General features: G+C 72.5%; 73 protein-coding genes. 26 read left to right on the top strand and 47 right to left on the bottom strand.

Annotated elements, in window-relative coordinates; genetic code table 11:
• Nucleotides 1-167 precede the first annotated feature (167 nt).
• From ACFWI4_RS25510 to ACFWI4_RS25495, 4 genes are all read right to left on the bottom strand, one after another.
• Nucleotides 168-1,265 carry a PDZ domain-containing protein gene (locus ACFWI4_RS25510; RefSeq protein WP_387200343.1) on the bottom strand — a complete coding sequence of 366 codons (1,098 nt, stop codon included), beginning with the start codon at nucleotides 1,263-1,265 and terminating at the stop codon, nucleotides 168-170.
• A 207-nt stretch (nucleotides 1,266-1,472) separates the two neighbouring features.
• On the bottom strand, nucleotides 1,473-1,658 hold the full coding sequence (locus ACFWI4_RS25505; RefSeq protein WP_385400736.1) for a hypothetical protein: 186 nt from the start codon (nucleotides 1,656-1,658) through the stop codon (nucleotides 1,473-1,475).
• 185 nt (nucleotides 1,659-1,843) lie between these two features.
• Nucleotides 1,844-2,305 carry a molybdenum cofactor biosynthesis protein MoaE gene (locus tag ACFWI4_RS25500; protein WP_385400733.1) on the bottom strand — a complete coding sequence of 154 codons (462 nt, stop codon included), beginning with the start codon at nucleotides 2,303-2,305 and terminating at the stop codon, nucleotides 1,844-1,846.
• Between the two features lie 488 nt (nucleotides 2,306-2,793).
• Nucleotides 2,794-3,909 carry an SDR family oxidoreductase gene (locus tag ACFWI4_RS25495; RefSeq protein ID WP_385400731.1) on the bottom strand — a complete coding sequence of 372 codons (1,116 nt, stop codon included), beginning with the start codon at nucleotides 3,907-3,909 and terminating at the stop codon, nucleotides 2,794-2,796.
• Between the two features lie 190 nt (nucleotides 3,910-4,099).
• Here ACFWI4_RS25495 and ACFWI4_RS25490 point away from each other — a divergent pair, with 190 nt between their 5' ends.
• Both ACFWI4_RS25490 and ACFWI4_RS25485 read left to right on the top strand, forming a co-directional pair.
• Nucleotides 4,100-5,536 carry a zinc-dependent metalloprotease gene (locus tag ACFWI4_RS25490; protein WP_387200338.1) on the top strand — a complete coding sequence of 479 codons (1,437 nt, stop codon included), beginning with the start codon at nucleotides 4,100-4,102 and terminating at the stop codon, nucleotides 5,534-5,536.
• Complete coding sequence (locus ACFWI4_RS25485) at nucleotides 5,533-6,054, top strand: NUDIX hydrolase (RefSeq protein WP_387200335.1); 522 nt, start codon at nucleotides 5,533-5,535, stop codon at nucleotides 6,052-6,054. The genes ACFWI4_RS25490 and ACFWI4_RS25485 overlap by 4 nt, the downstream gene beginning before the upstream one ends.
• 233 nt (nucleotides 6,055-6,287) lie before the next feature.
• Here the strand turns inward: ACFWI4_RS25485 and ACFWI4_RS25480 are convergent, their stop codons facing one another.
• The 4 genes from ACFWI4_RS25480 to ACFWI4_RS25465 all read right to left on the bottom strand — a co-directional run bounded on the left by ACFWI4_RS25480 (nucleotide 6,288) and on the right by ACFWI4_RS25465 (nucleotide 10,119).
• Nucleotides 6,288-7,043 (bottom strand): AIM24 family protein, encoded by a 756-nt coding sequence (locus ACFWI4_RS25480; RefSeq protein WP_387200332.1) that lies wholly within the window; start codon nucleotides 7,041-7,043, stop codon nucleotides 6,288-6,290.
• A 16-nt stretch (nucleotides 7,044-7,059) separates the two neighbouring features.
• Nucleotides 7,060-7,740 carry an AIM24 family protein gene (locus ACFWI4_RS25475; RefSeq protein WP_385400722.1) on the bottom strand — a complete coding sequence of 227 codons (681 nt, stop codon included), beginning with the start codon at nucleotides 7,738-7,740 and terminating at the stop codon, nucleotides 7,060-7,062.
• 11 nt (nucleotides 7,741-7,751) lie between these two features.
• The gene (locus ACFWI4_RS25470; protein ID WP_387200329.1) at nucleotides 7,752-9,398 is read right to left on the bottom strand and encodes a TerD family protein; all 1,647 of its coding nucleotides are present in this window, start codon (nucleotides 9,396-9,398) and stop codon (nucleotides 7,752-7,754) included.
• Between the two features lie 124 nt (nucleotides 9,399-9,522).
• Nucleotides 9,523-10,119 carry a M48 family metallopeptidase gene (locus tag ACFWI4_RS25465; RefSeq protein ID WP_387200326.1) on the bottom strand — a complete coding sequence of 199 codons (597 nt, stop codon included), beginning with the start codon at nucleotides 10,117-10,119 and terminating at the stop codon, nucleotides 9,523-9,525.
• 218 nt (nucleotides 10,120-10,337) lie between these two features.
• On the opposite strand from ACFWI4_RS25465, the gene ACFWI4_RS25460 reads away from it, so the two are divergent.
• Nucleotides 10,338-11,528 (top strand): TOMM precursor leader peptide-binding protein, encoded by a 1,191-nt coding sequence (locus ACFWI4_RS25460; RefSeq protein ID WP_387200323.1) that lies wholly within the window; start codon nucleotides 10,338-10,340, stop codon nucleotides 11,526-11,528.
• Nucleotides 11,521-12,912, top strand: coding sequence for an ABC1 kinase family protein (locus ACFWI4_RS25455; protein WP_387200320.1), 1,392 nt, complete (start codon nucleotides 11,521-11,523; stop codon nucleotides 12,910-12,912). Before ACFWI4_RS25460 ends, ACFWI4_RS25455 begins: the two co-directional genes overlap by 8 nt.
• 48 nt (nucleotides 12,913-12,960) lie before the next feature.
• Here ACFWI4_RS25455 and ACFWI4_RS25450 read toward each other — a convergent pair whose 3' ends face one another.
• The 5 genes from ACFWI4_RS25450 to ACFWI4_RS25430 form a co-directional block, all read right to left on the bottom strand.
• Nucleotides 12,961-13,185, bottom strand: coding sequence for a hypothetical protein (locus tag ACFWI4_RS25450; protein WP_387200317.1), 225 nt, complete (start codon nucleotides 13,183-13,185; stop codon nucleotides 12,961-12,963).
• A gap of 139 nt (nucleotides 13,186-13,324) precedes the next feature.
• Nucleotides 13,325-13,648: a hypothetical protein gene (locus ACFWI4_RS25445; protein ID WP_387200314.1), complete on the bottom strand. Its 324-nt coding sequence runs from the start codon at nucleotides 13,646-13,648 to the stop codon at nucleotides 13,325-13,327.
• A complete protein-coding gene (locus ACFWI4_RS25440; protein ID WP_028802016.1) occupies nucleotides 13,645-14,013 on the bottom strand; it encodes a WhiB family transcriptional regulator in 369 nt (122 codons plus the stop codon). Before ACFWI4_RS25440 ends, ACFWI4_RS25445 begins: the two co-directional genes overlap by 4 nt.
• A 175-nt stretch (nucleotides 14,014-14,188) precedes the next feature.
• Nucleotides 14,189-14,515, bottom strand: coding sequence for a hypothetical protein (locus tag ACFWI4_RS25435; RefSeq protein ID WP_387200310.1), 327 nt, complete (start codon nucleotides 14,513-14,515; stop codon nucleotides 14,189-14,191).
• A 165-nt stretch (nucleotides 14,516-14,680) separates the two neighbouring features.
• Nucleotides 14,681-16,876: an ATP-dependent DNA helicase UvrD2 gene (locus ACFWI4_RS25430; RefSeq protein WP_387200307.1), complete on the bottom strand. Its 2,196-nt coding sequence runs from the start codon at nucleotides 16,874-16,876 to the stop codon at nucleotides 14,681-14,683.
• A 332-nt stretch (nucleotides 16,877-17,208) separates the two neighbouring features.
• Between ACFWI4_RS25430 and ACFWI4_RS25425 the strand changes: the two genes are divergently transcribed.
• Entirely contained in the window at nucleotides 17,209-17,463 is a 255-nt protein-coding gene (locus ACFWI4_RS25425; RefSeq protein ID WP_387200304.1) for a mycoredoxin, read from the top strand.
• 69 nt (nucleotides 17,464-17,532) lie between these two features.
• Here ACFWI4_RS25425 and nudC read toward each other — a convergent pair whose 3' ends face one another.
• The 5 genes from nudC to ACFWI4_RS25400 all read right to left on the bottom strand — a co-directional run bounded on the left by nudC (nucleotide 17,533) and on the right by ACFWI4_RS25400 (nucleotide 27,991).
• Nucleotides 17,533-18,477 carry an NAD(+) diphosphatase gene (nudC, locus tag ACFWI4_RS25420; protein ID WP_387200301.1) on the bottom strand — a complete coding sequence of 315 codons (945 nt, stop codon included), beginning with the start codon at nucleotides 18,475-18,477 and terminating at the stop codon, nucleotides 17,533-17,535.
• A gap of 95 nt (nucleotides 18,478-18,572) precedes the next feature.
• On the bottom strand, nucleotides 18,573-19,985 hold the full coding sequence (locus tag ACFWI4_RS25415) for a dipeptidase (RefSeq protein ID WP_387200298.1): 1,413 nt from the start codon (nucleotides 19,983-19,985) through the stop codon (nucleotides 18,573-18,575).
• Between the two features lie 10 nt (nucleotides 19,986-19,995).
• Nucleotides 19,996-23,631 carry a UvrD-helicase domain-containing protein gene (locus ACFWI4_RS25410; RefSeq protein ID WP_387200295.1) on the bottom strand — a complete coding sequence of 1,212 codons (3,636 nt, stop codon included), beginning with the start codon at nucleotides 23,629-23,631 and terminating at the stop codon, nucleotides 19,996-19,998.
• A gap of 170 nt (nucleotides 23,632-23,801) precedes the next feature.
• A complete protein-coding gene (locus ACFWI4_RS25405; protein WP_387200292.1) occupies nucleotides 23,802-27,362 on the bottom strand; it encodes a UvrD-helicase domain-containing protein in 3,561 nt (1,186 codons plus the stop codon).
• 263 nt (nucleotides 27,363-27,625) lie between these two features.
• Nucleotides 27,626-27,991, bottom strand: coding sequence for an MGMT family protein (locus ACFWI4_RS25400; RefSeq protein ID WP_387200289.1), 366 nt, complete (start codon nucleotides 27,989-27,991; stop codon nucleotides 27,626-27,628).
• Between the two features lie 185 nt (nucleotides 27,992-28,176).
• Between ACFWI4_RS25400 and ACFWI4_RS25395 the strand changes: the two genes are divergently transcribed.
• From ACFWI4_RS25395 to ACFWI4_RS25385, 3 genes are all read left to right on the top strand, one after another.
• The gene (locus ACFWI4_RS25395; protein WP_387200286.1) at nucleotides 28,177-31,005 is read left to right on the top strand and encodes a lysylphosphatidylglycerol synthase domain-containing protein; all 2,829 of its coding nucleotides are present in this window, start codon (nucleotides 28,177-28,179) and stop codon (nucleotides 31,003-31,005) included.
• A gap of 232 nt (nucleotides 31,006-31,237) precedes the next feature.
• Nucleotides 31,238-32,782, top strand: a complete 1,545-nt coding sequence (locus ACFWI4_RS25390; protein ID WP_387200283.1) for an alpha/beta hydrolase — start codon at nucleotides 31,238-31,240, stop codon at nucleotides 32,780-32,782.
• 114 nt (nucleotides 32,783-32,896) lie between these two features.
• Nucleotides 32,897-34,447, top strand: a complete 1,551-nt coding sequence (locus tag ACFWI4_RS25385; RefSeq protein ID WP_387200280.1) for an alpha/beta hydrolase — start codon at nucleotides 32,897-32,899, stop codon at nucleotides 34,445-34,447.
• Between the two features lie 71 nt (nucleotides 34,448-34,518).
• Here the strand turns inward: ACFWI4_RS25385 and moeZ are convergent, their stop codons facing one another.
• The 12 genes from moeZ to ACFWI4_RS25325 all read right to left on the bottom strand — a co-directional run bounded on the left by moeZ (nucleotide 34,519) and on the right by ACFWI4_RS25325 (nucleotide 49,507).
• The gene (gene moeZ / locus ACFWI4_RS25380; RefSeq protein WP_385400677.1) at nucleotides 34,519-35,697 is read right to left on the bottom strand and encodes an adenylyltransferase/sulfurtransferase MoeZ; all 1,179 of its coding nucleotides are present in this window, start codon (nucleotides 35,695-35,697) and stop codon (nucleotides 34,519-34,521) included.
• 63 nt (nucleotides 35,698-35,760) lie between these two features.
• A complete protein-coding gene (locus ACFWI4_RS25375; protein WP_387200277.1) occupies nucleotides 35,761-36,510 on the bottom strand; it encodes a spherulation-specific family 4 protein in 750 nt (249 codons plus the stop codon).
• Entirely contained in the window at nucleotides 36,498-37,460 is a 963-nt protein-coding gene (locus ACFWI4_RS25370) for an NAD-dependent epimerase/dehydratase family protein (RefSeq protein WP_387200274.1), read from the bottom strand. Before ACFWI4_RS25370 ends, ACFWI4_RS25375 begins: the two co-directional genes overlap by 13 nt.
• Nucleotides 37,461-37,821: 361 nt before the next feature.
• Entirely contained in the window at nucleotides 37,822-38,961 is a 1,140-nt protein-coding gene (locus ACFWI4_RS25365) for a hypothetical protein (RefSeq protein ID WP_387200272.1), read from the bottom strand.
• Nucleotides 38,958-40,700 (bottom strand): DUF3492 domain-containing protein, encoded by a 1,743-nt coding sequence (locus tag ACFWI4_RS25360; protein WP_387200269.1) that lies wholly within the window; start codon nucleotides 40,698-40,700, stop codon nucleotides 38,958-38,960. The genes ACFWI4_RS25365 and ACFWI4_RS25360 overlap by 4 nt, the downstream gene beginning before the upstream one ends.
• A gap of 207 nt (nucleotides 40,701-40,907) precedes the next feature.
• A complete protein-coding gene (locus ACFWI4_RS25355; protein ID WP_387200266.1) occupies nucleotides 40,908-42,584 on the bottom strand; it encodes a dipeptide ABC transporter ATP-binding protein in 1,677 nt (558 codons plus the stop codon).
• Nucleotides 42,585-42,598: 14 nt separating this feature from the next.
• Nucleotides 42,599-43,597: an ABC transporter permease gene (locus ACFWI4_RS25350; protein WP_387200263.1), complete on the bottom strand. Its 999-nt coding sequence runs from the start codon at nucleotides 43,595-43,597 to the stop codon at nucleotides 42,599-42,601.
• Nucleotides 43,594-44,730 (bottom strand): ABC transporter permease, encoded by a 1,137-nt coding sequence (locus ACFWI4_RS25345; RefSeq protein ID WP_387200260.1) that lies wholly within the window; start codon nucleotides 44,728-44,730, stop codon nucleotides 43,594-43,596. Before ACFWI4_RS25345 ends, ACFWI4_RS25350 begins: the two co-directional genes overlap by 4 nt.
• 4 nt (nucleotides 44,731-44,734) lie before the next feature.
• A complete protein-coding gene (locus ACFWI4_RS25340) occupies nucleotides 44,735-46,453 on the bottom strand; it encodes an ABC transporter substrate-binding protein (protein ID WP_387200257.1) in 1,719 nt (572 codons plus the stop codon).
• A gap of 201 nt (nucleotides 46,454-46,654) precedes the next feature.
• Entirely contained in the window at nucleotides 46,655-46,747 is a 93-nt protein-coding gene (locus tag ACFWI4_RS25335) for an Ms4533A family Cys-rich leader peptide (RefSeq protein WP_318658278.1), read from the bottom strand.
• Nucleotides 46,748-46,802: 55 nt separating this feature from the next.
• Complete coding sequence (locus ACFWI4_RS25330; protein ID WP_387200255.1) at nucleotides 46,803-48,509, bottom strand: DUF3152 domain-containing protein; 1,707 nt, start codon at nucleotides 48,507-48,509, stop codon at nucleotides 46,803-46,805.
• An 8-nt stretch (nucleotides 48,510-48,517) separates the two neighbouring features.
• Nucleotides 48,518-49,507, bottom strand: a complete 990-nt coding sequence (locus ACFWI4_RS25325; RefSeq protein ID WP_385400654.1) for an alpha/beta fold hydrolase — start codon at nucleotides 49,505-49,507, stop codon at nucleotides 48,518-48,520.
• 159 nt (nucleotides 49,508-49,666) lie between these two features.
• On the opposite strand from ACFWI4_RS25325, the gene ACFWI4_RS25320 reads away from it, so the two are divergent.
• The 4 genes from ACFWI4_RS25320 to ACFWI4_RS25305 all read left to right on the top strand — a co-directional run bounded on the left by ACFWI4_RS25320 (nucleotide 49,667) and on the right by ACFWI4_RS25305 (nucleotide 51,668).
• Nucleotides 49,667-49,885 (top strand): hypothetical protein, encoded by a 219-nt coding sequence (locus ACFWI4_RS25320; RefSeq protein ID WP_385400652.1) that lies wholly within the window; start codon nucleotides 49,667-49,669, stop codon nucleotides 49,883-49,885.
• Between the two features lie 233 nt (nucleotides 49,886-50,118).
• Nucleotides 50,119-50,760 carry a TetR/AcrR family transcriptional regulator gene (locus tag ACFWI4_RS25315; protein WP_339131315.1) on the top strand — a complete coding sequence of 214 codons (642 nt, stop codon included), beginning with the start codon at nucleotides 50,119-50,121 and terminating at the stop codon, nucleotides 50,758-50,760.
• 199 nt (nucleotides 50,761-50,959) lie between these two features.
• On the top strand, nucleotides 50,960-51,187 hold the full coding sequence (locus ACFWI4_RS25310) for a DUF3107 domain-containing protein (protein ID WP_028801993.1): 228 nt from the start codon (nucleotides 50,960-50,962) through the stop codon (nucleotides 51,185-51,187).
• Nucleotides 51,188-51,398: 211 nt separating this feature from the next.
• Nucleotides 51,399-51,668 (top strand): hypothetical protein, encoded by a 270-nt coding sequence (locus ACFWI4_RS25305; protein WP_387200250.1) that lies wholly within the window; start codon nucleotides 51,399-51,401, stop codon nucleotides 51,666-51,668.
• A gap of 302 nt (nucleotides 51,669-51,970) precedes the next feature.
• On the opposite strand, the gene ACFWI4_RS25300 is transcribed toward ACFWI4_RS25305, so the two are convergent.
• Entirely contained in the window at nucleotides 51,971-52,741 is a 771-nt protein-coding gene (locus tag ACFWI4_RS25300; RefSeq protein WP_387200247.1) for a ferritin-like fold-containing protein, read from the bottom strand.
• A gap of 463 nt (nucleotides 52,742-53,204) precedes the next feature.
• On the opposite strand from ACFWI4_RS25300, the gene ACFWI4_RS25295 reads away from it, so the two are divergent.
• Nucleotides 53,205-55,256, top strand: coding sequence for a DEAD/DEAH box helicase (locus tag ACFWI4_RS25295; RefSeq protein WP_387200244.1), 2,052 nt, complete (start codon nucleotides 53,205-53,207; stop codon nucleotides 55,254-55,256).
• A gap of 194 nt (nucleotides 55,257-55,450) precedes the next feature.
• Nucleotides 55,451-56,374, top strand: a complete 924-nt coding sequence (locus ACFWI4_RS25290) for an alpha/beta fold hydrolase (protein WP_387200241.1) — start codon at nucleotides 55,451-55,453, stop codon at nucleotides 56,372-56,374.
• Nucleotides 56,375-56,392: 18 nt separating this feature from the next.
• On the opposite strand, the gene ACFWI4_RS25285 is transcribed toward ACFWI4_RS25290, so the two are convergent.
• Nucleotides 56,393-57,289 carry an NYN domain-containing protein gene (locus ACFWI4_RS25285; protein WP_385402710.1) on the bottom strand — a complete coding sequence of 299 codons (897 nt, stop codon included), beginning with the start codon at nucleotides 57,287-57,289 and terminating at the stop codon, nucleotides 56,393-56,395.
• Nucleotides 57,290-57,513: 224 nt separating this feature from the next.
• Here ACFWI4_RS25285 and ACFWI4_RS25280 point away from each other — a divergent pair, with 224 nt between their 5' ends.
• A complete protein-coding gene (locus tag ACFWI4_RS25280) occupies nucleotides 57,514-57,666 on the top strand; it encodes a hypothetical protein (RefSeq protein WP_020136747.1) in 153 nt (50 codons plus the stop codon).
• A gap of 155 nt (nucleotides 57,667-57,821) precedes the next feature.
• Here ACFWI4_RS25280 and ACFWI4_RS25275 read toward each other — a convergent pair whose 3' ends face one another.
• The 3 genes from ACFWI4_RS25275 to ACFWI4_RS25265 form a co-directional block, all read right to left on the bottom strand.
• Nucleotides 57,822-58,427, bottom strand: a complete 606-nt coding sequence (locus ACFWI4_RS25275) for a MarC family protein (RefSeq protein WP_385402712.1) — start codon at nucleotides 58,425-58,427, stop codon at nucleotides 57,822-57,824.
• Between the two features lie 585 nt (nucleotides 58,428-59,012).
• Nucleotides 59,013-59,870 (bottom strand): PHP domain-containing protein, encoded by an 858-nt coding sequence (locus tag ACFWI4_RS25270; protein ID WP_387200237.1) that lies wholly within the window; start codon nucleotides 59,868-59,870, stop codon nucleotides 59,013-59,015.
• Nucleotides 59,871-60,113: 243 nt separating this feature from the next.
• Complete coding sequence (locus tag ACFWI4_RS25265) at nucleotides 60,114-60,755, bottom strand: DUF6758 family protein (protein ID WP_385402933.1); 642 nt, start codon at nucleotides 60,753-60,755, stop codon at nucleotides 60,114-60,116.
• 163 nt (nucleotides 60,756-60,918) lie between these two features.
• Between ACFWI4_RS25265 and ACFWI4_RS25260 the strand changes: the two genes are divergently transcribed.
• A complete protein-coding gene (locus tag ACFWI4_RS25260; protein ID WP_387200234.1) occupies nucleotides 60,919-62,172 on the top strand; it encodes an MFS transporter in 1,254 nt (417 codons plus the stop codon).
• 50 nt (nucleotides 62,173-62,222) lie between these two features.
• Here ACFWI4_RS25260 and ACFWI4_RS25255 read toward each other — a convergent pair whose 3' ends face one another.
• Nucleotides 62,223-62,807 carry a suppressor of fused domain protein gene (locus tag ACFWI4_RS25255; RefSeq protein WP_385402720.1) on the bottom strand — a complete coding sequence of 195 codons (585 nt, stop codon included), beginning with the start codon at nucleotides 62,805-62,807 and terminating at the stop codon, nucleotides 62,223-62,225.
• Between the two features lie 616 nt (nucleotides 62,808-63,423).
• On the opposite strand from ACFWI4_RS25255, the gene ACFWI4_RS25250 reads away from it, so the two are divergent.
• Together ACFWI4_RS25250 and ACFWI4_RS25245 are read left to right on the top strand one after the other, a co-directional pair.
• Nucleotides 63,424-64,536 carry a magnesium and cobalt transport protein CorA gene (locus ACFWI4_RS25250; RefSeq protein WP_385402722.1) on the top strand — a complete coding sequence of 371 codons (1,113 nt, stop codon included), beginning with the start codon at nucleotides 63,424-63,426 and terminating at the stop codon, nucleotides 64,534-64,536.
• A 41-nt stretch (nucleotides 64,537-64,577) separates the two neighbouring features.
• Entirely contained in the window at nucleotides 64,578-65,123 is a 546-nt protein-coding gene (locus ACFWI4_RS25245) for a hypothetical protein (protein ID WP_387200231.1), read from the top strand.
• A 29-nt stretch (nucleotides 65,124-65,152) separates the two neighbouring features.
• Here the strand turns inward: ACFWI4_RS25245 and ACFWI4_RS25240 are convergent, their stop codons facing one another.
• A complete protein-coding gene (locus tag ACFWI4_RS25240; RefSeq protein WP_387200228.1) occupies nucleotides 65,153-65,911 on the bottom strand; it encodes a hypothetical protein in 759 nt (252 codons plus the stop codon).
• Nucleotides 65,912-66,098: 187 nt separating this feature from the next.
• On the opposite strand from ACFWI4_RS25240, the gene ACFWI4_RS25235 reads away from it, so the two are divergent.
• Genes ACFWI4_RS25235 through ACFWI4_RS25225 form a run of 3 tightly spaced genes read left to right on the top strand, consistent with a single transcriptional unit; the run spans nucleotide 66,099 to nucleotide 69,176 of the window.
• Nucleotides 66,099-67,412: a magnesium transporter MgtE N-terminal domain-containing protein gene (locus tag ACFWI4_RS25235; RefSeq protein ID WP_387200225.1), complete on the top strand. Its 1,314-nt coding sequence runs from the start codon at nucleotides 66,099-66,101 to the stop codon at nucleotides 67,410-67,412.
• On the top strand, nucleotides 67,402-67,998 hold the full coding sequence (locus ACFWI4_RS25230; protein ID WP_385402731.1) for a DUF1003 domain-containing protein: 597 nt from the start codon (nucleotides 67,402-67,404) through the stop codon (nucleotides 67,996-67,998). Before ACFWI4_RS25235 ends, ACFWI4_RS25230 begins: the two co-directional genes overlap by 11 nt.
• A gap of 44 nt (nucleotides 67,999-68,042) precedes the next feature.
• Nucleotides 68,043-69,176 (top strand): Mrp/NBP35 family ATP-binding protein, encoded by a 1,134-nt coding sequence (locus ACFWI4_RS25225; protein WP_385402733.1) that lies wholly within the window; start codon nucleotides 68,043-68,045, stop codon nucleotides 69,174-69,176.
• Between the two features lie 204 nt (nucleotides 69,177-69,380).
• Here ACFWI4_RS25225 and ACFWI4_RS25220 read toward each other — a convergent pair whose 3' ends face one another.
• From ACFWI4_RS25220 to sigE, 5 genes are all read right to left on the bottom strand, one after another.
• Complete coding sequence (locus ACFWI4_RS25220) at nucleotides 69,381-70,040, bottom strand: hypothetical protein (protein WP_387200220.1); 660 nt, start codon at nucleotides 70,038-70,040, stop codon at nucleotides 69,381-69,383.
• 224 nt (nucleotides 70,041-70,264) lie between these two features.
• Nucleotides 70,265-70,723 carry a sec-independent translocase gene (locus ACFWI4_RS25215; protein ID WP_387200217.1) on the bottom strand — a complete coding sequence of 153 codons (459 nt, stop codon included), beginning with the start codon at nucleotides 70,721-70,723 and terminating at the stop codon, nucleotides 70,265-70,267.
• 218 nt (nucleotides 70,724-70,941) lie between these two features.
• Nucleotides 70,942-72,666 carry a S1C family serine protease gene (locus tag ACFWI4_RS25210; protein WP_387200214.1) on the bottom strand — a complete coding sequence of 575 codons (1,725 nt, stop codon included), beginning with the start codon at nucleotides 72,664-72,666 and terminating at the stop codon, nucleotides 70,942-70,944.
• A 139-nt stretch (nucleotides 72,667-72,805) separates the two neighbouring features.
• Complete coding sequence (locus ACFWI4_RS25205; protein ID WP_387200211.1) at nucleotides 72,806-73,738, bottom strand: zf-HC2 domain-containing protein; 933 nt, start codon at nucleotides 73,736-73,738, stop codon at nucleotides 72,806-72,808.
• Nucleotides 73,735-74,433: an RNA polymerase sigma factor SigE gene (gene sigE / locus ACFWI4_RS25200; protein ID WP_339131287.1), complete on the bottom strand. Its 699-nt coding sequence runs from the start codon at nucleotides 74,431-74,433 to the stop codon at nucleotides 73,735-73,737. The genes ACFWI4_RS25205 and sigE overlap by 4 nt, the downstream gene beginning before the upstream one ends.
• Before the next feature lie 227 nt (nucleotides 74,434-74,660).
• Here sigE and ACFWI4_RS25195 point away from each other — a divergent pair, with 227 nt between their 5' ends.
• Complete coding sequence (locus tag ACFWI4_RS25195; protein ID WP_385402935.1) at nucleotides 74,661-75,362, top strand: O-methyltransferase; 702 nt, start codon at nucleotides 74,661-74,663, stop codon at nucleotides 75,360-75,362.
• Nucleotides 75,363-75,551: 189 nt separating this feature from the next.
• Here ACFWI4_RS25195 and ACFWI4_RS25190 read toward each other — a convergent pair whose 3' ends face one another.
• Complete coding sequence (locus tag ACFWI4_RS25190; RefSeq protein ID WP_003966491.1) at nucleotides 75,552-75,719, bottom strand: DUF3117 domain-containing protein; 168 nt, start codon at nucleotides 75,717-75,719, stop codon at nucleotides 75,552-75,554.
• 363 nt (nucleotides 75,720-76,082) lie between these two features.
• On the opposite strand from ACFWI4_RS25190, the gene ACFWI4_RS25185 reads away from it, so the two are divergent.
• The gene (locus ACFWI4_RS25185; RefSeq protein ID WP_387200207.1) at nucleotides 76,083-76,886 is read left to right on the top strand and encodes an enoyl-CoA hydratase/isomerase family protein; all 804 of its coding nucleotides are present in this window, start codon (nucleotides 76,083-76,085) and stop codon (nucleotides 76,884-76,886) included.
• Nucleotides 76,887-76,959: 73 nt separating this feature from the next.
• Here ACFWI4_RS25185 and ACFWI4_RS25180 read toward each other — a convergent pair whose 3' ends face one another.
• Together ACFWI4_RS25180 and ACFWI4_RS25175 are read right to left on the bottom strand one after the other, a co-directional pair.
• Nucleotides 76,960-77,541 (bottom strand): DNA-3-methyladenine glycosylase I, encoded by a 582-nt coding sequence (locus tag ACFWI4_RS25180; protein ID WP_385402750.1) that lies wholly within the window; start codon nucleotides 77,539-77,541, stop codon nucleotides 76,960-76,962.
• Entirely contained in the window at nucleotides 77,538-77,888 is a 351-nt protein-coding gene (locus ACFWI4_RS25175; protein ID WP_387200204.1) for a DivIVA domain-containing protein, read from the bottom strand. The genes ACFWI4_RS25180 and ACFWI4_RS25175 overlap by 4 nt, the downstream gene beginning before the upstream one ends.
• A 173-nt stretch (nucleotides 77,889-78,061) precedes the next feature.
• On the opposite strand from ACFWI4_RS25175, the gene folP reads away from it, so the two are divergent.
• Nucleotides 78,062-78,922 carry a dihydropteroate synthase gene (folP, locus tag ACFWI4_RS25170; RefSeq protein WP_387200201.1) on the top strand — a complete coding sequence of 287 codons (861 nt, stop codon included), beginning with the start codon at nucleotides 78,062-78,064 and terminating at the stop codon, nucleotides 78,920-78,922.
• A 76-nt stretch (nucleotides 78,923-78,998) separates the two neighbouring features.
• Here the strand turns inward: folP and ACFWI4_RS25165 are convergent, their stop codons facing one another.
• Together ACFWI4_RS25165 and dapE are read right to left on the bottom strand one after the other, a co-directional pair.
• Nucleotides 78,999-79,757, bottom strand: coding sequence for a TIGR00730 family Rossman fold protein (locus ACFWI4_RS25165; RefSeq protein ID WP_387200197.1), 759 nt, complete (start codon nucleotides 79,755-79,757; stop codon nucleotides 78,999-79,001).
• Between the two features lie 148 nt (nucleotides 79,758-79,905).
• Nucleotides 79,906-80,985: a succinyl-diaminopimelate desuccinylase gene (gene dapE / locus ACFWI4_RS25160; protein ID WP_387200193.1), complete on the bottom strand. Its 1,080-nt coding sequence runs from the start codon at nucleotides 80,983-80,985 to the stop codon at nucleotides 79,906-79,908.
• A gap of 128 nt (nucleotides 80,986-81,113) precedes the next feature.
• Between dapE and ACFWI4_RS25155 the strand changes: the two genes are divergently transcribed.
• Nucleotides 81,114-82,142 carry a heavy metal transporter gene (locus tag ACFWI4_RS25155; protein WP_387200189.1) on the top strand — a complete coding sequence of 343 codons (1,029 nt, stop codon included), beginning with the start codon at nucleotides 81,114-81,116 and terminating at the stop codon, nucleotides 82,140-82,142.
• Nucleotides 82,143-82,471: 329 nt separating this feature from the next.
• On the top strand, nucleotides 82,472-82,969 hold the full coding sequence (locus ACFWI4_RS25150) for an ATP-binding protein (RefSeq protein ID WP_387200186.1): 498 nt from the start codon (nucleotides 82,472-82,474) through the stop codon (nucleotides 82,967-82,969).
• Nucleotides 82,970-83,150 lie beyond the last annotated feature (181 nt).

Genomic DNA, 83,150 nt, shown 5'->3' with positions numbered 1-83,150 from the left:
GGCCCCCTACGCTCAAGGACGGCTCCCCGACACCACCGCGGCGGCGGCACACCCCCCCCCCCCCCCCCGGGCCCCCCCCCCCCCCCCCGGCCCCGGGGGGGGGGACGTGGTGGGGGGGCCCCCGGGGGGCCGGGGGCCCCCCCCCAGTCACTTAAGGACGGTGTCCGTCAGCCCTTGGCGGTGCACTTGGGCAGGTCGGAGGTCCGGCCGGCGCTGATGTCCTTGAGGGCCTTCATCGCGTCGTCGATGGTGCCGACCTTGACGAGCCTGAGCCCGTCGGGGGTGTCCTTCGCGGCCTCGGCGCAGTTGTCCTTGGGCGTCAGGAAGTACTCGGCGCCCTTGCTGCGCGCGCCGACGGTCTTCATGTCGATGCCGCCGATCGGACCGACCTTGCCGTTGTCGTCGATGGTGCCGGTGCCGGCCACGAACTTGCCTCCGGTGAGGTTCCCCGGGGTGAGCTTGTCCACGATGCCGAGCGAGAACATCAGACCCGCGCTCGGGCCGCCGACGTCGGCGAGCTTGATGTCGATGGTGAACGGGAAGGTGTGGTCGGTCCCGGCCGAGATCCCGACGATGGCCCGGTCGGTGCCGCCGTCGTCGGACTTGACCGTGGTGATCGTCACCTTCTTGGTCGCGGTCGCCGTGGTGTGGTCCTTCACGGCGGCGGCCTGCTCCTTGGCGGGGACGATCGTGAACACGACCTTCTCGCCGGGCTTGTGCTTGGTGACGAGCTTCGCGACGTCGTCGGGCGCCTTCACGACCGTGCCGTCGACGGCCTTGATGACGTCACCGGCGTGCAGCCGGCCCTCGGACGGGGAGCCCTTGACGACGGTGGAGACGATCACCCAGGACTTCACCGGGATGCCGAGCTCCTTGAGGGCCGACACCTTGGCGCTCTCCTGGGACTGGCTGAACTCCTCGGCGTTCTCCTGCGTCGACTGCTGCTCGGTCTTGCCGTCCGGGTACAGCGTGTCGTGCGGCACGATCTTGCTGTCGTGCGCCAGCCAGCCGTACACGGCCTCGACGAGGTTCATGTTGTAGTCGGCGCTCGTGACCCGGACCGTGGTCATGTTCAGGTTTCCGGTCGTCGGGTACGTCTTGCGGCCCGAGATCTGCAGCACCGGCTCGCCGTCGTGGTCACCCAGCGTGTTCACCGTGGGACCCGGTGACATCTCCGAGTACGGCACTTTGATGAACACTCCCGCGCACAGGAGCGCGATCAGGATCAGAGTGGAGGCGAGCATCGTCGCGGTGCGGCGTGGCATGGAACGACAGTACGGGACAGTGCTGTAAGCGCACCGTCGGGGCCGTCCGTACGTGGTGGGTCCGGAGACCGCCCGAACGGCACGAATGCCGTGTTCCGGGCGGTCGTCCGAAGCGTTCGGCAAGAGCGTGGGCCACCGGGGGCCGGAAGCGGTCCGTCGAACGCCCGGACGACGCGTCGCGCCGGGCGTGGGGACGGACCGCGGACCTCAGACCGCGTCGGAGTGGGATTTCTCCCGGACGTCGGTCCGTTCCATGGCCTCACGGAAGCGGGTGTAGCCGGCGAGCTCGACTCCGTCTCCCGCGGCCTTGCGATTCCGGCCGGCCCAACCGCCCCACAGACTGGCACCGATCGCGGCGATCAGCGGAATCAGCAACCAGGCAAGCGCCGCCATGTCGACCTCCCATCCCCATGAGCGACCGCAACTGACTGATCAGCAGATTTGACATCTGCACTGTTCAGCAGATTAACCATCCGCACTGTCAACGCTCACGGCAGGGCCCGGGTTACGCAACCGGACGGTGGTGAGAAGTCGGTCAGCCCCCGGTAAGCCTCCGGTGCCGGCCGATCCCGCAGGTCTCAGCAGGCGCCGACCCATTCCTGGGTGCCGTCGGAGAACGTCTGGTGCTTCCAGATCGGCACCTCGTGCTTGAGGTCGTCGATGAGCATGCGGCAGGCCTCGAAGGCCTCGCCCCGGTGCGGGCACGACACGGCGACGATCACGGCCAGGTCCCCGACCCGCAGGTCGCCGACCCGGTGCACGGCGGCCAGCGCCCGCACGGGGTAGGCGGCGGCCACCTTCTCGGCGACCCGGCGCATCTCCGCCTCCGCGGTGGGGTGGGACGAGTACCCGAGCGCGTCCACGTCGGCGCCCCCGTCGTGGTTGCGTACGGTCCCCACGAACAGCGCGGTCCCTCCGGCGGCGTCGTCCCCGACGGCCTTGAAGACCTCGTCCAGGGAGAGCGGTTCGTCGCGGATCGCGAGCAGCCGGACCGGATCCTGAGCGGCCCGCTCACCGGGGTGGTCGTAGGTAGGTGCCATGCCCCCATCGTGCCGTACCCCGCCGAACCCCTGGAATACGGCTTTCACCCGGCACGCGCGCGTACGGCTTGGAGCCTCCTCCAGAACCCCCGGGCGTGTCGTCGGTACAGGGGAGCCACGCGGCGTGCCGTGGCGCACGGGCCGTGGCGCGGGCGGCACCGTGGCGCGGGGGCCCACGGGGCGCACGCGGGGGGCCGTACGAGGGAGCCACTCGGCGCGCCGTGGCGCACGGGCCGGGGCGCGGGCGGCGGCGTCGCACGCGGGCCCGCGGGGCGCCGTACGGGCGTGTCGGTGCGAGCGGCCCGCTCGGTGGGGGCGCAGGCCGCGGAGCGCATGGGCGCCGTGGGCCGCGGGCCGGCAGGGCGCAGGCTGGCAAGGCGAAGGCGGCTCGGGACCGCGTCGCCCGGCACGGCCCTGGTGCCCGCCCTGGGGCCAGACCTGATGCCCGACCGGGGGCCGCGGCGGAGGGCGGCAGGGCGCGGCCCGGGTCAGAACCTCCGGCGGGCCTTCCTGGCCCGGCGGACCACGGCCGCCGCGCCCAGCAGGGCCACCGTCGCGCCCGCCGCACCCGCCGCGGTCGCGTCCTTGCGGCCAAGTCGCCGGCCGGCCACCGTGTGCCGCCCCGCGACCTCCTCCAGCAGCTCCGCCAGGACCTCCTCGTTGGTCCAGCGCGGCCGCCATCCGGCGTCGTGCAGCCGGCTCCCGCTGATCACCCAGGGGTACATCGTGTAGGCGAGGTCACCGGCGGGCGAAGGAGTGAGCCCGATCCGGTGGAGGCGGGCGGCGGCGCCCAGCGCGACCGCGGAGGGCAGCTCCATCCGCCGGATCCCGCTCAGCTCCTCGACCTCCTCCTGCTCCAGCCACCCGTCGCACCCGACGGCCAGCTCGCCCTCGACCTTCTCGACGACCGCGTACTCCAGGGCGGCGCACAGGTCCTCGACGTGACAGAACTGCCAGGCCGGCCTCGATCCCGCCACCACGAGCAGCCGGGGAGACTCGAAATACCTGGTCAGCGCGGTGTCCGTACCGCCGCCCACGAGGACCGCGGGCCGTACGACGGTCACGTTCAGACCAGGGTGCGCGCGCGGCGCCCGGCGCGCGAGCCGCTCGATCTCCAGCAGGTCGCCGACACCCGTCGCCTCGGCCGTCGCCCGCAGCTCGGCGTCCTCCGACAGCGGCAGCTCGTTGTCGGGCAGCGCTCCGTAGACCATCGCCGAGGTGCACAGCACGACCCGGTGGACCCCGGCCGCCGCGGCGGCGGTGAGCACGGTCTGCGTCCCCCGGACGTTGTAGGCGGTCCGGGCCGCCGCGTCCGTCTCCAGATCGAGGTCGAGCGCCAGATGGACCACGACGTCCGCTCCGCGCAGCTTCTCGGCGATCGCCGGGTCCCGGACGTCCAGGATGTGCCACTGGGCGTCGGCGCAGTCCCCGCGCCGCTCGTCGATGGCGACGACCTGCTTGATCTCCTCGCTGGCGGCCAGCCGCTCGGTGAGCAGCGCCCCCACACCGCCCGCGGCGCCGGTGACCGCGACGACGGGGCCGCGCGGGGCTGGGCTGGTTGAGTGGTTTCGCGCTGCGCGAACCTGCGGATCTGGGGAACTCACCGGGCGTCTCCAGCGGTTGTCTTCAGTAACGGGCGCGTGTGACGCGCCCCTACCAGGTGGCATCCATCCTGCCGCAGGCGACGAGTCGGCGAAGCACCGAGGCCCGATCGGGTTCAGGTGTCTACGCTGGGTGGTGTTGTGGGCAGCCGCCGTCGGAACGAACCGGCGGCCTTACCAGCCGAGGAATCCCGTGAGTGACACCCCATTCGGATTCGGCCTTCCGCCGGAGGAGCCGGACAACGGCGACGAGGGCAAGAAGAAGGACCAGCAGGGCGGCGGTGGTCAGGGACCGTTCGGTTTCGGGCTGCCCGGAGCCGGTGGCCCCGGCGCCGACAATCCGCTCGCAGCCATGTTCGGTTCGATGAACCCCAACGACCTGGGCGCCGCGTTCCAGCAGCTGGGGCAGATGCTCTCGTACGAGGGCGGACCGGTGAACTGGGACATGGCCAAGCAGATCGCCCGGCAGACGGTCGCCCAGGGCACCTCTGACGGCACCAAGGACGCGAGCGTCGGCCACGCCGAGAAGCTCGCCGTCGAGGAAGCCGTCCGTCTGGCCGATCTGTGGCTGGACGACGCGACGTCCCTGCCGTCCGGTGCCGCCTCCGCCCTGGCCTGGAGCCGGGCGGAGTGGGTCGAGGCGACCCTTCCCGTCTGGAAGGAGCTCGTCGACCCGGTCGCCGAGCGGGTCGGCGCGGCCATGGGCGATGTCCTGCCCGAGGAGATGCAGGCCATGGCGGGCCCGCTGATCGGCATGATGCGCTCCATGGGCGGCGCCATGTTCGGTACGCAGATCGGCCAGGCCGTGGGCGTGCTCGCGGGCGAGGTCGTCGGCTCGACCGACATCGGTCTGCCGCTCGGCCCGGTCGGCAAGGCCGCGCTGCTGCCGCTGAACATCGCGTCCTTCGGCAAGGACCTGAGCGTCCCCCAGGAGGAGGTGCGGCTCTACCTCGCCCTGCGCGAGGCCGCCCACCAGCGTCTGTTCGCCCACGTGCCGTGGCTGCGCTCGCACCTGTTCGGCGCGGTCGAGGGCTACGCGCGCGGGATCAAGGTCGACACCGCGAAGCTGGAGGACGTGGTCGGCCAGTTCGACCCGCAGAACCCCGAGGAGCTCCAGCAGGCGCTCCAGCAGGGCATGTTCCAGCCGGAGGACACGCCGGAGCAGAAGGCCGCGCTGGCCCGCCTGGAGACGGCGCTCGCGCTGGTCGAGGGCTGGGTGGACGCGGTCGTGCACTCGGCGGCCAAGCCGCGGCTCTCCTCGGCCGACGCGCTGCGCGAGACGCTGCGCCGCCGCCGCGCCACGGGCGGCCCCGCCGAGCAGACGTTCGCCACCCTGATCGGTCTGGAGCTGCGCCCGCGCCGGCTGCGCGACGCCTCCCGTCTGTGGGCCTCGCTCACCGACGCGCGCGGCGTGGACGGCCGGGACGGTCTGTGGGCCCACCCGGACATGCTGCCGACCGCCTCCGACCTGGACGACCCGGACGGCTTCGTGCACCGCGAGCACATGGACTTCTCCGAGCTCGACAAGATGCTCGGCGAGGCCGCGAGCGGCACCGCGGAGAAGCCCAACCTGAAGAAGGACGACTCCGGGGACGCCGGGGACTCCGGCAAGGGCGACGGCGCCGAGTGAGCCTGCACGACGACGCGGTCCTCGTACTGAAGGGGTACGAGGGCCAGGAAGAGCTGCGCCAGGTCTATCTGGACCACCTGTCCGAGCACCCGGACGGGATGTGGAAGGCCTGCCACGCCGGACACGTCACGGCGAGCGCCCTGGTGATCGACCCGTCACGCGGGCGTGTCCTGCTGACGCTGCACCGCAAGCTGCGGATGTGGCTCCAGATGGGCGGGCACTGCGAGCCGGGCGACGCGACGCTGGCCGCGGCCGCCCTGCGCGAGGCGACGGAGGAGTCGGGTGTCGCGGGTCTGACCCTGCTGCCGGGCGGCCCCGTGACGCTGGACCGGCACGCCATCCCGGCGCCCTGCCACTGGCATCTCGACGTCCAGTACGCGGCGATCGCCCCGGCCGACGCCGTCGAGGCCATCAGCGACGAGTCCCTCGACCTGCGGTGGTTCGCCTACGACGAGGTCGCCGAGGTGGCCGACGACTCGGTCGTACGACTTCTGGAGGCGGCCCGCGCCCGGCTGTGACCGCCGCGAAGGGCACCCGCGTGCCGCGAGGCACACCGGCGCACCCGGCCGGGCACCCACGTGTCACGTGAGACCCCGAGGTGTGAGTCGCGTGGGACCCGACGTGTACGTCGCGTGGGACCCGACGGGTAAGGGGCGACCGCCATGGACGGTCGCCCCTTACCCGTGCCCGGCGGACCGGCGTACCCCGTGCCACTGCTCACGGGACCGCCGTGGTCCGTACGGCGTGCCGGTCAGCTCCAGACGTTGCCCTGGTTCTGCGCGTGCACGCCCTGCTGGCCCATGCCGTACTGGGCGCGCAGCCCCTGCCCGATCACCGCGTTCTGCGGCGGCAGCAGCTCACTGGGCTGCACGAGCGCGTAGCCGCTGCCCATGAAGCTGAGCTCCCAGCCCTCACCCGTGTTGCCGCGGCGCCGCCACACTCCCGAGGAGTGGGTCTGCGCCTGCATCTGCACGCGCAGACCGGTGGACCAGGCGACGATCGCGTCGGCGTCGCAGTTGACGTACTTGTCCGGGGTGACCTGCATCATCAGCGGCGACCCGGAGGTCACCAGCGCGACCTTGCCGCGCCCGGTGATGTTGAGCTGGTACTTGCCGGAGCCGGAGATGCCGTACTGGCTGTCCACGGCGATGACCTCGTGGTGCAGCCCGGAGTCCATCGCCAGCACATAGCTGCTGTCGACGGTGAGACCGTCCTGCTCGACGTCGAGGATGTGCACGTGCTGGCCGAGGTTGGCGAGGTAGACCGTGCCCTGCCCGTGGCAGCGCATCAGGTCGAGGCCCTCACCGGTGTACGCGCGCGAGCGGTGCTGGCTGCTGTTCTGGTACTCGGCGTCGAACTCGACGAGGCCCTGGTACGCGACCATGGTGCCCTTGCGGGCCAGGATGTCGTCGTGGCCCTCCAGGACGACGCGCAGCAGCTGCGCGTTCTGGAGGCTGTAGCGGTCCTGGGTCTGCTGCTCGTTGTAGCCGAAAAGCGGGCTCTGCATGATGTCCTGCTCCCCCTCAGCCCCGGAACCGGAGGCGGTCGGTGCTGTCCTCGCTGGGCTGGACGACGACGATGCCCTGCCCGGAGAACGCCATCTGGAACGCCTCGCCGCTGCCGCGGCCGATCAGCGACTGCGCCTTGAAGCTGCGCTTGCCCTTCACCTTGAGGTTCGGGGACCAGGCGACGAGCGCGTCCGGGTCGACGTACGTCTCGTCCTCACCGCCGCCGCAGTCGACGACGATCGGGGTGCCGCGGGAGGTCAGCGCGACCCAGCCCTGACCGGAGATCTTGGTGTTCCACAGACCCTGTCCGGCGAACTTGGCGAGCCCCTTGACCCGCTCGACGCCCCAGGTGAGGTGGGCGTCGAAGGCGAGCAGATTGGTCGCGTTGACGGAGATCGCGTCCCCGTTGAGGTTGATGACGACGACGTTCGCCCCGTAGTCGGCGAGGTAGAGCAGACCGTCGCCGGAGCACTTCATGAGGGGTGCGCCCTCGCCGGTCATCCAGTCGCGGGCGATCTGGCGCACGGCGGGCGGGTTGGGCTCGTACTGCACGAACCCCTCGTAGGCGACCATCGACCCCACGCGCGCGAGGAGGTCGTTTCCGGTCTGCATGGCGACCTTCAGCATGTGACTGCCGTGGTTCTCCATGCGCGCGGTGACGGGTGCAGGGGCGAAGCCCGCGAGTGGCTGGTTCATGACGGGCTCCCTCAGACCTCGTACGGCTGGACGACGACGAAATTGCCGGGCGCGGCGCGGAACTGGAGGTTCACGCTCTCGCCGGTGTCGCCGGCGTAGGCGTTGCGGCGCATCCTGACCTGGCTGGACACGATCACCTGCGCGGCGGCGGACCAGGCGACGACGGCGTTGCAGTCGGCGAACGTCGTGGGGGTCACCGGCAGGACGACCGGGACGCCGTGCGTCTTGACGACGATGGTCCCCGTCCCCTGGAACTGCATCGTGAACAGCGCGCCCCCGGGGATGCCGTGTCCCTCGATGCGGCGCACCTCGTACTGGAGGGACTCGTCGAAGGCGAGGACGTTCTCCGCGGAGACGCAGATCGCGTCGCCCTGGAGCTCGATGGGGTGCACGTCGGTGGCGTTCTCGGCGAAGAACACCTGGCCCTGGCCGGTGCAGCGCATCAGCTGCATCTCCTGGCCGGTCACGTTGCCGACGAGCCGGCCCGCGAAACCGGCGCCCTTGTAGCTGAAGTCGACCTTGCCCTGGTAGAGCACCATGCTGCCCTGGCGGGCCAGTACCGGCTGGCCGCCGACGCCGAGGTCGGCGCGGATGAGCTTCTTGTTCTGAAGGGTCCACCGCTGTCCGGTGGGCGTCTCCTTGAAGGCTCCCAGCGCGGCGGTCACACCGGCCCCGGCCTGCGGGGCGCCCTGCGGCGCGCCGTAGGGGGACGGGGCGCCGGGCTGGCCCGGGTACTGCCCGGGCACCTGTCCGTACTGCGGCTGCTGGCCGTATCCGGGAGGTGCCGTCGGGGGCTGCTGACCGTAGCCGGGGGGCGCGGCCGGTGCCTGCTGGCCATAGCCGGGCGGCTGCTGGCCGTAGCCGGGAGGCTGCCCGTAGGGCGCGGGTCCGGGCGGCGGGACCGCGCCGGGCGGCGGGGTGTGCAGCGGGGCCACGATCGTCGGCGCGCCGTGCACCGAGGGCGCGGGCATCGGTGCGTGCGGGGTGGCGCCGGGGGGCGGCGCGAAGCCCTGCGCGGGCGCCGGGGCGGGTGCCTGCGGCGCGCCGAACGAGGGCGCGGGGGCGGCCTGGGCGGGCGGGGCGAACGACGGCGCGGCACCGGGCTGCGGCTGCGGGGCGGCGGGCGCCTCCTCGGCGACCTCGCCGCCGAAGTTCTTCAGCAGCGCTTCGAGGCCGCCGTCGAAGCCCTGTCCCACCGCGGCGAAGCGCCAGACGTCCTTGAGGTAGAAATCGCCCAGCATCACGGCGCGTTCGGTGGAGAACTCGGCACCGCTGAACGCGTACCGGGCAACTTCCTCACCGCCCGCGACGACGCGGAGGTATCCGGGGGCGATCTGCGACATCTGTCCGGCGCCGTCGATCGTCGCCGTGAACGACAGCTTCTGGATCTGCGCCGGAATGCGGTCGAGGGTGACCCGGAAGGACTCCGTGTCGCCCGACTGCGCGCCGAGCAGCTGGATGGACTCCTCGGGGGACTTCGGCTGGTTGAAGAAGACGAAGTACCGGTCGTCCGACAGCCGTTCGTCGGCGTCCAGGCCGAAGCAGCTGATGTCGAAGGTGAGTCCGGGGCCGGTGATCTGTACGCCTACGTACAGATCCGTGCCCGCGGTGAGGTCACTGATCCTGGCCTTGTGGCCGCGTTGGAATTCCCTGGCCATGCGTAACGACCGTCCCCCATCCCGATGCGAGTGCGTCGCGCCAGGCTAACGGCAAAGTCCGGAAGTGGACGAAGCCGGTGCAGACCCGGTACACAATCACACCCCCGGCGGGACGGGCCGGCCGCTACTCGTCGCGCGCCGCCGGAAGGTGGGGCAGCCGGTCCGCGGCGACGACTCCCTCGAGATAGCCGCGGGCGCGCTCGGTACGCGGGTAGGCCTCCAGGAGCCGCCAGAAACGGGGCCCGTGACCCGGTACGAGCAGATGGGCGAGCTCGTGGAGCAGGACGTAGTCCACGACGTACTCGGGCATTCCCTGCAACCGGTGCGACAGGCGGATGCTGCCCTCGGCGGGGGTGCAGGAGCCCCAGCGGGTGTTCTGGTTGGTGACCCAGCGGACCGACGAGGGCCGCGCCCGGCCGTCGAAGTAGTGGTCCGACAGCTGCTCGGCGCGTTCGGCCAGTTCGGTGTCGCCGAGCACCCGCCGGCTCTCCTGGGCGGCCAGTTTGTCGAGCATGACGGTCACCCAGCGCTTCTCCTCCGCCTCGGACATCCGGGCGGGGATGAGCACGACGGTGCGGTCGCCCTCTCGGTACGCGGAGACCGTTCTGCGCCGTCGGGCGCTCCTGCGGACCTCGATCGCGCTCGCTCCCGAACCGCTCGGCGGCGGGCTCGTCGTGCTGCGCTGGGAGGTCGCGGCGCTGTGCGGTGGGTCGGCGGGCACGGCCCCGACGTTACCTGCTGCACACGGGGGAAGTCCCGCCCCCGGGACGGTTCGATGCCGATCCGCACTCTGCCCGTCCGATTCGTACGACGAACGGTGTCATCTGTGGACAACTTCCGGCGGGGTCCGGCGGGCACGGGCATGCTGGCATCCGGTCCGCGCTGCGGGATTGCACCGCGGACATACGGGGACGTACCGAAGGTCTACGGGGGTAGGTCATGCATCCGATCGTGAAGCCGGCGCTGCGGCGCGGCTGGCGGGATCTCAACACCGTGCAGTTCGGGATGACACCCGCGCACGCGATGGTGCTGGGCCCGATGGACACGGCGACGGGCAGCTTCCTCGAACTGCTCGACGGGACACGCGGGATGCCGCTGCTGCGCGAGCAGGGGCGGGAGATGGGACTGCCCGACGGCCATGTCGACGGACTGGTGGACCGGCTTGCCGGGTCCGGTCTCGTCGACGACACCACGGGAGGCGGCCCGGCCGCGGACGCCCTGCGGAAGCGGAAGGAGGTCATGGACCGGCTGCGCCCGGACCTCGCCTCCCTCTCGCTGGTGGCCCGGGAGCCGGGCGGGGCGGTCGGACGGCTGGCGGCGCGGCGCCGCCTGCGCGTGCAGGTGCGGGGCGCCGGGCGGGTGGGAGCCGTGCTGGCCGCGCTGCTCGCCGGCGCGGGTGTGGGCGAGGTCGAGGTGCGTGACGTCGGCCGTGTCGAGCCGTGGGACGTGGCGCCGGGCGGGCTCGCCGTCGAGTCGATCGGCGAGCGCCGGGAGGACGCGGCCCGGCGTGCGGTGCGCCGGGCCGCCCCGGACCGTCCGCCCCGGGTACCGGCCCGCAGAGGGGCGGGGGAAGACACGCGCGGAGTGTCCCTCGTGGTCCTCGCGCCCCGGGACGGTCTCGCCGTCCACGCGCCGGACCCGCTGTCGGCCGAGGGCCTGATCTCCTCGGGGACACCCCATCTGTACGCGGGGGTCGTGGAGGCGACCGGAGTCGTGGGCCCGCTGGTCCTGCCGGGCGAGACCGGCTGCGCGGGCTGTCTGGACCAGTGGCGCACCGATGTCGATCCGGCCTGGCCGCGGCTGGTCGCGCAGTGGCGGTCCGGGCGGCAGCGCAAGGTGGCCGCGTGCGATCTCGCTCTGGCCGCGGCGGTCGCCGGACTGGCCGCGAGCCACGCGCTCTCCTTCCTGGACGGGGATCAGCCCGTCGGCGCGGGGACCCGCTGGGAGGCGTCACTGCCGGGCTGCGTGTGGCGTGCGACACCGGTGCGGGCGCATCCCGCCTGCTCCTGCGGCACCGCGAGGAAAACAAATGGTGAGGGGACCCCCGAGGACGGCGAAGCACACGAGACAATGGCAGGGCGACAGCCGCACGCGGCACAGCTTGCTGGGACCTGGAGGGCGCATGTCTGATCTTCCCCGGAAGGCAGTCACCCGGACTGCCAAACTGGCCGCGCTGCCCCTGGGCTTCGCCGGGCGGGCGACCTGGGGACTCGGGAAGCGGATCGGCGGGAAGTCGGCGGAGATCGTGGGCCGGGAACTCCAGCAGCGCACCGCCGAGCAGCTCTTCAAGGTCCTCGGGGAGCTGAAGGGCGGCGCGATGAAGTTCGGGCAGGCACTGTCCGTGTTCGAGTCGGCACTGCCCGAGGAGATCGCCGGTCCCTATCGCGCGGCTCTGACGAAACTCCAGGACGCGGCGCCTCCCATGCCGACGCGCACGGTCCACTCCGTGCTGGAGGAACGGCTCGGGGCGGACTGGTCCGAGCTGTTCGTGGAGTTCGAGGACAAGCCGTCGGCGGCGGCGTCGATCGGCCAGGTGCACCGGGCGGTGTGGCACGACGGCCGTGAGGTCGCCGTCAAGGTGCAGTATCCGGGCGCGGGCGAGGCCCTTCTGTCCGACCTGACCCAACTCAGCCGCTTCGCACGCCTGCTGGGACCCCTGATCCCCGGCATGGACATCAAGCCGCTGATCACGGAGCTGCGCGACCGGGTCTCCGAGGAGCTCGACTACGCCCTTGAGGCGCAGGCTCAGGCCGCGCACGCCGAGGAGTTCGCGGACGATCCGGACGTGCTGGTGCCCGCGGTGGTCCACCAGTGCGAGCAGGTCCTGGTGACGGAGTGGATGGACGGGGTGCCCCTGTCCGAGGTGATCAACGACGGCACCCCGGAACAGCGGGACCGCGCCGGCCAGTTGCTGGCCCGCTTCCTCTTCTCGGGCCCGGCCCGCACGGGCCTGCTGCACGCCGATCCGCATCCGGGCAACTTCCGTCTGCTGCCCGACGAGAAGGGCGGCTGGCGGCTGGGCGTCCTGGACTTCGGCACGGTGGACCGGCTGCCGGGCGGTCTGCCCCAGCCGATCGGCGACTCGCTGCGGATGACGCTGGACGGCGACGCCGAGTCGGTCTACGAACTGCTCCGCGAGGAGGGCTTCGTCAGGGAGTCGATAGACCTCGAACCCGACGCGGTCCTGGACTATCTGCTGCCGATCATCGAGCCGGCCGAGGTGGACGAGTTCACCTTCACCCGGAACTGGATGCGCAGTCAGGCGGCCCGGATCGCCGATCCGCGTTCCCCCGCCCACCAGTTGGGCAGGCAGTTGAACCTGCCGCCCTCGTATCTCCTCATACACCGGGTGACCCTGAGCACCATAGGTGTCCTGTGCCAGCTCGGCGCGACGGTCCGTCTGCGCGACGAACTGGAGGAGTGGCTGCCGGGATTCGTCCCGGAAGAGGAGCTGGAGGACGGGGAGTTGGAGGACGGGGAGTTGGACGAAGAGGTGTCGGCCGCCGAGGCGTGAGCCCGCGTCACGGACAGGACCGCAGGCCCGTGGCCTCTCCCAACCCGCCTACCACCAGGGCGAGTCGAGGCGGCCCTCGATCGATCTGAGGTTGTCGCGGGCGCAGTTGTCGCAGAAGTAGCGGCGGGCGCCGTTCTCGACGGAACAGGTCCACGTCGGCCGGGGGCCCGGGGCCGTGGTGCCGCAGCGGGCGCACACGATCTTCTCGGCCTCGTCCGCGTCGGACCCGGGTGCGGGGCCATCGCTGTCACTGTCTTCGGGAAGACTCGTCACCCTGGCGACGATATCTCCGCGTCCCGCGGTTCGCGCGCCGCAACGCACCGCGGGGGCCGGTCCGTCCGGACCGGCCCCCGCGAGGGTCACTTCCTGTCACTGCTGCGACTGCAACGGCTGCTACGGCTGGGTGCGCCGATTACTGCATGACCGCCATGGCCAGCGCGCGCCGGGCTCGCATCGAGGCGCGCTCGGCCCGGCGCTGCATGCGGCGAGCGGTCGCCAGGCGCACGGCCTGACGTTCCCGCTCGGCCTGGTGCAGTCGCTCGTGCATATGCGCACGAGCCAGGGCTTCTGGGATGAGTTGCATCTCTCGGGTCCTGTTCTGACGCGAGTCGGTCGCGCCGGTGGTGGAGAAGTCTGTGGTCGCGGAGCCTGCGGGCTCGCTCGTGGACGGCTTCATCGGGGCCTGCTTCTTGGGGTCGTGCGTCAGGGGGCGGTCGATCGTTCCTCGGATGTTCATGCCGCGACCGGGTTCTTGCGCGGGCGGCCACGCGGCCGCTTGCGGGCCACGACGACACCCTGGACGAAGAGCTCGCCACCCCAGACGCCCCAGGGCTCACGCCGCTCCTTGGCGCCGGCGAGGCAGGCCTCCATCAGCGGGCAGGTGCGGCAGAGAGACTTGGCGTACTCGACATCGGCCGGCGACTCGGCGAAGAAGACCTCCGGGTCGTAGGAACGGCAGGGGACGGGTACGCCGAGGTTCTCGATGGCGTCGTCGAGCGCGGTGAGCGCAGTGAGCGGGATCAAGGTGGAGTCCTCCGTGAGGCCGGGCGGGGGGATCGTTTCGGAAGGCGGTACGGACGGGGCGTGCGCTTCGAGTTGCACGGTTCGTCTTCCTCGTCTGGTCGTGCCGGCCTGGGTCGGCCGGTTGGCGGCTGGTACCGGGTCTTTTCTTGTCCCGAGGCCCCTTCGCTCTGCCGTCCCCGGTCGGGGACAAACAGAAGGGCCGCGGATCCCGGGTGGGGTTCCGCGGCCCTGAAGGCGCCGGCCTGATGGTGGATCAGGCTGGATCACTCCAGGGTTCAGGCCCACGGAAGGCCCACATCGTGTGGTGCTGCTGCGTCTGCTTCAGGGATCCGGCACCGGCTGCCGCAAAGGCATAGGCATGTGCTTCAGCCACTACTGCCGTTTCCAGTGCCTGGATCGGTCGCTCATTGCGCTCACGGACGGGAAGGCCCGTGAGAGACAGGGAGGACGCCGGCCGGACGGCGGTAATGCCGGACAGACCGGTGCCCAGGTTCGAGACGCCGAGCGGGCACGTGGAGACGACGACCGAGCGATCGGTCATTTTCACGGTGGTGCTGAAGCGGGTGTTGATGCTGATCACTGGAATCGCCTCCTCTCGGCGTCTTGGGGGACCGGTGCGAGCCGGTCCGACGGATATTTAAGTACAGCACGGAACCAGGGCCTTCGAGAAGGCCGCTGCTGCCGTGGTTAAGAACCTATGGGGCTTGCCCGGGCATGCGCAAACTATTTTCCCGACGAGTTTGAATCAGTTGGCCCCGTCGTCCTCGTCAAGCTCCCGACCTGCGCAGATGGCCAGAACTTCGGCTCCGAAGCGGTTGAGTTTGCGGACACCGACCCCGGGGATCCGGGCGAGCTCGCCCTCGTCGTCCGGCGCGGTCTCCGCGATCGCCATCAGCGTTCTGTCGGTGAAGACGCAGAACGCGGGCTGCCCGCTGCGTTCCGCCTGCACCGCGCGCCACTCGCGCAGCCGCTCGTACAGACCCTCGTCCATGTCGGAGGGGCAGCCGTCGCAGCGCATCAGTTTCATCTCGCCGGCGTCGGTGAGCGTGCGGCCGCAGACCCGGCAGCGGGCGGGACTGCGGCTCGTGCGCCGTACGGCGGTGACGCCGGTCCTTCCGGTGCCGCGCTCGATGCCTCCGGCGCGGGCCCCGGAACCCGCAGCGGCCGTGGCGACGGAGCCGGGGCGCAGTCCGTCGAGGAACCGGCTGGGGCGCCGGCCCGCGCGGCCTCCGGGCGAGCGGGCGAGCGCCCAGGAGACGAACAGCTGCTCTCTTGCGCGGGTGACACCGACGTAGAGGAGGCGGCGTTCCTCCTCGATCTGTTCCTCGGTCTTTGCGTAGGTGATCGGCATCATTCCCTCGGCGACCCCCACCAGGAAGACGGCGTCCCACTCCAGTCCCTTGGCGGAGTGCAGCGAGGCGAGGGTGACACCCTGCACGGTCGGGGCGTGCTGGGCGCTCGCGCGTTCGTCGAGCTCGGCCACCAGGTCGCCGAGTGTCGCGCCGGGCTTGGCGATCGCGAAGTCCTGCGCGAGGTTCACCAGGGCGGCCAGCGACTCCCAGCGTTCTCTGACCGCTCCGGAGCCGGCCGGCGGGTTGCCGGTCCAGCCCTCGCCCGAGAGGACCGCGCGGACCTGCGAGGGCAGGTCGACGACGTCGTCGAGGAGCGAGTCGTTGCCGCCGAAGCGGGCCGCCGCGCGCAGGGCGGCGCCGGCCTTGCGCACCTCGGGGCGGTCGAAGAACCGCTCGGCGCCGCGCAGCTGGTAGGGCACACCGGCGTCGGCGAGTGCCTGCTCGTAGGTCTCGGACTGGGAGTTCGTGCGGAACAGGATCGCGATCTCGCCGGCGGGGACGCCCGAGGCGATGAGGTCGCGGATGCGGCGGGCGGCACCCTCGGCCTCGGCGGGCTCGTCGGTGTACTCGGCGTAGACGGGTTCGGTGCCCGGGGGCTTCTGGGAGATCAGTTCGAGGCGGTGCTCGGCGGCCCGGCCGCGGGCCTGGGAGAGCAGGCCGTTGGCGAGGTGGACGACCTGGGGCGAGGAGCGGTAGTCGCGGACGAGCTTGACGACGGTGGCACCGGGGTGGCGGGTGCGGAAGTCGAGAAGGTGGTCCGGGGTCGCGCCGGTGAACGAGTAGATCGTCTGGCTGGCGTCGCCCACCACACAGAGGTTGTCCCGCTCCCCGAGCCACAGTTCCAGCAGGCGCTGCTGGAGCGGGCTGACGTCCTGGTACTCGTCGACGACGAAGTGCTGGTACTGGGAGCGGACCTGCTCGGCGATGTCGTGCCGGTCCTGGAGGACGGCGACCGTGAGCAGCAGGACGTCCTCGAAGTCGATGACCGCCCGGTCGCGCTTGAGGTCCTCGTACGCCGCGTAGATCTTGGCGGTCTCGGCCGGGTCCCGGGGGGCTTCGCGGCCGGCGCGGGCGGCGGCAGCGGCGTAGTCGGCGGGGATGGTCTGGGTGACCTTGCACCACTCGATCTCGCCGGTGACGTCCCGCAGCTCTCCTCGGTCGAGGCGGATGCGGCACGCGGCGGCCGCGTCCGCGACGAGCTGGATCTTGCGGTCCACCAGCCGGGGCAGGGAGCCACCGACGGCTTTCGGCCAGAAGTACTGGAGCTGGCGCAGCGCCGCGGAGTGGAAGGTGCGGGCCTGGACACCTCCGGCGCCGAGCTGGCGCAGCCGTCCGCGCATCTCCCCGGCGGCACGGTTGGTGAAGGTGACCGCGAGCACGCTGGAGGGCTGGAGGATCCCGGCGCGCACCCCGTAGGCGATGCGGTGGGTGATCGCCCGGGTCTTGCCCGTGCCGGCTCCCGCCAGCACGCACACCGGACCGTGCAGGGCGGTGGCGACCGCGCGCTGCTCGGGGTCGAGCCCGTCGAGCACCGCGTCGGCCGTGTCCGGAACCTGCGGGAAGAGGGTGGAGTGCGTTGCTGCTGTCACACAGCCATGCTGCCAGGTCGGCGGAGACGGGTGAGCCGGTTGTCCACAGGGAGACCGCTGCGATCGTACGAATGCGGCGAGCGTCACCTCCGTCGCGTCGGTGAGTGGCGTCTCCGTCGCGTGTCCGGGGGTCGCCTTTCGGCCAGGCCACGGTGCCGCGGGCCCTCCCCCGCCGCGGCTGAGGCTGTCCTCACCTGGAGTGCGCCGTGGATGCGGCGGGAATCACGTGCCGGCGGGCGGCCCGGATACCCCCCATGGGAATGGCGGCCGGGTCACCTGCGTTCCACTTGCAGCGACCAGCCACCCGCCAGCCGTGAAGGAGCGCATGAGACATGCAGGGCACTGTGACGATGTACAGCACCACGTGGTGCGGCTACTGCCGTCGGCTCAAGAGCCAGATGGACCGTGAGGGCATCGCGTACAACGAGATCAACATCGAGCAGGACCCGCAGTCCGCGGCGTTCGTCGAGAAGGCGAACGGCGGCAACCAGACCGTTCCCACGGTCCTGGTCGTCGCGGCCGGTGGCACCGAGGTCGTCATGACGAACCCGAGTCTCGCCCAGGTGAAGCAGGCCCTCACGGCCTGACCTCCCGCGCGCACGGCAATGCCCCTCCGGCGAGTTCGCCGGAGGGGCATCGTCATGTCCGGGGCACGCTCAGGGGGCGTTCCGGGTCGGCAGGGGCTTGCCGTACCAGAGCTCGATCAGGCGGGCGGCGATCGAGATCCCGTAGGGAGGCATGACCTCGCCGGACTCGAAGGCGGCCGTCAGGTCGTCCCGGGAGAACCAGCGGGCCTCGTGGATCTCCTCGCCGTCGACGTCGATCTCCGAAGAGGTGGCGCGCGCCCGGAATCCCAGCATGAGGCTGGAGGGGAACGGCCAGGGCTGGCTGGCGACGTACTCGACCTCGCCTACGGTGACGCCGACCTCCTCGAAGACCTCGCGGCGCACCGACTGCTCGATGGACTCGCCGGGCTCGACGAAGCCCGCGAGGGTGGAGAAGCGGCCTTCGGGCCAGTGCACCTGCCGGCCGAGCAGGATGCGGTCGTGGTCGTCCGTGACGGCCATGATCACGGCCGGGTCGGTGCGCGGGTAGTGCTCGGCTCCGCACGCCGGGCAGCGGCGGATGTGACCGGCCGCGGCGATGACGGTGCGCTCGCCGCAGCGGGAGCAGAAGCGGTGCAGCCGCTGCCAGTTCTCCAGCGCGACCGCGTGGACCATCAGGCCCGCGTCACGGGGGGACAGCAGCAGACCGGCCTCGCGCAGGCCCGCCGGGCGGGCGGACTGGTCGATACGGCCGGGAAGCGTGTCCTTCTGGAGCGCGAAGTAGCTCACCCCGTCGTCGTCCGTGCCCAGGAAGTAGCGGTGCGCCTCGGTGAGCGGCGCCTCGAAGGACGGCGTCATCAGCAGTTCGGTGGTGCCGTCGGCCGTCTCGTCGATGAGCACCTGACCGCCGGAGACCACGAAGACACGGGTCGTGGGGTGGCTCCAGGCCGCCGCGAGCCAGGCCTCGTCGAGACGGTGATGAGCGGCCCGGTCGATGCCGCTCGGAGCGGTCAGCGAGATGGGACGGTCGGCGCTGTGGTCGGTCCAGGTGGTCACGGATGCTTCCAACTCCCCCGGTGGAAAGGTTATTTCGGCGGGCGGTCCAGCAGGACGGTCGTGCGGTGCGCTCTTGGGGCTGCGAGGCGGCTTGTTCAGGGTGTCCCGCGCCAGTTCTCGGCCAGGTCGCCCCACAGGTGGGCGGTCGTCTCGACGCCCTTCATGAGGAGGTCGAGTTCGACCTTCTCGTCGGGGGCGTGCCAGCCGTCGGAGGGAACGGAGATGCCCAGGAAGAGCACCGGGGCACCGAGGACCTCCTGGAGGTCGGCCGCCGGTCCCGAGCCGCCCTCGCGGGTGTAGCGGACCGGCTGCTCGAAGGCCCGGCCCATGGCGCGTACGACGGACTGGAGGGCGGGGTGGTCAAGGGGCGTCAGACACGGGCGGGTCGCCGGGGCGAACGTGATCTCGTGCCGGATGCCGGCGGGCACCTGCTCGGTGGCCCAGGCGCGTACGGCCTTCTCGACGTGGTCGGGGTCCTGCCCGGCGACGAGCCGGAAGGAGAGCTTCACCATGGCCGAGGACGGGATGATCGTCTTGCTGCCGGGGCCCTGGTAGCCGCCGCCGATGCCGTTGACCTCGGCGGTCGGGCGGGCCCAGACGCGCTCCAGGGTGGTGTGTCCGGCCTCTCCGTGGGCGGCCGTCGACCTGGCGGTGCGCAGCCACCGCTCCTCGTCGAAGGGGAGCTCCGCGAAGAGCTCGCGCTCGCGGTCGCTGAGGTCGGTGACGCCGTCGTAGAAGCCGGGTACGGCCACGCGCGCGTGCTCGTCGTGCAGGGCCGCGACCAGGCGGGCGACCGCGGTGGCCGGGTTGGGCACGGCGCCGCCGAACGATCCCGAGTGGATGTCCTGCTCGGGTCCGTGGAGGACGATCTCGCACTCGGCGAGGCCCCGCATGCCCGTGCAGACCGTGGGGGTGTCCTCCGACCACATGCCGGTGTCGGAGACGATCACGGCGTCGGCGGCGAGCCGGCCCGCGTGCTTCTCGACGAGCTCGCGGAAGTGCGGGGAGCCGGACTCCTCCTCGCCCTCGATCAGCAGCTTGAGGTGCACGGCGGGGGTGGTGCGCCCGGTGGCGGCGAGGTGGGCGCGGACGCCGAGTGTGTGGAAGAACACCTGGCCCTTGTCGTCCGCGGCCCCGCGCGCGTGGAGGCGGTTGCCCCGGATCACCGGTTCGAAGGGGTCGGTGGACCAGCCGTCCTCGCGGGCGGCCGGCTGCACGTCGTGGTGTCCGTAGACGAGGACGGTGGGTGCTTCCGGGTCCTCGGAGGGCCACTCGGCGAACACGGCGGGGGCGCCCGCGGTCGGCCAGACCTCGCAGGTGGGGAAGCCGGTCTCCCGGAGTTTGGCGGCGAGCCAGTCGGCGCTGCGTGCCACGTCCGCGGCGTGTTCGGGCTGAGCCGAGACCGAGGGGATGCGCAGCCACTGCCCGAGGTCGTCGAGGAAGGCGGCGCGGTGGGTCTCGATGTACGTACGGACGGTGCTGACGGCGTTGTCAACGGGCTTGCTCATGTTCCTGAGCCTATCCGCCCACAGGGGCGTGTTCGTCCGGTGGTTCTCCGGGGAGCCCGCCGGGTGCGCCCGCTTCCTCGGTGAGCAGCCGCTCCAGCGTCGCACGGTCCGGGAGTCCGTCCGGTCGTACGATCTCGCCGTCGCGGACGTGGAGGAACGCGGCCGTGACGGATTCCAGGGGCACTCCCTGGCGCTCGGCCCAGCCCAGGCGGTACAGCGCGAGCTGGAGCGGATCGGCCGTGCGGGCGTGGCCCGTCTTCCAGTCCACGATCTCGTACGTCGTGCCCTCGCCCTCGCCGTTCCGGTAGACGGCGTCGATCCGGCCGCGGACGACGCGGCCGGCGATCGAGAGCTGGAAGGGCACCTCGACGCGGTACGGGGTGCGCTGCGCGTAGGGACTGCGTTCGAAGGCGTCCTTCAGGGTCTGCAGGTCGTGCTCGTCGGCGATCTCCGTCTCGCTGCCGGGCAGGTCGTCGGGGTCGAGCATCGGCAGCCGCAGTTCCTCGAAGCGGGACTCCACCCAGGCGTGGAAGCGCGTGCCCCGGCGCGCGGCGGGCCGCGGGGGGCGCGGCATGGGGCGCGCGAGTTCCTGCGCGAAGCCGTCCGGGTCGGCGGCCATGCGCAGCAGCTGCGAGGCGGTGAGCGAGGCCGGCAGGGGGACGTGAGTGACGGTCTCCCGGGCGCGCAGGAGTTCCCCGGTCAGCGCGTCCAGGTCGCGGTCCCAGGAGGCGAGGGTGCGGGCCTCCTCGGGCGTGAGGCGCTCGCTCCCGGCCTCCCGGGGGTGCGGGCGGGCCGAGGGGGCCTGGGCCTGGTGCGGCACGGTCGGACGGCCGTTCCCGCGGGCGTCGGGGCCGTCTCCCGGCCGCCGTGTCGTCCAGGAGTCCCAGTCCGGGTCGTCGTCCGCGGGCGGGGCGCTCTCCGCGGGGCCGTCGTACGGGTCCTCGGAGAACGTTTGCTCGGAGAACGGGTCCTCGGGGAGGCCGGCATCGCCGTAGTCGCCGTACTCGTCGTGGTCGTCGTATTCGTCGTGGGGCGGGACGTCGTCCTCGGGCGGGGGCGGCCAGTCCGGGTCGTCGTACGAGCCGGGGTCGTGGGCGGCCGCGCGCGGGTGCGGGTCGGCGCCCGGGTGGGCCTCGTCGTGGGACGCGACCTTCTCCAGGTGGGCGAGCACCGTCTCGGCCGCCGCGCGGCGCCGGGCGAGGGCCGCGTCGTCGAGCGGGAGCGGCCAGGCGTGGTCGGCCGCCGCCTCGCGCAGCGCCGGGTTCCCCTCGTCCTCGGCCGGTTCGTCCGCCCACACCTCGATCTCGCCGTGTCCGGCCACGCAGTGGTCGTGAAGGGCGTGCAGGAAGTCCGAGGGGCCGCGCGTGCGCTTCTGGGAGGGCCCCCACCAGTGGCCGGAGCCGAGCAGGAGGGAACGGGGGCGGGTGAACGTCACATAGCCGAGGCGCAGTTCCTCGGTGTGCTGGTGCGCCTTCATGGCCTCCTGGAACGCCTTGATGCCCTTGGCGTCCCAGCTCTCGACGTCGGGCAGCGTGTCGGCGTCGCCGCGCAGCCGGTGCGGCAGGACCTTGCCCTGGGCGGTCCACTTCTCCCGGCCCTGGCCGCTGGGGAAGGTGCCGGCGACGAGACCGGGGACGGCCACGACGTCCCACTCCAGGCCCTTGGACTTGTGCGCGGTGAGCACCTTGACGGTGTTCTCGCCGCCGGGCAGGGCGTTGTCCAGGCCCTTCTCGTACTGCGCGGCGGTGCGCAGGAACCCGAGGAAGGCCAGCAGGCTCGCCTCGCCGTCGCCGGACGCGAAGGACGCGGCGACGTCCAGGAAGTTGGACAGCGTCTCGCGGCGGCGGGCTGCCAGGGCGTGCGGGGACGCGGAGAGCTCGACCTCCAGGCCGGTGACGGCGAGCACCCGGTGCAGGACGTCCATCAGCGGGTCGGCGAGCGAGCGGCGCAGGTCGCGCAGTTCGGCGGCGAGCCGCGCGAAGCGCACGCGCGCGTCCGGCGAGAAGGGCAGCCCGTCGTCGTCCCCGGCCCCGACGGGCGTCTCCAGGAACGTGTCGAGAGCGTCGGCGAGCGATATCACCTCGGCCGGGTCGACCCCCTCGACGGCGGCGGCGAGCCTGCGGTCCGGATCGTCGTCGTCTCCCCCGCGCGCGTGGGAGACGAGCAGCCGGGCGCGGCGCCCCAGGAGCGCGAGATCGCGCGGGCCGATGCGCCAACGCGGGCCGGTCAGGAGCCGGACGAGGGAGGCGTTCGCCCCCGGGTCCTGGAGGACCTCGCAGACGGCCACGAGGTCGGCCACCTCGGGCAGGTGCAGCAGGCCGGACAGGCCCACCACCTCGACGGGGACGTCACGGGCGACGAGCGCGCCCTGGATCTCGGCGAAGTCGGTGGCGGTGCGGCACAGGACGGCGATCTCCGCGGGTGCCGTCCCGGTGCGCACGAGATGGGCGATCGAGTCGGCGAGCCAGCCGATCTCCTCGGCGTGGGTGCGCAGCAGCGCGCAGCGCACCAGGCCGTCCCGCTCGGCCCCCGGGGCGGGCCGCAGGGCCTCCACGCCCGCGTGCATGGCGCGCAGCGGTTCCGCGAGACCGTTGGCGAGGTCGAGGAGGCGGCCGCCGCTGCGGCGGTTCTCGCTGAGCGACTGGCGGGTCGCGGGACGGCCGTCGGGGCGGGCGAAGTGTTCGGGGAAGTCGTCGAGGTTGGCCACGGAGGCGCCGCGCCAGCCGTAGATGGCCTGGCAGGGGTCGCCTACCGCGGTCACGGGGTGGCCGGTGCCGCCGCCGAAGAGTCCGGCGAGCAGGACCCGCTGGGCCACCGACGTGTCCTGGTACTCGTCGAGCAGGACCACCCGGAACTCGTCCCGCAGGATCTCCCCGACCTCGGGGCGGGTGCCGGCCAGGGTGGCCGAGAGGGCGATCTGGTCGCCGAAGTCGAGGAGGTCGCGTTCCCGTTTGGCGGCGCGGTAGCGGCCCACGAGCTCGGCGAGCTCCCGGCGGGCGGCGGCGGCCTCGGGGACCTTGCGCAGGTCCGCGTTGGTGAGCCTGGCACCTTCCAGGGTGCGCAGCAGCTCGGCGTCGTGGGCGCGCAGGTCCTCGGCGGCCACGAGGTGCTCGGCGAGCTCGGAGTCGAGCGTCAGGAGGTCGCCCACCAGGTCGGGGAAGGAGCGGGTCAGGGCCGGGTACGGGCCCGGCGCCTCACGCAGCACGCGCGCGGCGAGCTGGTAGCGGGTGGCGTCGGCGAGGAGCCGGGACGTCGGTTCGAGCCCGATGCGCAGTCCGTGGTCGGTCAGCAGCCGGCCCGCGAAGGCGTGGTACGTGGAGATGACCGGCTCGCCGGGCGGGTTGTCGGGGTCGATGACGTCCGGGTCGGTGATTCCCGCCTTGACGAGCGCCTTGCGGACCCGCTCGGCGAGTTCGCCGGCCGCCTTGTTGGTGAACGTCAGACCGAGCACCTGCTCCGGGGTCACCTGCCCGCTGCCGACCAGCCAGAGGACGCGGGCCGCCATCACCGTGGTCTTGCCCGAACCGGCCCCGGCCACGATCACCTGCGGCGCGGGCTCCGCGGTGATGCAGGCCATCTGTTCCGGGGTGAACGGGATGCCGAGGAGCTCTTTGAGCTGTTCGGGGTCGGTGATACGGGCGGGCATGTGGCAGAGGCTAGCGGCGTCCACTGACAGCGGTGGCCACATCGCCGTTCGGGACGAAAGAACCGCAGGTCAGCACATGTGGTGCTATGCGTCACTCGTCCACGACCTGTCTCCGTGGGCCGGTACGGGGCCTGTGCTGCGCACGAGGTCCTGGGCCCGGTCCGGGACCGTCACTCGACGACCTGCCGGCCCTCCGGCCGGGCGCTGCACGACGCCTGGAAGGAACAGTGCGTGCAGTGCTGTCCCGTGGTCGGCGAGAACCGTTCGTCGAGGACCTTCCCGGCGGCGTTCGCGAGCAGGTCGCCGACCCACTCGCCCTCCAGCGGCTCCTGTGCCTGCACCTTGGGAACGGTCTCGCCGCCGTCCTTCTTGGCGGCCCCCTGGCGGAGCTGGACGAGTTCGGCACCGCCCGCCTCGGGGCGCGCGCCGCCGAAGACGTCGTCGACCGCGCCCTCGCCGACGGCGAGCTGGTAGACGGCGAGCTGCGGGTGGCGGGTCACCTCGGCGGCGCTCGGCGCCTGCTTGCCGGTCTTGAAGTCGACCACGTAGGCACGGCCCTCGGTGTCCGCCTCGACCCGGTCCATGGAGCCGCGGATGCGCACCTCGTAGGAGCCCGCCTCCAGGGTCACGTCGAAGTCGTGCTCGCTGGCCACGGGGGTACGGCCGGTGCGGTCCATGACGTGCCACTTCAGGAAGCGTTCGAGCGCCACGCGCGCGTGTTCCTTCTCCTGGGCGGACTTCCAGGGCGCGTCGAAGGCGAGCGCGTTCCACACGGAGTCGAGGCGCTCCATGAGGACGTCGAGGTCCGCGGGGGTACGCCCGGACGCGACCTCGTCGGCGAGCACGTGCACCACGTTGCCGAAGCCCTGGGCGGCGGTCGCGGGCGCGTCGGCCTTCACCTCGCGCCCGAGGAACCACTGGAGGGCACAGGTGTTGGCGAGCTGGTCGAGGGCGCTGCCGGAGAGCACGACGGGCTGGTCGCGGTCGCGCAGCGGGACCTTGCTCTCGGTCGGCTCGTACATGCCCCACCAGCGGTAGGGGTGCGCGGAGGGGACGAGCGGGCGGCCGTCCTCGTCGGCGAGCGCGGCGAGCCGGGCGAGGCGGCGGGCCGCCGCCTGCCTGAGGGTCTCCGAGACACGCGGGTCGACGGTGGTGGCGCGCAGTTCTGCGACCAGCGGGGCCACGGCCAGGGGGCGGCGCGGGCGGCCGGTGACGTCCTTGGGCTCGACGCCGAGTTCGGTGAGGAAGCGGGAGGGCTGGTCGCCGTCGTCGGCCGGTGCCTTGACCGCCGTCACGACGAGCCGTTCACGCGCGCGCGTGGCGGCCACGTAGAACAGCCGGCGTTCCTCGGAGAGGAGTGCGCCGGGCGTGAGGGGTTCGGCGAGTCCGTCGCGCCCGATGCGGTCGGCCTCCAGCAGGGAGCCGCGGCGGCGCAGGTCCGGCCACAGGCCCTCCTGGACGCCCGCGACGACGACGAGGCGCCACTCCAGGCCCTTGGAGCGGTGCGCGGTCATCAGGCGTACGGCCTCGGGGCGCACGGCCCTGCGGGTGAGCGTGTCGGCCGCGATGTCCTCGGCGTCGATCTCCTCCAGGAAGTTCAGGGCGCCTCGGCCTCCGGTGCGCTGCTCAGCGCGTTCGGCGGTCGCGAACAGCGCGCACACGGCGTCGAGGTCGCGGTCGGCGTTGCGTCCGGCCGCGCCGCCGCGCCGGGCGGCCCGCTCCAGACGCTGGGGCCAGGGCGTGCCGTCCCACAGGTCCCAGAGGGCCTCCTCGGCCGTCCCGCCGCCCGCGAGACGCTCACGCGCCTTGCGCAGCAGCGCGCCGAGCCGCTGGGCTCCCCGGGCGTAGGCGGGATCGTGCGCGACGAGCCGCTCCGGCTCGGCCAGCGCGCGGGCGAGCAGGACGTCGGACGGCGGCGGTACGAGGTTTCCGCCGGCGCGCTCCTCCTCGCGCAGGGCACGGCCGAGGCGCCGCAGGTCGGCGGCGTCCATGCTCGCGAGCGGCGAGGCGAGGAGGGTGAGCGCGGTCTCGGTGTCGAGCCAGGACGCGACGCGGACACCATCGGTGCCCTCCAGCGGTCCACCGCTGCCCGGACCGACGTCGGCACGCGAGCCGGCACCCGCCTCCACCTGCGGATCAGCATCGGTATCCGCACCCGGATCGGTGTCGGCATCCGCACCGCCCCCCGCACCCGGATCGGCGTCGGGAAGGGTCCCGGGGTCCGTGGCCGTCCCGGCGGCGGCGGGCTTCTCGGCAGCGGGCCTCTCGGCGGCGGTGGACTTCTCGGCGGCGGTGGTCGTCCCGCCCCCGACGGACGCCCCGCCCGCACGCGGTTCCGACTCCGCGCGGGCCACCGCCCGCAGTGCCGTGAGCAGGGGCGCGACCGCGGGCTCGTGCCGCAGGGGCAGGTCGTCGCCGTCGATGTCGAGCGGCACGCCCGCCGAGGTGAGTGCCCGCCGGATCGTCGGGATCGTGCGGGAACCGGCGCGGACGAGGACGGCCATCTCCCCCCAGGGGACACCGTCCTCCAGATGGGCGCGGCGCAGGATGTCCGCGATGTTGTCGAGCTCCGTGCCGGACGTCGGGTACGTGTAGACCTCGACCTGCCCGCCGTCCCGGACCGCGGTCAGCTCACGGTGGGCGCGCACCTTCTGCGCGGGCAGCCGGGTCAGCGGCATCCGCTGGGTGAGCCGGCGGGTCGCCTCCAGCAGCCCGGCGCCCGAGCGGCGTGACGTGCCGAGGACCTCGACCGGGGCCGGGCGGCCGTCCACGCGCGGGAAGGCGTCGGGAAAGTCCAGGATGCCGTTCACGTCGGCGCCGCGGAAGGCGTAGATCGACTGGTCGGGGTCACCGAAGGCGACCAGGGTGCGCCCGCCGCCGGCGAGGCCGCGCAGCAGCCGCACCTGGGCGGGGTCGGTGTCCTGGTACTCGTCCACGTAGACGGCGTCGTACTGGGCCGCGAGCCGCTCGGCGACCTCGGGGCGGCGCATGAGGAGCACCGCGCGGTGGACCAGTTCCGCGTAGTCGAGGACTCCCTGCATGTCGAGGACGTCGAGGTACTCGGCGAGGAAGGCGGCCGCCGCGCCCCAGTCCGGGCGGCCGATGCGCCGGGCGAAGGCCTCCAGGGCGTCGGGCCCGAGGCCGAGTTCCCGGCTGCGGGCGAGGACCGCGCGGACCTCGTCCGCGAAGCCGCGCGTGGTCAGGCAGGCGCGCAGTTCGTCCGGCCAGCGCACATGGGCGAGGCCCAGCCGCTCCAGGTCGGGCTGGCCGGCGAGCAGCTCGCGCACGGCCACGTCCTGCTCCGGGCCGGACAGCAGCCGCAGGGGCTCCCCGAAGAGGTCGCTGTCCTGGTGGGCGCGGATCAGGGCGTAGCAGAAGGAGTGGAACGTGGTGGCCCGGGGCGCACGCGCGGCCCCTATGCGCAGCGCCATGCGGTCGCGGAGCTCGACGGCCGCCTTGCGGCTGAAGGTGAGGACCAGGATCCGCTCGGGGTCGCCGCCGCGTTCGATCCGGGCGGTCACGGACTCGACGAGGGTGGTCGTCTTGCCCGTGCCGGGACCCGCGAGCACGAGGAGCGGTCCGCTGCCGTGGCCGACGACCGCGCGCTGTCCGACGTCGAGACGAGGGGGATCCACCTTGGCCGGCGCGGTGCGCACCAGCCGGTACGCACCGCGGCCACCCTGGCGCACGGAGGGGTGCGTCAGGGGCCTGGTGGAGGAAGTGGAGCTCACGTGGTTCGCCGGTCCTGGTGCTCGTACTGGTGGGCGGACCGCCGTGGGGAGGGCGGTGGCCGCGGGGTGAGGGAGACGTGTCCGAAGACGCTACGCCGGTGCGGTTCCCGGAAGGAGGGCTTCCGATTCTTCCCTCACGTCCCGTGCGCCCCGTACATCCCATGCGTCCCGTGACGTACGAACGTACGGCATGTCACGGATGTGCCTCGTTTCCCTCGTACGGGCCTCAGTGTCCCCTTCGGCCCCGTCAATGGCGGAAGCTGTCAGGTGTGACCTTCCGCGCGTTCACCGCCGTCCCATCGGGCCCGTCTCATGTCGACGCGTGGCAGATGGCCCGCCGAGGCCCGGCTCGCCTCCTTCAGAGGCGTCCCCTCGGCGCGGTAGTGGGCCAGCGCGTCCAGCTCGTGGCCGGGCAGCAGCGTGCCGTCGGAGCGCATGACGCGCCACCACGGAACCGCTCCGCCGTACAGGGCCAGCACCCTGCCCACCTGCCGCGGCCCGCCCTCCTCCAGCCATTCGGCGATGTCTCCGTACGTCATGACGCGGCCGGGCGGGATCAGCTCGGCGACGTCGAGGACCCGCTCCGCGTACTCCGGCAGCGCGTCCGCCGGAAGGCTCTCCTCGCTCATCCGCCCCATCCTGCCGCACCCCACCGACAACGTGACCCCGCGGCGGCTGTGCATATTCCTTCCCCCGGAGTGACGCTTGTAGCAGATTGCGCGCCCCTCATTTGCACCCTGATGCCCCCGTGTGTCGGTCGGGCATGCCACCATCGTGCGGGCGGTGACTGGTGATACGAGATCAAGAAGAGACGATGAGGCAGCAGGGCGTGCACCCCGAAGACGCGGAGGGCACCTCCGCCGCCTCGTCACGCCCGGACACCGACGGCGTCGACGAGAAGGCCGAGGAGCCCACCGCTCCTGAGACCCGGGACGCCGTCTCCCTCAAGAAGCGGGACCCCCTCTCCCCGCCCCTCTCGGACGAGAAGCGGCGGGCCGAGCGCGGCACCGCCTGCGAGGAGGAGGAAGAGGTCCACGCGGACGAGGTCGAGGGCGACGAACCGTTGCTTCCCGCGCGCGTGCACCGCCCTTCCGACCTGATGCGGCTCCTGGTCGGCGTTCTCGCGATCGTCGTCCTGCTCGGCATCGCCGCGTTCGCGCACGGCACCACCTCGGGCCTCGAACAGGACATCAACAAGGGCACCGGACAGGCACCCGATCTGCTGATCAAGATCGCCGGGCTGGCGTCCAGCATCGCGATCCTCCTGGTGCCGGTCGCCTTCGCCATCGAGCGGCTGATCAAACGGGACGGACTGCGGATCGCCGACGGCGTCCTCGCCGCCGTCCTCGCCCACGGAGTGACACTCGCCACCGACCTGTGGGTCGCCAAGGGCGCCCCCGGCTCCATCCAGGAGGCGCTCACCCAGCCCTCGCCGGGCGACATCCACGCCCTCACCGACCCGGTGCACGGCTATCTCGCACCGGTCATCGCCTACATGACGGCCGTCGGCATGTCCCGCAGACCGCGCTGGCGCGGAGTCCTGTGGGTCGTCCTGCTCCTCGACGCCTTCTCCATGCTGGTGACCGGCTACACCACCCCGTTCTCGATCATCCTGACCGTGCTGATCGGCTGGACCGTCGCCTACGGAACGCTGTACGCCGTCGGTTCGCCGAACGTACGGCCGACCGGACGGACGCTCATGGCGGGCCTCCGGCACGTCGGCTTCCACCCGGTCAGCGCGGCCCGCGAGGAGACCCCGGAGACCACGGAGAGCGGCGACCGCGGACGGCGCTACTTCGTCACCCTGGAGGACGGCCCGCCCCTGGACGTCACGGTCGTCGACCGCGAGCAGCAGGCGCAGGGCTTCTTCTACCGCGCCTGGCGGCGGCTGACGTTGCGCGGGATCACCACGCGCCGCAGCCTCCAGTCCCTGCGCCAGGCCCTGGAGCAGGAGGCCCTCCTCGCCTACGCGGCCATCGCGGCCGGGGCCAACGCACCCAAGCTGATCGCCACCTCCGAGCTGGGCCCCGACGCCGTGATGCTCGTCTACGAGCACACCGGCGCGCACACCCTGGACTCCCTGCCCGACGAGCTGATCACCGACGAGCTGCTGCGCGACACCTGGCACCAGGTGCAGGCCCTTCAGTCCCGGCGCATCGCCCACCGCAGGCTCGCCGGCGACGCGATTCTGGTGGATCGTTCCGGCACGGTGATCCTCACGGATCTGCGCGGCGGCGAGATCGCGGCCGGCGATCTGCTGCTGCGCATGGACGTCGCCCAGCTGGTGACCACCCTCGGGCTGCGCGTCGGCGCGGAACGGGCCGTGGCCTCGGCGGTCGGCGTGCTCGGCCCGGACGCCGTCGCCGACTGTCTGCCCATGCTCCAGCCGATCGCCCTCACCCGCTCCACGCGCGCGACGCTGCGCCGGCTCGGCCGGGAGCGCGCCCAGCGCGAACGCGAGGCGGTCCTGGAGGTCTCGCGGCAGGCCAAGCTCGCCCGCGCCGCGGCAGCGGCCGAGGAAGGCGGGGACGCGGCCGAGCCCGTGAACGAGAAGGCCGGGAAGAAGGCCGTGCGCGCCGAGCAGCGCGCCGAGAAGCGGGCGATCGACGAGGCCCTGGACGAGGCGCGCGAGGAGGATCTGCTCACCCAGATCCGCCACCAGGTCCTGCTGATCAGACCGCAGGCGCCCGTGGAACCGGCCCGCCTGGAGCGGATCAAGCCCCGCACGCTGATCAGTTTCATCGCCGGGGCGATCGGCGCGTACTTCCTGCTCACGCAGCTCACCCACATCGAGTTCGGGACCCTGTTCGACAACGCCGAATGGGGCTGGGTCGCGGCGGCCGCGCTGTTCTCGGCCCTGAGCTACTTCGCCGCGGCGATGAGCCTGCTCGGCTTCGTGCCCGAGCGGGTGCCGTTCCTGCGGACCGCGGCGGCCCAGGTCGCCGGTTCGTTCGTGAAGATCGTGGCTCCCGCCGCGGTCGGCGGGGTCGCCCTCAACACCCGCTTCCTCCAGCGCGCCGGGGTGCGCCCCGGGCTCGCGGTGGCCAGTGTCGGCGCCTCGCAGCTGTTCGGGCTCGGCTGCCACATCCTGATGCTGCTGTCCTTCGGCTACATGACCGGCACGGAGAAGACGCCGTCCCTGTCGCCGTCCCGGACGGTCATCGCGGGTCTGCTGACGGTCGCGGTGTTCATCCTCGTGGTGACGTCGGTGCCGCTGCTGCGCAAGTTCGTCTCCACGCGCGTGAGGTCGCTGTTCGCGGGCGTCGTACCGCGCATGCTGGACGTGCTCCAGCGGCCGCAGAAGCTCGTCACCGGGATCGGCGGCATGCTGCTGCTGACGGCCTGCTTCGTGATGTGCCTGGACGCGTCGATCCGCGCGTTCGGCCACGAGGAGACGACCACGCTCAGCCTCGCGAGCGTCGCCGTCGTCTTCCTCGCCGGCAACGCGCTGGGCTCCGCGGCGCCGACCCCGGGCGGTGTCGGCGCGGTCGAGGCCACCCTCACGGTCGGCCTGATCGCCGTCGGTCTGCCCAAGGAGGTCGCGGCACCCGCCGTGCTCCTGTACCGGCTGCTGACCTTGTGGATCCCGGTGCTGCCCGGCTGGCTGTTCTTCAACCACCTCACCCGCAAGGGCGCGCTCTAGGTTCCGCGCCGGACCGCCCGTACGTCGTTGCGCCTGTGCGCCCCGGCGGCGTACGGACGGTCCCGACCCGGCACCGGGCGAATCCGCCCGACCGGGATCCGCCCGGATCCCTCCCGGACCCGGCACCGTACGGACCCGCTCGGACCGAGCCGCCGCCGTCGGCCCTCGGCGTCCTCACCCGCACGGCTCGCGCCCCGAGCGCCCCACCCCGGCCGCCCGCAGGATGGGGAACATGCCGAACCCGTCCCGGCCGCGCGCCGCCGCCCTGGCCGTCGCCACCGTCCTGCTGACCTCCTGGGTGTCCGGATGCAGCAGTGACGCGAAGGACGGGGACCTGACGAAGCAGAAACTCGACTGGAAGGCCTGCTCCGCACCGTCCGAGGCCCAGGGCGGCGGCACCGCCCCCTCTCCTCTGCCCGGCGGCGCGGAGTGGGAGTGCGCCACCATGAAGGCGCCCCTCGACTGGTCCGATCCCAAGGGCGACACGATCGGGATCGCGTTGATCCGGGCGAAGGCGAGCGGCGACCCCGCCAAGCGCATCGGCTCGCTCGTCTTCAACTTCGGCGGCCCCGGCGGCTCGGGCGTCGCGACCCTGCCCGCCTTCGGAGGGGACTACGCCGCCCTGCGCACCCGCTACGACCTGGTGAGCTTCGACCCCCGCGGGGTCGGCCGCAGCGCCGGTGTGAAGTGCGAGAACGACCAGCAGCTCGACCGGTTCTTCCAGCAGGACGCCACCCCGGACGACTCCGCCGAACAGCAGGCGCTCCTGCGGAACACCACGACGTTCAACGCCGCGTGCGAGAAGAACTCCGGCAAGGTCCTCCCCCATGTGCGCACCACCGACGCCGCCCGCGACATGGATCTGATGCGACAGGTGCTCGGCGACGACAAGCTGCACTACTTCGGCATCTCGTACGGCACCGAACTAGGCGGCGTCTACGCCCACTTGTTCCCCAAGAACGTCGGACGGGCCGTCTTCGACGGGGTCGTCGACCCGACCCAGAACGTGGAGCAGAGCTCCCTCGGCCAGGCCGCGGGCTTCCAGCTCGCGCTCGACAACTTCGCGAAGGACTGCACCTCGAAGGCCGAGGGCTGCCCCATCGGCGACACCCCGCAGGACGTCAAGGACCGCATCGCCAAGCTGCTGAAGGACCTCGACAGCAAGCCGATCCCCGGCGTCTTCCCGCGCCGGCTCACCCAGACCGCCGCCACCAGCGGCATCGCGCAGTCGCTGTACTCCAAGGACTTCTGGGAGTACCTGACGGAGGGACTTCAGCAGGCGTACGAGGGCGACGGCAAGATCTTGATGCTGCTGTCCGACTCGATGAACGGACGCAGCGAGAACGGCCAGTACAGCAACATCACTCCGGCCAACATCTCCATCAACTGCGCCGACGACAAGCCGCGTTACACCGCGGACTACGTACGCTCGAAGCTTCCCGAGTTCAAGACCGCCTCCCCGCTGTTCGGCGACTATCTGGCCTGGGGCATGGTCAGTTGCACCGACTGGGCCGTGCCGGGAGCGGCGGAGCACCCGGACGTGAGCGCCCCCGGCGCGGCGCCGATCCTCGTCGTCGGCAACACCGGCGACCCCGCGACGCCGTACGAGGGGGCACAGGCGATGGTGAACGCGCTGGGCAAGGGCGTCGGGGTCGAGCTGACCTACAAGGGCCAGGGGCACGGCGCCTACGACAGCAAGAACAAGTGCGTGCAGGGCGCGGTGAACAGCTATCTGCTGGAGGGCACCGTCCCGGCGGCCGGAACCGTCTGCTCCTAGAAACCCGCAGGTCAGAGCGTTATCCACAGGCCTCCACGTCGGTCCGCGACCGGCGCCTACTATGGCGTGCAGATGATCCGCGACTTCGGGCGGACCATGGGCGAGGGGGCACTCATGACACGTTTCGCACGATGGACCGCCGCGGCCGCGGCCACGCTGCTGCTGGCCGGCTGCGGGGGTTCACCGGCCGACGGCAAGGACGAGGGGAAGAACGGCGACGGAGCGCCGGCCAGTGCGCCACCCTCCGGCGGATCGCCGGGGCTGCCCGTCTCCCTGACCACGCAGAAGCTCGACTGGGGCCGCTGCAAAGGCACTTCGGACTCCCCCGCGCCCGGCAGCGGCTGGCAGTGCGCCACGCTCAAAGCCCCGCTGGACTACGCGAAGCCGGACGGCCCGACGATCGGCCTGGCCCTCATCCGCTCCCGGGCGACGGGCGCCCAGGGCAGGCGCATCGGCTCGCTCCTCTTCAACTTCGGCGGCCCGGGCGGCTCGGGACTCTCCACGATGCCGTCGTACGAGAGCGTCGTGGGCCCGCTCCACGACCGCTACGACCTGGTGAGCTGGGACCCGCGCGGGGTGGCCGCCAGTGAAGGGGTGCGGTGCCGCGGGGACCGGGCGATCCAGGCCGCCGAGTCGGTGGACGCCACACCGGACGACGCGGCCGAGGAGGCCGCCTACTTCAAGGACTCCGCCGACTTCGGCAAGGGCTGCGCGAAGGCCGCGGGCAAGCTGCTGTCCCATGTCTCGACGACCGACACGGCCCGCGACATGGACCTGATGCGCCAGGTCCTCGGCGACCGCAGGATGCACTACTTCGGCATCTCGTACGGCACCGAACTGGGCGGTGTGTACGCCCACTTGTTCCCCCGGAACGTGGGGCGCCTGGTGCTGGACGCGGTCGTCGACCCGAGCGCCGACACCGTGGGCCACGCCAAGAACCAGACGCTGGGCTTCCAGCGCGCCCTGAACGACTACCTCAAGTCCACCGGACAGGACCCGGAGCAGGGCTCGCTGAAGATCGCAGACCTGCTGAAGCGGATCGACGCGAAGCCGTTGCCGGCCACCGGGGGCCGCGAACTCACCCAGACGCTGGCGCTCACCGGGATCGTGCTGCCCCTCTACAGCAAGGAGGGCTGGCCCCGCCTGACCGAGGCGTTGAAGGACGCCGAGAGCGGGGACGGTTCGGCCCTGCTGACGCTGGCCGACGCCTACAACGAACGGGACGCCTCGGGTCACTACGGCACGACGACCCACTCCCAACGGGTCATATCGTGCCTGGACGACAAGGAGCGGCCGACGCCCGAGGAGACGAGGAAGCGGCTGCCCGAGTTCGAGAAGATCTCGCCCGTGTTCGGCGACTTCATGGGCTGGGACACGGCGGGCTGGTGCCACGACTGGCCGGTGGCCGGTCAGTTCGACCATCCCGAGGTGAGCGCGCCGGGGGCCGGGCCCGTGCTGGTGGTCGGCAACACCGGGGACCCGGCGACGCCCTACGAGGGCGCGCGCAGGATGGCGGACGGGCTCGGCAAGGGCGTGGGCGTGGAGCTCACCTGGAAGGGCGAGGGCCACGGCGCCTACGGGAGCGGGAGCGACTGTGTCGACGCGACCGTGAACAGCTATCTGCTGGACGGAACGGTGCCGAAGGACGGCAAGGTCTGTTCATGACGACGGCGGGGGTCCCGCGGACACCTGGTCCGCGAGACCCCCGCCATCGAAAGAACGGGACGGCCGGCCGGTCAGTACACCGGCTTCTCGGGCTCGATCTGGTTGACCCAGCCGATCACGCCGCCGCCGACGTGCACCGCGTCGGAGAAACCGGCGGACTTCAGGACCGCGAGGACCTCCGCACTGCGGACACCCGTCTTGCAGTGCAGGACGATCTTCTTGTCCTGCGGCAGGCTCTCCAGGGCGGTGCCCATGAGGAACTCGTTCTTGGGGATCAGCTTGGCGCCGGGGATCGAGACGATCTCGTACTCGTTGACCTCGCGGACATCGATGATCTCGATGTTCTCGCCGTCGTCGATCCACTCCTTGAGCTGCTTGGGAGTGATCGTCGAACCGGCGGCCGCCTCCTGCGCCTCCTCGGACACGACGCCGCAGAAGGCCTCGTAGTCGATGAGCTCGGTGACGGTGGGGTTCGGGCCGCAGACCGCGCAGTTCGGGTCCTTGCGGACCTTGACCTGGCGGTACTGCATCTCCAGGGCGTCGTAGATCATCAGGCGGCCGACGAGCGGCTCACCGATGCCGGCGAGGAGCTTGATCGCCTCGTTGACCTGGATGGAGCCGATGGACGCGCACAGCACGCCGAGGACACCGCCCTCGGCGCAGGAGGGGACCATGCCCGGCGGCGGGGGCTCCGGGTACAGGCAGCGGTAGCAGGGGCCGTGCTCGGACCAGAAGACGGAGGCCTGGCCGTCGAAACGGTAGATGGAGCCCCACACGTACGGCTTGTTGAGCAGCACGCAGGCGTCGTTGACCAGGTAGCGGGTCGCGAAGTTGTCGGTGCCGTCGACGATCAGGTCGTACTGGCTGAAGATGTCCATCACGTTCTCGGCCTCGAGCCGCTCTTCGTGAAGGACCACGTTCACGTACGGGTTGATGCCCAGTACGGAATCGCGCGCGGACGCGGCCTTGGAACGGCCGATGTCCGCCTGGCTGTGGATGATCTGGCGCTGGAGGTTCGACTCGTCGACCTCGTCGAACTCCACGATGCCGAGCGTGCCCACGCCCGCCGCGGCCAGGTACATCAGCGCCGGCGATCCGAGGCCGCCGGCGCCCACACAGAGCACCTTGGCGTTCTTCAGCCGCTTCTGCCCGTCCATGCCCACATCGGGGATGATCAGGTGGCGGGAGTACCTGCGGACCTCGTCTACGGTGAGCTCAGAGGCTGGCTCGACCAGGGGTGGCAGCGACACGGGGACTCCGTTGGTCGGTCTATCACTACGGTTGTTCTCTCCGTAACACTGCCACGCCCTTCTTCATTCCGAGACACCCGTTCCGATCCGCGAGACGATCTCGTCCCAGTAGCCGGGCATCGCCTCCCAGGGGTCGGCCGTGCCGCCGTGATCGGAGCGGTCGGTGAAGTAGATCGTCGAGGCTCCCTGCCAGCGGGCGATGCGCAGGGCCTCGTCCAGATGGCCGCGCGGCACGCCGTGCACGAAGTGGCAGAAGCGCTCGGGCGGATAGTCGGCGGTCCACTCGGCGACCTGCGACCAGCGGTATTCGGTCCAGGGGCCCGAGAACGTCACGAGCTGGTCGGCGCACTCGGCGTATCCGGGGTGCGGGTGGGTGCCGTGGCCGAACACGATGTGCGCGTCGCCCCGGAGCGCGCGCAGTGCGTCGACCGTCCGGCGGGTGTCGGGGAGGGCGGCGCGTTCGGTGGGGCAGCGGCCGAGGATGAAGCCGTCGGCCTGGTACCAGTCGAGGTGGCGGCGCGCGTCGGCGGTCATCTCGCCGAAGGGGCGCACCCCGTGGCCGGCGTCGATGAGTCCCAGCACCCTGACCCCGGCGTTGCGGAGCCGTCCCGTCGCTTCGAGGCAGCGCGGGTCGGGGCGCTCCCCGGGACCGTTGTCCACGTTCAGGACGACCCAGTGCAAGGGGGTGCCGGGGCGGGTGAGTTCGTCCCATTCCGTCGGGGCGACGAGGGGATGCGCGGGGCCGGGGACACCGAAGCCGAGTCCGAGGTCGGTGCTCGCGCTGCCGGTCGCCGTGCTGGTCAGATACGACACGCCGCCTCCATCCAGATGTCGGCCAGGGACTCCTCGAGGTTGATCCGGGGCCGCCAGCCGAGACGGTCGCGTGCGGTGCGGACATCGGCCTGCTGCCAGCTGCCGCAGCCGTCGGGGTACGGGTAGGCGACCGGGGCGGCGTGGTCGGGTTCGGGGCGGGGGTGACCGATGGCCGACCGCATGGAGGGGCCGGGAGGACCGTCCAGTTCGTGCAGGCTGCCGCTGTAGCCGGCGACGCGTGCGAGGACGGCGGCGGCGTCGCGGAGGCGGACGGCACGGCCCGAGCCGATGTTGATCACGCCCTGGGCGGCGGACAGGGAGGCGGCGTGGACGGCGCGGGCCACGTCGCGGACGTCGATGAAGTCGCGCTGGACTCCGAGGCCGCCGAGCTTGAGCTCGCCGTCGTTGGCCTGCATGGCGCGGCGCAGGGCCTCGGCGAGCCGACCGAGCGGGGATCCGGCGGGCGTGCCGGGTCCGGCCGGGGAGAAGACCCGGAGCACGACGGCGTCCAGGCCGGAGCCGAGGACGAGTTCGGTCGCGGCCAGCTTGCTCACCCCGTAGGGGCCGCCGGGGCGCGGCACGGCGTCCTCGGCGGTGGAGGAGCCGGGCTGGCTGGGCCCATACTCGGCGCCGCAGCCGATCTGGACGAGCCGGGCCCCGCAGCCGCTGCGGCGCAGGGCCTCGCAGACGGTGGCGACGGCGACGGTGTTGTGCCGGGTCAGTTCGCGGGCGCCGCCGCGGGTGGCGCCGGCGCAGTTGATGACGACTCCGGGGTGCACCGCGTCCAGGAAGCGGGTGAGTGCGCCGGGGCTGCCCGAGGCGAGGTCGAACCGGACGTCGGCGTCGTCGCCGCGGCCGAGCGCGGTCAGCTGCACGGCCGGGTCGGCGAGCAGTCTGTCGGCGACGAACCGGCCGAGGTAGCCGTTGGCTCCGATCAGCAGGACCCTCATCGGGCGGCTCCCGGGGCGGATTCTCCGGTTCGGGAGGTGATCATCTGGCTGTCTCCTTCGAGGTGATGCCGTGGTCGGGAAGAGGGCCCGCGGTGTCGGCCCCGCGGGAGAAAGGGGGCCCGGATCCGGGACGGTGACCGGATTCCGGGGCGGGCTCACGGCGGCGGCGATGCCGTGGGCCGGTTCGGGACGACCTCGCGCCACCCGGTCGATCGGGTCGAACGGGTCATCGGCCGGGTCACCGGAGGTGCCGCCGAGGGGGCCGGTGAAAGGGCTGGTGAGAGGGACACCGGGCGGGCGGGCTCGGCGTGAGGGGCCTCGGTGTGCGGGGCCTCGGCCCGGGGTGCGGGGCGGTCGTGGGTCATGAGGCCTCGCAGGGCGGGGCGTGGGCCGAGGCGCGGGTGAGCGTGCGGGCCGCCTGGACGAGGAGGACGAGGGCGCCCGCCCCGCAGGCAAGGGCTGGTACGGCACCGGGGCCCGCCGCCGCGGCCAGGCGGTCGACGGGGACGGCCAGGAAGGAACAGCCGGGCAGCCGCGCGGCGAGGACGGACGTGAGGGCGAGGGCCTCCGCCGCACCCGCGGCCGTGAGCGCGCGGCCCGGGACCTGGGGGAAGCCGCGTGCCGTGAGAAGCCGGGCGAGGAGGAGCAGCAGACCGAGGGCTCCGGCTCCGGCGTAGGCGGGCGGTTGGTCCAGTGCCGTCCCGCACAGCGCGAGCAGTCCGCACAGGGCGGCCGTGAACAGGCCCAACGCCCCGAAGAGCAGGGGGCGTACGGCGGCGGCGAACTCCTCGAGGCCGCGACTCGCGGTCAGCCGGCGGCCGGCGCGGGCGGCGAAGAGGTGGGCGCACCAGGCGGCCGGGGCGCAGGCCAGGAGGAGGGCCAGCACCGGTGCCGTGGCCAGGGGCCAGGGGCCGTGCGGGACGCCGACCCGGGCGGCGCTCAGCAGTCCGTCGCCCGCGAGGGCGTAGGCGAGGAGCCAGCAGGTCCAGCCGCGGGCGGTGGCCGTCGTGCGGTGGCGGGTGCTCAGGGGGCCGCGCCGGAGGGCGAGGTGCAGCACCGGCATCAGGGCCAGGGCGCCGAACGCGGCCACGGCCGGCCGCGGTTGCCCGTCGGTGAGCCGCAGACCGGCGACGACGGCCGCGCCGAGGACGCCCGGCGCCAGGGCGAGCACCGCCCACCAGGGGCGCGGGCCGGTCCGGGCCGTGGCCTCGGCGCGGGGCCCTTCCTCGCCGTCGTGTGTGGCGCGGGCGTACATCTCCTCGGCGAGCGAGAAGACGTCCCGGTGCCGCAGGCGCGCGGCGGTCCGGTCGGTGACCCCGTGGGCCTCCAGGCCCGCGGCGATCTCCAGCGGGTCCACGGCCCGTGCGCACAGCTCGCGGTGGCGGTGCAGGAGCGCCTTCACGGGGTCCGCCGCGCCGCGCCGCCCGGTGGTGGTCCGGTCCGGCTCGCTTCGGTGGCCGGACGCGGCCGGGGCGTCCGGTTCCGCGCTGTCGATCGTCATGTGCCCTCCCCCACGGCGACGGGTACCGGCGGGGGCACGGTGGCCCGTACCGGCGCCCCCTCGGCCCAGCGCGGCCTGCGCTCGGTCAGGAAGCGGGTCGCGGTCCAGCGGCCCGGCACCCGGGCCTCGGCGGGGGTGCCGAAGGGACGCGGCTCCCCCTCGTCGTCCACGACGACGCGGGGCACCGGGGAGTGCGAGACGATCTCCAGGTAAATGCTGTGAAATGCCGTGATGTTCTGCTCGATGGTGAAGAGTTCGAGGGCGCGTGCGCGGGCGGCGGCGCCGAGGCGCTCACGGCGTTCGGGGTCGCGCAGCAGTGCCACGCAGGCCTCCGCGAGCGCCCGCGGGTTGCGGGGCGGGACCACGAGGCCCGTGCCGCCGATGACCTCGACGACCGCGCCCACGTCCGTGGAGACGGTGGCCCGGCCGCAGAGCATGGCCTCGACCAGGCTGACCGGGAAGCCCTCCACGACGCTGGACAGGACGACGAGGGCGCCGCAGGCGTAGGCCTCGGCGAGGCTCGGGAGGTCCGGGCCGCCGATCTCCTCGAAGGAGACGGGGTTGTCGCCGACGGCGTGCGCGCCGTCTGCCTCGTCGGGGAAGAGCTGCGCGGCCAGTGCCTTGCAGTGCGCGAGATAGGCGGCCGCCTCCGCGTCCTCGGCGGGGGCGCCGACGATCCGCAGCCTGGTCCGGGGCTCCGCCCTGCGGATCTCGGCGAAGGAGTGCAGCAGGGAGATCAGGTCCTTGGCCGGTTCGACGCGGCCGACCCACACCAGGGTGTCGGGGTCGGCGCACCGGCTGCCCGGCACTCCCTCCCCGACGTCGGCGAAGCGTGCCGCCTCCATGCCGGGGTGGACGGTGCGCAGTTTGGCGCGGTCGGCGCCGCAGCGTTCCTGCCAGCGGCGGGCGTGCGCGTTGCCGGGGGTGACGAGGGTGGCGGCGCGGTAGACCTCGGTGGCGAGCCGGCCGTGGAAGGCGGCGAGCAGGGCGCGCACGGCCGGGGCCTCTTCGAGGGTCGCGGCGGCGAGGTAGTGCGACCGCAGGTGCACGCCGTACTCGGTGACCAGCAGCGGGACGCCGAGGAGGTGCCGGGCGAGGAGGCCGGGCAGTGCCGCCGCGCCGCCGGCGGCGGCGTGGCAGAGGTCCGCGGAGCCGAGCGCGTCGTCCTCGTACCAGTCCAGCGACAGGGGGCGCAGGGCGCGTTCGACGTGGGCGGCGACGGCGAGCAGGTCGGGGACGCGTGCGGTGCGGGCACTGCGGCGTGCGCCGGGCGCGCGGCAGGCGCGTTCGAGGATGCGCACCGCGTCCTCGGAACGCAGGGCGCCGGCCGGTCCGCCCTCGTCCCGGGCGAGTTCGGCCAGTGCGTACAGGGCGTTGGCGAAACGGTCCGCCTCGGCACCGGCCGCATCCGCCGGGTCCTCCGGTGCTTCGGGGTCTCCGGTCGCCGGCTCCCCGCACACCGCCGCCGCCAGTTCTCCGTACGCCTCGGCGAAGCGGCGCCTGGCCCGGCGGCCGTAGACCGCCCCGTCGTCGTGCGCCGTCCACAGCGGTGCGGTGCGGACCCGGCCGACCTGGGGAGGCAGCCGGACCCAGCCCTGCCGCTCCTGGTGTTCGGTGCGGCTGAGCGCGTAGATGTCGAACGTGTGCTGCCCGAGGCCGCGTACGAGCCGGTCGCACCAGAGTCCGGCATCACCGCTCACATACGGATAGCCACCCTCCGTAAGCAGTCCGATGCGCACGAACACACCCCCGATCACCCGTATGGGGAGCCGCCGTTGACTCGGCGGCTCGCAGCGGGACGAAGGTATGCGGACAAGGCGGTGGTACGACGGACGGTTGTCCGTCGCACCACCAAAAGGGGTGAACGGTCGTAACTTTCCCGCGCGGGCCGCGTTTTGTCGCGCTACGAGATCACGCGGATGCGATTCGGCGGCCCGGCCCCCGGATCAGACCGGGGACAGCTCGCCCCGCTCCGCGCGGCGCCGTGCCGCGATCTCCGGGTCGAGCGCCGGCACGGCGGCCAGGAGCTGCCGGGTGTACGGGTCGCGGGGGCGCTCGTAGATCTCGTCGGCGGGACCGTGCTCGACGACCCGGCCGCGCCGCATCACGGCTACTTGGTCGCTGACCTGACGTACGACCGCGAGGTCGTGCGCCACGAAGACCAGCGCCAGCCCCAGCTCCCGCTGGAGCTCGCCGAGCAGGGCGACCACCTGGGCCTGGGTGGTGACGTCGAGCGCGGAGACCGGCTCGTCGCACACGATCACGCCCGGCTCGGCGGCCAGCGCCCGCGCGATGCCGACCCGTTGGCGCTGTCCGCCGCTGAACTCGTGCGGGTAGCGGTCGTAGTGCGCCCCGTCGAGTCCGACGCGCTCCAGCAGTTCCCGCACCCGCTCGCGGATGCGCTTCTCGTCCTTCTGCCCGCGCGCCCGCAGCGGGTCGGCGATGGACTCGCCCACGCTGCGCCGGGGGTTGAGGGACGACACCGGGTCCTGGAAGACCATCTGCACCGAGGGGCGGACACCGGACACTTCGCGCCCCTCGTGACGGACCACGCCCGCCGTGGGCTCCAGGAGTCCGACCAGCATCCTTCCCAGGGTCGTCTTGCCGCTGCCGCTCTCGCCGACGACGCCGAGGGTCTCGCCCCGGCGGACGGTCAGCGACACGTCGTCGACGGCGGCGAACCGGCGCGCGCCGCGCCCGAACTCCCGCCGCAGTCCGACCGCTTCGAGGACGACGTCGTCGGTGCGGGCGCCCTCGCCCGGCCCGGTGCCCGTCGGCGGCCCGGTCGGCCGGGCCGCCCGGGGGGTGTCCACGCGGGGGACGGCGCCGAGGAGTTCGCGGGTGTACGGCTCCCGGGGCGCGCCGAGGACGGCCCCGACCGGACCGTGCTCGACGGCGCGTCCGTGCCGCATCACCAGGATCTCGTCGACGCTCTCGGCCGCGACGCCGACGTCATGGGTGACCAGCAGCAGGCCGGTCCCGGTCTCCTGCCGCAGGGTGTGCAGGAGGTCGAGGATCTGCGCCTGGACGGTCACGTCGAGGGCCGTGGTCGGCTCGTCGGCGATCAGCAGCTCGGGTTCGCAGGCCAGGGCCATGGCGATGAGGGCGCGCTGGCGCATGCCGCCGCTGAACTCGTGCGGGCGCGAACGGGAGCGGCGCGCCGCGTCGGGGATGCCCACGCGGTCGAGGACCTGCACCGCACGCGCGCGTGCCGCTCGCCGGGACGCGCGGGTGTGGACCCGGTACACCTCGGCGATCTGGTCGCCGACCGCGTAGTACGGGTCGAGGGAGGACAGCGGGTCCTGGAAGACCATCGCCGCCTTCCGGCCGCGCAGTCCGCGCAGTTCGTCGTCGGACGCCCGCCGGACGTCGACGCCGGCCACGCGGACGGTGCCGTCGACCCGTGCTCCGGTGCCGCGGTGCAGCGCCAGCAGGGCCGAGGCCACGGTGGACTTGCCCGAGCCCGACTCGCCGACCAGGCCGAGCGCCGCGCCCTTCTCCAGCCGGAAGGAGAGCCCGTCGACGGCCCGCAGGCCGCCGAAGTCGACGACGAGATCGCTCACTTCGACCAGCGGGGAGGCGGCGGGCGCCGGGGAGGCGGGATCCACGGAGGAGTCGCTCATGCCAGTACCACCCGTCATGCCAGTACCACCCGTCGGTCGGCCACCGCGTAGAGCACGTCCGCGACGGCGTTGGCGATGACCACGAAGAAGCCGATGACCAGGACCATGCCGACGACCACCGGAAGGTCGACGACGTTCACCGCGTGCACCAGTTCCTGGCCGATGCCGGGCAGCCCGAAGAGGGTCTCGGTGAGCACCGCGCCGCCGACCGCGGAGCCGAAGGTGTTGGCGTTCAGCGCGATGATCGAGGCGAGCGCTCCCCGGACGGCGTGCCGTCCGATGATCGACCGCTCGCCGACGCCGTACGCGCGGAAGGTCCGGATGTGGTCCTCGGCCAGCGTCTCCAGCATCGAGGCCCTGGTCAGCCGGGCGAACGCGGCGGCCTCGACGAGGGCGAGCGACAGCCACGGGAGCACCAGGTTCCAGGCCCACTGTTCGGGGTCGTCGGTGAGGTTCACGTACTGCGGGAAGGGGAGCAGTTGCAGCTGGCCGCAGACGACGATCATCAGGATCAGGCCGATGACGAAGACGGGGGTCGCCGTGCCGGCGAGGGTGAGCCCGGTCAGGACCCGCTCGCTGATCCGGCCGCGCCGCCAGGCGGAGAGCACACCGGTGCCGACTCCGAGCAGGAGCCAGACGACCATCGCGCCGAACACCAGCGACAGGCTGACCGGCAGTTTCGCCAGGATCAGCCGGGTGACCTGCTGGTCGGTCTGGTACGACAGCCCGAGGCAGGGCGCCGGGCAGTGCTGGACGGAGGTGCCCGTCGAGTAGTCCTGGCCCGCGAGGAGTCCCTGGAGGAAGTGCCAGTAGCGCACGTACAGCGGGTCGCCGAGGTGCAGTTGCTGGGCGACCTGGTGCACCTGGGCGGGCGAGCAGCGCGGGCCGCAGGTGATCTGGGCGACGTTGCCCGGGGTGGCGTAGAAGACGACGTAGACGATCACCGAGATGGCGAGGAGGGTGATCACCGTGCCGAGGGTCCTGCGCAGGACGAACCCGCCGAAGCCGCTCATGCCGTGGCCTCCTTCGTTCCGTCGGCGGACGCGCCCTGGCGGGGCAGATCCGTTCCCGACGCGCCCTGATGGGGCAGATCCGTTCCCGACGCACCCTGCCGGGGCAGGCCTGCGCCGTCTGCGGGGCCGCCGGTGTTCGCGTCGGCCCTGGCCTCTCCCCTGCGGCCCGTGCCGACGCGCAGCCGAGAGGCCGCGCGCGGGTCGAGGGCGGTGCGCACGCCGTCGCCGAGGACGGTCAGGGCGAGGACGGTGACGAACAGCGCGCCCGCGGGCAGCAGCAGGTACTGCGGTGCGGCCTGGTACCAGACGTCGGCAGCGGTCAGCATCTGTCCCCAGGACGGTGTCGGCGGCTTCACGCCCACGCCGAGGAAGGACAGGGCCGCCTCGACGCCGATGTTCGCCGGCACGAGGAGGGCGGAGTAGGTGATGAGCGGGGCGGCGAGGCCGGGCAGCAGGTCGCGGCGGGCGATCCGCCAGGTGCCCCAGCCGCTGAGCCGCGCGGCGGCGACGTAGTCCAGCTGCTTGAGCGTGAGCGTCTGGGCGCGCACGATCTTCGCGAGGGTGCCCCAGGCGATCAGGCCGATGACGAGGGCGACCAGGACGGGCCGCGGGAAGCTGCCGGGCACGATCGCCAGCAGCGCAAGGGACATGATCATGAGCGGCAGCGCGACGATGATCTCGGTGATCCGGCTCAGCACCTGGTCGACCCATCGGTTCCCGAGGGTCGCCGAGACGCCCACGACCACGGCGATCAGGACCTGCACCAGGGTCGCGGCGAGCGCGACGCCGAGGGAGACCCGGGCGCCGTAGACGAGGCGCGCGAACAGGTCGCGGCCGGTCTGGGGTTCGACGCCGAGCCAGTGGTCGGCGCCGATGCCGCCGAACGCGCCGACGGGGACGCCGCCGCGGGCGGAGTCCACCAGCGAGGGGTGGTAGGTGGTGGGGTCCTGGCCCTCGATCGCGGTGAGCAGCGGTGCGGCGAGCGCGATCAGGACGAGCAGCGCGACGACGGCCGCCGCGACGAGGGCGGCGCGCTGCGCACGCAGCCGCCGCCAGAACTGACGGGCCCCCGAGGCCCCCGTGGCGGACGTGTCCGCCACGGGGGCCGGGGAGGCGACAAGTGCCTCGCTCACGGCGCTACTTCACCGCGACCTGAGAGATGTCCAGAACGCCGGTCCAGTCGCTGATGACGATGTTCTTGACGTCCTTGCCGTACAGGCGCTTGTAGACGGGGTGGAACAGCGGCACGGTCAGCGCCTGCTCGCCGATCTTCTTGTCCAGCGCGCCCCAGCGCTGGGCGGCCGCGTCGAGGTCGGTCAGCTTGTTGATCGCGTCGATCTCGTCGTTGACCGACTTGTCGTTCAGGAAGCCGGTGTTGAAGTTGGCGCCGTCCTCGACGATCTGCCGGCCGTCGAAGATCGGAGCCAGGAAGGGACCGCCGGAGGGCCAGTCGGCACCCCAGTGCGCGAGGAAGAAGCCCGGCTCGGTCTTGGCGCCGTGGATCTTGTCGCTGTAGTCGTTCTCCTCCAGGCCCTGGAGCTTGACGGTGATGCCGGCCTTCTTGAGCGCGTCCTGGATCGCGGTCGCGATCTCGGGGCTGGTCTCGAAGTCCTTGCTGTTGGAGTGGGTGAGCGTCACGGTCAGGCCGTTCTTGTAGCCGGCCTCGGCCAGCACCGCCTTGGCCTTGGCCGCATTGCCGGACGCGCCCGCCGGGAAGTGGTCGTACGGCGTGTAGCCGAAGGACTTCTGGTTCGGCAGGTACGTCGTGGCCGGCTCGGCGAGGGACGAACCGCCCGCCGCGTTGATCACCGAGGTGCGGTCGACGGCGTACGAGATCGCCTGACGCACCTTCGGGTTGTCGAACGGCTTCACCTTCGGGTTGAAGGCGATGTAGTCGGTGTAGCCGAAGTGCCCGGTGCCGACGCGCGAGGCCAGCTCCTTGTCCCCGGTCACCTTGGCGAGCTCGGCGGGGCCGAGGTTGGTGTCCGTGGTGACGGCGGCGGCGTCGGTGCCCTGGGAGGAGGACAGCCGCTGGTTGATCACGGAGGAGTCCAGGCCGGACCGTACGTCGATCCTGTCCGGGTAGGCCTTGCGCTCGGCGTCGGTCGACGCCGACCAGTAGGTGTTGCGCTCCAGGGTCAGGCGCTCGCCGTCGTTCTCGTTCTTGACGACCTTGTACGGGCCCGAGGAGACCGGGTGCTCCTCGTACTTGGTGCCGGTGTCCTTGGCCTTGGGGACGGGCGTGAACTGCGTCTGCGTGGCCAGGTAGGGGAACTCGCCCTCGGGCTTGTTCAGGTGGAAGACGATGGTCAGCGCGTCCGGCGTCTCGATCGAGTCGAGGCCCTTCTTGTCCTTGTAGGGACCCTGGTAGCCGGCGCCGCCGATCAGCCAGTCCCTCAGGTAGGGCGCGCCGCCGGAGAGTTCGGCGGCGAAGGAGCGCTCGATGCCGTACTTGATGTCGGCGGAGGTGATCGGCGTGCCGTCCTCGTACTTGAGGCCCTTCTTCAGGGTGTACGTCCACACGGTCGCGTTCTTGCTCGGGCGGCCGGTGTCGGTGGCCAGGTCGGGCACGACCTTGGCGCCGGCGGCCCCGTTCTCGCGGTTGCGGGTGGTGAGCGTGCGGAAGACGAGCGAGGGCACGTTGCCGCCGCCGGAGGTGTAGAGCCGGGCGGGGTCGAAGTCCTGCTGCGCATTGGCGTTCAGGACGGTGAGGGTGCCGCCCTTGTGGGGCTGGGAGTCGCCGCCGGAGCTCTTGGCATCGCTGTCCTTCGGCCCGCAGGCGGCGGCGCCCGCTGCCAGGACGAGGCTGACGGATGCCGCGGCCACGCGGCGCGCGGTGACGGACGATTGACGCATCGGAAGACGACCTCTCGGAATGACTCGAATACTGAGACGAAATGACACAGGGTGAGACGGAAGAGCGCGGAGCTCGCCCAGGGCGTCAGGCGTCGGTGTCCGACCGGACCGAAAGGGGCACGGGCGCGCCGAACCGCGGAGGTTCAGGGGCGCGCGGAGACAGAACGGGAAGAAATGCGACGCACTCGCCGGGGGCGGGCGTCAGCAACAGTGGATGTCGGCCACGCAGAGCGCGGTCACGCCGATGAGCGCCAGCTCGATGGCGGCGCGAACGGAGGCGTGACGGGAGGACATGCGGAAAATATGAACGATCTTTTTCCGCATGTCAAAGCGATGTGAGCGCTTTCCGTCAACTCTTGGGGTAGGGCCAGGAGTTGGGCAGGCAGTGGATTCCGTCGTGGTCGAGGAACTTGGTCTGCTGCTGCATGACCGGGGCGAGGTCGCCGTCCTTCTGGCAGGAGACGTGCCCGTAGCCGAGCCGGTGGCCGACCTCGTGGTTGATGAGCATCTGGCGGTAGGCGTGGATCTTGTCGCCGAAGCCGTAGGTCTTGGAGCCCTGGGCCCAGCGGTACGCGTTGATCATGACGCGTTCGGTGGACGCCGAGTCGCAGGACACGTTGTCCTCGGTGGTGTCGAGCCCGGACTTGGCGCACCACTCGGCGGTGGTGCCGGGGCTCGCCAGCGTGATGACGAAGTCCGGTTTGCCGGAATCGACCCGCTCGAAGGTGCGGGCTCCGTCGTGGGCCCAGCTCCTGGAGTCGTTCAGGGTCTTCTGCACCGCGTCGGCGAAGAGCGCGCCGTCGAGACCGAGGCCCTGCTCGATGTCGACGCGGTAGGTGTACTTGTGTCCCTTGCCGGGGGCCTTGGCGGTGCCCGGCACGACCTCGAACTTCCCCGACCCCTTGAGCTTCGCCCCGAGCGGGTACGTCCTGGCCATCTGCTGGTCGTACGTCAGGGGCGCCGCGGCCACCTGCGGCTGTCCCGACTGGGTCGGCCTGCCGTCCCCGCGGGAGGCGGAGTCCTGGGCCGCGCGGCCGCCCGTGTCGGCGGACTGCGTCCGGGCGTCGGCGTCGTGGCCGCCGGTGGCCATCTGCCCGGCCACGACCACGGCCAGCACCGTGGTGACGGCGGCCGCGGCGATGCCGGTGAACGCCCAGCCCTTGCGGCCCTTGCCGTCGCTCTCGCCGGGCTCCTGGAGCGGCCGTTCACCGGCGTCGGTGGCCGGGGTGTTCCAGTCGGCGGAGTCGTCGAGGCCGGCCGCGCCGGGGCGGGCCGTCCGCGCGGCGCCGTCGCGGGCTCCGGGCAGGCCGGCGCTCTCCCGCCCGTCGAGGTCGAACGCGTCGACGTACGCCTGCCGGGGGCCCGCCACGGCCTGGGCACGCTGGCGCGGCACCCGGGGCCCCGCGGGCGCGCCCGCGGGGGCCGTGCCGGTCGCCGACTCCCCCCAGCCGCCGCCCTGTTCACGCTGTTCGGGATGCCCGCCCCGCACCTGCGCCACCCCGCGCGCGGGGGTCCCGTCCACCGGACGAGCGGTCCCGTGCGCCGGGGTCCCGTCCGGAAAACGAGGAGTCCCGTGCGCCGGGGTCCCGTCGGTCACCCTCGGGAAGCCGTGCGCCGGAGTGCCGTCGGCGGGACGCGGACCACCCTGGAGCGGGCCACCCTGGAACGGAGCACCGCCCTGCATCCGGGGAAACCCGTGCGCCGGGGTCCCCTCGGGAAGACGCGGACCACCCTGCCGGGGGCCGCCGCCCTGCATGCGGGGGCCGCTCTGAAGAGGGCCGCCGCTCTGCGCGCGTGGGCCGCCCGGGATCGGGCCGCCGGCCTGAACGCGGGGAAAACCGTGCGCCGGTGTCCCGTCGGGACGACCTGGCACGCCCTGCTGCGGGTACCCGCCCGCGGGTGGGTAGGGACCCTGGAAACCCGGTGGGCGTGTCGCCGCATGGTGGACGCCGTCGGGCCCCGGCGCCGGAGCGGACTCCGCCTCCTCCGCCGCAACCGCCCGCGTCTGCACGGTGTCCGTCTTGCCGGCCCGCCCCCGACGACTGTGTCGTCCCACTTCCCGCCTCAGCTCTCCGCGCCGACTGCCACCGAAGAGGTCGACTCTTCCAGGTCCGCAAGGAGTTCACGGAATGCGGTGGCGACCGTCTCCGGATACTCCATCATCGCGACGTGCCCCGCGTCCGGCAGGCACAGCAGCCGGGAGCCGCGGAAGGCACGGGCCGCGCGCTGGGCCATACGGTAGCCGACAAGTTGGTCACGGCCTCCGTAGACCAGGAGCGTGGGGGCGAGCACCCGTTCGGCCTGACGCCACAGTCCGTGCTGCCCGCCGAGCGTGTAGGCGTTCACCACCCCGCGCGCGGAACGGGCCATCGCGTCCCAGAAGTAGGGCAGGGCGAGCCGCCGCTCCATCTCCTCGACCGCGTCACGGAACCCCTCGGGGGTCACGATGCCGGGATCGCCGTAACAGAGGGCCAGCACCCCCCGTACGCGCTGCTCAGCGCTCCATTCCTTCGTCAGTCTGGTGAACAGTCCCGCCACTCCGGGAAGGGCGAGCAGAGCGGTCGGCCAGGCGGTGCGCTGGGCGCGGATCTCGGGCAGCGCGGGGGACACCAGCGTCAGCGTCCGGACGAGATCCGGGCGCACGGCCGCGACCCGCGTCGCGACGGCTCCGCCGAGTGAATTGCCGAAAAGATGTACCGGACCGCGTCCGGACGCGTCGAGGTGTCGGATCACCGCGCGCGCGTGACCGGTGACCGAGTAGTCGCCGTCGTCCGGCGGCGGGGAGTCGCCGAAGCCCGGCAGGTCGAGGGCCTCGCTCTCCACGAGCCCGTCGAGCCGGGACATCAGGGCCGTCCAGTTCTGCGAGGAACCGCCGAGCCCGTGCACGTAGAGCGCCGGGGGCAGGCCGTCCCTGGACGGCGGTCTCGACCGGATCGTCAGGGTCATGCCGGGCAGCCCCACCGATCTCAGCCGCTCTCCTTCGGCGACCCTGACGGCGCCGACCCTCGGCGTGACGCTGACGGCCGGCGCGGAAGGGAGTTCGGTCGAAGACATGCCGCAATGTTACGAGACGATCACGCGGGGGCTCATGTGTTCGCCGTCACAGATCGCGGGCGGATCGCATAGCGTCCCGATCGCGTGTCTCCTAGGCTTCGAACGAGGGCACTCGTCCGCACATCAGGAGCGCACTCGTACCGTTCGGGAAGAGGAACCATGACAGTCGACCCGACAGACCCCGGAACGTTCGACGACCAGTTCCGGGAGATCCCCGACGCGGAGGCCACGGAGGCCGACGCCGTCGAGCAGTCCGCGGAGCTGGACCCCGCGGACGACGTCGACCCGGAGCCGCCGGGCGACCGCCTCAACGCCGACGAGGGTGATCTGGCCGAGCAGGCCCGGGTCGTCCGGCTGAACGAGGACGAATACAGGTGACCCGCCCGCGGGCGATCCGGCCGTCTGCGCCCCGCCGCGGGTGACCCCGCGGCTCCGGCCGGACCCGCCCGCCGCGGCCGGATGCCCCCGCTCGTCCCCTTCGGCACCCTGTGCGCCGTCCCGGTCGGGGTCCGGTCCGTGAAATTCTGCGCTCGCACCGCACACAGCGGGGTTACCGAAAAGTACGATGGCGGCGCGGCGCACACCGCACGTGGACAAGATTGGGAGGCGGCGTGACAGCCATCGAGCAGACAGAGGCAGCACGCCCGCGGGGCACTCGCCTGCCGCGCCGTGCCCGACGCAACCAGCTCCTCGGCGCGGCCCAGGAAGTTTTCGTTGCGCAGGGATACCACTCGGCCGCCATGGACGACATCGCCGAACGCGCGGGCGTCAGCAAGCCGGTTCTCTACCAGCACTTCCCGGGCAAGCTCGATCTGTACCTCGCCCTGCTCGACCAGCACTGCGAGTCCCTGCTCCTGGCGGTGCGGGCGGCGCTCGCGTCGACCTCGGACAACAAGCTGCGCGTCCGCGCGACCATGGACGCCTACTTCGCGTACGTGGAGGACGACGGCGGCGCGTTCCGGCTGGTCTTCGAGTCGGACCTGACGAACGAACCGGCGGTGCGCGAGCGCGTCGACAAGGTGACGCACGAGTGCGCCGAGGCGATCTGCGACGTCATCGCGGAGGACACGGGTCTCTCGCGCGCGGAGTCGATGCTCCTCGCCTCGGGCCTCGGCGGCCTGGCGCAGGTCGTGGCGCGTTCCTGGCTGCACAGCGACCGCAGTGTCCCGCGCGACCAAGCGGTGCAGCTGCTGACCTCGCTCGCCTGGCGGGGCATCGCGGGTTTCCCGCTGCACGGCACCGACCACCACTGATCCGCCGGATCGTCCGGTCACCGGTCATCGGCTCGGCGGAAGCGGCCGGGGGCACGCCCCTCGGCCGCTTCTTTGTTCCCGTCCGCTGTTCGCTCCTGGCGTTCCCGGGCGGAGCGTGCGGGTCCCCTCGCCGGGCTAATGTGTGCTGCGTACGGCGCGTACGAACGCGCACATGACTGACCGTCGGAGGGACAAAGCCGTGGAGGTCAAGATCGGCGTGCAGCACGCGCCCCGCGAGATCGTTCTGGAGAGCGGTCAGACCCCGGAAGAGGTCGAGCGCGCGGTGTCCGAGGCGCTGGCCGGCAAGTCGCAGCTGCTGAGCCTCGTGGACGACCACGGCCGCAAGGTCCTGGTTCCGGCCGACCGGCTGGCGTACGTGGAGCTCGGCGAGCCCACGCAGCGCAAGGTCGGATTCAGCGCCCTGTAGAGCGGCCGGGCGACACAGCAGGTACGGGAGGGGCCCGGTGACACCGTCACCGGGCCCCTCCCGTCGTCCACGCCCGCACGCGCCGGCCCCCCGGGGCACGTCCGGACGCAGATGGAGCACATGCCGGGCGCGGAGGAGGGTTGCGTTCCGAACGTCAGGGGTAGGACCGGCTACGACCGATTTGCACCGGCCGTGCGGGAGGGACCCCACCATGTTCTTGGAAGCGCTCGGCTCCGCAGTGCTCGGTCTGGCGCTGGCCTGGGCGGCGTCGTACCGCCTGCCCCACCGGCTGCCGTCCCGCAGTCTGGTGATGTCCACCGGCGTGGTGGGAGCCCTGTTCGGCGCCTTCCTGACGCACACGGCCCTGGGCTCCGGGCACTTCCTGGCGATCCTTCTCGGCGCGGTGGCCGTCTCGGCCGCGCTGCTGTCGCTGCTGCTGCGCCCCGAGGAGCGTTTTCGGCGCCGCTCGGCGACCGCGTAGGCCATCCGCCGCCGGGCGACCGCGCAAGCCACCGCGAGGGCCCCGCTTCCGCGACCGCGAACCGCGCCCGTAGCCGGCGCGGCGATCTGGTCCGTGGCAGCGAGGCCTTCGGCGTCTCCTGCGGTCCTGCCGGTGACGGGCCACCGGTCGGCGACGTTCAGCACAGGGGAACGGGCCACCGGTCGGCGACTTTCGGCGCCCGGATCGGGCGCGGTTCACGGTCGCGTCCGGTGCCGGGAACGAGCCACCGGCCGGCCGCGTCAGCGCCGGGGACGAGGCCCCCGGCGCTCCGGGACCGCGTCCTAGGCCGCCAGGCCCAGCGCGGCCATCCGCTTCGTGTGCGCCTCGGTGATGCGGGAGAACATCCGGCCGACCTCGGCGAGGTCGAAGCCGTCCGCCACTCCGCCCACCAGCATCGTCGACAGGGCGTCGCGGTCGGCGACCACGCGCTGCGACTGGGACAGGGCCTCGCCCATCAGCCGGCGCGCCCACAGCGCGAGACGACCGCCCACGCGCGGGTCGGCGTCGATCGCGGCCCGCACCTTCTCGATAGCGAAACCGGCGTGACCGGTGTCGTCGAGCACGCCGAGGACGAGTCCGCGGGTGTCCGAGTCGAGCCGGGCCGCGACCTCGCGGTAGAAGTCACTGGCGATCGAGTCGCCGACGTACGCCTTGACGAGCCCCTCCAGCCAGTCCGAGGGAGCCGTCTGCCGGTGGAAGCCGTCGAGCGCGGCGACGAAGGGCTCCATCGCCTCCGTCGGCTCCGCGCCGACCGCGGCGAGCCGGTCCCGCAGCTGCTCGAAGTGGTGGAACTCGGCGGACGCCATCTTCGCCAGCTCGGCCTTGTCGCTGAGCGTGGGCGCCAGCTTGGCGTCCTCCGCGAGCCGCTCGAACGCCGCGAGCTCGCCGTACGCGAGCGCTCCGAGCAGGTCCACGACCGCGGCGCGGTAGTGGGGCTCGGCCGAGGCCGTGTCCCAGCTCTGCGCGGCGACCCCGGTGGCGGCGGGGGCGGTGTCGGCGGTGGCCCCGGCGGGCTTCTCAGCGGCGTTGTCAGGCGTCGTCATGAAGCGCACAATAGCCCGCCCGCCGCACGAGGGAAGTCCCTGCTCAACCAGTGTGACGACGACTACGTGACCAAATCGGCCATCGCATGTGCGCGATTCCGGGGTATGGTGGTAATGCGCCCGGCGAGTGATTCGACGGGCCGCACGAATGAGGATGCCCGGTCGGTGGCCCGATCGGCTCCGACCCGACAGCCCTCCTCGCAGGTACGGCACATTGCGTACGGCATCCGGAGGGAACCCTCAGCGGTACGAGAGCTCGAGCGTCGGCAGTGGTCCCGTGCCACCCGGCCCGCCCGTCAAGAGCGGCCGACGTCCCCGGCACGGTCCCGACACGACCCCCGCGCTCGCCTCGCACCGCGTACACAGAAGAGGCAGCACCCTGACTACGACTTTCCGAGAGCTCGGAATCCTCCCTGAGACCGCCGAGGCCCTTGAGGCCGTCGGCATCGTCAACCCCTTCCCCATCCAGGAGATGACGCTCCCGGTCGCCCTCTCGGGCACCGACATCATCGGCCAGGCCAAGACCGGCACCGGCAAGACGCTGGGCTTCGGCCTCCCCCTCCTGGAGCGCGTCACCGTCCCCGCGGACGTCGAGGCAGGCCGGGCCAAGCCCGAGCAGCTGACCGACGCCCCGCAGGCGCTCGTCGTCGTCCCCACGCGCGAGCTGTGCACCCAGGTGACCAACGACCTGCTGACCGCGGGCAAGGTCCGCAACGTGCGCGTCCTGGCCATCTACGGCGGCCGGGCGTACGAGCCCCAGGTCGAGGCCCTGAAGAAGGGCGTCGACGTCATCGTCGGCACCCCGGGGCGTCTGCTGGACCTCGCGGGCCAGAAGAAGCTCAACCTCAAGAACATCAAGGCGCTCGTCCTCGACGAGGCCGACGAGATGCTCGACCTGGGCTTCCTGCCCGACGTCGAGAAGATCATGAACATGCTGCCGGCCCGCCGTCAGACGATGCTGTTCTCGGCGACCATGCCGGGCGCGGTCATCGGTCTCGCGCGCCGCTACATGTCGCAGCCCACGCACATCCGCGCCGCGGCCCCGGACGACTCGGGCGCGACCGTCGCGAACACCGCGCAGTTCATCTACCGCGCGCACAACATGGACAAGCCCGAGATGGTCGCGCGGATACTGCAGGCCGACGGCCGCGGTCTCGCGATGATCTTCTGCCGCACCAAGCGGACGGCGGCGGACCTCGCCGACCAGCTCCAGCAGCGCGGCTTCGCCTCCGGCGCGGTCCACGGCGACCTCGGCCAGGGTGCCCGCGAGCAGGCGCTGCGCGCCTTCCGCAACGGCAAGGTGGACGTCCTCGTCTGCACCGACGTCGCGGCCCGCGGTATCGACGTCGAGGGTGTCACCCACGTCATCAACTACCAGTCCCCCGAGGACGAGAAGACGTACCTGCACCGCATCGGCCGCACCGGCCGCGCGGGCGCCAAGGGCATCGCGATCACCCTCGTCGACTGGGACGACATCCCGCGCTGGCAGCTGATCAACAAGGCGCTGGACCTCGGCTTCGGCAACCCGCCGGAGACGTACTCCACGTCCCCGCACCTCTTCGAGGAGCTGAACATCCCGGCCGGCACCAAGGGTGTCCTGCCGCGTTCCGAGCGCACCCGCGCCGGGCTCTCGGCCGAAGAGGTCGAGGACCTGGGCGAGACGGGCGGCCGTGGCGGTCCTCGTGGCCGCGGTGGCCGTTCGGCCGCGCCGGCGACCGCCGAGCGTGAGCGCGCGCCGCGCACCCCGCGCCAGCGCCGCCGCACCCGCAACGGCGCGCCCGCGGAGGAGACGGCCCCGTCCACGGCGGCTCCGGCCACCGAGGCGCCCGCGTCCGCCGAGGCCACCGAGCCCCGCACCCCGCGCCGCCGCCGGCGCACCCGCGGTGGAGCGGGCGAGCCGGTGGCAGCCGTCGCCGCGCCCGTCACCGAGGCCGCCCAGGCGTCCGTGGCGACGGCCGAGGGTGTCACCGACGAGCCGGCCGCGCCGCGCCGTCGCCGTACCCGCAGGCCCGCCGCGACGGCCGTCGAGACGGCGGAGGCGGTGGTGACCGCGGCCGAGGCCGTGGTCGAGAACGCCGCCGCCGAGGCCGTCACCGAGGCACCGGCCAAGCCGGCCCGCCGCCGGACCCGCAAGGCCGCCGAGGCCGTCGTGGAGGCCGTCGAGGCCACCGCGACCGAGGTCACCGAGGCTCCGGCGAAGCCCGTGCGGCGCCGGACCCGCAAGACCGCGGAGGCGGTCGTGGAGGCCGTCGAGGCCGCCGCGACCGAGGTCGCCGAGGTCACGGAGACGGTCACCAAGCCGCGGCGCAGCCGCGCCAAGGCCGCCACCGCCCCGGAGACGGCCACGGACACCGCGACGGACACGGCCGCCGAGGCGACCGAGACCAAGCCCGTCCGCCGCCGCACCCGCAAGGCCGTCGCCGACGCCGAGATCCCGGCCCAGGCCGCCGAAGCGACGGAGGCCAAGCCGGCCACCCGCCGACGCACCCGCAAGGCGGTCGCCACGGAGCCCACGGAGAGCTGATCTCCGGCCCGACGGCCCGGTCCCCCATCCGATGGGGGGGCCGGGCCGTCGGCGTTCCCGCTCCCGCGCACCGCCCGTCGGCGTTCCGCGCTCCCGCGGCCGCCCGTCGGCCCGCGCCGGACTTCACCGGGTGCCGGCCCGGCTGCCACACACCCGTCGAGCGGCCGTCGCCGTCGCCCGATAGCCTCCTGCGCATGAGCAGGCCCCACACCTTCGTCCCGCCCGCCGGTGTCAGCGCGTACCGGTTGTCCACCACGCGCGGTGAGTTCGCCGTGCTCGACGCCGAACCGCAGGGACGTTCCCGGGGAACCGTGCTGCTGCTCCCGGGGTTCACGGGGAGCAAGGAGGACTTCATCGCCCTGCATGTGCCGCTGGCCGCGGCGGGCTACCGGACGGTGGCGGTGGACGGGCGCGGACAGTTCGAGACCGACGGGCCCCGGGACGACGAAACGGCTTACGCGCAGGCCGAGTTGGCGCAGGACGTGCTCGCGCAGGCCGTGGCCGTCGGGGGGCCGGTGCACCTCGTTGGGCACTCGCTCGGCGGCCAGATCGCACGGGCCGCGGTGCTGGCCGACGCGTCGCCGTTCGTCTCCCTGACGCTCATGGCCTCCGGCCCCGCGCAGATCTCCGAGTCGCAGCAGCAGCGCGTCAAGCTGCTGCGGGACGCGCTGGCCGTGATGAGCATGGCCGAGGTGTGGGACGCCATCCAGGCGATGGAGCCGCCCGAGGAGACCGAGACGGGCGGACTGGACGCGGGACTGGACGACCTCGCCGACCTGCGACGCCGCTGGCTCGGCAACAGCCCGGCCCAGCTCGTCGCGACGGGCCGCCAGCTCTGCGACGAGCCCGACCGGGTCGCCGAACTGGCCGCCGTCCCGCTCCCCAAGCACGTGATATCCGGCGAGCGCGACGACACCTGGCCGGTTCCGCTGCTGGACACGATGGCCGTACGGCTGGACGCGCACCGCACGGTCGTCGCGGGGGCGGAGCACTCACCGAACGCCGACCGGCCGCTGGAGACCGCCCGCGCCCTGGCCGCGTTCTGGGACGGCGTCGACAACCTCGACGGCACCCGGCCGCCGACGGCCCCGGACGGCGCCGGCCCCGCACGTTTCTAGTACCGCCGCGGCACCGCTCTAGTACTGCGCCTGAAGGTGCTCCCAGAAGCCGTCCCGCAGGGCGCGGCGCAGGTCCGACTGTCCGCGCAGGGAGTACTGGAGCAGGCCCTCGGCCTCGACCAGCAGATCCTGGTCGACCGAGCCGGGAAGGTACGGGTGCCCGGGAAGCAGTTCGGCCAGGGACTCCCGGCCGCGCGCCGCGAGCCACTTGGCGGCGATCTGGGCGCCCACGAAGCGCACGTCCTCCCTGGTGGGCCGGACCGCCGCCGTCGGGTCGTAGGACTGGGCGGTGCGCCTGGCCACGTACGGCTTGAAGAAGTCGAGGTCGAGCGTGCGCTGGCTGTCGACCTCCCAGAGCAGCGGCTCGGCCTGGTTGCCGCCCTCGGGCGCCTCGATGCCCCAGAGGTGGACCCGGGCGCCGTACCCCTGGGCCGCCTCGACCGCGGAGACCAGGTCCTCGTCCCCGCCGAGCAGGGCCGCGTCGCTGATGGCGCGGTGCCGGGCCAGGGACTCCAGGTCCGAGCGGATGAGTGAATCGACGCCCTTCTGCTGGTTGTTGGCGTTCAGATTGCCCAACCGGACCTTCACGTCGGGGAGTTCGGCGATGGACTGCTGTTCCGCGGTGTGGATGCGGCGGCGGGCGCCGTCGTACCAGTAGACGCGCAGCAGCCGGCTGTCGGCGAAGATCGTGCGGGCCCGGTCGATGAGCGCCTCGATGAGCCCCTCGGTGTCCAGGTCGAACGAACGGCGGTCCTCCGTCCCGGCGACGAGGCGCCCCGCGGCCGCGTACAGATATCCGGCGTCCACGAAGATCGCGTGGGTGGAGGGGGTCTTCGCGACCTCGGCGAGCATGCGCTGGAGCAGCTCGTTCGTCAGGTCGATGCGGGCGGCGAGAGCCGCGTGGTCGTCGTTCATCGCTTCCATTGTCCCGGCGGTCACGCTGCGAACACAACCGGCGCCGTTCAGTCTCCGCCACGCGGGCTACCCGTGGGTAATTAGGTTCTCGAAAAATTTCCTTAGCGTAGGGAATGTTTGTAACACGCACCCCGTTGAATCCTTACGAGGGCGAGGACACCGATGCCTCGCTCCTCGCACGAGTAGTTCTCCTCAGGAGGATGACCAGACGAAGGGAGAAGCCCATGCGCTTCGAAATCATGCGACTCGACGATGTCGACGGCACGCCCGTGGACAGCACTGTCGTGGACGCCGCCTCCGTCAACCGGATCGTTCAGCAGGCCGCCGCCATCGGGCAGCGACTGTGGATCCGCCCGGCCGACACCACCGCTTCGTAACACGACGACCGTCCGCCTCGGGTACGAGGACGCACCGAAGGCGTCTCCCGGAAGGGGCGCGCGGCGGACAGCAGAGGCTTCACAGACTTCAGAGCCCCGCACGGCGAGGATGCCGTGCGGGGCTCTGCGCGTGCGCCCGGCGCTCCGGGGCGCCGTCAGCCCGCGTGGATCACCTGGGTGACACCGTTGATGATCTGCTGCACCGCGATGGCCGAGAGCATCATGCCCGCGAGCCGGGTCACCAGGACCACTCCGCCGTCCTTGATGACGCGGATGATCAGCAGCGAGTAGCGCATCACGACCCACAGGACGACATGGATCGCGATGATCGCGCTCCACACGGAGACCTGCGTGGCGACCGAGTCGGCCTTCTGCACCGCGAGGATCACGGACACGATCGCGCCGGGCCCGGCGAGCAGCGGCATCCCGAGGGGTACGAGGGCGACGTTGACGTCCTTGGTCTGCTTCGGCTCGTCCGTCTTGCCGGTGAGCAGGTCGAGGGCGATGAGCAGGAGCAGCAGTCCGCCCGCGATCATCAGCGCGGGCACGGAGACGTGCAGATAGTCGAGGATCTGGTGCCCGAGGAGCCCGAAGACGGTGATGACGCCGCCGGCGACGCAGACGGCCTGGACGGCCATGCGGCGCTGCACCCGGGCGGGGCGGCCGGCGGTGAGCGCCAGGAAGATCGGGGTGATCCCGGGGGGATCCATGATGACGAAGAGCGTGAGGAAGAGGGAGCCGAAGACGGCGACGTCGAACATGGTGAGGAAGAGCCTTGCGAGGTGGATGGGAGTGGGTGGGCGGGTCTTCCGGCCACCGCTTCGGGCGGTCGTCCCGCGGGGCGGGACGGGGCGGCACGGCCGGCGGTGCCGGGTGCCTGTGACGGGCCGGAACACACGGTTCCGGCCGGGCGTGGAGGGGACGCGGGCCTCGGACGCGCACCGCGGGCGGGCACGGGTCCGCCGTACAGCCGCACCGCACGGGCACGGGGCCGTCGCAGGCCCCGCCGGACCGGCCCTGAGCACCGGCACGGACCACATGGCGGCCGACGACGTGAGCCGCGCATCCCGGTATCCCCGCATCCGCGTGCCGGCTGACGGCTGACGGCTGACGGCTGACGGCTGACGGCTGACGGCTGACGGCTGACGGCTGACGGCTGACGGCTGACGGCTGACGGCTGGGCCTACGGCACCGGTGGGCGGGCCCGTGAGGGCCTCACGGCATCTGCGTGATCCGTACGGGCCTCACGCACCGGTCCCGCGGCACCGGCCCGCGGGCGACGGCGCGGCCCCGGTCACGGGCCCGGCCGGAACCGTGCGGGTGCGCGGTGCGCGGCGTCCGGGGGTTCAGGCTCCGCCCGCGCCCGGGACCGGGAACGCCCCGGTGGCGCGGCGGGTGATCTCCCCGTAGACCTCGGGGTCGGTCGTGAAGTCCCCGAGCGAACAGGTCTTGCGGCTGCCGTGGTAGTCGGACGAGCCGGTGGCCAGCAGCCCCAGTTCGGAGGCCAGACCACGCAGTCGCGCCCGGGTGGACGGCTCGTGGTCCATGTGGTCGACCTCGATGCCGTCGAGGCCGGCGGACGCCAGCTCGGCGATCACCGACTCCGGCACGGTGCGCCCCCGCTTGGCGGCGGCGGGGTGGGCGAAGACGGTGACGCCTCCGGCCCCCTTGACCAGCCGGATCGCCTCGAAGGGGTCGGTCTCGTGCTTGGGGACGTAGGCGCGGCCCCCGTCGGACAGCCACTGCTCGGTGAAGGCGTCCGAGACGCTGCCGACGACGCCGAGCTCGACCAGCGCGGAGGCGACGTGCGGGCGGCCGACCGAGCCGTCGCCCGCGATGCGCGCCACCTGCTCCCAGGTGATCGGCACACCGAGCTCCTGGAGCCTGGCGATCATGCCCTGGGCCCGCGGCACCCGGTCGTCCCGGACCAGTTCGCGCTCGGCGAGCAGGGCGGGGTCCTCGGGGTCGAAGAGGTAGGCCAGCATGTGCATGCTGATGCCGTCGATCCGGCAGGAGAGTTCGGCGCCCGTGACGAGGGTGAGCCCCTCGGGCAGGGCGGCGACCGCTTCGGCGTGCCCGCGGGTCGTGTCGTGATCGGTCAGCGCGACGACGTCCAGACCGGCGGCGGCCGCGTTGCGGACCAGCTCGGCGGGCGTGTCCGTACCGTCGGACGCGGTGGAGTGGGCGTGCAGGTCGATGCGCACTACGCGGACTCCAGGCGGTGACGGAACGGGCGGGGACACTCAAGGATAGCGGGGTTCCGCCCCTCGGTGTCACACCCGTACCTGGGGAGCGCCCCCTACACTCCCCGCCGCCCCGGCCCACCGGGGCGGCTCCCGGAACACGGCCCGGGCACGCACGGAACACGGGCCGGGCACGCTCCACCCTCGCCGCCCGACACCCCGCGGCCCCACGGCCCCAGAGCCCCTACGGCTGGCCCTACGGCCCTACGGCTCCAGGATCCGCGGTGACAGCGCCCCGCACGGCAGCAGGTCGACCTCGGCGCCCGCGTCGCGCAGATCCGTCAGGACCAGTTCGTCGTACATCAGCAGCCCGGTCTGCTCGGGCCAGACGACGGCCCACAGCCACAGCCCCCGCGCCTCGCCCGCGAAGACGGCGCGGTCGTCAGGGGAACCGGAGACATGCCAGAGCGGGGTGGGGCGGCCCGCGGCGAGGACCTTCGCCTGAGGCGGCTTCTCGACGTTCATGTACGGGCCGGGGTCGGGTCCGTCCATGCCCGCGTACCGCGCGCCCAGGCCGACGCCCAGTTCCTCGGCGACGAGGATCAGCTCACCCATCCCGCCGAGCGGGCCAGGACCCGAACAGGCGATGGCGGTGGCCCTGCCTCCGCTGCGGTCGTCCCCCGCGAACGCCGCCCCGGTGAACAGCCAGCCGACCGGCAGCGGCCACGGCATCCACACCGGCACCCGGGCGCGGTGCACGACCACACCGAGGGCCTCGACGCTGGGCGGGATCACGGGCTGCAGCGGATGCACCGTGCCGTGCACATCGCACTGCCAGGAATCGGCAAAGAGGCCGGGAGCCCTGACCCGGCCACCACACTTCGGGCAACTGGGTTCGCCCCTCATAGGGCTCAACGGTCCTCCCCGTCCTTGCCCGCGTCAAGGACGATCACCCGTCCGGCGCGGGCCGGCCCCGTCGAAAACTACGTGCATCTTGCATTTATTAGTCCACCTAACTTATTGTGTGTATAAGACAACGATCCAGTCGGCGCACAGTGAGGGAGCGGGCATGATCAACAGCACGGAAGGCCCCGCGGAGGGCGACACGTTCGACGCGGGCGCCGGTGGCATCCTGCGTCAGCCGAGGGCCGTCTGGGCGACCGCCGGGGCGTCCGTCGTCGCCTTCATGGGCATCGGACTCGTCGACCCGATCCTGCCGTCCATCGCCCGGGGACTCGACGCCACGCCCGGCCAGGTGTCCCTGCTCTTCACCTCGTACTTCCTGATCACCGCCGTCGCGATGCTGCTGACCGGCTTCGTCTCCAGCCGGATCGGCGGGCGCAGGACCCTGCTGCTCGGCCTCGCCCTCGTCGTGGTCTTCGCGGGGCTCGCGGGCACCTCGGGATCGGTCGGCGAACTCGTCGGCTTCCGGGCCGGCTGGGGACTCGGCAACGCGCTGTTCGTCTCCACCGCCCTGGCCGTGATCGTCGGCGCGGCGGCCGGCGGCAGCGCCGCGGCGATCCTGCTCTACGAGTCCGCACTCGGCCTCGGCATGGCCTGCGGGCCGCTGCTGGGAGCCCTGCTCGGCAACGCCAGCTGGCGCTACCCGTTCTTCGGCACCGCGTTCCTGATGGCGGTCGGCTTCCTGTGCATCACGGCGTTCCTGAAGGAGCAGCCCAAGCCCGCGCGCAAGACCTCGCTGCTCGACCCGCTGCGCGCACTCGGCCACGGCGGCCTCGCCTCGGCCGCGGCCTCCGCGTTCTTCTACAACTACACGTTCTTCACCGTGCTGGCCTTCACGCCGTTCGTGCTCAACATGACGCCGTACCGGTCCGGCGCGGTGTTCTTCTGCTGGGGCCTGCTGCTCGCGGTGTTCTCGGTGATCGTGGCCCCGCGCATGCAGGCGCGGTTCGGCTCGCTGAAGGTGCTGGGCGGCTCCCTGGTCCTGCTCGCCGCCGACGTCCTCGTCCTCGGGTACGGCGACCACACCACCGCCGTCGTCTGCACGGTCCTGTCCGGCGCCTTCATCGGCGTGAACAACACCGTCTACACGGAACTGGCCCTCGGGGTGTCCGACGCCCCGCGCCCCGTGGCGAGCGCCGGCTACAACTTCGTGCGCTGGTTCGCCGCGGCGGCGGCCCCGTACTTCGCCCCGAAGATCGAGGGGTGGAGCAACGCGCGCGTCCCGTTCGTGGTGGCCGCGGTCACCGCGCTGCTGGGCGCCGGGGTGGTCTACGTACGGCGCGACGCGCTCACCCGTGAGGCCGAGGAGCTGGAGCCGGTCCACGCCACCGAGGACGGAGTGACCGTCTTCGCCAACTGAGCGACCGGGAAGACGACTTGAGACCCTCCCGCGCCCGGGGCGGCGGCGGGTCAGTCCAGAGGAACGGACCTGCGCAGCGGATCGCGCAGGTCCGTTCCGCCGTTCAGCCAGCGCTCCTGGAGGGCGCCCGCGCCGTGGACGCGCTTCCAGGCGGCCTCGTTGGGCGTCATGGGGAGCAGCGGAAGGAAACGCACCGGATCGGCGGGGGCGTCCAGTTCCAGGTCCTCCACCAGACCGCCGGCCTCGGCGACCAGGACGGAGGTGAACGGCGCGCCGGGCCACAGCGGTTCGCCCACGTCGAGCGAGGCTCCCGGGGCCACGACCAGACCCTCGACCTGGGGAGAGGCGGCGAGCACGGCGAGCGGGCGGAGCACCTTGTCGGTGTCGGCCCCGGCCGGGCGGACCGAGAGGACCAGCTCGGCGCGCGGGCCCTTCACCGGATCGGCGAGCACGGCGGTGGGATCGGCCATCGGCTGGGCGGACATGCCGAGCGTGGCGTAGCGCACGATGTCGCCCTCGGTGAAGCGCAGGACCTCGATGCGGTCGGTGCCGAGGAAGGTGACCGCGGCCCGCGCGTCGGGTTCGCCCAGCGCGGAGCGCAAACGGGCCTCGACCAGAGGAAGAACATCAGCCATGAGCCGAGCATAGGCCGCGTCAATTACGCCACCACGCACCGGACCCCGGTCAACAACGCGCAAAGCGGGGCCTTGACGTATCGGTGCGCTGATACTCTTGGCCGCTGGTCGGAGCAGTACATGACGAAGGGCCCGCGGGCCCTCTTCGGCACTGCGGGAGTTGCTCCCTTGCTCCGACGCACTGAGACTGATCTGACTCCCCTTCGGAGGGAGACAGACTCCCCTTCGGGGGATGGACCGTCCCTCACGGGGGACCGACCGGAGGAGGTGGGGCTGCAATGGATCGAAGTCGATCGTGCAGTACCACCCGCTCTTCCTGTCGCTGAGTTCACAGCTGATTCCGCGGGGTCCTTCAGCCCTGCCGGCTGCCGCCTCCCGCAATCGTGTGCGCACGTGTCAGCGTTGCCCGGCGCACCACGGAAGAGCGCTTCGTTTCCGCCTGATCTGTCCGATCTGAACCCCTGATCTGTCTGATCTGAATCAACAGCGAAGCTGCCAACACGACGGTGCGGTGCTCCCCGCTTTGTGGACGTGCCAAACATCCGCAGTCAGGACGTCCCCATTCCGGGTAGTTCCAACCGTCGCCGGCCGCCTCCGTTGCGAGAAGGAGCCCGCCATGTCGATGATCCGTGACCTGCGTGCCGCGGTCCGCCCCCGCCCGTCCCTGCGCAAGGACAGTGGCTCGTACGACACCACCCGCGACCCCGGCACCCCGTCGGCCGTGGTCGACTGCGCCGTCTACCGCGACGGCGCCCGCGTCGCGAGCCGCGCGCCGCTGACCCCGCAGGAGGCCATGCGCCAGGTGCGGCGCGACGGCGGGTTCGTGTGGATCGGTCTGCACGAGCCCACCGAGGACGAATTCGCCGGTATCGCCCGCGAGTTCGGGCTGCACCCGCTGGCCGTGGAGGACGCCGTCCAGGCCCACCAGCGGCCCAAGCTGGAGCGCTACGACGACTCCCTGTTCACCGTCTTCAAGACCATCCACTACGTCGAGCACGACCGGCTGACGGCGACCAGCGAGATCGTCGAGACCGGCGAGGTCATGTGCTTCACCGGAGGGGACTTCTTCATCACCGTCCGGCACGGCGGGCAGGGCTCGCTGCGCGGGCTGCGGCACCGCCTCCAGGACGACCCCGAGCTGCTCGCCAAGGGCCCCTCCGCGGTGCTGCACGCGATCGCCGACCATGTCGTCGACGGCTACATCGCGGTCGTGGACGCCGTGCAGGACGACATCGACGAGGTCGAGACCGAGGTGTTCTCCCCGGGCCGTGGCGGCACCCCGCGCGGCACCGACGCCGGACAGATCTACCAGCTCAAGCGCGAGGTGCTGGAGTTCAAGCGGGCCGTGTCGCCGCTGCTGCGCCCGATGCAGCTGCTGAGCGAGCGCCCGATGCGGCTGATCGACCCCGACATCCAGAAGTACTTCCGCGACGTCGCCGACCACCTGGCCCGGGTGCAGGAGCAGGTACTCGGCTTCGACGAACTGCTCAACTCGATCCTCCAGGCGAACCTCGCGCAGGCCTCCGTGGCGCAGAACGAGGACATGCGCAAGATCACCTCCTGGGCCGCGATCGTCGCCGTACCGACGATGGTCTGCGGTGTGTACGGCATGAACTTCAAGTACATGCCGGAACTGCACGCGCGCTACGGCTACCCCGTGGTCATGGGCATCACGGTCGGCCTCTGTCTGTCCATCCACCGCATCCTGAAGCGCAACGGCTGGCTGTAGGCCACGGCCGGCCGCGGGAGGCGCTGGATAGTCTGGGCCCCATGACGCAAGAGCTGCTCGACCAGGCCCTCGTCGAGGAGGCCACCAAGAAGTCCGGGCTGATCTGGGTGGGAGGCGCGGGCGCGCCCCCGCCCGCCGGTCCGGACGCCGGGGCGCCGACGCGCGCGCTGTGGCACGTGTGGCACGACGGCGCGGCCTGCCTGGTCGGCGACGGACCCGGCGAGCAGCCGCTGCCGGGACTGGCCGACGGGGGCCACGCGGTCGTCACCGTACGCAGCAAGGACAAGGGCGGGCGGCTCGTCACCTGGTCGGCGAGGGTCGTGGAGCTCTCCGCGGGCACCCCCGAGTGGGAGGCGGCCGTCGGCGAGCTCAAGGGCAAGCGGCTGAACGCCCCCGACGGCGAGGCCATGCCGGAGCGCTGGGCCCGTGAGTGCCGGGTGGTGCGCCTGGAACCGACGGGCGCGACGGCCGCGCTGCCCGACGGCTCGCTCGCCGAACGGCCCCTGCCGAGCCCCGCGACGACCCGCCGGCCGGTGCCGGCGGCACTGCCCCGGCTGCTGCTGAAGCGGCGCGGGAGGCGCGGCTAGGACCCGGTCGTGAGCTCCGGTCGCCGGGGCTACGACGCGGGCAGCTGCTGCCCGTAGTCGACGGTGTCCTTCCTGGGCGGCTCCGCCAGCTTGAAGTCCTTGCCCCAGTCGGTCATGCGGAGCGTGCCGGCGTTGCCCGCGCGCCCGAGGAGGACCGGGTACGGGGTGCCCTTCAGGGAGACGTCCAGGGTGCCGCCGGAGCCCTTGTCGCCGGTGATGCGGATCGTGGGGACGCCGGACTGTTCGTGGTGGCCGTCCTTGTCGAGCGCGCCGTGCAGCCCGAGCAGCCCCTCCAGCAGGACGTCCTTGTCGGTGAAGCCGCTGAAGCGCTTGTACGCGGGGTCGCCGGTCGGCACCTTCACGTACATGCCCTCCAGCTTGTCCGCCGCCGCGGTGTCCGTCGCCTTGCCGCCGCTCCCGCCGTCCTCGTGCGCCCAGAACTCGGCGTCGGCCTTGAGGAAGAGGTGCTCGCCGACCCGCAGCAGATGGAAGCCGGCCCCTCGGGAGGTGACCGAGCCGGTGCCGCCGTCCGACTTCAGCCGCATGTCGAGGGTGTACGTGGTGCCGCCCGAGACGACGGTCCCCGAGAGCCGCACGGTCGGCGCCTTCGCGGCCGCCGCCCGCGCCTTCGCCTGGATGGCGGCGGCGGACAGCTTGCCGACCCCGTTCGTGCCGGCGTCCGGGTCCCCGCTGCCGCAGCCCGTCAGCACCGTCCCCGTCACGGCCAGCACGCATGTCGCGGCCACCGTCACGGCTCTGCGGGTACGGCCCTGGGGAAGTGCGGTCACAGGTGGGGCTGCCTCTCGTGCGCGGTCCTCAAACGGCGTACGGCAGCGTACCGGTGCGGCACCGGCCGGGCGGAGGCAGTCCGTCCGGACCGCCCACCAGGGCGCACCCGACCGGGACGGGCTAGCCTGAAGCCCACCCGAGCGGACAGACCGGCACAGAACATATCGAAGCGAAGGAGGCGCGCGCATGGCCGCAGCCGCCCCCCGGATCTTCGTCTCGCACCTGTCCGGCGTCGCCGTCTTCGACCCGAACGGTGACCAGGTGGGCCGCGTGCGGGACCTCGTCGCCATGCTGCGCGTGGGGCGGCGGCCACCGCGCATGCTCGGCCTCGTCGTCGAACTGTCCACGCGCCGCCGGATCTTCCTGCCCATGACCCGGGTGACCGGCATCGAGTCCGGCCAGGTCATCACGACCGGCGTCGTGAACGTGCGCCGCTTCGAGCAGCGGCCCACCGAACGGCTCGTCTTCGGCGAGCTCCTGGACCGGCTGGTGACCCTCGTCGAGACGGGCGAGGAGGTGACCGTCCTGGACGTGTCCATCCAGCAACTGCCGGCCCGCAGGGAGTGGGAGATCGGCCGGGTCTTCGTGCGCAAGGGGCGCACGGGCGGCGCGTTCCGGCGCGCCAAGGGCGAGACGATGACGGTCGACTGGTCCTCCGTCACCGGCTTCTCCCTGGAGGAGCACGGACAGGGCGCGGAGAGCCTGCTCGCCACCTTCGAGCAGCTGCGGCCCGCCGACCTCGCGAACGTGCTGCACCACCTGTCGCCGAAGCGCCGCGGCGAGGTGGCCGCCGCCCTCGACGACGACCGTCTCGCCGATGTGCTGGAGGAACTGCCCGAGGACGACCAGATCGAGATCCTCGGCAAGCTCAAGGAGGAGCGCGCGGCGGACGTCCTGGAGGCGATGGACCCCGACGACGCGGCCGACCTGCTCGCCGAGCTGCCCACCGAGGACGTGGAGCGGCTGCTCACGCTGATGCGGCCGGGCGAGGCGGCGGACGTCCGGCGGCTGATGGCGTACGCGGAGCGGACCGCGGGCGGGCTCATGACCACCGAGCCCATCGTGCTGCGCGCCGACGCGACCGTGGCCGACGCGCTCGCCCGGGTGCGCAACCCCGACCTCTCCCCCGCGCTCGCCGCCCAGGTGTACGTGTGCCGCCCGCCCGACGAGACGCCGACGGGCAAGTACCTGGGGGCGGTGCACTTCCAGCGGCTGCTGCGCGACCCCCCGTTCACCCTGGTCGGCTCGCTCGTCGACGACGACCTCCAGCCGCTGGCCCCGGAGGACGAGCTGCCGGTGGTCGCCGGGTTCTTCGCCACGTACGACATGGTCGCGGCCCCCGTCGTCGACGAGAGCGGCTCGCTGCTCGGCGCGGTGACCGTGGACGACGTACTGGACCACATGCTGCCCGAGGACTGGCGGGAGACGGAGTTCCACCTCGACGAGGGCGTGCACGAGAGCATGCACGAGGAGCACCACGAGGGAAGCCATGGCGCCTGACCGTGAGGCCCGCGAGCGGGCCGCCACGGGGGCGACGGCGGCCCCCCGCCCGCGCACCCGGCTCGACCAGCCGAAGCCGCCGCGCCACCGGTTCCTGCCCGAGTGGGACCCGGAGGCCTTCGGGCGGCTCTCGGAGCGCATCGCCCGGTTCCTCGGCACCGGACGGTTCATCGTCTGGATGACGGTCGTCATCATCGTGTGGGTGGTGTGGAACATCTTCGCGCCGCACGACCTGCGCTTCGACAACTACCCGTTCATCTTCCTGACCCTGATGCTGTCGCTCCAGGCCTCCTACGCCGCCCCGCTGATCCTGCTCGCGCAGAACCGGCAGGACGACCGCGACCGGGTCAACCTCGAACAGGACCGCAAGCAGAACGAGCGCTCCATCGCCGACACCGAGTACCTCACCCGCGAGATCGCCGCGCTGCGGATGGGCCTCGGCGAGGTCGCCACCCGCGACTGGATCCGCAACGAGCTCCAGGACCTGGTCAAGGAACTGGAGGACCGCCACCCGAACGGCCACGGGGACGGACGGGTCGTATTCCCGGCGGAACGGTCGCAGGGACGTGACGTAGACGACCGGTGACAGGGCTTTCCGGGGCACATGGGGAGCGCCGTACCATCGTCCCTATGGCTACGGAAGACGCGGTGCGTGAAGCACTGGCGACGGTGAACGACCCCGAGATCAACCGACCCATCACCGAACTGGGGATGGTCAAGTCCGTGGAGATCGGTGCGGACGGCGTGGTCGCGGTCGCCGTGTACCTGACGGTCTCCGGCTGCCCGATGCGCGACACGATCACCCAGCGGGTGAAGGAGGCGGTCTCCCGGGTCGAGGGCGTCACCGCCGTCGAGGTCGAACTCGATGTGATGAGCGACGAACAGCGCCGTGAGCTGGCGACCGCGCTGAAGGGGGGCACCGCCGAGCGCGAGGTCCCGTTCGCCAAGCCCGGCTCGCTCACCCGTGTGTACGCGGTCGCCTCCGGCAAGGGCGGTGTCGGCAAGTCCTCGGTCACCGTGAACCTGGCCGCCGCGATGGCCGCCGACGGTCTCAAGGTCGGCGTCGTGGACGCCGACATCTACGGTCACTCGGTGCCGCGCATGCTCGGCGCCGACGGCCGCCCGACCCAGGTCGAGAACATGATCATGCCGCCGTCGGCGAACGGCGTGAAGGTCATCTCCATCGGCATGTTCACCCCGGGCAACGCGCCGGTCGTCTGGCGCGGCCCGATGCTGCACCGCGCGCTCCAGCAGTTCCTGGCGGACGTGTACTGGGGCGACCTGGACGTCCTGCTCCTGGACCTCCCGCCGGGCACCGGCGACATCGCGATCTCCGTCGCCCAGCTCGTCCCGAACGCCGAGATCCTGGTCGTCACGACCCCGCAGCAGGCGGCGGCCGAGGTGGCCGAGCGGGCCGGCTCCATCGCCGTGCAGACCCACCAGAAGATCGTGGGCGTCGTCGAGAACATGTCGGGGATGCCCTGCCCGCACTGCGACGAGATGGTCGACGTCTTCGGCAGCGGCGGCGGCCAGCGGGTCGCCGACGGCCTGACCCGCACGACCGGCGCGACCGTCCCGGTCCTCGGCTCCATCCCGATCGACGTCCGGCTGCGCGAGGGCGGCGACGAGGGCAAGCCGGTGGTCCTGACCGACCCCGACTCCCCCGCGGGCTCGGCCCTGCGCGCCATCGCGGGCAAGCTGGGCGGCCGCCAGCGCGGCCTGTCGGGCATGTCGCTGGGCATCACCCCGCGCAACAAGTTCTAGCTCCGGCCGGGGAGCACGTACGGTCCGGCCCGGGGAACGCTTCCGGGGCCGGACCGGAGGAACACTTCCGGGTCCGTCCCGACGAAGGAGGGGGCGCCGTCCGTGCGGACGGCGCCCCCTTCCTCGTAGCGGCTGTCAGGGCCTCGTGGCGGCCCCGCGGGCGCCTGCCCGCGGCCCCGGGGACTCCCGGCCGCCGACGGGGCCCTACGGGGCGTACGCGGCGATGTCCTTGATCACCGCGAAGCCGAGCCCGTAGGCGCTCATCCCGCGCCCGTACGCGCCCAGGTGGACGCCTTCCCCCGTGGAACCCGCGAGGACCCAGCCGAACTCGGACTCGCGGTAGTGGAACAGGGTCGGGACGCCGTCCACGGGCAGGGACAGGGTGGACCAGTCCTCGCCGTCGAGGTCGTCGGCCAGCACCCACGCGGTCTCGGTCTGCTGGTCCAGCCAGTCGTCGCGCAGGGTGTGGTCCATCTGGCCGGGCCAGGTGAAGGACAGCAGTCCCACACCGGCCAGCCACGCCGCCGAGGACACCGAGGTGGCCTCCAGCAGTCCCGTGCCGTCCGCGCTGCGCCGTACGGGGCTGGCGGCGACGGTGACCACCACCGCGAACCGCTCCTTGTCCTCGCCCGGCTCGGGACGCACCGAGGGCTCGTCGCCGTGCCCGACGGAACCGTGCTCGACCATCCCGTCCGCGGAGGTACCCACCTGCATCAGCCAGCGCGGTCCCGTGAAGGCCTCGTCGAGGCCGTACCAGGGGAAGGGCGCCAGCAGGTAGCCGTCGACCGTACGCCGGGCGGAGGGGAGCGGTTGCCCGCCCTCCGCGGCCGGCGCCTGCGCGCCTACCCGACTTGTCGTCTCCATCTGCCGGACGCCTCCTCGCTCTCGTCGGACCGGGCGGCCCACCCCCCTCGGGCGACCTTGTCGGTCCGCACAACAACTGGGCAGCATAGCCACCCTGCTCCGGGCAGCGGTGAAAGCGCCCGGCGCGTAAGGCGCACGAACGGCGTATTCGGACCGCGCGGGACCCGATCGAGACCGTGCAAGGGGCCGGTCGGGATCGACCGCCCCGCGGTAGGCCGTACGGATCAGGTGGCGTCGGAGTCGTACGGCGGGTGCTCGTCCGCCTCGAGCTTCTCGCGCTTCTTCGTCATGTCGACGGAACCGCCCGCCGCGCCGCCGGAGGACTCGGCCGCGGAGGACCCCGCGGCGGAGGACTCGGACACGCGGCCCTTCATCGCGTCCGAGACGTCGGCCATCTCCTTCTTCAGGTCGAAGCCGTTGCGGATCTCCTTGAGCCCCAGCTCGTCGCCGTCCAGCTGCTTGCGTATGAACGTCTTGGGGTTGAGATCCTCGAACTCGAAGTCCTTGAACTCCGGACCGAGCTCGTCGCGGATGTCGGCCTTGGCGCTGTCCGAGAACTCGCGGATCTTGCGGATCGTGCGCTGCACGTCCTGGATCAGCTTCGGGAGCTTGTCGGGACCGAACACGAGCACGGCCAGGACGAAGATCGTCACCAGCTCAAGCGGTCCTACGTCATTGAACACCTGGTAGCTCCTCGCGATGCTCTCGGTCTCGGCCCTCGGGAAGTCTTCCGTGGTCCGGGCCGGGTCCAACGGTACCCGGCGTACCTGTCCGTCCGGAACTGTCCAGGGGCTCCCGGCTCCGTGCGTGCCGAGGGTTTTCCCCGATGTTTGCCGTCCGGAGCTGCGGTGTCCCGCCCGACTGTGAGTTTGGTGTCACTCTCGGGCCCGGCGGCCGCGGCTCAGTCGCCGTCCGCCGAACCGAGGACCAGGGTGATCGTCCGGGCCGCGCCGCCCCGCTTCACGGTCAGCCGGAGGCGGTCGCCGGGCCGGTGGGCGCGAGTCTTCACGATGAGTTCCTCGCCGGAGTGGATCCGCGTGCCGTCGACCTCGGTGATGACGTCCCCGGCCCTGACGCCCGCCTTCGCGCCGGGCCCTCCGGAGGCCACGGCGGGACCGCCGCCGGCCGCCTTGGCACCGACCCGGGCGCCGTCGCCCGAGTAGTTCATGTCGAGCGTGACACCGATCACGGGGTGGGTGGCCCGGCCCGTGTTGATCAGTTCCTCGGCGACGCGCTTGGCCTGGTTGACCGGGATGGCGAAGCCGAGCCCGATGGAACCGGCCTGGCCGGTCTCCAGGTCGGAGCCGTTGTCGGCGGAACGGATGGCGCTGTTGATGCCGATGACACGGGCCTTGGAGTCGAGCAGGGGCCCGCCGGAGTTGCCGGGGTTGATCGGCGCGTCGGTCTGGAGGGCGTCCACGTACGACACGTCGCTGCCGTCGCCGTTCTCGCCGCCCGCCGTGATGGGCCTCTCCTTGGCGCTGATGATGCCGGAGGTGACCGTGTTGGCGAGGTCGAAGGGCGCGCCGATGGCGACGACGGGGTCGCCGACCTGGACGCTGTCGGAGTTGCCCAGCGGCATCGGGGCCAGACCGTGGACTCCGGAGACCTTGACGACGGCGAGGTCGTAGCCGCTGTCGTGGCCGACGACCCGGGCCGTCGCGGTCTGCCCGCCGCTGAACGTCACGGTTATCGTGCCGCTGCCGCCGGCGGGCTGGATCACATGGTTGTTGGTGAGGATGTGTCCCTCGCCGTCGAGCACGAACCCGGTGCCGGTGCCGTCCTCCTCGCTCCCGTGCACATGGAGGGTCACGACGCTGGGCAGCGCGTGCGCGGCGATCCCGGCGACGCTGTCCGGGGCACGCCCCGGGGCCTCCTTGGCGGCCTGCGGGAGTTCGATGTCCGTCAGTCCCCCGTTCCGCTCCAGATAGGCCCCCACGGCGCCGCCCACGCCCCCGGACACCAGGGCGAGCGCGACGGCGCCGAGCACCAGCGCCTTCCTGGCCCGGCGGCGCCGCTGCGCGGCGGTGGGCACGGCGACGCCGTTCTGCTGGAGGGGTCCGCTCCCGACGGACGGTCCGTCGGGGTGCGCGGGTGCGGGCGCGGCCCAGGGGTCGTAGTTCCGCCAGGGATCGGGGATCGCGTCCTCGACGGGTCCGGCGGACCCGGCCTGCTCCGCCTGTTCGGCCGGGGCGGGGGCGGCGGGGCCGTCGAGAAGCTCGGACAGGGAGGACGGCGAGGACGGGGAGGACGGGGAGGACGGGGAGGACAGCGGGTCCGCGGACCCCGAGGAGTCCAGCTCCGGGTCCTGCTCCGGGTCCTGCTCCCGCTTCGGTTCCGGTGCCGGTTCCCGCGTCGGTTCCGCCACGCGGGGCGCGGGCAGGGCGTCGAGCGGGGGCAGCGCGTCGAAGCGGGTGGCGCCCTGGGCCGGGATCCCGGTCGTGGGGGCCGTCCCGTGATCCGCGCCGCCCGGCGCCGGGGCGGCCGGATCCGCCGGGGCGGCGGGGTGCGCGGAGTCCGGCGTGAGGTCCGGTTCCGTGGGACGTGCCGGTGCGGTGTCCGCTCCCGTGCCCGCGGGCCGGGGTCGACTCCACCACTTGGCCTTCGTGGGCCTGCCCTCGTTCATGCTCTCCCCACACCTGGCCCCCGGCACAGCTCGGCGGGGGCCACCACGGACGTGCCTACTCCGCGTCCGTGATCCCTCCCGCGGACGCGGCCCACCCCGGATTCAACCAGGTTCGCGGGCCGCCGCGCAGAGGGTGGTGTCAGTGGACGTCACGCGGGGTGGGGGACGAGGACGCCGTGGGGGACGGTGTGGCCGCGGGGGCGGCGAGCAGCCCCGGGTGCGGGGCCAGCGAGAGCGGCTGGGTGTCGGTGAGCGGGCGTATCAGCGGGGACGTCGCGGCGGCGCCGGCGACCACCGGTGCCGTCAGCGCGTGCACGGCGTCCTGGGCGCGGCCCGCCGGAGGGGGTACTCCGGGCAGCAGCGGGGCGGACACCCCGGTCGGGGCCACGGGGCCGTTGCCGAGCGACCGCTCGCCCTGGGCCAGCAGCGGTCCGGTGGACCGGCGGCGCTGCGACTCGGGGGTCGAGGCCGACCCGGCGCCCTGGGTCCGGGACGGGGTCACATTGCTCCCGGCACCGCGCGCGTCCGTGTCACCGGGCGCGCCGGTGGTCACTCCGCCGAGCGCGACGGCCGCGAGCGACACCGCGCCCGCGGCGACGAAGGCGAACCGCAGCCCGCGCGAGGCGGACCGCTCCGCCTCGTGGCGGCTGACGTCGTGGATACGGAAGCCGCGCCCCGGGGCGGGGGGCAGCACGTCCGCGTGCGGTCCGGCGGGCACGTATCCGAAGGTTTCGCCGCGCATGCCGAAGACTCCGGGCAGCCCGGTTCCCGCGGAGCCGCCGGACAGTCCGCCGCCGAAGCTCCCGCCGTTCAGCCGGGGGCTGTCGGAGTCGCCTCCGCCGGGGAGTCCCTGGAGGCGGGCGAGGAAGCTCTCGGAGGGCGGCGGCGGGGCCATCTCCGCGAACACGTTCTTCAGTCGGCGCTGGGCGTCGGCCTCGGCCTTGCACTTGGCGCAGGTGGCGAGGTGGGCCAGGACGCGGTCGCGCGACTCATGGCCGAGCTCTCCGTCCACCAGGGCGGAGAGTCGGTCCCCGAGGTGCTGCTCGGCAGGGGTGGGACGGGTTGCACTCACGCGGTCGCGCCTCCTCCCCCCAGCACGGGCACACGGGCCGCGAACGAGCGACGCTCGGCGCGGGCCTCGGGAGACCGGTGTGCCAGGGCCTTGCGCAGCTGGGAGCGGCCGCGGTGGATCCGGGAGCGGACCGTGCCGAGCTTGACGCCCAGCGTCGCGGCGATCTCCTCGTAGGACAGTCCCTCGATGTCGCAGAGGACGACGGCGGCGCGGAACTCGGGCGCGAGGGTGTCCAGCGCCTGCTGGACGTCGGCGTCGAAGTGCGCGTCGTTGAAGACCTGCTGCGGGGAGGGCTCGCGGCTGGGCAGGCGCTCGGCCGCGTCGTCGCCGAGGGCGTCGAAGCGGATCCGCTGCTTGCGCCGCACCATGTCGAGGAAGAGGTTCGTGGTGATGCGGTGCAGCCAGCCCTCGAAGGTGCCGGGCGTGTAGGTCGACAGCGAGCGGAAGACGCGGACGAAGACCTCCTGGGTGAGGTCCTCGGCGTCGTGCTGGTTGCCCGTGAGGCGGTAGGCGAGACGGTAGACGCGACCGCTGTGCGTGCTGACGATCTCCTCCCAGGTGGGAGGAGTCCACGCCTGCGACTCCGCGTCGGTGGTGAACGTCGCGGTCTGCGCCGGGGCAGCAACGGGGAGCTGGTCAGCGTTGTCGGTCACGGATTTCGGCTCACCCGTCGATCTGAGCAGGCGCCGAAGCACCCCTCCCCGATCCACAGGCGCAGCCGCACCTCCCCTGTCGGCTCTGGTGGTGTCCAGTGGAGCCCCTACCATAGCCACCTCGCCCGTTAGCTCCGGATAAGCGGTTTTACGCGAATTTGATACGGGCTCATATGGGTGCGCCGACGTCCGTCCTCGGCCCCGCTCCGTGTACCGGCCCATCGTCTTCCCCCCGCTCGGTTCTCCCATCCCCTTAAACGCCCGGTCCCATCCGCAGGTTCCCGGCACCAACGGATACAGTCACGCCCAGGCAATCACGGGGACAGGAGAGGGTCATTACCGGCAACCGGCAGACGAGCTGGGCGGCGTTCGCCGACGCCTTTGTCGCCGAGGACGAGGCACTGCGGTGGGCCCGGGACCGGGCCCACGAGGTCGGCCTGCGCTCGGTGACGCCGGGCACGGGCGCCGCGCTGCGCCTGCTCGCCGCCACCGTGGATGCCAAGGCGGTCGCCGAGATCGGTACCGGGACCGGCGTCTCCGGAATTCATCTTCTGCACGGCATGCGGCCGGACGGGGTACTGACCACGGTGGATCCGGAGCCGGAGCGCCAGCAGTTCGCCCGTCAGGCGTTCCGCGCCGCCGGTTTCGCGAGCAATCGCGCCCGCTTCATCCCGGGCCGCGCGCTGGACGTGCTGCCGCGGCTCGCGGACGCCGGATACGACCTCGTGTTCTGCGACGGCGACCGGCTGGAGTGCCTGGACTACCTCGCTGAATCGTTGCGCCTGCTGCGTCCGGGCGGGCTCGTCGCCTTCGAGGGCGTCTTCGCGGACGGCCGCACGGTGGACTCCGGGCCGCAGCCGGTCGAGGTGAGCCGGCTGCGCGAACTGCTGCGCGCGGTGCGCGAGAGCCCGGAGCTGGTGCCCTCGCTGCTGCCGGTGGGCGACGGGCTGCTGTGCGCGGTCAAGCGCTGACCGCGACCTCTCCTGGCGCCGGGCCCCGCGTCCGCGCCACCTCCCGCCGCACGCCCCTGACCAGGGCGGACACCCCCGCCGGCCGCTGCCGTCCGGGCGCCGCCGTGGTCGCGCGGGCCGGAAAAACAACTTCCCCGGCGCCGTGTACGGTGCCGGGGAAGCCGAAAGGGGTATGGGTCGCGTTCCGCGTCAGCCGACGACCTTCTTGAGGGCGTCGCCGAGCGCGTCAGCCTCGTCAGGGGTCAGCTCGACGACGAGCCGACCGCCGCCTTCGAGCGGAACGCGCATGACGATGCCCCGCCCCTCCTTGGTCACCTCGAGCGGGCCATCGCCCGTCCGCGGCTTCATGGCCGCCATGCTCGTTCCCCTTCCTGAAACCAGCTCATCGTCGCCGACGGCCCCCTCGGAGGGCACGCACGTCCCCTCATAGGACACACGTCACCGGCATCGAACACATTGCTTCCAGGCCATTATCTCGCATCTCAGGACCCGATGACCAACATCAGTCGGCATCGCTTGCGCAACGCGCTTGAGCAAAACCACCCAATTCGGCGATGTGGCTGCGATACTTCGCCGCCGCATCGACTTCCATGGTGCGGAATTCTTTGATGCAGGTCACATGTAAGCACCGCGCCACCGTCGGTGATCTCCGCCATGCTGTCATCGGACACAGGACGTACCGGCCGGTACGACGAGCCGCGACCCCGGAGGGGACCCACCATGGCCGACACCGTGCTCTACGAGGTGAGCGACGGACTCGCGACGATCACGCTCAACCGCCCCGAGGCGATGAATGCGATGAACATCGCGACCAAGGTCGCTCTGCGGGACGCGGCGCAGGCCGCCGCGGACGACGACGCCGTACGGGCGATCCTGCTGACCGCGGCCGGTGACCGGGCGTTCTGCGTGGGCCAGGACCTCAAGGAGCACATCGGGCTGCTGGCCGCCGACCGGGAGTCGGGGTCCGGCGGGACGATGAGGACCGTGCGCGAGCACTACAACCCCATCGTGCGGGCGCTGACCGGCGCGGAGAAGCCGGTGGTGGCCGGGGTCAACGGCGTGGCGGCCGGTGCCGGATTCGGTTTCGCGCTCGCCGCCGACTACCGCGTCGTCGCCGACACCGCCGCCTTCAACACGTCGTTCGCCGGTGTCGCGCTGACCGCCGACTCGGGGATCTCCTGGACGCTGCCCCGGGTGGTCGGCCCGAGCCGTGCCACCGATCTGCTGCTCTTCCCGCGCAGCATCAGCGCCCAGGAGGCGTACGAGCTGGGCATCGCCAACCGGCTGGTTCCGGCCGCCGAGCTCCGGTCCGAGGCGGAGAAGGTGGCGCGGGCGCTCGCCTCCGGCCCGACGCTGGCGTACGCGGCGCTGAAGCGGTCCGTCGCCTTCGGGCTCACCCACTCGCTGGAGGAGACCCTGGAGAAGGAGGACGAGCTCCAGGGGCTGGCCGGGGCGTCCGAGGACCACACCATCGCGGTGCAGGCCTTCGTGAACAAGGAGAAGCCCAAGTACCTGGGGCGCTGACCGTCCCGGGCGTCCGCCGCGACCGCGCACGGGTCCGTGGCGGGCGCCCCTCGGTCCCCCGAGGGCGTCCCGGTCATCCGGCGTGGCGCGCCGCGCAGTCCGCCAGATGGTCGTTGACCAGGCCGCAGGCCTGCATCAGGGCGTACGCCGTCGTCGGGCCCACGAAGCGGATGCCGCGCTTCTTCAGCGCCTTGGACAGGGCGGTCGACTCGTCGGTGACGGCCGGAACGTCGGAGAGCCGCTCGGGGGCCGGGCGGGTGGCCCGGTCCGGGGCGAAGGACCAGATGAGCTCGTCCAGCTCGCCCGGGGCCCAGCCGGCCAGCACGCGCGCGTTGGCGACGGTGGCCCGGATCTTGGCGCCGTTGCGGATGATCCCCGGATCGGCGAGCAGGCGCTCCTCGTCGGCCTCGGTGTACGTCGCGACCTTGGCGATCTCGAAGTCGGAGAAGGCGGCGCGGAAGCCCTCGCGGCGGCGCAGGATGGTGATCCAGGACAGCCCGGACTGGAAGGCCTCCAGGCACAGCCGCTCGTAGAGGGCGTCGTCGCCGTGGACCGGCCGGCCCCACTCCTCGTCGTGGTACGCCACGTAGTCCTCGGCGGACAGCGCCCAGGGGCAGCGCAGCGCGCCGTCGGGTCCTGCCAGCGCCTCGCTCACCGCTCGTCCTCGGTGTGCTTGCGCAGCGAGGTGGTGGGGCCGGCCGCGCGGGCGCCCGCGAGCGCGGCCTCCAGGTCGGCGATCCGGGCGTCCCGCTCGCCGATCTCGGCGCCCAGACGGCCGAGCGCGTCGTCGACGTCCTCCATGCGGTAGCCGCGCAGGGTGACGGCGAAGCGGAGGGCGTCCACGTCACCCTTGTGGACCGGACGGTCGTACGGCAGCGGGTCGCGCAGCCGCTCGGGCTCGGCGTCGGCAAGGGGCGTGCTCTCGCCGCCGCCCACCACGGACAGGGTCACCGCGGCGACCACGACGGCGAGGGCGACGACCAGGAACAAGAACATGAACATCGCTGAGGTCCCCACGCTCTGGTGCCGGCGCGGGTCGCGTCGGCGCGAAAGTACTGGTGCTGACGAAAGCAGTCTGACGTCGGAGGTGTCAGGCTCCGATCGTGCCATGCGAGTCTGACAGCTAGGGTCGCAGGCGGCTTATCGATGCGACTTACTGGGAGAGGTCACAGGGGATGCTCAGGCTGGGCAGGCGCGAATTCGAGGCGCACGAGCCGGTGATCATGGCGATCGTGAACCGGACCCCGGACTCCTTCTACGACCAGGGGGCCACCTTCCGCGACGAGCCCGCCCTCGCGCGCGTGGAGCAGGCGGTGTCCGAGGGGGCCGAGATCATCGACATCGGCGGGGTCAAGGCCGGACCGGGCGAGGAGGTCACCGCCGAGGAGGAGGCGCGCCGGACGGTCGGCTTCGTCGCCGAGGTCCGCCGCCGCTTCCCCGACGTGATCATCAGCGTCGACACCTGGCGGCACGAGGTCGGCGAGGCGGTGTGCGAGGCGGGCGCCGATCTGCTCAACGACGCCTGGGGCGGGTTCGATCCGCGGCTCGCCGAGGTGGCGGCCCGGTACGGGGCGGGCCTGGTGTGCACGCACGCCGGGGAGTCCGAGCCGCGCACGCGTCCGCACCGGATCGCGTACGACGACGTGATGGCCGACATCCTGCGGGTCACCGTCGGCCTCGCGGAGCGCGCGGTCGCGCTCGGGGTGCCCCGCGAGTCGGTGCTCATCGATCCGGGGCACGACTTCGGGAAGAACACCCGGCACAGCCTGGAGGCGACCCGGCGGCTCGGCGAGATGGTCTCCACCGGGTGGCCGGTTCTCGTCTCCCTGTCCAACAAGGACTTCGTTGGCGAGACCCTCGACAGACCGGTCAAGGAGCGGGTCGTCGGAACGCTGGCGACGACGGCGGTCTCGGCGTGGCTGGGGGCGCAGGTGTACCGCGTCCACGAGGTCGCCGAGACCCGTCAGGTGCTGGACATGGTGGCGTCGATCGCCGGGCACCGGCCGCCGGCGGTGGCCCGGCGCGGGCTGGCGTAGCGGACGGGGTGCGGGGGCACGGCCGTACCCCCGCACCTCTCCCCGGACCCGAGGCCCGGCCGTCAGGGCCTGGGCCCTAGCGGCCGGCCTCCTTCGACACCAGCGCCACCGCTTCGTCCACGTCGTCGGTCACGTGGAACAGCAGCAGGTCCTTCTCCGCCGCCTTGCCCTGGGCGACGAGGGTGTGCCTGAGCCAGTCCACGAGGCCGCCCCAGTACTCCGTGCCGAACAGCACGATGGGGAAGCGGGTGACCTTCTGGGTCTGCACCAGGGTGAGCGCCTCGAAGAGCTCGTCCAGGGTGCCGAGACCACCGGGCAGCACCACGAACCCTTGGGCGTATTTGACGAACATCATTTTTCGCACGAAGAAGTAGCGAAAGTTCAGACCGATGTCGACGTACGGGTTCAGCCCCTGTTCGAAGGGGAGCTCGATGCCGAGGCCGACGGAGATGCCCTTCGCCTCCAGGGCGCCCTTGTTGGCCGCCTCCATGGCACCCGGCCCGCCACCGGTGATCACCGCGAACCCGGCCTCGACCAGCCCCCTGCCGAGGGCGACCCCCGCCTCGTACTCGGACGAGTCGGCCGGCGTCCGCGCCGAGCCGAACACGCTGATCGCGGCCGGGAGTTCGGCCAGCGTCCCGAAGCCTTCGATGAACTCCGACTGGATGCGCAGCACCCGCCAGGGATCGGTGTGCACCCAGTCCGAGGGACCGCCCGCGTCCAGCAGCCGCTGATCCGTGGTGCTCGCCTGAACCTGGTTCCGCCTGCGCAGCACCGGGCCCAGCCGCTGCTCGTCCGGTGGCCGCTTCTTGCCCCTCGGGTCGCCAGTAGCCATGTCCACTCCCTCCGCGTACGGATCTCCCCCGCCGCGGCCGAAGCCGTTGCGGGGGAAGGTCGTTCCGCCCCAGCGTAGATCTCCGCTGGTTACGGCGGGGGGACGTCGGCATGTCCGCCGTGGACAGCCGTCGGGTACGGGGTACGCCTCAGGCGGTGAGCCAGGCGCGCAGCCGCTCCTCGCCCGCGTGGATCTTGGCCGTTTCCACGCGCTCGTCCCGCTTGTGGGCCAGGTGGGGATTGCCGGGGCCGTAGTTGACCGCCGGGATGCCGAGCCGGCTGAAGAGGGAGACGTCCGTCCAGCCGTACTTGGGCTGCGGGGTGCCGCCCACCGCCTCGATGAAGGCGGCGGCGGCCGGGTGGGACAGACCGGGCAGGGCCGCGCCGCTGTGGTCGTCGATCACGAACTCCTCGACACCGCAGTCCGCGAAGACCTCGCGGACGTGCTCGACCGCCTCCTCCTCGGAGCGGTCGGGCGCGTAGCGGAAGTTGACGGTGACGACGCACTCGTCGGGGATGACGTTCCCGGCGACCCCGCCCGAGATGTTCACCGCGTTCAGGCCCTCGCGGTACTCCAGACCGTCGATCACCGGGTGGCGCGGCTCGTAGGCGGCCAGCGCGGCGAGGATCGGGGAGGCCGCGTGGATCGCGTTCGATCCCATCCAGCCGCGGGCGGAGTGGGCCCGCTCGCCCTTGGTCTTCAGCAGCACCCGCAGCGTGCCCTGGCAGCCGCCCTCGACCTGTCCGTCGGAGGGCTCCAGGAGGACCGCGAAGTCGCCCCGCAGCCAGTCGGGGTGGGCCTCGGACACGTGCTTGAGGCCGTTGAGGTCGGCCGCGACCTCTTCGCGGTCGTAGAAGACGAAGGTGAGGTCACGGTTGGGCTCGGGGACGGTGGCCGCGATACGGAGCTGGACGGCGACGCCCGACTTCATGTCGCAGGTTCCGCAGCCCCACAGGACGCCGTTCCCGTCGAGGCGGGAGGGCACGTTGTCGGCGATCGGCACGGTGTCGATGTGCCCGGCCAGGACGACCCGCTCGGCGCGGCCCAGGTCCGTCCGCGCCACGACGTTGTTCCCGTACCGGTCGACCGTCAGGTGCGGCAGGGTCCGCAGGGCCGTCTCGACGGCGTCCGCGAGCGGCTTCTCGGTGCCGCTCTCCGAGCGGAAGTCGACGAGCCACGCGGTGAGCTCGGCTGCGTCCAGGGTCAGGTCAAGCGGGGTGTCGGCCATGGCGTCGACCCTAGCGCGCCCCGTCCGGAGGTACCGAAAGCCACCGGATGCGGTCGTATCCACCGGGCCGCGACCGCGTTGTCCACACCCCGGGATCGGCCCACGGCGCTCTCCAGTACCTTGTACGCGTGTCTGAGCCGTCCCCCACTCCTGTCCGGCGCCGCCGCGGGCGTCTCCTGCGTTTCGCGGGGGCCCTCGTGGTCCTGCTCGCGGTCGCGGGCTACCTCGGCGTCCAGTACCTCACGGGCGGCGTGGGCGCGCCCCGGTGCAAGGTCGTCTCCGCCAACGGCGACGGCGCGTCGTACGAGTTCACCCCCGAGCAGGCGGTGAACGCGGCGACGATCTCGGCCGTCGGCACCTCCCGCGGGATGCCCGAGCGGGCGGTGGCCATCGCCCTGGCGACGGCGCTCCAGGAGTCGGGGCTGCGCAACATCCAGCACGGCGACCGGGACTCGCTCGGCCTGTTCCAGCAGCGCCCGTCGCAGGGCTGGGGCACCGAGAAACAGATCATGGACCCGACGTACGCGGCGGGCGTCTTCTACGAGCACCTGGCCAAGGTGCCCGGCTACTCGCGGCTGCCGCTGACCGTCGCCGCGCAGCGGGTGCAGCACAGCGGCTTCCCGCAGGCGTACGCGAAGCACGAGCCGGACGCCACGCTGCTCGCCGCCGCCCTGACCGGCCGCGCGGCCGCCACCCTGACCTGCCAGGGACGTCCGGCGGCGACTCCGCCGGGCGGCCCGGCACCGGTGCGGGCCGCGCTCGCGCGGGACTTCGGCCGCGATGTGCTCCAGGAGGCGGGCGCCACCGTGGACGCCGCGGGTTCCTCCGCCGCGCCCGCGCCGCGCGCCTCGGAATCCTCCGTGGCCCCGGCCTCGTCCGCCGCTCCCGCCGCCACGGAGGCCGAGCGGACCGTGACCGTCCCCGTGCGCGACGAGGGGGCCGCCACCGGGGCCGGGACCTCGACGCTGCGCCGTGGCTGGGAGCTGGCGCACTGGGCCGTGGCCAACTCCTCGGCCCTGCACATCGACCGGGTGTCGTACGCGGGCCGCGAGTGGACCGCGGGCACCGCGGCGGGCTCGTGGCGCACGGCCGACGACAAGAGCGGTCCGGAGGCGGGGAAGGCCGCGTCCGAGGTCCGGATCGTCACCGCGCAGTAGTACGGGGCCTCACCCCTGGGGAGGACCGGCCCCCCGGCCGGCGGCGGCGGTCGCGTGCCGTCGGGCACCCACTCGCCCGCCGGTGAAATCCCTTGGGAACACAGGCCCGCAGGGGCAGCAACAGCATCACGACCGGGTAACGTTTGCCCGCTTTTACCCACAAACGATAATGCGACGCATTACCAACTCTTTGCGTCGGCCCACCGCAACCTTCGCGGGCTTCGAGCGGTAGTCAGGGCGTCCGAGCCCGGAACGATCACCTCAGCCGATCGGCTCGGGTGCCCGGAACGGCAGGACACTTCCCCGTTCTCTTCCGTCTAAGGAGCACCATGTCCCTCCCCCTGACCCGCCGGATCGCCCGTGTCGTGCTGCTCGTCGCGGCCGGAGCGGCACCCGTGGTCGGCGCGGCCGGCTCCGCCTGCGCGGCGCCCGCGCTGCCGGCCACCCCCGGCCTCGGCGGGCTGACCGCCCTGGACGGGGCGAACGTCACCGGCACGGTCGACGGAGCGACGCGGCACGTCACCGGGATCGCCGGCGCGTCCGGCGGCCAGGCGGTCGACAAGGCCCTGCCGGGCGTCGGCTCCAAGGTGGCCAAGAAGGCCGCGCCCGCCGCGCGGAAGGCCGCCGGCGGCGCGGCCGGCCAGGCCGGGGGCCTCCTCGGTGACACCGCGAAGACCGCGACCGGCGGCGGTCTGCCCACGGACGCGGTGACCAAGGGCGGCCTGCCCACCGACGCCGTCACCAAGGGCGGCCTGCCGACGGACGCCGTCACCAAGGGCGGGCTGCCCACCGGTCAGCTGCCGCTGAAGGGCCTTCCGCTGGGCTAGGACCGCGACAGCCGCCGCGCGGGCCCGCGCTCGTACGGCGCGCGGGCCCGTACGGCGACGGGGGTGGCGGGGACAACCCGGACCCGCCCCCCCGCCGGGCGTGGGCGGGGGGGGGCCCCCCGGCGGGGGCCCCGCCCCGCCCCCCCCCCCGGCGCCGCGGGGGGGGGCGCCCCGCCCCGAC

Source organism: Streptomyces sp. NPDC127038 (assembly GCF_042725875.1).
Taxonomy (GTDB): Bacteria; Actinomycetota; Actinomycetes; order Streptomycetales; family Streptomycetaceae; genus Streptomyces.
This window is presented reverse-complemented; position numbering and strand designations above follow the sequence as displayed.

Bases quoted from the DNA above. Each gene is read 5' to 3' on its own strand.
- ACFWI4_RS25510 (WP_387200343.1), bottom strand. From the start codon at position 1,265: ATGCCACGCCGCACCGCGACGATGCTCGCCTCCACTCTGATCCTGATC.
- ACFWI4_RS25505 (WP_385400736.1), bottom strand. From the start codon at position 1,658: ATGGCGGCGCTTGCCTGGTTGCTGATTCCGCTGATCGCCGCGATCGGT.
- ACFWI4_RS25500 (WP_385400733.1), bottom strand. From the start codon at position 2,305: ATGGCACCTACCTACGACCACCCCGGTGAGCGGGCCGCTCAGGATCCG.
- ACFWI4_RS25480 (WP_387200332.1), bottom strand. From the start codon at position 7,043: ATGCAGAGCCCGCTTTTCGGCTACAACGAGCAGCAGACCCAGGACCGC.
- ACFWI4_RS25475 (WP_385400722.1), bottom strand. From the start codon at position 7,740: ATGAACCAGCCACTCGCGGGCTTCGCCCCTGCACCCGTCACCGCGCGC.
- ACFWI4_RS25470 (WP_387200329.1), bottom strand. From the start codon at position 9,398: ATGGCCAGGGAATTCCAACGCGGCCACAAGGCCAGGATCAGTGACCTC.
- ACFWI4_RS25460 (WP_387200323.1), top strand. From the start codon at position 10,338: ATGCATCCGATCGTGAAGCCGGCGCTGCGGCGCGGCTGGCGGGATCTC.
- ACFWI4_RS25455 (WP_387200320.1), top strand. From the start codon at position 11,521: ATGTCTGATCTTCCCCGGAAGGCAGTCACCCGGACTGCCAAACTGGCC.
- ACFWI4_RS25445 (WP_387200314.1), bottom strand. From the start codon at position 13,648: ATGAACATCCGAGGAACGATCGACCGCCCCCTGACGCACGACCCCAAG.
- ACFWI4_RS25425 (WP_387200304.1), top strand. From the start codon at position 17,209: ATGCAGGGCACTGTGACGATGTACAGCACCACGTGGTGCGGCTACTGC.
- ACFWI4_RS25415 (WP_387200298.1), bottom strand. From the start codon at position 19,985: ATGAGCAAGCCCGTTGACAACGCCGTCAGCACCGTCCGTACGTACATC.
- ACFWI4_RS25410 (WP_387200295.1), bottom strand. From the start codon at position 23,631: ATGCCCGCCCGTATCACCGACCCCGAACAGCTCAAAGAGCTCCTCGGC.
- ACFWI4_RS25400 (WP_387200289.1), bottom strand. From the start codon at position 27,991: ATGAGCGAGGAGAGCCTTCCGGCGGACGCGCTGCCGGAGTACGCGGAG.
- ACFWI4_RS25395 (WP_387200286.1), top strand. From the start codon at position 28,177: ATGAGGCAGCAGGGCGTGCACCCCGAAGACGCGGAGGGCACCTCCGCC.
- ACFWI4_RS25390 (WP_387200283.1), top strand. From the start codon at position 31,238: ATGCCGAACCCGTCCCGGCCGCGCGCCGCCGCCCTGGCCGTCGCCACC.
- ACFWI4_RS25385 (WP_387200280.1), top strand. From the start codon at position 32,897: ATGACACGTTTCGCACGATGGACCGCCGCGGCCGCGGCCACGCTGCTG.
- ACFWI4_RS25370 (WP_387200274.1), bottom strand. From the start codon at position 37,460: ATGAGGGTCCTGCTGATCGGAGCCAACGGCTACCTCGGCCGGTTCGTC.
- ACFWI4_RS25365 (WP_387200272.1), bottom strand. From the start codon at position 38,961: ATGACGATCGACAGCGCGGAACCGGACGCCCCGGCCGCGTCCGGCCAC.
- ACFWI4_RS25355 (WP_387200266.1), bottom strand. From the start codon at position 42,584: ATGAGCGACTCCTCCGTGGATCCCGCCTCCCCGGCGCCCGCCGCCTCC.
- ACFWI4_RS25350 (WP_387200263.1), bottom strand. From the start codon at position 43,597: ATGAGCGGCTTCGGCGGGTTCGTCCTGCGCAGGACCCTCGGCACGGTG.
- ACFWI4_RS25340 (WP_387200257.1), bottom strand. From the start codon at position 46,453: ATGCGTCAATCGTCCGTCACCGCGCGCCGCGTGGCCGCGGCATCCGTC.
- ACFWI4_RS25335 (WP_318658278.1), bottom strand. From the start codon at position 46,747: ATGTCCTCCCGTCACGCCTCCGTTCGCGCCGCCATCGAGCTGGCGCTC.
- ACFWI4_RS25325 (WP_385400654.1), bottom strand. From the start codon at position 49,507: ATGTCTTCGACCGAACTCCCTTCCGCGCCGGCCGTCAGCGTCACGCCG.
- ACFWI4_RS25320 (WP_385400652.1), top strand. From the start codon at position 49,667: ATGACAGTCGACCCGACAGACCCCGGAACGTTCGACGACCAGTTCCGG.
- ACFWI4_RS25305 (WP_387200250.1), top strand. From the start codon at position 51,399: ATGTTCTTGGAAGCGCTCGGCTCCGCAGTGCTCGGTCTGGCGCTGGCC.
- ACFWI4_RS25295 (WP_387200244.1), top strand. From the start codon at position 53,205: ATGACGCTCCCGGTCGCCCTCTCGGGCACCGACATCATCGGCCAGGCC.
- ACFWI4_RS25290 (WP_387200241.1), top strand. From the start codon at position 55,451: ATGAGCAGGCCCCACACCTTCGTCCCGCCCGCCGGTGTCAGCGCGTAC.
- ACFWI4_RS25285 (WP_385402710.1), bottom strand. From the start codon at position 57,289: ATGAACGACGACCACGCGGCTCTCGCCGCCCGCATCGACCTGACGAAC.
- ACFWI4_RS25280 (WP_020136747.1), top strand. From the start codon at position 57,514: ATGCGCTTCGAAATCATGCGACTCGACGATGTCGACGGCACGCCCGTG.
- ACFWI4_RS25275 (WP_385402712.1), bottom strand. From the start codon at position 58,427: ATGTTCGACGTCGCCGTCTTCGGCTCCCTCTTCCTCACGCTCTTCGTC.
- ACFWI4_RS25265 (WP_385402933.1), bottom strand. From the start codon at position 60,755: ATGAGGGGCGAACCCAGTTGCCCGAAGTGTGGTGGCCGGGTCAGGGCT.
- ACFWI4_RS25260 (WP_387200234.1), top strand. From the start codon at position 60,919: ATGATCAACAGCACGGAAGGCCCCGCGGAGGGCGACACGTTCGACGCG.
- ACFWI4_RS25255 (WP_385402720.1), bottom strand. From the start codon at position 62,807: ATGGCTGATGTTCTTCCTCTGGTCGAGGCCCGTTTGCGCTCCGCGCTG.
- ACFWI4_RS25250 (WP_385402722.1), top strand. From the start codon at position 63,424: ATGTCGATGATCCGTGACCTGCGTGCCGCGGTCCGCCCCCGCCCGTCC.
- ACFWI4_RS25245 (WP_387200231.1), top strand. From the start codon at position 64,578: ATGACGCAAGAGCTGCTCGACCAGGCCCTCGTCGAGGAGGCCACCAAG.
- ACFWI4_RS25235 (WP_387200225.1), top strand. From the start codon at position 66,099: ATGGCCGCAGCCGCCCCCCGGATCTTCGTCTCGCACCTGTCCGGCGTC.
- ACFWI4_RS25230 (WP_385402731.1), top strand. From the start codon at position 67,402: ATGGCGCCTGACCGTGAGGCCCGCGAGCGGGCCGCCACGGGGGCGACG.
- ACFWI4_RS25225 (WP_385402733.1), top strand. From the start codon at position 68,043: ATGGCTACGGAAGACGCGGTGCGTGAAGCACTGGCGACGGTGAACGAC.
- ACFWI4_RS25220 (WP_387200220.1), bottom strand. From the start codon at position 70,040: ATGGAGACGACAAGTCGGGTAGGCGCGCAGGCGCCGGCCGCGGAGGGC.
- ACFWI4_RS25210 (WP_387200214.1), bottom strand. From the start codon at position 72,666: ATGAACGAGGGCAGGCCCACGAAGGCCAAGTGGTGGAGTCGACCCCGG.
- ACFWI4_RS25190 (WP_003966491.1), bottom strand. From the start codon at position 75,719: ATGGCGGCCATGAAGCCGCGGACGGGCGATGGCCCGCTCGAGGTGACC.
- ACFWI4_RS25185 (WP_387200207.1), top strand. From the start codon at position 76,083: ATGGCCGACACCGTGCTCTACGAGGTGAGCGACGGACTCGCGACGATC.
- ACFWI4_RS25175 (WP_387200204.1), bottom strand. From the start codon at position 77,888: ATGTTCATGTTCTTGTTCCTGGTCGTCGCCCTCGCCGTCGTGGTCGCC.
- folP (WP_387200201.1), top strand. From the start codon at position 78,062: ATGCTCAGGCTGGGCAGGCGCGAATTCGAGGCGCACGAGCCGGTGATC.
- ACFWI4_RS25165 (WP_387200197.1), bottom strand. From the start codon at position 79,757: ATGGCTACTGGCGACCCGAGGGGCAAGAAGCGGCCACCGGACGAGCAG.
- dapE (WP_387200193.1), bottom strand. From the start codon at position 80,985: ATGGCCGACACCCCGCTTGACCTGACCCTGGACGCAGCCGAGCTCACC.
- ACFWI4_RS25150 (WP_387200186.1), top strand. From the start codon at position 82,472: ATGTCCCTCCCCCTGACCCGCCGGATCGCCCGTGTCGTGCTGCTCGTC.